The sequence below is a fragment of the Klebsiella sp. CN_Kp100 genome, assembly GCF_040065315.1.
GTDB lineage: Bacteria > Pseudomonadota > Gammaproteobacteria > Enterobacterales > Enterobacteriaceae > Klebsiella > Klebsiella oxytoca.
This window is the reverse complement of record NZ_JBEAIJ010000008.1, coordinates 1-113,571: the sequence shown is the minus strand read 5'-3', so window position 1 is coordinate 113,571 and position 113,571 is coordinate 1. Positions and strand designations below refer to the sequence as shown.

The following is a 113,571-nucleotide window of genomic DNA, read 5'->3' as shown; positions in this document are numbered from 1 at the left end:
ACTGGGGCTATGCCCCCGGGTGGTGGGACAAACCCGCGCTTATTAACGCTCGTGCCGAAACCGCGGCCACCAGCAGAATGTTTAAACCGCTATGGCAGCATGGCCGGGCGATTTGCTTTGCCGACGGTTGGTTCGAGTGGAAGCGTGAAGGCGATAAAAAACAACCCTACTTCATCCATCGTAAAGACGGTAAGCCTCTATTCATGGCGGCGATCGGCAGCGTACCTTTCGAACGCGGCGATGAAGCGGAAGGGTTTCTTATCGTCACGTCCGCCGCCGATCGAGGCCTTGTCGATATTCACGACCGCCGCCCGTTAGTGCTGGAGCCTGAAGCTGCCAGGAAATGGATGCGCCAGGATGTCGGTGGGAAAGAAGCGGAAGAGATTATTGCCGACGGGGCGGTTTCCGCAGACCATTTCGCCTGGCACCCGGTATCGCGAGCGGTAGGTAATGTGAAAAACCAGGGACCGGAATTGATACAAGCGCTCAGCTAAGCACAATCTGCATATACCTCTTACAGGCGCGATCGTTCCATGTTCGTAAAATATATCACCCAGAATAAGCTAATCCGCATTATGTGTTAAAGAAAGGTTATTATACAGCACAAAGTGAACAGAATTTACATTAACGTCACCTATCATATTCGCCATAATCAAAATTGGTGATGTTAATGACTGTACTTAAAAGCTTTTTCTTCTTCCTTGGCGCGGCTTGTACCTGCGCATTTGTGGTACTTTGCCTGTGGGTCGATATACATTATTGGGATTATAATATTTCGGAATTATCACTCACTGAAATTGTTCAGGAGTTGGTGTTAGCTACCATTGTTGTTATTCATTTTCTGCTGGCGAAGCAGTATAAATCCATGCGCTACTGCAATATTCTTATTGGCGGCTTTTTCCTTGCCATGCTAATTCGTGAGCTGGACGCCCTTTTTGATCTTATTTCTCACGGGAGTTGGGTGTGGTTTGCGCTGATTGCCGCTCTGGCAGCCTTAATTAATCCACTTATTCATTATCGTCAGACCATGGAACAGCTTACACAATATACCCGTACGCCCGGGTACGGCATGTTAATCAGCGGGCTGCTGGCTATTCTGGTCTTCTCCCGACTCTTCGGTATGCAAGGTTTATGGCAGGCCATACTCGATGACGGTTACGTTCGGGTTGTAAAAAATGTCGTTGAGGAAGGCAGCGAATCATTCGGTTATATGCTTTGTCTCACCGCCTCTATTGGTTATTACTGCAATTTTCGCGGAACCCTGGGGCAGGAATCAACCTGAACCCTGCGCTGATATTGGCGTGTTATCCGAGCTGCGAGCTCAACCAGGCAACTTGCTAAGAAAGGAATGGTATAGAGTTGCGGCGTTCTCCCTATCACCTGACCTGAAGCAAATCGCTGTATCTCGTGGTGTAACGCGGCGAAAGCATCTCTCTTTTCATTTGCCATGCGGTCTGAATACCCTGCCCGGCAAAATAAAGGGTGCCTCTTCCCTCTTGCGAGTTGAGATGATCGAGCACTTCCATAAGCTTGCCGCTGTTATGCCGCGGGGCGTTGTCATCAAACAGGTTTAACTGCGCGACGCCCTGGCTAAAAAAGTCGCCGAGCATGACGCCAGCTTTCTGATAGCGGTGGCCATCGCGCCAGATTTTATCCAGGCACTTTACCGCCGCATGGATAATGTCGCGGGAATCCTGCGTGGGGATGAGAAGCATCACCTGGGCGCTGTTGCCATAGTAAGGCTCATTCAGTGCAAAGGGGGAAGTCTTCACGAACGTCGAAATAAAGCGGCAGTACTGATGCTCACCGCGCAGCTTTTCAGCCGCGCGGGCGGCATAGCTGCAGATCGCCTGACGCACCTGCTCATACTCGGTGACGCGTTCGCCGAAAGATCGGCTGCAGACGATCTCCTGCTTTGCCGGCGGGAATTCTTCCAGTTCAAGGCAGGGCTCGCCGCGAAGTTCTCTTACCGTTCGCTCCAGTACGACATTAAAGTGTTTTCGGATAACCCATGCGCTCTGCTCTGAGAGATCCAGAGCCGTTTTGATGCCCATCGTATTCAGTTTCTTACTGATGCGTCTGCCAACGCCCCAGACATCCTCCACGGGAACCAGGGCCAACAGCCGGCGCTGACGCTCAACGTTCGACAAATCAACCACGCCGCCCGTCTGCCTTTGCCATTTTTTAGCCGCATGATTGGCGAGCTTAGCCAGGGTTTTCGTTTGGGCAATGCCAACGCCAACGGTCAGATGCGTACGCTTAAGAACCGTAGCGCGGATCTCTTTACCAAACTCCGTCAGGTCACGGCAGTTTCGCACCCCCGTTAGATCGCAAAAAGCCTCATCAATGCTGTAAATCTCTACCCGCGGCAACATCTCCTCAAGCGTTGTCATCACGCGGTTGGACATATCCGCGTAAAGCTCGTAATTGCTGCTGAAGCAAACTACGCCAGCCCGTCTGAAAAGATCCTTTTGTTTGAAAAACGGTTCTCCCATCGTTATCCCGGCGGCTTTAGCTTCTGCGCTGCGCGCGATCACACAGCCATCGTTATTGGAAAGGACAACCACCGGCCGCCCTTTTAAATCGGGTCTGAACACCGTCTCACAGCTGGCATAAAATGAGTTCACGTCACACAGGGCGAACATCTCAGCCAGCCGCTTTGATGATATACGTCACCACACCGAATACATCCAGCGTGTCCTCGCTACCCACGACGATGGGGGTATAAGCGATATTCATCGGATTGAGCTGAACCCGTGGATGAAGCTGCAGCTTCTTAACGGTGAACTCCCCGTCCACCGCGGCAATCACGATATCGCCATGGACTGCAGTTCTTGAGCTATCCACGACCAGAAGATCCCCCTCACCAATGCCCGCATCCTTCATGCTATCGCCCGCAGCTTTGACAAAATACGTCGCTGAGGGGTGATTGACTAACAGTTCGTTCAGGTCGATTCGTTGTTCAACATAATCCTGAGCGGGGCTCGGAAAACCACATTGAACGAGACAACTGTATAGCGGAAGTGAAAGGACTTCTCGCAGCTCTGCTGGGGTGTAAAAAATCATTGTAAGTATCCGCTCACATAAATACTGTTTATACATACAGTAGATTTAACCCGGCGACATATCAATATAGGTTCCGTCTATCAATTTTCTTCACTGACGTAACATATTGATGTAATGAGTAAGGTAAGTCCTAAAGTGTTCCCGGCGATAAACTGTTTGTTGGTTTTGCCAGCAGTGCGAGGATAAAATTTTGTCGCTATGGTTCTGCTTTCATAGCAAATTGCTCACCTGCAGCTCTTGCATACGGTTCGCAGGTGAGCAACCTGATTCCGCAGGGAAAATGACTTTTCCGCAGTTTGTACCGTGCATTTCTTGATATATCGGCGAACCGTTGCATAATTAAGATAATGCGCGTCGCGCCGTTCTTCACGGGATATGCCAGTAGCAGCGCTATTCAACAGGAACCGCTTCTGCAGCTCACCCCCAGTCTGACCAGGTCATCGACACCTTCAGTAATAGCGTTTTTGAATGTTATTCAACAGCTTCATTCTATGAAGGCAGAAACACGTTTTCTCAAAAAAATCTTGAAATGAGGATTTAAGCCCATGAAATATGTATAGTTACAATGATATAGAAATAATTAAAGCCAACCTCGAGTGGATTGTTAATCAAACGACTGCGAATTCCCGGAGCCCCTCAGTTTCCGATCGCAAAACGCTCAACAGCCTTCAGGAGCTCATACAGAGCTATGAAGGGCTACTTGAGTTAATCATCCAGTATGGAATTGCTGTAGTAGATAAGGAAATCATCGAAGGGCTGTCCCTTACGGAGAAGTTTATTGCTAAGGTTAAATCGAATGCGCATGCATTTTAGCCCCCCCAACAGAATCTCCAGGCCAATATTGATGCGTTTAAGGGTTGATGCTGGAGAAGAAAAAGAACAGAAAACCGGGCTCTGGCACCCGGTTCTCGATGAATCGACAAAGCGCTCGACGAACCTCAGCCCGCGGTTTTCCGGCACCACTCAATATCCGGATCCTGCCCGCGTCGCTGGCGATAACGCTCAGCTAAATCAGATCAGTCCTGTTGCCGACAGCTCCGCCTCGCGCAAGCGCTGGCCGTTTTCTCGCGTTAAACCGCCCTGCTCAACGAATCACCGGCAGCCCTGGTCCACTATCTGCTTAATCCAGTCGGTTAACCCGGAAGCCCGCCGCATGCTTATACTTTGCTGACGAGGAAAAGAAAGGATAAAAAAGGGAGAGCAATCTGTTTTGCTTTAATTATTTATATTAAAGAAAAACAGGCCGCTAAAGGTAAATCCCCTGACCTGTTTATCCGACATTAATAATCCTAAAAAAGAGTTATTTACACTGGGAACCTAAACCAAGTTTGACATAAGGTAATGACAGCATATCGGGTTCAGTACTGGAAAAGTAAATGACGCCAGTGCGGGACTCTCCGGGCTTATATGGGGATAAAAGTTCTAACTGTATCCCATGCCCCATTAAGGTTTTCCCCATATTATCATCGAGGTAAAAACACATTTTATTATCTTTACCAGGAACCAAAGGTTCACTGGAGTTGTTGTTAACCGTAACCTGATATGATAGCAAATGCTCAGCTTTCCCCGTCACGCTGTTCCATACACTTCCGGCCCCCTCTTTCTGCGCATAGACAGTGACGTCTGGGGACTTAACGGCGGAAATCGCCTGACCGGCGGCCATTAAAGATAGAAACAGACTAAAAATTTTAATTTTCCTGGAGAACATTATAATCCCTCACGCTAAAAACTTAAGAACAGGTACTAACATGACAACACAGCAAGGTTAAGTCACACTCATGCTATTTACAATACATTTATCGCTTATTTCATCCCTTTAGCTTAAATCTTATAAAAACTCACATTTTGATGTGGGCGCACATCACACAGAACATTTAAATAAGAAAAGAGGGACGTTTGATATTTTATTATAAAGCATGAGATGACTGCCTGCTTTTGTAACAAAATGTATTAGCCATTGAATTACGGAACTCACCAGTTAAATTATAAGCATGGAAATCAGTATCTGACTAAGTAAAAATCATCATTGATTGTGACCTGCCCATATATTTTTATTCAATGGATGATAAACATAACAAATATAAAAATTGACAACCACGGGTGTTATTTAAATTTGCTTTTTTAAATAACACAATTACAACAATTGATAATATCAAGATACTAAAGGTAAACATTTGCATAGTTATTTTTTGCGGCTTACCCTAAAGCCTCATATCAGGAGTTTATTCCCAATGAAGATATCATTATTAGCATTTATATTTATCACCCTGACCGGCTGTGTGGACCCCGGCCTTGTCGGGATACATCCAGAATTACGCACGAGTTATTTTAATGGTTATAAAAATGAAGTCGCGTCATGCTTACAATCCGCAGCGGTGAACAACGACTTATTGATGCAACAGGATGACTCGCTGCCAGACGGTTCCTATAGATATAACATTCTGGACGCAGGAGGAAACACCGTAGCATGGGTTGATATAGCAGATTTTAGCGGAAAGCAAAGCACCGTAAGTTTTTATTATGCCCGCCATAACAAGGATATGTATGAAGCTATTTCATCAATAATTGCACAGTGTAAAAGGGTGTCTTAAGGATAAAGATTGATTTTGGGGAAGAAAAATCTGCCTCGACAATCCCCCACGCATGACCATTCCCGCCGGGCGTTTTGATGTCCCTACGGTTACCGTCGGCAACGGATCCGTTACTTGCTGCCCGGTAGCTCCGGTTCGGAATTTGGTCAGTTATCGTTGGGGCACCATAGTCGCAGGCGCGCAGCTCGCGATAATCAATGCCATAACCCAGCCAGCAATCTCGTTCCACTTAAAATTAGGCTATGTTTTAATACAGAGTTGATATTATAACAATTTATAAAGGGAAGTTATTACACTTCCCTTAACGAAAATTTTAAGAAATTTGCAAACTATTCACATAGGGTAAATATTTATTTTATTCAATAGGTAAATTGCGCAATTTCAAGAAAGATAGCTTATCCCAGTAGCCTCTTTGAAATAAAATTTTATTATTTACTATTTGAAAAAAACCGCAACCTCTCAAACCGAATGGGTCACGCCACTCTAAAATTGCCCATTGCCCATCTTCGAAAACGTTTTCAACGATACAAACCATTTGTGCGTAAGAAAAATCTTGTTCAAACATTTTCTTTATAGCCTCTTTCCCAACAACTGGCTCATTGGCAACCTGATGGTTTATTGCATTATCATCATATAATTCTGAGATGGTTTCTATATCTGCATTATTAAATGCGTCAACCCATTGGCAAAGTACTTCTTTTGGCTTCATATACTTTAACTCCTCGGTATGTGATAATTTTTATTTTAATTTGCAATATAAAAAATCTAATTTCATTAATGCATACTACTTTTACAATTAATTTCAAGACAATGTATACATTAAACGCATACAGGTTCTCGAGCTTTAAAATCCATTGCTCTTGCAAAAGCACGGAATATATTGCATTGAACTACTTGATCTATTTTTGAACCTAATACGAGCATTTCTTTTAGATATCAAAGCAACGGCTCTTGTTGAGATACTGATGGTTTTTAACTATCTGAAATCAAAGATTTAACATTTGCCATAATATGGCCTCTAAATCTTTAAATATACTATTATTATGGTATATCACCAAAAACTATCAACTTCAACATTTATTTAAAACCAGGCCAAAAATTAAAACACCATGAGGATTCAGTACTCAAAATGCCTCTCTAACGCCAGCGCGTAGATCATCTCCCCAGTTGTCCCAATCCAGCTTTCCATATTTTTTTACCGTGCCATCCGTTTGGTCCGACACGTTCAAGATGTGGGGGATCAAAAACCACCACAGAAAACGATGAGGCTTCAAAAGGTAACCTGCGAAAATCGGCGATAATATCGGGGATTATAACCAACTGTCGGCCATCACAAAGGGCATGCCGCTCGGCATGGATATCGCTGAATATGCCGCGCTCGTCATGTTCAGGGAGGTACAACAACATGGCCCTTTGTGTTCAAAACCCCATGCTGATGGCGATAGTCACCATACAAAGACGCGGCGATCTCACCAAAATGAAGTTCTCTGATAAGCGGGGAAGATAATTGCAAATGGCGCTCTGTCAGCAAACCATTTCACCTGGCGCCCTGTTCGCACGGTTAGTAACATGAAAAAAATGGCCAGAACTGATGATGCTACCAATAGCCTATAGCTTTGAAAACGTCCGCTATACGTCAGAAGCGGATGTTGATGCTAAAGACCTGAGATAGAGGTACACCAGAAATGGCAGCCTCCTGATACTTACCCCTCTACAAAAAATCACCAATATCAGTTGGATGCTGATAACAAGGGCATTAGTTTTGGGTTTTATTTTTCATATCCGTATAAATTGATTCTACCTGATAAATACTCACCTAAATACACTTCACTGATTTTATTGAAGCCTTGCTTTATAACTTCGTTTTCTAACCAGTCACTATTCTTGTTAAGGATTTCGAGCAGATCATGGTTGGCCAAACCATCCACTATGATTGGATAACGTATATTTTCATCACCATTTTGTATAATGGTTAACTGACCATTTTGTTCAAGTATCACTCGTTTAAGCTGTTCTATTTCATAAATACCACTTGCTCTTAATTTGAACATCAAATCATTAGCTGAAACACCATTGCGTAAACATTCCTTAACATTGACACTTCCATTATGAACCAAAGTAATAGGCTTTCCATCAAGAATTCTTTTTACTAACCGATTATTTTCTTTTAAAAACTTAAGAACAAAAACCAGAAAAGTCCATATAATTAATACCAGAACAAATTGTAGTACTGTTATTGATTCATTGTAAATTACGCCACCAATAATCCCCCCCAGCACATAGTTCTGAACCTGATCCATTGCGGATGAAGGGGCCAGATTTCCCTTTCCCATGAGATTTATTTGAACAATTAAGCACAGTATTCCCAGTCCCAACTTTATTATGATAGGTGTATAAATTATCATTTCTATTCCTCAGTTTTTCACGATTTCAACATTTGGGGTTACTAACGAAACCTCTACCAGGCTGTATGTTTTTTGATCCAGACTTAAGTTGACACGATAATAAAAATCATTAATTTTAACGATAATGCCATCCGAAAGTTGTACTGAACTGGAGAATATAGAATTAACACTCACTTTTTTTTCTTGTGACAACAACCTAATAAAGTTGACCATTTGTGATGACCTGGAGTGTATATTTTGGCTATCGGTATAATCTGCATACTGAACACCAGAAATGAAGAGTAAAAATAAGAACGCAATGATCGTTAAGTCACGGTATTTAGTTTGTAAACGATGGCGCATATACAGGCTAAAAACAACGATCAGGATAAATAATGTACTAAATATAATAATGTATTTTAAATAATCATTGATATTAGACTGCATTTGTAGATAATCGATGCCATAAAATCTCATAAATTTATAATCCCTAAACCTTCAATACCCCATTTTCGTTATAGTAACGCATAGCCTCTTACAGCCATGATGTTACTTAACAACCTGTAATTATCAGCCATCAGCTGCAATTTGTCATTATCTTTTAAGCCGTAAGTGGAGCATTGATGGATTAAGTATCTGCATATGGGGGGTGTTGGCTCATGGAGCATTCTTATTTGGAATGAACAACTTAATCAAAGGTTCAAGCGCGCAGCCGAAGGATCTTCAAAATTGACTATCCATTTTGCAGTGATCTTCACAAATAAGTCTGGGACTCCCTGCTGAAAGCCTTGTGCCGGAAATGAACATTTTGAGGCTATTGATGTAAGTATCCCGCATAATCGTGCCATTCACATTTAGAGATCCTCCGCCATAATCAGTCGGCCAACAAGTTTGCCGACCTGTACCTTGAGAATCGGGCGCTGAGTTGAGACTGATAACTGGCATCCTTTCTTTGTTAAAGTGCAGACAATCGCTATCGATTTTGCCGCCACGCATCTCGCAGCATTAGCTTTTGCCGCCGTTTTGTCTGGTCCGGTAGGAGTGCTGGGATGTGGCTTAATTATGGCTGGAATTGGTGCTATCGTTAACGATACCATCGTAGAAGAAGCTAACAAAATTATCGCTATTTAACACCAATTTAGTTTTGTAACTAATACAAAGCTATTATTATTTTATCATGGCTTCCTTCGATTGCAGAACTCTGCAAGCGATGCCAAAGGAATCGCGGATAAGAAATCAAATATATAATACAAAGTCAATTTATAGGTTTCAGTGGCATCAAATGGGCCATGCCTCATGATATTTTGGGGAAAAGTTTTGGCGGGATTTTGGAGAAGAAAAAAATAGACACAAAACCGGGCTCTGCTGAACTGCGCCCGGTCTTCTTCTACTCGACAAAACGCTCGACTAACTCAGCCCGCGGTTTTCCAGCATCGGCTCAATCTGCGGATCGTGTCCGCGCCACTGGCGATAAAGTTCTGCTAAATCAGTACTATTGCCGCGAGACAAAATCGCCTCGCGGAAGCGCTGGCCGTTTTCACGGCTTAAACCACCCTGCTCAACGAACCACTGGTAGCCGTCATCCGCCAGCATCTGCGTCCACAGATAGGCGTAATAACCCGCGGCGTAGCCGCCGCCGAAAATATGCGAGAAGTAGCTGCTGCGATAGCGTGGCGGCACGGCGGGAAGATCCATTTTCTCCGCATGCAGGGCTGCGGCTTCAAAAGTATCAACGTCATCGGGTAGCTTATCCACGGCTACGCTGTGCCAGTGCATATCCAGCAGCGCCGCCGCGAGCAGCTCACTCATATCGTAGCCTTTATTAAACTTCGCCGCGCGGAACATGCTGTCGCGAAGCGCTGCCGGCATGGCCTCGCCGGTTTGGTAATGCCGCGCATAGTGGGCAAAGACCTGCGGCTCGCTGGCCCAATGTTCATAAATCTGCGAAGGAAACTCAACAAAATCGCGTGGCGTATTGGTTCCCGACAGGCTGGCGTACTTCTGGCTGGCAAACAGCCCGTGCAGCGTATGGCCAAACTCGTGAAATAAAGTGGTAACTTCATCCCAGGAAAGCAACGCGCTGTGCCCGGCTTTCGGTTTCTGATAGTTACAGACGTTGTAGATAACCGGATGCTGCGCACGCAGGGTGGATTGTTCGACAAATACGCCCATCCACGCCCCGCCGCTTTTGCTATCCCGCGAGAAATAGTCGCCATAAAAAAGTGCGATACCCTCGCCGCTAGCGTCGATGATTTCCCAGACCCGCACGTCAGGGTGATAAACCGGGATATCGAATCGTTCCACAAAGCGAATGCCAAACAGCTGTGTCGCTGCCCAGAATACGCCATCACGCAGAACGCGCTCGAGAGCAAAATAGGGCTTTAGCTGTGCTTCATCGATAGCAAATTTCGCCCGGCGCACCTGTTCTGCGTAATAGAGCCAGTCCCACGCTGCCGCGCGGAAATCGCCGCCTTCCTGATCGATAACCTGCTGAATATCCGCCAGCTCCTGTTCGGCTCGCGCCCGCGCCGCCGGAGCGATTCGCCGCATAAAGGCAAACGCCTCTGCCGGGGCGCCCGCCATCTGATCGGCCATCGACCAGCTGGCAAAGTCATCTGCGCCCAGCAGTTGCGCTTTGCGCGCGCGGATTGCCGTCAACCGCAGCACCAGCTCGCGTGTGTCATTCGCATCGCCCTTCTGATTTCGCGTCCAGCCAGCTGCAAAAAGATTTTCTCGCGTTTGCCGATCCTGCAACGAAAGCAGCGCAGGCTGCTGGGTGGTATTGAGCAGAGAAAGCAGCCAGCGTCCACTTAACCCTTTCTCCTGCGCGGCTTCTGCCGCTGCGCTTATCTCATCATCGCTGAGACCTGTGAGCTGATGAACATAATCCACCGCCAGGCCCCCCGATTTTACCGCCGCCAGCAGGCGCTGTTGGAACTGGCTTTGCAGCGCCGCCGCTTCGGTATTCAGCGCGCGTAGCGCCGCTTTTTGCTCTTCCGCAAGCGTGGCTCCCGCAAGGGTAAAGCGTTGCCAGGTTACCTCCAGGAGACGTCTGGACTCGGCGTCAAGGGAGAGCGATTCTCGCCGCTCCCACACCAGCTTCACCCGCTGAAAAAGAGCATCGTTGAGCCAGATATCGTTAGCCAGTTCAGCCAGCTCGGCGGAAAACTGCTCATCGAGGGCCTGAATGGTCGGGTTAGTCTCCGCGCCTGCCATCGCAAAAAAGACGTTGGTTACCCGCGCCAGCAGCTGACCGCTCTGCTCCAGGGCCTCCAGGGTATTGGCAAAATCAGCCGGCTGCGGGTTATTAACGATAGCGGCAATTTCTTCACGCTGGCGACGAACGCCTTCGTCAAAGGCGGGTCGGTAATGGCTGACGTCAACCAGATCGAAACGCGGCGCCTGATAAGGCAGCAGGCTAACGCTGAAAAAAGGATTGTTCTCCGACATCTTCATCTCCTGAAAACGATTATCCTGTAAGATTAGGCAACTCATTGATTGACCGCAATCAATACTCTGTGTATCGCCGCGATCGACAACGTCTGACTGATGATTTCCATTACCCGTCGCCGGGATCGCGTGCTATGGTATGAAGACACAAAAAGCGTTGAGGAACAGTAAGATGATTATCCTGGTTACCGGAGCAACCGCGGGTTTTGGTGAAAGCATTACTCGCCGTTTTATCGCTAACGGTCACAAAGTGATTGCCACCGGGCGTCGCGAAGAACGCCTGAAAACTCTTAAGGATGAGCTGGGCGAGAATCTTTATACCGCCCAGCTGGACGTACGCAATCGCGCAGCCATCGAAGAGATGATTGCCGGGCTGCCGGCTGACTGGCAGGCGATTGATGTTCTCGTCAATAATGCCGGGCTTGCGCTGGGTCTTGAACCCGCGCATAAAGCCAGCATTGAAGACTGGGAAGACATGATTGACACCAATAACAAAGGGCTGGTTTATATGACCCGCGCCGTTCTGCCGGGAATGGTTGAACGTAATCGCGGCCATATCATTAACATCGGCTCAGTCGCCGGCGCGTGGCCATATGCAGGCGGTAACGTCTACGGCGCGACCAAGGCGTTTGTGCGCCAGTTCAGCCTGAACCTGCGTACAGACCTGCACGGTACGGCCCTGCGCGTGACCGATATTGAACCGGGCCTGGTTGGCGGAACCGAATTCTCTAACGTGCGCTTTAAAGGTGACGACGCGAAGGCGGGTAAAGCCTACGAGAATACCGAAGCCCTGACGCCGGAAGACGTCACCGAAGCGGTCTGGTGGGTCGCGAACCTGCCAAAACACGTCAACATCAATACCCTGGAAATGATGCCGGTCAGCCAAAGTTTTGCCGGACTGAACGTTCACCGTCAGGGCTAAGCTCCGTGACCCGGCCTGCAGGCCGGGTCTGGGCTGGACGGTAAAAATCCCGTAAAATAGCGCAACTACCTTATAAAAAGTAACCATCAATGGCCGCAGAAGCTCAACTGAATCCGACACAGCCCGTAAATCAGCAAATTTATCGTATCCTTCGTCGGGATATCGTCCATTGTCTGATTCCGCCCGGGACCCCGCTTTCGGAGAAAGAAGTCTCCGTGCGCTTTGACGTTTCTCGCCAGCCGGTGCGCGAAGCCTTTATAAAACTGGCTGAAAATGGCCTGATCCAGATCCGTCCGCAGCGCGGCAGCTACGTAAATAAGATCTCTCTCTCGCAGGTACGCAACGGTTGTTTTGTCCGCCAGGCTATCGAATGCGCCGTGGTGCGACGCGCTGCCGGAATGGTGAATGATGAGCAGCTCTACCAGCTTGAGCAAAATCTTAATCAGCAGCGCACGGCGGTTGAGCGCCAGCAGTTAACCGATTTTTTCCAGCTGGATGATGAGTTTCATCAGAAGCTTTCGCAAATTGCCGACTGCCAGCTCGCCTGGGATACCGTTGAAAACATTAAAGCCACCATTGACCGGGTGCGCTACATGAGCCTCGATCACGTCACTCCTCCCGATATGATGCTGCGCCAGCATTATGATATTTTCCAGCCGCTGGTGGCCCGCAACCCGGATGCGGTTGAAAAGGCGATGAGCCTGCATCTGCAAGAAATTAGCGAATCCGTGCTGCTGGTACGTCAGGAAAATAGCGACTGGTTTAGCGAAGAGTAAAATGCGTAGCGGCAGAACGTTTCTCTGCCGCCAGAAACAAAATGATCGGTATTATCTGACAACCAAAACCGGTATTTTGGCGTGGCGTAAAATCGACTCGGCGTTAGAGCCCAACAGATGGGTTGATATTCCCGGTTTACGGGAACCAATAACGATAACATCAAATTCTTCATTACTGCTCACCGCCAGGATTTCATCACGTACGTTGCCAAACACCACCCTGGAGTGAATTCGCCCGGCGGGAATCGAGAACAGACGGGATATCGTCTTCATTTTTTTCTCCGACTCCTCGCGCATATAGGCTTCAAACTTACGTATATCAGCCGCAAAGCCGCGCAATATTGAGCTACTGCTGTTCGGCAGAACGTTGAGCAGCGTTATTTCACCTTCATCCGCTGAGGCCAAAAACTCGGCATGACGCACCGCCTTATCACTTAAATCCATTTCAAAAACGTCTACTGGCAACAAAATTTTTTTGTACATAGACCGTTCTCCTTTTTTCTGAGGAAACTTAGTAAGTTAACTCATCATGCCATAGTTACTTCAGCAGGTGAATGATAAATCACCCAAATAAATACTTTAGAGATTAAAATAAACGCCAATTATTTATACTTAACTGTTGTTAGATAAAGTTATGTATATTCAACGATCTGGATCAAGATTTATTATTTAAACAGCCCTCCCTGAACATAAAAATAGTGTTCAGAAATGGTATGTAACAGTAATGCCGCCATCATCGGCGGCACCATGTTTAGTTCTCCTGAGCCCAGGCGGCAACGGTCGCTTTGGCTCCGTGTTTTTTCAGCGACAGATAAGCGCGCGTAACCTCATTAACAAACCGGGGCTCCTGGCTCAGGTCCTGGCCGAAAATAGCCTCAATGCCCATCAGCGCTTTAACCCGCTCTTCTCCGTCCGCGCTATTTTGGACAGTCTGCTGGATGATCGGCAATAGCGGATCGGAAATTTCAATTTCCTGCCCACGGTCGTCCACCCCGCTGACGTAGCGCATCCAGCCGGCAACGCCCATCGCCAGCAGCGTAAAGTCGCTGCCATGAGCCAGGTGCCAGCGAATCGAATCCAGCATCCGCTGCGGTAGCTTCTGACTGCCGTCCATGGCTATCTGCCAGGTACGGTGCTGCAGCGCCGGGTTGCTATAGCGATCGTTCAACAGGCCGGCATAGCGTGCCAGATCAACGCCCTGTACGCTTAGCGTCGGCGCCTGCTCAGTCATCATCAGCGCATGCGCGGCGCGGCGATAGTTGTCGTCCAGCATGCAGTCATTAATATGCTGGTAGCCGGCCAGATAGCCCAGCCAGGCAAGGAAAGAGTGGCTGCCGTTTAGCATACGCAGCTTCATCTCTTCAAACGGCAGCACGTCAGAGACCAGTTCGGCGCCGGCTTTCTCCCATTCTGGACGACCGGCGACAAAGTTATCTTCGATGACCCACTGGCGAAACGGCTCACAGGCGACGCCCGCCGGGTCACGAACGCCGGTAAGCTGCTCAATTTTCTCTAATGTATCGGCCGTTACCGCCGGAACGATGCGGTCCACCATAGTGGAGGGAAAAGTGACATTACGCGCAATCCACTCGGCTAACTCAGCATCGACAGCGTTAGCATAGGCGCAGACGACATTACGCATTACGTGACCGTTTTCCGGCATATTATCGCAGGACATGACGCTGAACGGCGGCAGTCCTGCTGCTTTGCGCCGCGCCAGCGCTTCAACCACCACGCCCGGCGCGGATTTCGGTTGATGAGGATGTTGTAAATCGGCAGCAATTAACGGATGGTCCAGCTGCAGCTGGCCGCTGGCCGGAGAGTGGCAGTAGCCCTTTTCAGTAATGGTCAGTGACACAATCGCGACCTCGGGCTCGCACATTTTCGCCAGTACGCTTTCCAGGCCATCCACCTGGGCATGTATCGCCTGCTTAACCACGCCAACAACGCGAGCGGTCCAGGCATCGGCCGACATTTCCGCGACGGTAAAAAGTAAATCCTGCTGCTGCAGGTCGGCAATCTGCTGTTCGCCGCCGATCAGGTTTACCTCAATATAACCCCAGTCGCTGTCGTGCTCCGTCGCCAGAATATCTGTATATACGGCCTGATGCGCGCGATGAAATGCACCAAAGCCCAGATGGACAATGCGCGGAACGAGACGGTTACGATCGTAGGATGGCAGCGTGGCATGCGCTGTTAAAAGCATATTTTCCATAGTGGCTCTCATATTTATGATTTCTGGATCCCCACATGAAGTGAGAATGGGCTGTTGATATAAACCCTCTCATGCAACCGGTATGATATCCTTGACCTTTATCAACTACCATACAAGACAGAGTGGGTTATTTACCGTGCTATTTCAGGCACTAAAAGCGTGAAAAATGCCGGGCTAAAGGCCCGGCAGATTGTTATTTTTGGCTATCATCATTCGGTGCGGAGTTTATGCTGCTTAAATATATTGCCCGTTGCCCACCGCTTTATTCTGCGGTGCGCAATCCGCTGCATCATTCAGCAAGCTCAGATCGCGATCGCGAACTTCAGGCATCAGGATGGCAGAAATTAAGCCGATGATTGAGTAGCACACCAGCATAACAACAATGGGCATCCATGAACCGGTCATATTACAGAAGATACCGGCCAGAACAGGACCAAAGCCAACCGCGACTAAACCACCCGCCTCTTTAGAGATTGCCATGCGGGTAAAGCGGTTACGTGAGCCGAATATTTCAGCCATCGTAATATTTTCCAGCGCAAACAGGCCTAATACAGCGACGTTATGAATGACGATTAATGACGCCATAATGGTGCTCGCGCTGTAGCTTTTATCAACAATAATCGACAGCATCGGCCAGGCCAGAATAATGGCTGAAATATTGATGATAATATAAGGGATGCGGCGCCCTACTTTATCTGACAGCCAGCCCAGGAATGGAATGGTGATAAAACCAATCACGGAGCTGATCATTAGCGCATCGGTGGGGATACCTTTATCAAACATTAAGGTTTGAACCAGATAGCCCGCCAGGAACGTTTGCAACAGCCCTGAATTTCCGGCCTGCCCAAAGCGCAGCCCCGTGGCCAGCCAGAAAGACTTACTTTTCAGCATTGCGCTGAAGGAGCCTTCCTGAGCGGCCACTCCATTTTGCAGACTGCCTTCTTCACTCACCTTTTCAAATACCGGGCTTTCTTTCAGATTGAGGCGCAGCCAGATGGCAAAGATCATCACCACTACGCTGGCGAGGAACGGCACACGCCATCCCCACGCGACGAGCTGTTCGCGATCCAGCACGAAGAACATCACCGCCCAGATAGCCGTAGCGCTTAAGGTACCGCAGTTGGTTCCCATCGCTACCAGCGAAGAGATAATTCCGCGCTTACCTTTCGGCGCATATTCCGCCAGCATGGTGCCCGCACCGGATATTTCAGCGCCCGCGCCCAGTCCCTGAATAATGCGTAATGTGACCAGCAATACCGGCGCTAAAATCCCCACCTGCGCATAGGTTGGCAGCACGCCAATGAGCGTAGTGCAAATACCCATCATCGTGATGGTAATAAACAGGACTTTCTTACGCCCAATACGGTCGCCCATTTTACCGAAAATAAAGGCGCCGACGATGCGCGCAATATAGCCTGCGCCGTAGGTGCCCATCGCCAGAATAAGCGCCATAGCGGCAGATTGCTCCGGGAAAAATATCTCGTGGAAAACCAGCGCTGCGCCCAGGGAATAGAGCTGGAAATCCATAAACTCCAGCGCAGTACCTAACCAACCAGATACGGCTGCACGAATGAGATCGGAAGTGGTTCTCTCATTTTTAACGGTAGTCATAATGATTATCTCTAATTGTAGGGTACAAAGTCCGCACCTGTTATTATTGCCCGAAGGTTAATAAAACCTTACAGCAACGTTTTCTGTCATTTTCAAAAAGCTCAAGAGCGTCAACAACGTGTTGATACGCAAATTCGTGGGTAATCAACTCCTGCGGATCAATTAACCCTTGTTCTAACCAATCAATGACCACGGGGAATTTATTGGCGTTAAGCCGCGATGAGAAAATCGACAGTTCTTTCCCCGTAATTCCTTGCTGCGCCACCTGCGAAGGCTCAGTCGAGAAGCCCATCAAGACAATTCTCGCCGCCGGCGAGGCCAGGGTAACCGCCTCTTGTAAAATAGAGGGATGGCAGGCCGCATCAATGATCAGCGTCGGAAGGATCCCCTGCGCCTTCAGCGTGTCAGCCAGAGGCTCATTGCTGTTGTTAATTACCCAATCCGCTCCGTTACGCTCGGCCATCTGCAGGCGTTCATCAATGCGGTCGACAACGATAACCTGCTTAACGCGGTACACCCGCTTCAGCACCTGTATGGTCGTCAGGCCCATAGGACCCGCCCCGTATACCAGCGCAATATCCTGGTCGGTCGGCGAAACGTGCCCGGTAACGTTGGCCGCAATAGTGAAAGGCTCAATCATCACCGCATCCTTGTCGGAAACGTTGTCAGGCACCCGCCAGGCATTTTTCGCCGGCACCACCGCGTATTCGCTAAACCCCCCGTCCCGATGCACGCCAAGCACCACTAACGAAGTGCAGACGTTCGGCTTGCCCACGGAACAAGGGTAGCAATGACCGCAGCTAATGACCGGATCAACGCTCACGCGCTGGCCGATGGCTTTATCGGTAACGCCCTCGCCAATGGCGTCGATAACGCCAAAAAATTCATGGCCTATCACCCGCGGGTATTTGGCAAACGGATTATGACCACGGTAAATATGGCTATCGGAACCGCATATTCCCGCCAGTTTCACCTTAACCCGTACTTCTCCTGCGGCAGGTTGCGGGAGCGGACGCTCTTCAATCACCAGTTCATTCGGCTGACGAATTACGATACTTTTCATTTGTTATTTCCTTCGTTACCAGTTCCACAACGTGCCGTCTTCCAGACGTGCGACAGGCAGATAAGCCGGTTCATAGGGGTATTTCGCGGCCAGTTTTTCATCAAATTCGATACCGAGTCCCGGTTTTTCCCCCGGGTGCATATAGCCGTTATCAAATGTCCAGCTATGCGGGAAAACTTCCAGCATCTGCTCGGAGTAGCCCATATATTCCTGTACGCCGAAATTCGGTACCCACAGGTCGAAATGCAGCGCGGCGGCCATGCAGACCGGAGAGAGATCGGACGGCCCGTGCGAGCCGGTGCGCACCTGATAAAGCGAGGCGAAATCGGCAATCCGGCGCATTCCTGTAATCCCGCCAGCGTGAGTGATGGTGGTACGGATATAGTCAATCAGCTGCTCTTCAATCAGCTGTTTACAGTCCCAGATGCTGTTGAACACTTCTCCAACGGCAATCGGCGTGACGGTATGCTGACGAATTAAACGGAAGCACTCCTGGTTTTCTGCCGGGGTCGGGTCTTCCATCCAGAACAGGCGGTACTCTTCAATGCTTTTGCCAAAACGCGCCGCTTCGATCGGCGTCAGGCGGTGGTGCATGTCGTGCAGCAGATGCTCGTCAAAACCGAACTTTTCGCGCACGGCGGCAAACAGGCGTGGAGTGAAATCGAGATACTTTTCGGTGGACCATAGCTGTTCTTCCGGCCACTGGCCTTTCGTTGCCGGTTCGTAGGCCTGGCCTTTACCTTTCGCCATACCGTAAGTGGTTTTCATTCCCGGCACGCCGCACTGCACGCGAATCGCTTTAAACCCCATCTCTTTATGGCGCGCGTAGTCGTCCAGCACTTCGTCAATAGAGTGGCCGGTGGTATGGCAATAAACCATGACCCCTTCCCGCGAAGCCCCGCCCAGCAGCTGATACAGCGGCATACCCGCAGCCTTCGCTTTGATATCCCACAGCGCCATATCGATAGCGGAAATCGCCGACATCGTGACCGGGCCGCGACGCCAGTAGGCGCCCTTGTAGAAAAACTGCCAGATATCTTCTATGCGGTGCGCATCGCGGCCAATCAGCTGCGGGCAGAGGTGATCCCGCAGATACGATGCAACGGACAGCTCGCGGCCGTTTAGCGTCGCGTCACCTAAACCGACGATACCATCATCAGTGGTGATCTTAAGGGTGACGAAGTTGCGTCCCGGGCAGGTGACGAAAACTTCAGCGGCAACGATCTTCATTTCTTCTTCCTTACTTCTATGCGGTTAGTGAACAAAATTAAAACATCAGACCTACTACCATACAAGTATAACGATCGAAAAAGACGCGACAGATCACATTATCTCAGCGCGGTCAGGGAGGGTATAAACGGAGAAGGAATGGGCTAATGCACAAGACAAAGAGGCCGGGATAGCGGTATTTACCCCGGCTTTTTTAACAGAAAAGAAGGGCTAAGCGCGTCCCCAGCCGGCCACAATAATCAGCATGCCGCACAGCGCAACCAGCGCCCCGGCCCAATCATAATGGCTCAGTTTGACGCCATCGACGAAACGCAACCACAGCAGAGCGGTGCAAACATATACCCCGCCATAAGCGGCGTACACCCGCCCACTTGCCTCCGGGTGCAGCGTCAACAGCCAGACAAAAAGCGCCAACGCCAGGCCGGTCGGAATCAGTAGCCAGGGCGTCGCCCCACGTTTTAACCATAGCCACGGTAAATAGCAGCCAATGATTTCACACAGCGCGGTGGCAAAGAAAAGCAGCGTGGTTTTTACCATTTAAAACGTCGTAAGTTGAGCAAGCGTTAACTCATTCTACGCAATAATGGCCGTCGTTAACTCTATTTTGTCGGGTATGCCGTCGAAAGGAGATGTAGTAAACTCACACCACGGGGATCACTTAAAGGAAATCGTGATGAACACAACACTGAACAAACGCTGGTGTCTGACCGCCCTGCTGGCGCTGAGCGCGATGGTCTTTACCGCATCGTCGTTCGCCAAAACGGACAAGCTGGTCATTGAGTCCGGCGACAGCGCCCAGAGCCGCCAGCAGGCCGCGATGGAAAAAGAGCAGTGGAACGACACCCGCTCTTTACGCCAGAAGGTCAACAAGCGCGCCGAAAAAGAGTGGGACAAAGCCGACGTGGCTTTTGATGCCCAGGACAACTGCCAGAAGAGCGCGAACGTCAACGCGTACTGGGAACCTAACACCCTGCGCTGCCTTGACCGCCGCACTGGCCGCACTATTACTCCGTAATGTATGGCGCCTGCGGGCGCCATAATCAGTAAAACTTCGCTATAACACACAGGTATTCCCATGACTGACGCTTATCACGTCAAACTCCGCCCGCTTGAGCGCGAAGACCTCCGCTTTGTCCACCAGCTCGACAACAACGCCAGCGTTATGCGCTACTGGTTTGAAGAGCCCTATGAAGCCTTTGTTGAACTTTCCGACCTGTACGACAAGCACATTCACGATCAGAGCGAACGCCGCTTTGTTATTGAATGCGACGGCGAAAAGGCCGGACTGGTTGAGCTGGTTGAAATCAACCACGTGCACCGTCGCGCTGAGTTTCAGATCATCATCTCCCCTGATTATCAGGGCAAAGGACTGGCCACCCGCGCCGCTAAGCTCGCCATGGATTACGGCTTTATGGTGCTCAACTTATATAAGCTCTACCTTATCGTCGATAAAGAAAATGAAAAAGCGATCCACATCTACCGCAAGCTCGGATTTATGGTGGAGGGTGAACTGATCCACGAATTCTTTATTAACGGTGAATACCGCAATACCATCCGTATGTGCCTGTTCCAACACCAGTATCTGGCCGAGCATAAACCACAGGGCCAGACGCTGCTGAAACCGACGGCTCAGTAATAGTCAATGGTGCTTTTGATGGTGTAGTGGCGGATCAGCGCAGGCTGTACGCTGTCGTCGACAACCTTAAGCTCACAGCTTACCGGGTTGTCGTGGTCGTCGTAATCGCAGGTCTGACTTACGTTGCCCAGCGTGCGGTCATTAAAGATGCTCACTGCGGTGTAGTCCATCTTTTTGCGCGGATCGGACGACGGCGTTGAGCTTACCGTAAAACGCTCGCCTTTAGCGGTGGTCGTTTTACCCAGCGGATAGCCTTCGCTATCATAGCGGTAGGTCGCGGTGCTCTCCTTGCCGCGAGCGGTGACAACAAATCCGTTATCATCGGTTTCCCACGACACGCCCGCCGAAGGCATTTCCGCCAGCTGGCATTTTCCTTGCAAACGCAGGCTTTTTTCCTGGCTTTGCGCATCCAGATAGTAGTTCGCGTCCAGCACCAGCGCCGCGCCGGTTTTGTTCTCCAGGTCTTCAAATGCCAGCAGGTCAAAGCACCCTTCGCTGGATAAACGCCCTTTAACCCACTTCACCACTTCATCATGTTCGTCATACAGCGTCTGGCTAAACTCTTTAACCGGCCCACGCAGCGGATCGAACTCAAATTCGTTAGAAAAACTCGCCATTTCGGGAGTGAAGGCCTGAGGTGCTCCCTTTTCATCGCAGGCGCTAAGCGCTCCGACAGCCAGTAACAGCAAAAACCGTTTTTTCACGCGCGATTCCTTTTGTGCATAGTACAATCATATTAGCAAATACAATTGTTTACACCACTTCTGCTATGCTTAATTCTGGATAACGTCAATAAGGAGTTTATGATGAAACTATCCCCCTGGCTCTGTGCGGCCCTGCTTCTGGGTTCGACAGCTGCTTTCGCGGCGCCGGATTCCTGCGAGCGGGTAAAAAGCGATATTCAGCAGAAAATCATCAACAACGGCGTCCCGGAATCGGGCTTTAGCCTGGCGATCGTCCCGAACGACCAGCCCGATCGGCCCGGCGAGCAGGTGGTCGGCCACTGCGCCAACGATACCTTTAAAATCATCTACACCCGCGACAGCGGCGCGCAGTAACCTCACCGCATGACTGGAGAAGTCTTATCCCTTGGTTGACCGGGGATAAGATCTCTCTACTCCGTTTTAAGTAAGATCCCTCACTCTCCACGCCGACATTAAGCAGGCGTTGGCATTACGCCATTATAACAAAATCATGGAGTGAGCAATGTCTAACCAGGAACATACCGACGGCCTTACCCGCCGAACGCTAATCAAATCAACCGCCCTTGGTTCGCTGGCCCTCGCCGCCGGCGGTTTATCGCTGCCTTTCAGCCTGCGCAATGCCGCCGCCGCGGTGCATGACGCTACGCGCGGTGAAGAACGGATTGTCTGGGGGGCCTGCTCGGTCAACTGCGGCAGCCGCTGCGCGCTGCGTTCACACGTGCGTGACGATGAAGTCGTCTGGGTCGAAACCGACAATACCGGCGCGGATATTTATGGCGATCACCAGGTGCGTGCCTGCCTGCGCGGCCGTTCCATTCGCCGGCGCATTAATCATCCCGATCGCCTTAATTATCCCATGAAGCGCGTCGGTAAACGCGGCGAAGGCAAGTTTGTCCGCATTAGCTGGGAAGAGGCGCTGGATACGATTGCCGGCAATCTCAAACGCATCGTCAAAGATTATGGCAACGAAGCCGTTTATATTAACTACTCTTCGGGGATTGTCGGCGGCAACATGACGCGTTCGTCACCCACCGCCTCACCGGTAATGCGCCTGATGAACTGCTACGGCGGCTCATTGAATCAGTACGGAACCTACAGTACAGCGCAAATTGCCTGCGCCATGCCCTACACCTACGGCAGCAATGATGGCAACAGCACCTCCGATATTGAAAACAGCAAGCTGGTGGTGATGTTCGGTAATAACCCGGCAGAAACCCGCATGAGCGGTGGCGGCATCACTTATTATTTAGAACAGGCGCGCGAGCGCTCTAACGCGCGAATGATCGTTATCGACCCGCGCTATACCGATACCGCCGCCGGGCGGGAAGATGAGTGGATCCCGATTCGCCCCGGCACCGACGCCGCGCTGGTGGCCGGCATCGCCTGGGTGCTGATTAATGAAAATCTGGTCGATCAGCCATTCCTCGATAAATACTGCGTCGGTTACGATGAGAAAACGCTGCCGGCAGATGCCCCGGCGAACGGGCATTACAAAGCGTATATTCTCGGCGAGGGTGACGACGGCACGGCGAAAACCCCACAATGGGCATCGCGGATCACCGGCATTCCCGTCGACCGCATCATCAAGCTGGCCCGGGAAATCGGCAGCACGAAACCGGCTTATATTTGCCAGGGATGGGGACCGCAGCGCCAAGCTAACGGTGAACTGTCGGCCCGAGCGATCGCCATGCTGCCGATACTGACCGGCAACGTCGGCATTAACGGCGGCAACAGCGGCGCCCGCGAATCCACCTATACCATTACTATTGAACGCCTGCCGGTGCTGACCAATCCGGTTAAAACCGCCATCTCCTGCTTTAGCTGGACCGACGCCATCGCTCGCGGCCCGGAAATGACCGCCACCCGCGACGGCGTACGCGGCAAAGAGAAGCTGGATGTGCCAATTAAATTCCTCTGGAACTATGCCGGCAACACCATCATCAACCAGCACTCGGATATCAATAAAACCCACGAGATCCTGCAGGATGAAAGCAAATGCGAGATGATCGTGGTTATCGAAAACTTTATGACTTCATCGGCCAAATATGCCGATATTCTGCTGCCGGACCTGATGACCGTCGAGCAGGAAGATATTATTCCCAACGATTACGCCGGCAATATGGGTTATCTCATTTTCATTCAGCCGGTCACCTCCGCCAAATTTGAGCGCAAACCTATCTACTGGATCCTTAGCGAAGTGGCAAAACGGCTTGGCGAGGATGTCCACCAGAAGTTTACCGAAGGCCGTACCCAGGAGCAGTGGCTGCAGCATTTATACGCGAAAATGCTGGCGAAAGACCCGGCGCTCCCGAGCTATGACGAACTGAAAAAGATGGGGATTTATAAACGTAAAGACCCCAACGGCCACTTTGTCGCCTATCGCGACTTCCGTAAAGACCCGGCCGCCAATCCGTTAAAAACCCCGTCGGGTAAAATCGAGATTTACTCCAGCCGTCTGGCGGAGATCGCCGCAAACTGGCAGCTCGAAAAGGACGAAACCATTAGCCCGCTGCCGGTCTACGCCTCAACCTTTGAAGGCTGGGATGATCCTTTACGCGAGAAGTTCCCGCTGCAAATGTTCGGCTTCCACTACAAGGCGCGCACCCACTCAAGCTACGGCAATGTGGATATACTTCAGGCAGCCTGCCGTCAGGAGGTGTGGCTAAATCCTCTGGACGCCGAAAAACGCGGGATCAAGAACGGCGATATGGTGCGCGTATTCAACGCCCGCGGCGAACTGCGGATCCCGGCCAAGGTGACCCCGCGCATCATGCCCGGCGTGTCGGCGATGGGCCAGGGGGCCTGGCATGATGCCAATATGAACGGCGATCGTATCGATCGCGGCTCGTGTATCAATACGCTGACGACGCACCGCCCTTCGCCGCTGGCTAAGGGCAACCCGCAGCACACCAATCTGGTCGAAATCGAGAAGGTTTAAGGAGTAAACCATGAGCGCTCAGTATGGATTTTTTATCGACTCCGCCCGCTGCACGGGCTGTAAGACCTGCGAGCTGGCCTGTAAGGATTATAAAAACTTAACGCCTGATGTCAGCTTTCGCCGCATCTACGAATACGCGGGCGGCGACTGGCAGGAAGATAACGGCGTGTGGCAGCAAAACGTCTTCGCCTATTACCTGTCAATCGCCTGCAACCACTGCGCAGATCCGGCCTGCACGAAAGTATGCCCCAGCGGCGCCATGCACAAGCGCGATGACGGTTTCGTGGTAGTGAACGAAGAGGTATGCATCGGCTGTCGCTACTGCCATATGGCCTGCCCTTACGGTGCGCCGCAGTACAACGCGGCAAAAGGCCATATGACCAAATGCGACGGCTGCTACGACCGGGTCGCCGAAGGTAAAAAACCGATATGCGTCGAGTCCTGCCCGCTGCGGGCTCTCGACTTTGGCCCCATCGAAGAACTCCGCGAAAAACACGGTCAGCTGGCCGCCGTCGCTCCGCTGCCGTCTGCGCACTTTACCAGGCCGAGTATCGTGATCAAACCGAACGCCAATGCGCGTCCGTGCGGCGATACCACCGGCTATCTGGCCAACCCGAAGGAGGTATAAAATGGGAAACGGATGGCATGAATGGCCGCTGGTGCTGTTTACGGTGCTGGGGCAAAGCGTCGCAGGGGCGATTATCGTCAGCGGGCTGGGCTGGCTTTCGCTGAATAACAACTCCGAAGCCCGGCAGCGCCTGGTGCGGGGCATGTTTTTTATCTGGCTGATAATGGGGATTGGTTTTCTCGCGTCAATCATCCACCTCGGCTCGCCGCTGCGGGCATTTAACTCCTTTAACCGGGTAGGATCATCGGCGTTAAGCAATGAAATTGCCAGCGGCGCGCTATTTTTCGCCGTCGGGGGTTTCTGGTGGCTGGTGACGATTCTCGGGAAAATGCCGCGGGTTCTGGCGAAAGCCTGGCTCCTGCTGACTATGCTGCTCGGCTGCCTGTTCGTCCTTGAGATGACCATGGTGTACCAGATTGATACCGTGCCGACCTGGTATAATGCCTACACCACCGCCGCATTTTTCCTGACAATGGTGCTGTGCGGGCCGCTTTTCGCCGCCCTGCTGCTGCGCGTAGCCAACGTGCCGTTTAACGGCAGAGTTTTCGCTTCGATGAGCGTGCTCGCGCTGCTGGCAAGCCTGGCGGTCGTCATATTGCAGAACAGCGAGCTGGCGGAGATCCACAGCTCCGTACAGCAGGCCAGCGCACTGCTGCCTTATTATGGCTGGCTGCAAATCCTGCGGTTAGTTCTTTTGGCGCTGGGTCTCGGCTGCTGGATCTGCCCGCTGGCAAGACGCCAGAATCCGCGCATCGCCAGCTTGTTGCTCGGACTGGCACTGGTGATGCTCGGCGAGTTTATCGGCCGCGGCCTGTTTTATGGTCTCCATATGACCGTGGGTACGGCGATTGCCGGTTAATAAACGGGTGCTGCGGCACCCTCTGCTGTAAGGAATGGTATGATGCAATCGCAAGACCGCGACGCTGTCGCACTCAGCGCCCGCACGCTGGGCGCTCTGTTCTCTTTTGCGCCGGACAGCGAGCAGGCTGCTCCGCTGGTTGCGGCCCTGCGCGACGGCAGCTGGCGAAGTCAGTGGCCCTACGCGGTGACGGACGGCCTGGCGGCGCTGTTCGCTCGCGAGGACGATGAACCGCTACCGGAAGCCTGGCAGCGGCTGTTTATCGGTCCGTGGGCGCTGCCTGCGCCGCCGTGGGGCTCCGTCTGGCTGGATAAAGAAAGCGTGTTGTTTGGCGACTCAACGCTGGCGCTTCGTGAATGGATGCGGGCAACCGGCATCGCGCTGTCCGAACAACGTTCGGAGCCGGAAGACCACTTTGGCACCCTGCTACTGCTGGCAGCCTGGCTGTGCGAATCTGCTCAGGATGAGGCCTTTAACCAGCTTCTGGCCTGGCATCTCCTCCCGTGGTCCGGCCGCTTTCTGAGCGTATTTGTGGCCGAGGCGAATCAGCCTTTTTATCAGGCTCTTGGCCAGCTGGCGCAGGAGACGCTGGCGAAATGGCAGGCGCGGCTGCCCTGTGCGGTGGCCGAGAAACCGCTCTACCGTTAACTCCCTCAGGTGATGCCCGCCAGCCGGGCATCACCTGCAAGTGACAATGTCACCTTTCCTCTTCATTCGCACTTATCGCTTTTGCTTATATCTTTATATCCAGAGAAAATAAGCCATCTGTTTCGCTAATCGTATTCGCTAATGCATAGTCTTCACGCTTATCCTGATGTCCAGGTTATGTTTCGCCGTCTGGTCATTGCCATGCTGGTCGGCGTCTTCGCCGCCCTCGCGGTTGCCCTGTTCCGCCATGCAATGGCGGGACTGGAAAGCCTGTTTCTGAGCAATGACAGCGGAAGTCTGGTGAACGCCGCTGAATCTATGCCCGGATGGCGTCGGCTGTTAACGCCAATGCTGGGCGGCCTTGCCGCAGGCGCCCTGCTATGGTTCTGGCAGCGCCGCAGTGTTGAACGTCCGCACGCGCCAACCGACTACATGGAAGCTCTCGAGACCGGCGACGGCGGGTTTGATACCCCGGCCAGCCTGGTAAAATCGCTGGCCTCTCTGCTGGTGGTCACCACCGGCAGCGCTATTGGCCGGGAAGGGGCGATGATCCTGCTGGCCGCGCTGGCCGCCTCGCTGTTCGCCCGCCGGTTTACGCCAAAAGATGAGTGGAAGCTGTGGGTCGCCTGCGGCGCCGCCGCCGGGATGGCCAGCGCATACCATGCGCCGCTTGCCGGCAGCCTGTTTATCGCCGAGATCTTATTCGGCACTCTGATGCTGGCGTCGCTTGGTCCGGTCGTCATTGCTGCGGTAACCGCCCTGCTGCTCACCAATCTGCTGAACGGAAGTTCGGCGCCGCTCTACCACGTTGAGTTTCACGCCACCCTGCGCGCGACCCACTATGGGTTAATGCTGGCAACGGGTTTGCTGGCCGGGCTTTGCGGGCCGCTGTTTATCTGGCTGATGAGCTATAGCCATCACTGCTTTGTCCGGCTGCGTCTGTCGCCCCCCTGGCAGCTGGCGCTGGGCGGGCTTATTGTCGGCCTGCTCTCGCTTCTCGCGCCGGCCGTCTGGGGAAATGGCTACAGTGTCGTACAAAGCTATCTGCTTTCGCCGCCGCTCTTCAGCGCTATCATTCTTGTCTTTGTCTGCAAGCTGCTCGCCGTGCTGGCCAGCAGCGGTTCCGGCGCGCCGGGGGGGGTGTTTACGCCAACGCTGTTTGTTGGCCTGGGGATCGGCATGCTGTTCGCCAGCCTGACGGGACTGTGGCTACCTGATTACCAGGAGATCGCGATAATGATAGGCTTAACCGGCATGGCGGCGTTTCTGGCGGCGACAACCCATGCGCCGATTATGTCCACGCTGATGATTTGTGAAATGACCGGACAGTACGTTTTACTGCCCGGTTTATTGATTGCCAGCGTACTGGCATCGGTGCTGTCGCGGACGTTACGCCGGGATTCTATCTACCGCCATCATCTCGCCGAGCATCGATAAGTCGATATACTGGCTCAGTTCGCGCTGTTCCGCGCGCGGCAAGTAAGGCAATTCACCGATGAGCGGCGCTGGCAGTTTTTTGCTCAGCACATCGATAATTTCAGCATAATGCGCCAGGCCCGGATTAATACGATTGGCAACCCAGCCAATCAGCGGCAGGCCGTCGTTAGCGATAGCCTGTGCGGTCAGCAAGGCATGGTTGATGCAGCCTTCCTGAATCCCCACCACCATCAGCACCGGCAGCTGTTCCTGTACCACCCACTCCGACAGCGGACGCAGATCGTTCATCAGGCTGCGCCAGCCTCCGGTACCTTCGACCACCACATGCTCAACCTGCGCGCTCATGCGCTGCAGGCCGTCCGACAACAGACCGTAGTTGATTGGGCAACTATGCGCCACGCTGCTTTCATCTTCGCTTAACGCGATGGGATTGACAGCATCATACGGTAACACCAGCGATGACACGCTCTGTAAAACCAGCGCATCTTTGTTCCGCAGTCCGTCCGGCGTCTCTTTACTGCCCTTCGCCACAGGCTTGTACCCGGCTACGCTTTTGCCGCTGGCAGCGAGTGCCTGCAACAGCGCACGGGAAACGACTGTCTTGCCGACAGAAGTGTCAGTACCTGTTATGAAGAAACGCTTAAACATCACTAACCCCACAGTTATGTTGATGAAATATACGGGAGAGAAATAATCAACTGTGGAAAAAGTCTACGCGATGCCATCGAGGGCGGGCTTGAGATAGCGCAATTTTTGGTGTGAATATGAAAAAATGTTAACCCTGTAACAGTCGTATGAGCAACGATCCGTTATAGAGGGCATCCTTTACCAGAGCCGCACCAGCCATCGTTCCCCGGTTAGAAAACTGCGTGCTTTCAACGGCAATATGTCGGCTGTAGGCCGGTAACGATTGTTGTCGAATGCAATCAGATATTGCCGGAAATAAAATATCAGCGGCGAGGTTGAAAGGTGAACCGATAAGGATTTTCTGCGGGTTAAAGAGGTTAACCATAATCGCCAGAATCCGCCCAACGTGGTTCCCGACGCCGCTGATAATGTCGCGGGCAAGTAAATCCCCCTGCAGCGCGGCCTCACATAGCCACTCGACGCTGAGCGGCTGCTGATGCAGCATTGAGCTCATCGACTTGGCCATGCGGATCTGCGCCAGTTCCAGCACGCTCTCGACGCTGGCAATGGTTTCCAGACAGCCATGGTTGCCGCAATAGCAGCGTTTACCATACGGGTCGACCTGAGTGTGGCCGATTTCAACCAGACTGCTGCTGCCCGCGTGCAGCAGACGACCGTCGGTGATCACCCCCGCCCCCACGTTGTGGTCGATAACCACCTGAATCACATCGCGCGCCCCCCTGGAGGCGCCAAACAGCGATTCGGCCATGGTCCAGGCGCTGATGTCGTGCTGAATATAGACCGATACGCCGGTATGATTGGCTAAAATCTCGCCCAGCGGCATATCCTTAACGTCTTCATAAAATGGCATCCGGTGAATAATACCGTGCTCGGTGTCGATAATTCCCGGCATAGTGACGGCAATGGCGGTTAAACGCTCCAGCTTCTTTTGGTGACGAATAAAGAACTGGTCTACGTGATCGAGGAGCCGCGTCGCAAAGGGCTGGACGTGTTGTAATGCCAGCTCCAGCTGCTCTTCCACCACCAGCGCGCTGCTCAGATCGCGAAGCGCGAGGTGGATTTCGCCGCGGCTGATGCGGATTGAGAGGTAGTGCCAGGCTTCGGTTTCCACCATCAACCCTACGGCGGGCCTTCCACGGCTTCCAGGCTCCTGGATTTCCGTTTCCTGAACCAGATGCGCTTCCAGCATTTCGCGGACGATTTTAGTGATACTGGCAGGCGCGAGCTGCGCGAAGCGCGAGAGGTCGATGCGCGACACCGGGCCAAGCTGATCAATCAGGCGATAAACTGCGCCCGCGTTGGTCTGCTTTATTTGATCGATATGGCCTGGCTGACTGTCCGCTACCACCGTTGACTCCCTTTATTTTCGCGCTTCGAAATAAACTGAGGGCTATGGTGAAGCACTTCAACGGTACTCGTCAAATTTTTACTTAGCCTTGTGATTTACCGCACATTTTAGCCCTGATTTGTCTTAAATGCATCACCTGGCGCTGGCCAGCAGCGATTCACGAAAACGGCGCGCCGCCTGACCCTGCTCACGATGCTTAGACCATACCAGCCACATTTCCGAGACCGCATCCTGCTCTTCGATGGGCAACCAGCACATTTCCGACAGCTGAACCCGCCGGAATGAGGCCGGTAAAATCGACACGCCAAGCCCGGCGGCAACCAGGCCGATAATGGTCATGGCTTCCCCCACCTCCTGGGTGATGACCGGCGTCAGGTCGTAGCGGCGCATTAACCCCAGAATATCGTCATACAGTCCAGTACCGACATGAGGATCAAAAAAGACGAACGGCTCCCGCGCCAGCTCCCGCAGGCTAACGCCAGGCTGGCTCGCCAGCGGATGGTCCCGGGGCACCATCGCCAGCAGCGGTTCGCGCAGCACTCTTTCCCAGACCAGCGTTTCCGGCAGTTGGGTGTTACGCATCAGCCCCAGGTCCAGCGCCCCTTCGTTTAGCGGCACAATCTGCTCGCGAGTGTTGGTTTCCCGCGTCTGAATATGCACATCCGGATAGCGATGGCGGAAGGTCGACAACGTGTCCGATACCGCCTTGATAAAGGGAGCCGACGAAGTAAAGCCAATGCGTAGTTCGCCGGTCTCGCCGTGGTGAAGACGAGCGGCCCGCGCGGCGGCATCTTCCACCTGCGAGAGGATCTGCCGACTATCGGCGAGAAACTGCTTGCCGGCATCCGTCAGGCTAACGCTGCGGTTGGTACGAGCAAACAGACGTGCGCCAATTTGCTGCTCAAGGATTTGAATCTGCTGGCTAAGCGGCGGCTGAGATATGTTCAACCGCGCCGCCGCATGACCAAAATGGAGTTCTTCCGCCACGGCAATAAAGTAACGCAGATGACGCAGCTCAATATTCATATTTAAAACGTCTTATTTGAGATTATTAATATATTAGACAGAATATTTACATTTTCATACCCTTAATAAGTGCCCTGCAAGGTCATTTAACTCTGTATATCAGCAAGGATTTTTCCGTGAGCCGTACAACTACCGCTGACGCCGTCCCGGCAAGCGACGTCAGCGACACCATCGCTCCTCAGCCAAACCAGTTTATCAAACGCGGCACTCCGCAATTTATTCGCGTTACGCTTGCGCTCTTCTCTGCCGGACTGGCGACTTTCGCGCTGCTTTATTGTGTTCAGCCGATCCTGCCCGTGCTCTCCACTGAATTCGGCGTCTCACCAGCCAGCAGCAGTATCTCGTTGTCCATCTCCACCGCCATGCTGGCGGTCGGCCTGCTGTTTACCGGCCCGCTCTCTGACGCGATTGGCCGCAAACAGGTAATGGTGACGGCGCTGGTGCTGGCTTCCTGCTGCTCCCTGCTGTCGACAATGATGTCCAGCTGGCACGGGATCCTGATTATGCGCGCCCTGATTGGTCTGTCGCTGAGCGGCGTGGCGGCGGTCGGCATGACCTACCTGAGCGAAGAGATCCATCCCAGCGTGGTGGCGTTCTCGATGGGGCTGTATATCAGCGGTAACTCCATCGGCGGCATGAGCGGTCGTCTGCTGACCGGTGTATTCACCGATTTCTTCGGCTGGCGGATTGCGCTGGCGGTCATTAGCGGCTTCGCCCTTGCCGCAGCACTGATGTTCTGGCGCATCCTGCCGGAATCGCGCCACTTCCGTCCGACCTCGCTGCGACCAAAAACGCTGCTGATCAACTTTCGTCTGCACTGGCGCGATCGCGGGCTGCCCCTGCTGTTCCTCGAAGGTTTTTTGTTAATGGGGTCCTTCGTCACTCTGTTTAACTATATTGGCTATCGCCTGATGCTCTCGCCGTGGTCATTAAGCCAGGCGGTCGTAGGCCTGCTTTCGGTGGCCTATTTAACCGGAACATGGAGCTCGCCAAAAGCCGGTGCGATGACCGTGCGCTATGGCCGCGGCCCGGTGATGTTGTTTTCCACGGCGGTTATGCTCGGCGGGCTGTTGATGACGTTATTCTCATCGCTGTGGCTGATTTTCATCGGCATGCTGCTGTTCTCTGCGGGATTTTTCGCAGCCCACTCGGTCGCCAGCAGTTGGATCGGCCCACGAGCCCGCCGCGCGCGTGGCCAGGCCTCGTCGCTCTATTTATTCAGCTACTATCTGGGATCCAGCATGGCGGGGACATTAGGCGGCGTGTTCTGGCATAACTACGGCTGGAACGGCGTTGGCGGGTTTATTGCGCTGATGCTGCTGGCTGCGCTGCTTACCGGCGCCTGTTTGCACAAGCGCCTGAAGTAACGCGGGCTTGCGTGGCCTGAAGCGGGCCACGCAGTTCACCACATTCCCAGTACCGACGACATGCCCATCAGTTCTCTGACGGCGTCCATAGAAAGCAGTGCGATAAACAGCCAGGTAAACGGATTCATAATCCACCTCACATCAGCGGCCTGTCTATGTTTATATTTTAGCCAACCACAGAGAAAGAAACTGCTATTTTGCGCACATCCGGATTATTTCGAGCCAAACATAAAATACGCAATCGATTAATCATGACATTATGCTGACGAACCGTCCGGGCAATCACTTACCCGTCTGTACCACCTTACTCCATTAGGGTAGCTGTGGTCAGATGGTCAATTCCAGCGCTGCCTGACGTCCAGGTCAGCATCACCCCGGTTTTTCATTGTGGGAAAGGTAAAGGAATTGTGATGGAATACTCCCCATTCTCACCTATGCAAACACAGCCAACAGGATCCGACAATATGGAAAAAAGTTCGCCGTATCAGTCACTTGTAAAGACCTTTCAGCGCCTTTCCCGCTTTTCGCATCTCTCCGCCATCGCCGGCTGGGACATGTTCACCATGATGCCGCCCGGCGGCAGCGCGGCCCGCGGCGAAGCGCTGGCTGAGCTTGGCGTTTTGCAACATCAGATTCTGACCGATAAAAAAGTGGGCGAATGGCTGCGCAATGCGCTTCAGGAAGAGCTGAACGATGCTGAGCAGGCCAACCTGCGCGAGATGACCCGCCAGTACGAGCAGGCGGCGCTGCTGCCGGAAAGCCTGGTGGAAGCGAAATCGCTGGCGGGTAGCCGCTGCGAGCACGCCTGGCGCAGCCAGCGTCCGGCGAACGACTGGCAGGGTTTTGCTGAAAACCTGCGGGAAGTGGTCAAGCTGAGCCGCGAAGAGGCGCAGATTCGCGCCGCGGCAAAAGGCTGCTCCCGCTATGACGCGCTGCTGGATATTTTTGAACCGGATATGACCAGTGCGCGTCTTGATGTGCTGTTCGCTGACCTCAAGTCATGGCTTCCCACGCTGCTGGAGAAAGTGGTTGAAAAGCAGGCGCAAACGCCGCTCATCGAACCTCAAGGGCCGTTTCCGATTGCCGACCAGCGCGAACTGGGGCTGGAAGCGATGCGCGTGCTGGGCTTTGATTTTGATAGCGGACGGCTGGATATCAGCGCCCACCCTTTCTGCGGCGGCGTGCCCCAGGACGTGCGAATCACCACGCGCTACAACGAGAACGATCTGCTCAGCGCGCTGTTTGGCGTGATTCATGAAACCGGTCACGCACGCTACGAACAAAATCTACCGCGTAACTGGATCGATCAGCCCATCGCTCTCGCCCGCTCTACCGCAATCCACGAGTCGCAAAGCCTGTTTTTCGAAATGCAGCTCGGCCGCAGCGAAGCCTTTCTTCAACGCCTGCTGCCAACGGTACGCCGGTACTTTGGCGAGCAGCCGGCCTTTAGCCACGACAACTTTATCGCCTGGAATCAGCGCGTCAAACCGGGCTTTATCCGCGTCGACGCCGACGAGGTGAGCTATCCGGCGCACGTCATTCTGCGCTACGAAATTGAACGTGCGTTGATTGATGGCGATATCGAGGTTGATGATATTCCGGCGCTGTGGGATGAAAAAATGCAGCACTGGCTGGGACTGTCTACTACCGGCAACTATCGGGACGGCTGTATGCAGGATATCCACTGGACCGATGGCGGTTTTGGCTACTTCCCGTCCTACACGCTGGGCGCTATGTACGCCGCTCAGCTGATGGCTTCCGCCAGACGGGCGCTTCCGCAGCTAGAAAGCGATATCGCCAACGGTAACTTTACCGCCCTCTTCGATTGGCTGCGGCAGAATATCTGGCAGCACGGCAGCCGTTTCACCACCTCGCAGCTGATACAGCATGCGACCGGGGAAGACCTTAACAGCGACTTTTTCCGCCAGCACCTCACCTCGCGGTATCTGTAAGCTACGGGCGTCGGGCCGCTCCCGGCGCCCAATTATCCCCGGTGAGAGCAGGTTGTACATACGGTTACACGCCGATACCAAACACTCACGGAAACCTCGATAAGACAAGCATATAGTTCTTTCAACGGCCCCGCAGTGGGGTTGAAACAAGAAACCTTTTCGAGGATATCAGAATGAAAAAAGTATTAGCTCTGGTCGTTGCCGCTGCTATGGGTCTGTCTTCTGTCGCTTTCGCTGCCGATGCCGCCACCACCGCCACTCCGGCTCCGGCTGCCGCAACTCACAGCACCACCGCTAAAGCGACCCATCACAAGAAACACCATAAAGCCGCTGTTAAACCGGCTGCAGAGCAGAAAGCGCAGGCGGCTAAAAAGCACAAGAAAGCAGAAGCTAAACCGGCTGCCACCCAGAAGGCTCAGGCCGCCAAAAAACACAAAAAGGCCGCCGCTAAACCGGTAGCTCAGAAAGCCCAGGCTGCGAAAAAGCACCACAAAACCACCGGGCACCATACCGCTAAAGCTGCTGCCCAACCGGCTGCTTAATCTCCCGGGTGAGATTGATTGATATAATACCGGCGCTGGCTTCAGCGCCGTTTTTTTCCGGAGAGCACTATGCTGCGGCGCTACCGTTTTGAGCTCATCCTGATCCTGCTGATTATCTGCGCGCTGGTCGCCAGCCGTTTTTTCCTCTACTGAAGACTTAGCTGCCAGAGGTTGTAGCCCAGGCCGTAAAGCGCCAGAATTAGCAGGAAAAACGCCGACACCGTTGTTAATCGCTGGGCGTAACGCGCCGTTAACCAACGACGAACCGCCAGAATATAGAGCGTAAGCACGCCTAAGTCGATCATCGCCCATACCGCCGTCAGGAGCCCCAGGCTAAAACCGAAGCTGTCGGTTACAGGAATAAACTGCGGAAAAAACGCGGCAAAAAACAGGATATCTTTGGGATTGCTTAACGCGGTCGCAAATCCTGCCATCACCCCACTACGCTTTTTCGATGCATCCTGCGTCACCGGCTCTGCACGCAACATCCCCAGCGCAAGTCGAATAATAAACAGCGATCCGATCGTCGCCATCAGCGTTAGCGCGCGTGGATCAAGCGCCACTATGCCGTTCAGCATCGCAGCAGCAGCGGCCAGCAGCAATAAAGAAGCCAGATTCCCGCCAATCATCGTGCGCACCGCACTGGCAAAGCCTTCCCGCGCCGCCGCGCCGGTCACTAACACCACCACCGGCCCCGGGGTGGCAATAAGCGCCAGTACCGTCAAAGAGTAGGCCGTCAGCAAAGAGATATTCATGATTTAAACTCACCATTTCCCAATTAAAACCCTATCTTCCTCTCTGATTTCAGAGTTGAAAAACGACTTATAGTGAGTTTGAATGTGAGTTTTACTCAATATTGAAAATCTCTGCCAATGTCTATGCCGCCGCTCTACGCACTGCGCGCTTTTGAAACCGCCGCTCGGCTTGGTTCGTTTAGTCAGGCCGCCGCGGCGCTGCACGTCACGCCCGGCGCCGTCAGTCGCCACGTCAGCACCCTGGAGTCATGGTTTGCATGCCGGCTTTTTGTTCGCCATGGCCCAAAGGTCACGCTTACCGATGCCGGCTATCAGCTGGCGAAGGCGCTGAATGAGAGTTTTTCATCGATAGACGGGGCCTGCCAGACCCTGCGTCGTCAGGCAGGCAAGCTACGGCTGAAGGCGCCGTCAACGCTTACGATGCGCTGGCTATTGGACGTCCTGCAACAGTTTCGCCAGCAGCACCAGCGACCGGAAGTGGAAATGAGCAGCCTGTGGATGGATCGCGACAGCGTCGATTTTACTCAGGAGCCATTCGACTGCGCAATCCTCCTGGGAGATGGCAATTTTGGCAATAATAACTGCTGCAGCTTGCTTTTTGCCGAATGGTTAATCCCGCTTTGCGCACCGGGGATGATGCAGCAGGCCAGGCAAGATTTAGCGGCCTGCACGCTAATACATCCGTCCACCGATCGCCGTGACTGGCGGCGCTGGCTCGAGCATTATGAGCGACCTGCGCCGGATATTGCTCAGGGCATCGTCTTTGATACCCTTGAGCAAGGCACCATGGCGGCGATGAGCGGGCACGGCGTCAGTATTGGCGATCTGCTGCTTAATCTACCCGCGATACGCGCCGGGCTGCTGGCCTTACCCTTCCCGACGGCGGTAACTACCGGCGAAGGCTACTATTTTGTCTGGCCGAAAAACCCTCTCAGCCCACAGCCCATCGCTTTACTGCATCACTTTTTAAATCAGCATATCCCCGGCCCGCTCCCCGATAATATTCTCCGCCGGGGAGAGGAGCCCGAATTAGAGAACGTGAACCGCGGCAACCAGTAGATAACCCGTAGCGCCCCAGATCATCGCGGATACGACCGAAACATAAACTAATGCGCGAATACCTTGTTTAGACATAAATCCTCCCGTAAATCGGGTGTTAGACATTGCAGATATCATCGCCGGGATAACATCTCTGTTTGCTCAACAAGCGGGTAGCAATAACAACGTTTACGGTGAGAAAATGTTTCGCTTTGAAAGTAAGTAAGAAACAGGTAAAGAAGTGCGTTTTTCCTGTGAAGAAATTGCATATTTTACCCAATAGCGGCTTTTTTTTCTGAATGGACTTAAGAATAAGCTGAAGCGGAAATCAGGTTATGTTCCCTCATCTGATGTACGTTCGGATACACGATTTATGTTGCTTCCGCCGCCCTTTTCTGCGGAAATAGCGCCGCGGCCAAACAGCGTTAACATCTTGAAATAACACCATTGATCCATCATGAAGGCGCGTTTTTGGCTGGATTAGCCCGCCGTCTGGCTTAATTAAAATTGTTCTTAACTTTCATAAACTTAAATCTGCTGCTACTTTCAATAGACATAATTATCTCCCCAGAGAGTGATATGCGTAGAGACGTACTGTTATTACTGTGTTCGATCTGTCTTTTCCCTGCGCTGGTGCAGGCCGATGATGATGGCATGAGTGCGAAAGATATTAAGACGCTGTTTTTTGGTCATGACGACCGTAAACCCGTCAGCAATCCCACAGACGATCCCTGGGATGCTATCGGGCAGCTGGAAACCGCCAGCGGTAATCTCTGTACCGCCACGCTGATTTCCCCCAATCTGGCGCTCACCGCCGGGCACTGTCTGCTTACGCCACCTAAAGGTAAGCCAGACAAACCCGTCGCGCTGCGTTTTATCTCGCGTAAAGGCGGCTGGGTGTACGAAATTCACGGTATCGAAGGTCGGGTAGATCCGTCACTGGGCAAACGGCTTAAGGCAGACGGCGATGGCTGGATAGTTCCCAGCGCCGCGGCGCCGTGGGATTTTGGCCTTATCGTGCTGCGCTACGCCCCTTCCGGCATTACGCCGGTGCCGATTTTTAGCGGCAGCAAAGCCGATCTGACCGCCGCGCTAAAAACCGCCGAACGGAAAGTGACTCAGTCTGGCTATCCGGAAGATCATCTGGATAATCTCTACACCCATCAGGATTGCGTAGTCACCGGCTGGGCGCAGGCATCGGTGCTCTCCCATCAGTGCGATACGCTGCCGGGCGATAGCGGCTCGCCGCTGCTGCTGAAAACTGATGATGGCTGGCAGGTGATTGCGGTTCAAAGCTCGGCGCCTGGACCAAAAGATCGCTGGCGAGCGGATAACCGCGCCATCTCGGTGACCGGTTTTCGCGATAAGCTGGAAGCGCTGGCCGCCCAGTAAGCGGTCAGCCCTGCTGCTGGCGCAGCTGCAGTAACGACGTGACGGGCATCGGTTCGCTAAAATAGTAGCCCTGCAATCTGTCGCATCCCGCCCGCCGCAGCAGCGCCAGCTGTTTTTGATTCTCTACGCCTTCCGCCACCACAGTGATGTCCAGCGCCCCGGCAATTCTCACGGTACCGCGCACCAGCTCTGCGGCCTGGGTATCAACATCCACCAATCCGGCCAGCGATTTATCGATCTTGAGGCTGTCGAAGCTGAAGCTGCGTAAGTAGCCGATGCTGGAGTAGCCGGTACCAAAATCGTCGAGCGCTACCGCGATACCCAGCGATTTTAAATTTTTAATCGCCGTTCTCGCGCGGTCGGGATTCTCCAGAACATAGCTCTCGGTAACCTCAAGCTGAAGGCGACGGGCCGGAAAATGGCAGCGTCCCAGCACCTGGACCACCCGCGACTCGAACTCCGGGTCGCGGAACTGCGCCGGGGAGATATTTACCGACAGAAGCAGATCGCCTAACGGCTGCAGATCGCTGCAGGCGCGATGCAGGACAAATTGACCGAGGGCGTATATCAGGCCGCTGCTTTCGGCGAAACCGATAAACGCATCCGGCGGCAGCGCCCCCTGCGGGCGTCGCGGCCAGCGCAGCAGCGCTTCCACACCTTCCATCACCAGCGTATCAGCGTTGACGATCGGCTGATACCAGACATCGAACTCTTCGTTCTCCAGTCCCTGACGAATGCCATTCTCGATATTGAGCTGATACTGCCGCGCGTCGCTGAGCGCTTCGTCATACCAGGTGGTACGCCCTTTGCCAGTCTTTTTAGAGTGGTACATGGCAATATCGGCGCGACGAAAAAGCTCCGTGCTGGAGCAGCTTGCCGGCACGCCGCTGGCAATACCGATACTGGCGCTGATATAGATTTTGCGTCCGCTCAGGATAATCGGTGCGTTTAACAGTTCCAGCACCGCGCGGGCAAAGGCCGAAGCCTGATTGGCCGCCTCTGCGCCGCTAATCGTCATTGCGAACTCGTCGCCCCCCATCCGCGCCAGCATCCCTTCCGGGGGAACCCGCTCCCGCAGCGCCTTCGCTATATGCAGGATCAGCGCATCGCCGACGTCGTGACCGTAGTTATCATTAACGTCCTTAAAGCCGTCGAGATCGATAAACACCACGCTTTGCGTCTGATAGCGCGAATTTTCACAAACCTGATTAAGCCGTTCGATCAGCGCCCGCCGGTTAGGCAGGCGGCTCAGCCAGTCGGTCATGGCGGTATGACGCGCCACGCTTTCGCCACGCGCCAGTTTGTACAGCCCGAGGCAGCTGAACAGAATAAACAGCAGGATCAGCCCTGCCGCCACCGCTGCAATCAGCCGAATGCTGTTCGATGCCGCCCGCGACGCTTCGGCGCCGGGCAGGCCGGGCTGCCAACTCAGGTAGCCCACGGTTTCCCCGGCCTGGGTACGTAGCGGAATGCTGTATTCGCCGCCGGTCTGGGTGACGTGCAGATTGCGAATCTGGAACGTATCGCCTAGACGTTCAAGCATTTGCGGGTTGATATGGCGGGTAATCACCAGATAGCGGCGGGTATCATCAAACACCTGCAGGCGTCCGACCGTCGGACGGATCAGGCCGATGCCGATAAAAGCAATACCGGCGCGGGTGCGGGTAATGCCTGCCCAGGCGCTTTTACCGCTGCGCAGCGCGGCGGCATGCTGCGAAATAAGCGCGTGGAAGCCGCTGCCGAGAAACTGCGTATCCTGCCCGGGGAAGGGCTGGCTGCGAAACGATCCCCACAGTACGCGGTAGTGCTGATCGAGTACGAAAGTACCGTCATAGAGATTGTTAATCTTGAAACCAGAACCCCAGGAATTATAGAGCCACTGCGGATCGAGCCTTCCGGCATAGGTCTGACTCACGGCATCATCCCAGACGGAATTATCCAGAACCAGCGACAGCACGCGGTTAACCGACGTCTGCACCGCGCCATTAACCGATAAAACGGAGCGATGCTTATCAATTTCGTTCGCTTTCTGGCCAATCAGATGCTGGGAAAGATAGAGCAGAAAAACCACAGACACGATGAGGCCGATCCCGGCGAAAAAGATCATGATGGAAAGCGTTCTGGCGGAGGGAATATTGCGCCAACCTGGCAAGTGAATCATGTTCTGCCCTCATCACGGCCGGTGGCTAAATTGCCCGAACAGGCTCATTTTTTAAGCGTAATACAGAGAGCAGATTTTGCCGCCCGCATTCGCAGGCGGCATCATATCAGGCGAGTTTAATTAACACCATGCCGGCCACCAGCAGGATCACCCCGATCCAGCCTTTATGGTTCAAACGCTGGCCAAACAGCACCCAGCCGGCGGCAATGGTCGCCGCGATACCGAAACCGCCCCACAGCGCATAGGCTACCGACAGGTCAATCCCCTTGACCGCCTGCGAGAGCGCGCTAAAGGCGCCAAGCACCGCAGCCAGCGACATCACGCCATAGAATTTACGGCGAAAGCCGTCGGAAAACTTAAGAAAAACGTTGGCGATAATTTCCAGCGCAATCGCCAGCGCCAGCCAGGCGGCGTGGACCCACTCAAACTGTTGCATGCGCTTTCTCCTTGCCTGGTTTTACCGCTTTCTGCGTCCCGGATTTGATCAAGACAATCCCGGCGACCAGGGTGACCAGCCCGGCGATTTTTATCATCGACAGCGTCTCATCAAACAACAGGACGCTAAAAATGGTGATCAGTAAAATCCCAATCCCTTCCCACAGGGCGTAGGCTACGCCGAGGGCGATTTTTTTCACCGCGAACGCGAGAAAAATATAGGAAAGCGCGATCATAACCAGCATTAAAATAAAACCAGTATGCCCGCCGCTTACGCTTGCCCATTTCATCGACAAAGTGCCGGTAATTTCAGCAACGATAGCTAAAGCTAATAAAATCCAATAAAACATGATTCCTTCTCCTGCTTGAGAATATAATCCATGACGGCTTACTGCGAAGTAAACCGGAAAAATTCTGACGTTAATTTAGCCGTGCGCAGCGCGCCAGCTCAGGCAGAGAGAAGAAAACTAAAGCGCCGAGCGCCAGTGCTGCTCGCCGAGGAAGCGGGAGTTGAAGAGGGATACTGCAGGGTGATAAGAAATATACATCCTGAACTGATTGTCCATAAAATTACAATTATCCGCGGTATTGCTTCTCATCATTTGCGGATGAAAATTGTCCTCTGTAGTTATACACACGCAGATTTGTACCATAACGCCACATTTAACTCAAAGTCTTTGCAGTTCTTTACCTCGGATATTTGATTTGGATTAGCTTTTTACTGGGGTGTTCGCCATTATGATAGCGTTTCGTCAATTATTTATTCATGGGTCGCGCTTTTCATTTTAACCAACGCGACGCGTTGAGACGCTGTCTTTGCCAGCGTCTACAATAAACGCATATTAGACCCCATTTTTTCTCTCGCAGGGAGCGGTATGGCCAAACCCATCATTACGCTTAACGGCTTAAAAATTGTCATCATGCTTGGCATGATGGTGATCATCCTGACTGGTATTCGCTTCGCGGCGGATATTATCGTTCCTTTTATTCTGGCGATCTTTCTGGCGGTAGTGATTAACCCGCTGGTTCAGCTCATGGTGCGCTGTCGGGTGCCGCGGGTACTGGCTATTTCGCTGCTGGTCGGCGTCATTGTCCTGCTGGCCGTGGTGCTACTGGCCTCGCTGGGCACCTCGCTTAACGAACTGGCGCGCACGCTGCCGCAGTACCGCAATTATCTTTATGAACCGATGCAGACTATCGCGCCCTGGCTGCAGCGCTTCGGCTTTACCGTCTCGGTGGTAGAGCTTAATAAGTACATTGACCCCAACGCGGTGATGACGCTGGTGACCAGTCTGCTTACCCAGCTTTCAAACGCCATGTCCTCTATCTTCCTGCTGCTGCTGACGGTGGTGTTTATGCTGCTGGAGGTCCCGCAGCTTCCGGCAAAGCTGCAGCAGCTGATGTCGCGGCCGGTGGAAGGCATGGGCGCGATTCAACGGGCGCTGGATAGCGTCTCCCACTACCTTGTATTAAAAACCGCCATCAGCCTGGTGACCGGACTGGTAGTCTGGGGAATGCTGGTGCTGCTGGACGTTCGCTTTGCCTTTATGTGGGGGCTGCTGGCTTTTGCTCTCAACTATATTCCGAATATTGGCTCGGTCCTCGCGGCGATCCCGCCGATTTTACAGGTGCTGGTCTTCGGCGGTCTGTACGAAGCGCTGGTGGTCCTGGCGGGCTATCTGGTGATTAACCTGGTGTTCGGCAACATCCTTGAACCACGCATTATGGGCCGCGGGCTGGGGTTATCGACGCTGGTGGTCTTCCTGTCGTTGATTTTCTGGGGCTGGCTGCTGGGTCCGGTAGGGATGCTGCTTTCGGTACCGCTGACGATCATTGTCAAAATCGCCCTCGAACAGACGGTGGCCGGGCAGAGTATTGCCTTTCTGCTGAGTGATTTGAGTAAAAACTAACGACATTGCACGCGCTTTTCCCGGAGGCGATGCTGCGCATCTGTCCGGGCTACCGGCCCGCAGACGGCTGTGAACCCGTAGCCCGGGCAGGCGCTTTGCGCCGCCCCCGGGGGGACTGACTGCGGAGTGGCAAAACTTCCCGGAGGCGATGCTGGCGCATCTATCGGGCTACCAGCCTGCAGACGGCTGTGAACCTGTAGCCCGGCTAAACGCAGTGCGAGCCGGGGAGAAGCTGCGCCACCGGAAAATTCCCCCACTCTTCACTTTTATCTCTACGTCGCCTCCTCGTAGACCAATCATTCACTATCATTATTGATCGCCATCACATCTCTGCTCCACCAATCATTACTCTTACGCTAACGATTCTCCATCGGCCTTAATTGATGCCCGCCACGTCGCGACGCACACTTACTCCCACACCAGGACAATCAAAACGATTCGTCGAATCAGGAGGTTAATAATGAGTGCCGAACAAACGACGGGACGCGTCTGGAACCGTCGCCGTACGGAAAAACAGCGGCGACTGGCCGAGGCCAGGGTCTCAGGCAAAGTGATCCCCACCGACCAGCTGGTTGCGGTCCTTGAGCAGCTGCTGGCCCCCGGCGACCGCGTGGTGCTGGAAGGTAACAACCAGAAACAGGCTGATTTCCTCTCGCGGATGCTGGCGGAAGTTAACCCGCAAAAAATTCACGACCTGCATATGATTATGCCGAGCGTCGGGCGCAGCGAGCACCTGGACCTCTTCGAAAAAGGTATCGCCCGCAAGCTCGATTTCTCCTTCTCCGGTACCCAGAGCCTGCGTATTTCGCAGCTGCTGGAAGATGGCCTGCTGGAAATCGGCGCTATCCACACCTATATCGAGCTTTATTCCCGTCTTTATGTAGACCTGTCGCCGAACGTCGCGCTGATCGCCGGTTATAAAGCCGACCGCAAGGGTAACCTGTACACCGGGCCGAGCACCGAAGACACTCCGGCGCTGGTAGAAGCCGCCGCGTTTCATGACGGCATCGTTATTGCCCAGGTTAACGAACTGGTGGATGACGAATGCGATCTGCCGCGCGTGGATATCCCCGGTTCGTGGATTGACTACGTAGTCGTCGCGGATAAACCGTTCTTTATCGAGCCGCTGTTTACCCGCGATCCGCGCCTGATTAAACAGGAACATATCCTGATGGCGATGATGGCGATTAAAGGCATCTACGCCGAGCATCAGGTGCAATCCCTGAACCACGGGATCGGCTTTAACACCGCCGCCATCGAACTGCTGCTACCAACCTACGGCGAACAGCTCGGTCTGAAGGGTAAGATCTGTAAACACTGGACGCTGAATCCGCACCCGACGCTGATTCCGGCGATTGAAAGCGGCTGGGTAGAGAGCGTCCACTGCTTCGGCGGCGAGCTGGGGATGGAAGAGTACATTCGCGCGCGTCCGGATATCTTCTTTACCGGCGCCGACGGCTCCATGCGCTCCAACCGCGCCTTCTGCCAGCTGGCGGGACAGTATGCGGTAGATATGTTTATCGGTTCGACCCTTCAGGTTGACGGCTACGCTAACTCCTCCACGGTGACCCGCGGCCGCCTCTCCGGCTTCGGCGGCGCGCCGAATATGGGCCATGATCCGCACGGTCGCCGCCACGCCACGCCGGCATGGCTCAACATGATTACCGAACCGGACCCGATGCAGCGCGGTAAAAAGCTGGTGGTACAGATGGTGGAAACGTTCCAGGCGGGCGTGAAACCGACCTTCGTGGAAAAACTTGACGCCGTTGAAGTCGCCAAAACCTCCGGGATGCCGCTGGCACCGGTAATGATTTACGGCGATGACGTTACCCATGTACTGACCGAAGAAGGCATCGCCTATCTCTATCGGGCGGAAAGCCTTGAAGAGCGCCGGGCTATGGTAGCCGCCGTGGCCGGGATCACCGATATCGGTCTCGGCGTTGATGCCAAACGCGTGGCCGCACTGCGCCAAAGCGGCAAAGTCGTGTATCCGGAGGATATCGGTATCCGCCGCAGCGATGCCACCCGCTCCCTGCTTGCCGCCGGTAGCGTGGCCGATCTGGTTGAGTGGTCCGACGGTCTGTACAACCCACCGGCAAAATTCCGGAGCTGGTAATGAAAAAACTCTCTTCCCAGTTTGCTGAAACCCGGGCCCGCTGGCTGGCCCATACCGCCAGCGCCTGCCTCGTTGACGAGGCGCGACTCAGCCCTAAACCGGGCCTGGTCGATAGCCGCGGCAACGGCGCGCATCAGGATCTGAGCCTGGCGCTGATGGAGCGTTCAGCCCGCAGCCTGCAGCCAACGTTTCATGCGCTAGCCCAGCAGAGCTGGCTGCGGCCGGCGGACGTTGCCCTGCGTGAAACCGTTGGCCGGCTGGGCCGCGAAGGCGAAGCGCAGATGATGCAGGCGACTGCCGGGGTCAATACCCATCGCGGCGCTATCTGGGCGCTGGGCCTGCTGGTCAGCGCGACGGCGATGCTGGGAGGAGAGGGTCATGCACAGAGGATTGCGGAAACCGCCGCCGCCCTCGCCCGTCTGCCGGATGCCTGCGCGCCGAAAACTTTCAGTAAAGGCCTGCGCGCCAGCCGCCGCTGGCAGGTTCCGGGCGCGCGGGAAGAAGCGCAGCGCGCTTTTCCGCACGTCACTACCCTTGCCCTGCCGCAGCTATTGCGCAGCCGGGCCGAGGGAGCCAGTGAAGAGCAGGCCCGGCTTGATGCGCTGATGGCGATTATGACTTCGCTTAGCGATACCTGCGTGCTCTCCCGCGCCGGAATGGCGGGCCTTGAAGCGATGCGGCAAGGCGCTGGCGAGGTGCTGGCAGCGGGAGGATGTGCGACAGCCAGGGGACGCGCCGCGCTGGCGCGTCTTGATGCGCAGATGCTGGCGCAGAACGCCTCGCCGGGTGGCGCGGCGGATCTTCTTGCCGCCACCCTGTTTCTCGACCGGGTTTCCGCTTAACGCATTCAGAGGATGTTATGGAACAGATTAAATTGTCATTCCCTGCCAACCGCGCCTTCAGCGGCAAAGCGCTGGCAGGCGTTGTAGGCTCCGGCGATATGGAAGTGCTCTATACCGCCGGACAGAGCGATACGCTTAACGTAGAAATCACCACCTCCGTGGACAACAGCCAGGCGCGCTGGAACGCGCTATTCGAACGGCTGAGCCTGATTAACGGCCTGCCCGGCGGACAGCTGATCATCCACGACTTCGGCGCCACGCCCGGCGTCGCGCGGATCCGTATTGAACAGGTTTTTGAGGAGGTGGCTCATGCGTAACGATCGCAGCTTTATTGAACTCCGCGCTCGTGAACGCGCCCGCACCCTGCTGGATGACGGCAGCTATCGCGAACTGCTGGATCCTTTCGACGGCATCATGTCGCCGTGGCTCGGCGCGCAGGGCATCGTCCCGCAATCCGACGACGGTATGGTTGTTGCAAAAGGGACCATCAATGGCCAGCCGGCGGTGGTGATTGCCATTGAAGGTACCTTCCAGGGCGGCAGCATGGGTGAGGTCTCCGGCGCGAAAATGGCCGCCGCCCTTGAGCTGGCGGCGGAAGATAACCGCAACGGTATTCCCACTCAGGCCGTGCTGTGTCTGGAAACCGGCGGCGTGCGCCTGCAGGAAGCCAACCTGGGCCTTGCTGCCATCGCCGATATTCATGCCGCAATAGTCGACCTGCGCCGCTATACCCCGGTGGTCGGCATCGTTGCCGGCACCGTCGGCTGCTTCGGCGGAATGTCCATCGCCGCGGCGCTGTGTAGCTACCTGATTGTCACCCGTGAAGCGCGTCTGGGCCTCAACGGGCCGCAGGTTATCGAGCAGGAAGCGGGGATTGAAGAGTATGACTCCCGCGACCGTCCGTTTATCTGGAGCATGACCGGCGGCGAAATTCGCTACGCCAGCGGCCTGGTCGATGCCCTGGTAGGCGATGGTATCAACGCGGTGAAAAGCGCGATGAACGAGGCGATCGCCAAAGGCGTGCCCGCGCAGCATCGCAGCGACACATATGAAGATTTCCTGACCCGTTTGACCCGATTCGATACCCGCCAGCAGGCGGACACCGCGCAGATCAAACAGCTATTCGCCCGGGAGGTGAAATAATGAGCCAGTTCACTAATCGCGCCGCGCTGTGGCTAAATCAGCTGGCGCCGAATGCCCCGCTAATGACCGGTCTGTGCCCATCGGTGCAGGTTGCCGACGCCGATTTTAACGGTGAAAGCGCCCGTTTTATCGCCGTGGTACCGGATGCTAATAACCATTACCCACGCGCCGCTCAGGGTGAAGTTGGCCTGCTCGAAGGCTGGACGCTGGCAAAAGTGGTCAACGAAACCCTCGACGCCGATGCCGATAAAACGGTGAAGCGCCCGATTATCGCGGTTATCGATGTCCCCAGCCAGGCCTATGGCCGTCGCGAAGAAGCATTTGGTATTCATCAGGCGCTGGCTGGCGCCGCAGGCGCATACGCGAAGGCGCGTCTTGCCGGGCATCCGGTGATTGGCCTGATCGTCGGCAAAGCGATGTCCGGGGCGTTTCTCGCCCACGGCTACCAGGCTAATCGACTGATCGCGTTTAACGACGCCGGGGTACTGGTGCATGCGATGGGTAAAGAGTCGGCCGCGCGGATCACCCTGCGTACCGTTGAAGCGCTGGAGAAACTGGCGGCAACCATTCCGCCTATGGCCTATGACGTCAGCAACTACGCGACGCTCGGCCTGCTCTCCGCTCTGCTGGATATCAGTAATCCTGACGCACCGGACGCCCGCGATCTGACGCTGGTCACCGATACCCTGCGCGACGCCATCGCTGACGCCCGCCGGGATGCCTCACTGAAGTGCCGCCTTGGCGCGGAGAACCGCCGTAGTTCCCAACTAGTACGCGATCGCATGCGCGCCAGCTGGTAGTCAGTCCCTAAGTAGAAGAAAACCTGCCGGAAGCGGCCACCCGGGGCGCCATCGAGCGCTCCGGGAAGGAACCGCTTTTAGAAATTATAACAATCGCGCCAGTACTCTTTTTCATTTACAGGTGATATATGACTTATGTGATTATTCATGCCCTCGCGCCGATTTTTGTCATCATGCTGCTGGGCTTCTGGGCCGGCAAGGCCAAAATGGTCGATAACAAAAACGTCTCTTTACTCAATATTTTCGTGATGGATTTTGCCCTCCCCGCGACGCTGTTTAGCGCCACGGTGCAAACCCCATGGAACGGTATCGTCGCGCAATCGCCGCTGGTACTGGTACTGACCGGGGCCATGTGGATTACCTATGCGGCCATCTACTTCCTCGCTACCCGCGTATTCAAGCGCTCGCCGCAGGATGCCGCCGTGTTGACCCTGACCGTAGCGCTGCCTAACTACGCCGCCCTTGGTCTGCCGATTCTGGGCAGCGTGCTCGGCGAAGGCGCATCAACATCCCTCTCCGTCGCCGTTTCCATCGCTTGCGGCTCGGTACTGATGACGCCGTTCTGTCTGCTGATTCTGGAGCGTGAAAAAGCGCTTGCCGCCGGCGAGAACAGCGGTTCGACGCTGGCGATGCTGCCGGTACTGATGTGGCGTTCAGTGAAAAAACCGATAGTCTGGGGGCCTCTGCTGGGGGTTGTCCTTTCGGCGATCGGTCTCAAAATGCCGGATCTGCTGCTGGCCTCTATTAAACCGCTGGGCCTGGCGGCGACCGCCGCGGCGCTGTTCCTGACCGGTGTCATTCTGTCGGCGCGTAAGCTGCAGCTCAATGCGCTGATTGCCACTTCCACTCTCGTCAAACTGCTGGTTCAGCCGTTTATCGCCTGGGGTCTGGTGATGCTGCTGGGGCTGCACGGTTCTATCGCCATTACCGCCATTCTGATGATTGCGCTGGCGGCCGGTTTCTTCGGCGTGGTCTTCGGCAACCGCTTTGGCGTACAGTCGCCGGATGCGGAAGCGGTGCTGCTGTTAAGCTCGGTTCTGTGTATCCTGTCGCTGCCGCTGTTTATCACTTTAACTTCAGGGATCTAACCATGCTATCAACGCCGCGTCCTCACGATTTAGTCTGGTTGAATAGTGCCGCCGCGCTGGAGGCGATCGAGGAACATTGGGTCGCTCAGCACTGGCGCACCAGCCTGCCGGTGGTGGTACGACGCGACGTTGACATCAGCGCCCGCATTCCGGTAGGCGTGCGGGGCATGAAGCGCGAACAGCGCGCTGCGGGGTGGGTACGGAGGGAGAATATCGTCCGAACCATTACCCCGGAAACGCTCGCCGATCGCCTGCTGCTTCTGCGTTCGCCGTTTGTCTCTCAGCCGCCGGTACAGGCGGCGATATCACTGACCTTGCACGACTGGCCGTGGCGCTGGGGCATTACCGGCAGTACCGGCTATGCGCTGGCCACCGAAATTCCCGTGCTTCACGCCGCCAGCGATCTCGATCTGCTGATCCGCGCGCCGCAGCCGCTCGACCGCGAAGCGCTGCTCGCCTGGCAGTCCCGCGTCGCCCGTCTGCCCTGCCGGGCGGATACCCAGGTCGAAACGCCCGCAGGGGCATTCGCGTTAAACGAGTGGCTGCGAGATGGCCGCGCCCTGCTGAAAACGTCCCGCGGCGCGCGCCTGACCGCTACGCCATGGAACAGGGAGGAAGCATGAAAATTCTCTTTACCTTTCCCGGTCAGGGAAACCAGCGGCCGGATATGCTCGCCGCCCTTCCCGACCGCCAGAACATCCTTGCCGAGGCGCGTACCGTGCTCGGCGATGAAGTAGACCATTTAGATACCGCCGCTGCGTTAAAACATACCCGTGCAGTGCAGCTGTGCTTGCTGATCGCAGGCGCAGCCTGGGCGCGGGAGCTACAGCGTCAAGGTGTGAAGCCGGACATAGTCAGCGGCCTGTCGATAGGGGCTTTCCCGGCGGCGGTCATTGCCGGCGCGCTGGATTTCACCGACGCCCTGCGGCTGGTGGCGCTGCGCGGCGATTTAATGGAGCAGGCTTATCCCCACGGCTACGGGCTTACCGCGATTATGGGCCTGACGCTCAACCGCGTGGAAAAGCTGATTGCCGATAGCGACCTCTATATTGCCAACCTTAACGCTGAAACGCAGATTGTCATTGCCGGACGCGACGACGAGATGGCCCGCGTGGCTCAGCTGGCGCTGGCGGCTGGCGCCAGTAAAGCTCAGCGGCTGGCGGTTAGCGTCCCTTCCCACTGCGCGCTGCTGAATGAACCGGCGGCTAAGCTGGCAAAAGCCTTCGCTGACGTCACGCTGCAACGACCGTGCTATGCGTATCTGAGCGGCTCCACGGCGCGCGTTTTATGGGACCCATTAAAAATCGCCGACGATCTGGCGCTGAATATGGCGCGAACCGTGCGCTGGCAGGAAGCGATGATCGCCGCTGATGAACGGGACGCGCGGCTGGCAATCGAGATGCCGCCCGGCGGGGTGCTAACCTGCCTCACCCGCCAGGCGGGCTGGCGAGGAGAGAGCATTTCGCTGGAGCGCAGCGGTATCGACGTCGCCCGTCACCTGGCAAACCGGCTTAATGGCTAAGGCTGCGGGCGTACATCCGCCCTTCCGCCGCCAGCGCCAGCAGGTCGGCGTCGCGCTCGCGATGGTGTGAGTAGACAATGGAGATCAGCTGGCGCATCTGATAGGGCTCCGCCAGCTTCAACAGCTGAACGTCATTTTCATACACCTTTTTCATTCGTCCCGGCAGTAGCGCAAAGCCCACGCCCGCCTGCACCAGGCTAATCATCGAAAAAATATCGTTAACCCGGGTGACGATTTCAGGTTGAAATCCCGCCACCTGAAAAGCGTCCTGAAATCCGGCATAGGTGGCAAACCCTTCCGCCAGAGAAACGAATTTACGCCGCGCATAGTCGCGCAGCTCGGCGGGCGTTGAGGTGTCCAGTTGTTCCGTCGCCGGGGCGGCAAGAAAGATATCATCCTCAAACAGCGGGACCACATCAAAAGCTGAATTGTTGAATTCACCTTCGTTGGTGGCGATCAGGATCGCATCGAGCGCGTCATCTTCCAGCATATCCAGCAGCATCTGATTGGAACCCATGGTGAGATCCAGTTCCAGTTCCGGCCGCCGCAGCTTCATGCCCATAATAATGCGCGGTACGGTTTCAAGGGTCAGAGAGTAAAGCGTGCCGATTCGCAGCCGCCCTTGTCCGACACCCGCAACTTTACGCGTGGCTTCCAGTCCGCGGGTCATCAGGCTGATCACGTCCTGGCAGTACTCCAGCAGCGTCCACGCCGCCGGGAGGGGCAGCAGGTTGCGCCCTTTGTGAATAAACAGCGGGCAGCCAACGCCCTCTTCCAGCGTATGCAGCGCCCGGTGGACGCTGACGCCGCTCAGCTGCATTGATTCTGCGGTTCGGGCAATATTGCCCTTTGCCATAAACATCATAAATACCGACAGCTTGCGGAAGGTGATGTCCTGATTAATATCGTCTTTCATTGCCCCGGGCTCCGCTTTTCGGTCTTCATTCGCATTTTCTCTTGTGATTTCAAGACAGTATAACCGCAATTCACAATTGAAGGATTAGCCGGAAGGGGGATATCGCCGGGGGAAGAGATTTTAGCAATTTAGCGTTTTCGCCGGGGCAGCGAAGAGAGGCCAGTAGGCCCGGTGAGGCGTCAGCCGCCACCGGGCAATGTCAACGACGTGGGCTTACAGCGCCATATCGTGCTGCGGCGATGTTTCCGCCTTCGGCTCTGCCGGTTTGGCGGTCATTACCGGAGCGGAGACGTTCATTTCAATCACCGGCGGTTTGGTGAGCTGTAGCGCCGCTGCGGTATCATCCCACACCTGCTGGGTCAGCGCGACGTTGCCGTTCAGCTTCTGGCCATAGCTCGGTACGATATCGCGAATGCGGCTCTGCCATTCCGGGGAATTAAACTGCGCCGGGAACATCTGCTTGATCACGTTCAGGGCAATCGGCGCGGCGGTGGAAGCCCCCGGCGAAGCGCCCAGCAGCGCGGAGATGGTTTTCTGTTCATCCACCACCACTTCGGTACCCAACTTCAGTACGCCGCCCTTCTCGGCATCTTTTTTGATGATCTGCACGCGCTGGCCAGCCTGAATCAGCTTCCAGTCCTCTCTGCGCGCGCCAGGATAGTACTCTTTCAGCGCGGCAAAGCGGTCATCGTCGCTGAGCATCACCTGGCTGATGAGGTATTTCACCAGGTCAAAGTTATCCAGACCGACATGAGTCATCGGCAGCACGTTACTGGTAGTCGTGGTGCTCAGCAGGTCGAGGAAGGAACCGTTTTTCAGGAACTTAGTTGAGAAGGTCGCAAACGGCCCAAACAGCACCACGCGCTTGCCGTCGAGGAAGCGGGCATCAAGGTGCGGCACCGACATCGGCGGCGCGCCAACCGAAGCCTGACCGTAAACTTTTTGACGATGCTCGTTGGTTACTGCCGGGTTTTCGGTCATCAGGAAGGAGCCGCCCACAGGGAAACCGGCGTAGTTATCCGCCTCCGGAATACCGGTTTTTTGCAGTAATTTCAGAGCACCGCCGCCGGCGCCGATAAATACGTATTTCGCATCGATCGCCCGCTCTTCGCCGCTATTAACGTTTTTGATTGTCACGTGCCAGGAATTATCAGCATTGCGTTTAAAGGCGGTCACTTCAGAAGACGTTTGCAGGGTGAAGTTGTTATTTTTCTTCAGACTACCGATCAGCTGACGGGTTATTTCCCCATAGTTTACGTCGGTACCCACCGGTGTCCAGGTCGCCGCCACGCGCTGCTGCGGATCGCGACCTTCCATGACCAGCGGCGCCCACTGTTTTATTTGTTGGTGATCGGTGGAGAATTTCATCCCCTGGAATAAGGTCGTTTGCTGCAGCGCGGCATAGCGCTTTTGCAGATAATCCACGTTATCGCCCCAGACAAAACTCATATGCGGGGTGGAGTTAATAAAGGAGTGCGGATCGTGCAAAATGCCGCGCTTGACCTGCGCCGTCCAGAACTGGCGGGAGATCATAAATTGTTCGTTAATATCCAGCGCTTTGCTGACGTCAATGGTGCCATCCGGGCGTTCCGGCGTATAGTTCAGCTCCATATTCGCGGAGTGCCCGGTACCGGCATTGTTCCAGCCGTTAGAGGACTCCAGGGCGACGCCATCCAGCTTCTCAACCATGACCTGATTCCAGTCCGGCTGTAACTCATGCAGCCAGGTTCCCAGCGACGCGCTCATGATGCCGCCGCCGATCAGCAGGAAATCGGTTTTTTTCGAGGTATCGTCATTTGCGAAGGTCGCCGAGCTGACGAACATCGCTAATGCGGTCATAGATATAATCGTATTTTTAATTGCAGGCATAATAGAAATATCACATAGCACAAGTGTAATAAGAGCCTGCATATTAACGCACTTTTACTTTATTTTAAAATGTCATTTACACATTCGCACGCATAGCTAATTATTGTTAACCTGGTTTTTTAACTTAAAAAAGTAAAATATTGCCCAAAGCAATAAATATGCATCGGATGGTATATTTACAACCCGCAAAATTAAATCAGAGTAAACGGATGGTTAGTGAGGAATAAAATTGCCGTACCGGAGGAATGATATTGCCTTCATCGGCGCGTATTGCGCAAATACGCGCCGCCAGGTTAAGTTCAGGCCACCGGCTGCGCTGCCCGTAGCGCAATCCGCAGACTGTCGTTATGCTCTGCCAGCAGCTCGCGCGCCTGCCAGGCATCCAGCCCGCTGAGAAGCATCAAGATTGCCGTCCGGCAGTGCTGATTGCAGCTGGCCAGCGCGGCTTTGGCCTCACTGCGCGAGCACGCCGTCGCCGCCATTACGATGGCAATCTGCCGCTCGGCCCAGCGCGGCGTGCTGGCCTGCAGATCGACGCGCAGGTTTTCATACACTCGCCCGCTACGAATAGCCAGCCCGGTGGTCAGCATATTGAGGATCTGTCGCTGCGCAATTTGCGCCTTCGGATTGCCAAAGCCAGCCACCGCTTCCGGCCCGGTTTGCGGGGCGATAATAATATCCGCCAGCTGGGCGGCTTCGCTATTGGCCTGCTGCGTCAGAACCGCAATTGGCGCGCCCAGCGACCAGGCATGGCGCATCGCCCCCCAGACCCACGGCGTCTTGCCGCTTACCGTCAGCGCCAGCAGCATATCCTGGTTGCTGAACTGTAACGCCTGTAGTTCAAAGGCGCCAAGATCGTAATCATTCGCTGCGGTTTCCATCTCCTGCAGCGCAGCGGCAGGGCCGCCGGCGATAAGTCCGACCAGCGAATGTTTCCCCTCCGGCGTAAACTCACTTACCGTCTGCACGGCGGCACGACCTGACGCCCCGGCACCGATAATCACCAGTCGCCCTCCCCGACTCAGCGTCGCCGTGGCGTTATCAATCAGACGCGCGATCTCCGGCAAACATGCTTCGACCGCTTCGGCAATCTGCCGATCGTCCTTATTCAGCAGCGTCAGCATATCGAGGGTGGCAAGACTCTCTATATGGGTAGTTTCAGGGTGGCGTCGTTCCATCATTGAAGCGGTTGGCTTACTGCTCATAAAAACCTCCGTTTAGAACCGAAAGAACCTTCGGGGGCGAAAGCGCTGGCCTGCGGCAAACCCTTTCATTGACCATGGCTATTAATTGCAGTGTAAAGCTTTCATGACGCGCTTTACCGCCACGGGAGTCACAGTTTTGCCCCCCTGAAGCCATTCAGCCATCGACTGGTCGTTATTCAGGCAATGGTCCGTTGAGCACAATGATTTTTAGCCAGGTAAATATCCGGCACGCTTCGCCCGCAGGAAACATCCGGAATAAACCCCAACGCGATCTTCAACGCTGGCGTATCAGAGTTATTTGGCTTTTATTACACGGCTTTATGAAAGCCACGCATTCAGCGATAATACGCATCTAACCGTTTTATCCTGGGGTCGGTATGAATGAATTAGCGCAGCAGGCAGCGCCCGCGCGTAAACGCCCGATGAGTATGAAGCTGAGCACCGCCGTGACCTTAATGATTGGCAGCGTCATCGGTTCCGTATTGATTCTGGTCTACGCCCTGTGGTTTATGCAGATAAGCGGCGCAACCCGCGATGGCGTCAAGGATACGGCGCTGGCGGTGGCGCGGACGCTGGCCGACTCCCCGGAAGTTAAGCGGGGTCTGACGCTGCCGCCTGAACGCGGAATCATTCAGCCGCTGGCTCTGGCCGTCAGCAAACGCAATGGCCTGCTGTTTGCCGTCGTGACCGATATGGACGGGATTCGCTACTCGCATCCTGATGGCCAGATTATCGGCAAACCCTTTATCGGCGATGACATCCTGCCTACGCTGAAGGGCAAAGAGAATGTAGCCGTCAATCACGGCGTGCTGGCCCCCGCGCTGCGGGTATTCACCCCGGTCTTTGACGATAGCCGCCGGCAAATCGGCGTGGTGGCGATTGGTATTTCGCTGAGCAAAGTCGATACGCAGATCGCCGACAGCCGCTGGGATGTGCTCCTCACCGTACTGTTCAGCGCGCTGGTTTGCGCCGTCGGTACCTGGAGCCTGGTTCGCGGCCTGAAGCGCGTTCTGCTGGGCCTCGAGCCGCAGGAGATCTCAACGCAGTTCCAGCAACGCCAGGCGATGCTGCATTCATTAAAAGAGGGGGTGGTGGCGGTAGATGCCGACGGCAAGGTGACGCTGATTAACCCCGCCGCGCGCGACGTTCTGTTTAGCGGCCCTGGACGCGATATCGCGCAAACGCCGCTGCTGGCTGATTTGCAGGAAGTTTTACATACCGGCGAGCCGATCTACGATCGGGAGCTCGGCTGTAATGGTCTGCTGCTGATCAGTAATACGGTGCCGGTCCGCAGTCAGGATGAGGTGGTCGGCGCGATTAGTACCTTCCGCGACAAGACCGAAGTCAGCCAGCTGCTGCAGCGGCTTGACGGGATGGTGAACTATGTCGACGCCCTGCGCACCACCTCACATGAGTTTATGAACAAGCTGCACGTAATTCTCGGCCTGTTGAATATGAAAAGCTACGATAAGCTGGAAGAGTACGTGCTGCAGACCGCCCACACCTATCAGGCGGATATCGGCGAAATCCAGCATCGGATCAAATCGCCAGTGGTGGCCGGCTTTTTGATCGGCAAAATACAGCGCGCCAAGGAGCGAGGTTTTACCCTCACCCTTGCCGAAGAGAGCCTGGTGCCGGACTGCCCGAATGAAAAACAGGTCACCGTGCTGGTCACGGTGCTGGGCAACTTAATCGAGAACGCGCTGGATGCTATGAGCGGCCAGGCCGAAGGCGAAGTCGGCCTGCTGCTGCATTATCAGAACGGCTGGCTGAGCGGCGAAGTCAGCGATGATGGCCCCGGCATCCCGGCAGAGTTTATCGAGGATATTTTTAATAAAGGCTTCTCCACCAAAGGCGAAAATCGCGGCGTCGGGCTGTTTCTCGCCAGCCAGCAGCTTCGTGAACTGGGCGGGTCGCTGGCCGTGGAATCCGAGCCCGGTGTGTTTACCCAATTTTTTGTTCACCTCCCCTGGGACAGTAAAAGGAAAAGTGCGTGATAAATGTATTAATTGTTGACGATGATGCCATGGTTGCTGAACTGAACCGCCTGTACGTGGGACGAGTCAGCGGCTTCCGCTGTAGCGGCACTGCGTCTACGTTGAGTAAAGCCAGGGAGATGATTAACGACAAGGATCTGGAGATAGACCTGGTGCTGCTGGATGTCTATATGCAGCAGGATAGCGGCCTGGATCTGCTGCCCGCTATCCGCGCCTCGGGACGGGCCATCGACGTGATTATGATCACCTCAGCCGCTGACGCCGCGACGGTTCAGGCTTCTATGCGCTACGGCGTGGTGGACTATCTGATCAAACCCTTCCAGTTTCCGCGTTTTGAAGAGGCGCTGACCGCCTGGCGCGAAAAACGTAAGCTGATGACCGGTCAACCCTATTACGAACAAGCGGACGTTGACCGGCTGCTGCACGGCAATGTGCCGGATGCCGCGGATGCCCGTAAATTGCCGAAAGGCTTAACCCCCCAGACGCTGCGTACCCTCTGTCAGTGGATTGATGCCCACCCGGACGTGGAGTTTTCCACCGACGAACTGGCGGCGGCGGTGAACATATCTCGGGTCTCGTGCCGTAAATACCTGATTTGGCTGGCGCAAATTAACATTCTCTATACCAGCATTCATTATGGCGCCACCGGACGTCCGGTGTATCGCTATCACCTGATAGCCGAGCAATACAATCTGCTTAAGCAGTACAGTCACTAAGCCGGTAGCCGTCATCCAGCAGCTGAAAGCGGAACCGGCGCTGTGAAGAGAGGATAACGTCGCGGTTTTTGGTAACGAAAATCGCTTCGATATCCTCACGCTGGCGCAGGGCCGCGCAGCCTTTCTCGACGCCAAGGCCATAAATCAGGGTCGTCCAGATATCGCCGTCCAGCGAGTCGGCGGAAATAATGGTTACGCTTTCCAGCTCATTATCCAGCGGATAACCGCTGCGCGGATCGAGTATATGGTGCCAGCGTTTGCCATCCTGCTCGAAATAGCGTTCGTAAATGCCCGAGGTCACCACCGACTGCCCCGCCACCGCAATGCTGCCGATCAGCGCATCCGCCGCTGAGTACGGCTTTTTCAGCCCGATAGACCACTCACCGAGCGTGTGGACGTTGCCGCCGAGATTAATCAGCGCGGCGTTTATGCCTTGCTGCTGCAAATAGTCGCGCACCCGATCGGCGATATAGCCTTTGGCAATGGCCCCAAGATCGATCTCCATCCCCGTCCGCGCAAGGTAGACGCTGCTGGCGGCATCATCGAGGATCACATCCTGCGGACGCGTTAGCGCCAGTCGGGCGGCAATATCGGGTGCCGCGGGCACGCTGCGGCCCTGAAAGCCGATGCGCCACAGCTTCACCAGCGGGCCAATCGCCAGATTAAACGCGCTGTCGCGCACCATGCTGGCGGCTTTGGCGCATTTGATCAGCGCGTAGACCGGACGGCTTACCGTCACCGGATGCCGCCCGGCGGCCTGGTTGATATCCATCACCTGGGAGTGCGCGCGGTTAACGGTGAAAAGATCTTCGTAGCCCTTAATCAGCTGAAAAACGCGTGAAGCGAGCGGTTCATCGTGAACATAGAGCTTGAGGAGAATGGGCGAACCCATCAGCACGGCGGAGTAGCTGTAGACGCGGTTGTCGGACATATCATACTCCTGAGAGATAAGAAGCCGGGCCGTCTATTTGCCAGCCCGGCAGGTGTCGCTGACGCTTAACCTCTGGCGCGTTTCGCCGCCTGATGGCCCGCGAGGGTACCGAAGATAATGATATCGGCCACTGCGTTACCGCCGATGCGGTTACCGCCGTGGATGCCGCCAACCACTTCACCTGCGGCAAAAGCGCCCGCAATCGGCTGTTGACCGGCGTTCAATACCGCGGTTTCCGTATTGATGGTCACGCCCCCCATCGTGTGGTGAACCCCCGGGGCGATGCGAATCGCATGGTACGGGCCTTCATTAATCGGCGCGCGCAGCGCGGTAGTGCGGCCAAAATCATCGTCATGCTGTTTTTCAACAAAGCCATTATAGCGTTCCAGCGTATTGAGGAAGGCATGGTAATCCATCCCCAGTTTCTCCGCCAGCTGGCGCGGCGAGCTGGCGCTGGTGACGAAACCTTTAGCAATGTACTCGTCGGCGGCTTTGTTTTTCGCCCGGACGTGCTCGTCAAAGATGATATAAGCGAAGTGCTCCGGCAGCGCGATAATCGCGGCGGAAACCTTATCGCGGGTCTCCATTTCGTTGAAGAAGCGGTTGCCCTGCTGGTTCACCAGAATCGCCCCGCCGCCGCGGATCGACTCGGAAATCAGATACGAGGTTTGCTGCTCGACGGTCGGGTGAATCTGGATTTCGCTCATATCCACCGTCCCGGCCCCGATGCGTTCAAGCAGCGCGATACCGCCGCCGGTCGCCCCTCTATGGTTGGTGGTCACGAAGCCGGCCAGATCCGGGCGGTATTTCACCACCATCGCGCTGTTGGCGCTGAAGCCGCCGGTAGCCACGACAATGCTCTTCGTCTGTACCACAACGGTTTCTTTTTCATCGTTAAGCAGGCGTACGCCGCTCACCTCATCGTCGGTCATCAGGATCTCTTCAACCGACGTATCCAGCAGGACATCGATCCCGCGTTTAGTGATATTACGCACCAGGCCGCTGATCAGGTAGCCGCCGACCGCCGACCCGTCGCGCGGACGGTGGGTGCGGTCGATGCTCATCCCGCCGGTAGTGGTGATATCGTTAAGCATAATGCCGCGACGCGCCAGCCACTCAATGGCTTCCGGCGCATTTTCCACGAAGCGGCGCAGCAGCTGCGGGTCGTTTTTGTTCTTACCGCCTTTCAGCGTTTCCTGGTAAAACAGCTCTTTGCTATCTTCAATACCTTTCACGCGCTGGAAGCGGGTCTCTGCGGCGTTCATCCCGGCTGAAGCTTTAATCGTGTTGCCGCCAATGGTCGGCATTTTTTCAACGATCAGCACGCTCGCGCCTTCATCGTGCGCCTGAATCGCCGCCGCCAGCCCGGCTCCGCCGCTGCCAACCACCACCACATCGTAGCTTTTCGGCGCCGCATCGCCCGCGCCCTCTTCAGCGGCCAGCGCTTTACTGGACTTCAGCATCGCTTTGGACACCGCTTTTTTCACCGCTTCGCTCTGGCTGGTTGCGCCGGAAATCGCATCCACGTGCGGGGTATTAGCACTGAGAATACGTTCGCGGATCTCTTCAAAGCTGGTGGTGAACTCGACGGTCTGCACCGGGCTTGCCGCCAGCTCGATATCGGCGATGCGGTCGTTTTCAAGGCTGACGTTGATAACCAGCTCGTTGGCGTCGTCCTGAACTGTTTCGACGAACATCCCCGGTTTGAATTTGGCGTCGCCCATGCTCATATCGCGGATCATTGCCTCCACCAGCGAGAAGCGCCACAGCGGTTCCGGGATGTTCAGAGCTTCACGCTGGGTGCTGTCAATAAACAATTCCAGCTCTTCGCCGGCGGCAATGCGCGCCGCCCAGTCAGGGTAAGCAATGCAGGCACGTCCCACCGCCATCAGATCATAGCCATGATCCAGCCCCTGCTCCGCATCGGCTGCGTTAACGACCCCGCCCACGCCCATCACCGGCACCTGAGCCAGGGTTTCAGAGCGCATGGCGCAATATTTTTCAATTAGCGGCGTGGGATCGGTGGTATCGACAATCGACGGGCGCAGCGTTGCGCCAACGGAGAAGTGGAGATAATCCACGCCGCGGGCGGCCAGCTTTTCCAGCAGATACAGGGTGTCATCAAAACGGATGCCCGGGACTTCCATCTCTTCCGGGGAGAAACGATAGCCGATGATAAAGGCATCGTCGGCGTACTGGCGGGCCATTTTATGAGTGATATCCAGCACTGCCAGCGGGAATTTCGCTCGATTGTCGCGGCTGCCGCCCCACTCGTCGTCGCGCTGGTTAGAGTTTGGCGAATAAAATTGCTGGATCAGATAGGTATTCGCGCCGTGAATTTCTACGCCGTCGAACCCGGCCAGAATGGCGCGGCGCACGCCGTCGCCAAACTTCGCGATCATGCCTTCAACTTCATCACCGCTCAGCGCGCGCGGCGTCGCAGCGCCATCGCGCGGCGCGGCAATGGCGCTGGGCGCGACCGGCTGGCGTCCGCCGATAAGCTGCGGATCGACCATCCGGCCGCCGTGGTAAATCTGCAGAATCGCTTTTGAGCCTTCCGCTTTGATAGCGGCGGCGATTTTCGCCAGTCCGGCTATTTTTTCATCGTTATCGATGCCGATAGCGCCCGGGAACGCCAGGCCGTAATCATCGATAAAGCAGCATTCAACAATGATGGTGCCGATACTGCCGGCGCGAGCGCGATAGTACTCCACCAGTTCGCTGGTTACGGTTCCGTCAAAATAACCGGTACAGGTTGTCATCGGCGCCATTAACAGGCGGTTTTTAAGCTCGGTACCGTTCGGTAAAGTAAAAGGACGCAAAATTCGTGGATAACTGGTCATAATGACGCTCCAGATTATAAATATTAAAAATTGAGAATCAGGCGACGGAATTGTTTTTGCTTGTATTTAGTAATCCCTTAAGTCATGCCCATAATATAGCGCTTTTTTTAGTTACCAAAGATATTACGTTAGTTAAAAAACTATTTAATACCAGCAATAACACCAATACCTCCTTTGTATTATTAATTAAAAATAAATTATTCACAAAAACAGGACTAATCATAACAATCAGGAAACCATTGTTAACATGAGCCCCCACCAGGAAACCAATAAATACACATATATTTCAACAAGATAAATTTTAATTACTTTATCGCGCTCAATTTATATTTAACATCTATCTATATTTCATACAAATAAACACTTCACTAAACAGGGTTATTAGAGATAATAAAAATTTGCTCAACAACCCGCTTTTTTTGATCTCAATCAATTGCAATACCGCATGAAAGCGCAATATATAAATAACCAATCTTTTTAATTTAGCGCCCAACAAAAAGCGTTAAATAATGGTCATCGGCATAACCAGAATCGACGATTAATAATTAAAGTAAGTTTTGCAACTAAAGAAATCGAAAGGTTGGTCGGTGACAAAACCCAATTTTTAACTACTTGCAGATACTCATTATGAAAGAGAAAAAGACAACCATACCGCCTGCCGGTGCAGCCCCCCAGGCTGCTTATAAACGTCTACTGATGATGGCGATGCCCATTATCGTTGCCGTCCTGCTGTTGTTCATCCCGGTGCCCGAGGGCCTGCCCCCTTACGCCTGGCACTACTTTGCCATTTTCGTCGGCGTCATCGTCGGTCTAATCTTTGAACCGCTGCCCGGCGCGGTCATCGGTATTACCGGCGTGGTGGTGATTGCCCTGTGCAGCCAGTGGCTGCTGTTCAGTCCTGAACAGCTCGCCGCACCCGGCTTTAAGCTTGCCGGCGCCTCCTTTAAATGGGCGGTGAGCGGTTTCGGTAACTCCACCGTGTGGCTGATCTTCGGCGCCTTTATGTTTGCCGCAGGCTACGATAAGACCCAGTTTGGCCGCCGTCTGGCGCTCATTCTGGTGAAATATCTTGGCCGCCGTAGCCTGACGCTGGGCTACGCCATCACCTTCGCCGATCTGCTACTGGCGCCGTTCACCCCCTCCAACACCGCGCGCAGCGGGGGGACCATCTACCCGATTATCGCTAACCTGCCGCCGCTTTATGGCTCAAAACCCAATGACCCAAGCGCGCGCCGCATCGGCTCCTACCTGATGTGGGTGGCGATCACCGCCGCCTGTATCACCAGCTCGATGTTTCTCTCAGCTCTGGCGCCGAACCTGCTGGCTCTGGCGCTGGTGAAAAGCATTGTTGGCATCAATATCTCCTGGGGCACCTGGTTTATCGCTTTCCTGCCGCTGGGTATCCTGCTGATTCTGGCAATGCCGCTGCTGGCCTACTGGTTCTATCCGCCAGAAGTCAAAGTCAACGATGAAGTGCCGCTGTGGGCCGCCCGCGAGCTGGAAAAACTTGGCCGCCTGTCGCGCAATGAAATCCTGCTGCTGGTCTTCGTCTGCTTCGCGCTGATGATGTGGATCTTCGCCGCCGAGTGGATTGAACCGGCGCTGGCCGCCCTGCTGGTTATCGTGCTGATGCTATGGACCGGCGTACTCTCATGGAACGATATCACCAGTAATAAAGCGGCATGGAATACCTTCGCCTGGTTTGCGACCCTGGTGGCGCTGGCCGACGGTCTCTCCTCCACCGGCTTTATCGCCTGGCTGGGTAAAGAAGGCGGCGCGCTAATGAGCGGCATCTCTCCGGGCGTGGCTACCGTTATCCTCCTGCTGGCGTTCTATCTGCTGCACTATCTGTTTGCCAGTACCACCGCCCACACCACCGCGCTGCTGCCGGCGATGCTGACTATCGCCTCCACCATCCCGGGTATGAACATGCAGGTCTTCGTGCTGCTGATGGTGACCTCGCTCGGCGTGATGGGGATTATTACCCCCTACGGTACCGGCCCCAGCCCGATTTACTACGGCAGCGGCTATCTGCCGACCAAAGACTACTGGCGTCTTGGTACGATTTTCGGCGCCATCTTCCTGGCTGCCCTGCTGCTGATTGGCTATCCGTGGATGTCCATGATGTTCTGATTCATAACCGTCGGGGCCAACTCCGGCGGTTTTACTCTTAGGGAGCAAAGCAATGTCGACTAAACCTTTTGTCTATCAGGAAGCCTTTCCGTTAGCGCAAGATAAGACTGAATACTATCTGCTGAGCAAGGATCACGTTTCCGTGACCGAGTTCGAAGGCCAGGAGATCCTCAAAATCGATCCTCAGGCCCTCACTCTGCTGGCGCAGCAGGCCTTCCACGATGCGGCATTTATGCTGCGGGTGGATCATCAGAAACAGGTCGCGCAAATCCTTCTCGACCCTGAAGCCAGCGACAACGATAAATACGTGGCGCTGCAGTTTCTGCGCAATTCTGAAATCGCGGCGAAAGGCGTGCTGCCCACCTGCCAGGATACCGGTACGGCGATTATTATGGGCAAGAAAGGCCAGCGCGTATGGACCGGCGGCGGCGATGAGGCGGCCCTCGCCCGCGGCGTCTATAACACCTATACCGAAGACAACCTGCGCTATTCGCAGAACGCCGCGCTGGATATGTATAAAGAGGTCAACACCGGCACCAATCTTCCGGCGCAGATTGATCTCTATAGCGTTGACGGCGACGAATATAAATTCCTCTGTATGGCCAAAGGCGGCGGCTCGGCCAACAAAACCTATCTGTATCAGGAAACCAAGGCGTTAATCACCCCGGCGAAGCTGAAAAACTATCTCGTCGAGAAAATGCGCACGCTCGGCACGGCCGCCTGTCCACCGTACCATATTGCCTTTGTGATTGGCGGCACCTCGGCAGAGGCCACGCTGAAAACCGTTAAGCTGGCCTCAACGAAGTATTACGACGGTCTGCCGACCGAAGGCAACGAGCACGGCCAGGCCTTCCGCGATATTCAGCTGGAAAATGAGCTGCAGCTCGCAGCGCAAAACCTCGGCCTCGGTGCGCAGTTCGGCGGTAAATATTTCGCTCACGATATTCGCGTCATCCGCCTGCCTCGCCACGGCGCGTCGTGCCCGGTAGGCATGGGCGTCTCCTGTTCAGCGGATCGCAATATCAAAGCCAAAATCAACCGCCACGGTATCTGGATTGAGAAACTGGAGAGCAATCCGGGCCAGTATATTCCTGAACACCTGCGCCAGCAGGGTGAAGGCAGGGTCGTCAGCATTAACCTTAATCAGCCGATGAGCGAGATTCTGGCTCAGCTTTCCGCCCACCCGGTTTCAACGCGTCTGACGCTCAACGGTACCATTATTGTGGCCCGCGATATCGCCCACGCGAAGCTGAAAGAGCTTATCGATAACGGTGAGGAACTGCCGCAGTACGTTAAAGATCATCCGATTTACTACGCGGGCCCCGCGAAAACTCCGGAAGGCTATGCGTCAGGCTCCCTTGGCCCGACTACCGCTGGCCGTATGGATTCCTACGTTGATCTGCTGCAATCCCACGGCGCAAGCATGGTCATGCTGGCCAAAGGCAACCGCAGCCAGCAGGTGACCGACGCCTGCCGCAAGCACGGCGGTTTTTACCTCGGCAGCATCGGCGGCCCGGCTGCGGTACTGGCGCAGCAGAGTATTAAGAGCCTGGAGTGCGTGGCCTGGCCGGAACTGGGTATGGAAGCCATCTGGAAAATCGAAGTGGAAAACTTCCCGGCATTTATTCTGGTGGATGACAAAGGCAACGATTTCTTCCAGCAGATCCAGAATAAGCAGTGCGCGGGCTGTTCACAGCAAAGAGGGTGATATTACCCGCCCCTGGCGGCGGGTCACTGTCGAAGGCCGTCGCATGACGGCCTGAGATGAGCGACAAACCTGCCGGGTGGCGGCTAAACAGCATCCATCTCATCAAACACCTGCTGCGCCAGATGCATCGTCGCGTTGGCCGCGGGCAGGCCGCAGTAAAGCGCGGAGTGCATAATTAACTCTTTTAACTCATCGCGGGTAACACCGTTATTAAACGCCGCCCGCAGATGCATTTTCAGCTCAGCCTCGCGATTCAGGGCAATCAGCATGGCGATGGTGATCATACTGCGGGTATGGTGACCGAGCCCCGGTCGGGTCCAGGTCTCTCCCCAGGCGTAGCGGGTAATGAAGTCCTGGAACTCTTCATTCAGCGGCGTCAGCTTTTGCAGCGTCTTATCGACATGCGTATCGCCAAGCACCTTACGACGAACCGTCATTCCCTGCTGATAACGCTGTTTATCGTCCATGCTGTTGTTCCCCCTCAATAAAGCCCAGCAGCGCCGAACTGAACGCCCGCGGCGCTTCGATATTTGATAAATGCGATGCCGCCAGCACCACGACCTCAGAGGCCGCGATCTGCTGATGCAGAAAGTTCGCATCGGCCACTGTAGTGACAGGGTCACTTTCACCGGCAACGATCAGCACCGGAACGGCAATCTGCCCGACCTCAGCGCGCAGATCGGCGGCGGCCAGCGCTTCACAGCAGACCGCATAGCCTTCCGCATCGATATGGGTCAACTGGTGACAGAGCGCTGCCACCACTTCCGGCGTCTTCTGACGAAACGCGTGGGTAAACCAGCGATCCGCCGCGCCTGCGGCCACCACTTCCATACCTTCCTGACGCACCGCGCGGGCGCGCGACAGCCAGCTTGCCTGGTCGCCAATACGCGCGGCGGTGTTGGCGACGACCAGCCCGTAAAAACGTTCCGGAGCAAAGCGTCCCAGCCACAGACCGGTCAGACCGCCCATGGAAATTCCGCAAAACCAGGCTTTGGCAATATTAAGATGATCGAGCAGCGCAACCACATCTTCGCCGAGCTGCGCCAGCGTCACTTTACCATTTTTACGCGTGGCGCCATGACCGTGGGTATCGTAGCGCAGCACGCGAAAATGCTGCGTCAACGCCTCGATCTGCGGCTGCCACATCGCCCGGGTGGTGCCCAGCGAGTTAGAGAGAACGATGACCGGCGCGTCTTGCGGCCCGTCAATCTGATAATCAACATTCAAGACGTTGCTCCTTATATCGCGCCACAACCTGGCGCACGAAGAGTGCTGAGCTGCCGGTCGCCGTTGCCGGGTCCAGCAGTTGGGTTAAGCGGCTGGCGGAAAGATGCTCGCTGACCAGCGGATCGTTTTCCAGCACGCTCAGTAATGAGCGAGACGTATCCAGCGCCTGACGACACAGCGCTTCAACCCGGTGATGGGCCTCGGCTTTACCGATAAATTCCGCCAGCGCCAGGGTAACAGCCTCAGCCATAATCAGGCCGTGGGTCATCTCAAGGTCGGCGCGCATCTTGTGCGCGAAGACCTGCATGTCGCTGACCAGCGCCTCGCTCTGCGTCAGCGCGCCGCCGACGAGGGTGATGAGCTCCGGCAGCGTTTCCCATTCCGCCTGCCAGCCGCCCAACGCCCGCTCATGCTGCTGGATCTGGCCAGCATACAGCGTCGCCACCAGGCCCGGCGTTCGCTGAGCGGCGGTCAAAATAGCGGCGCAGGAGATCGGGTTACGTTTGTGCGGCATGGTTGACGAACCGCCGCGCCCTTCGGCAACCGGTTCACCCACCTCTGCCACTTCGGTTTGCATCAGTAGAGAAAAATCATTCGCGAATTTACCCAGCGTACCGCAGACGCCTGCGTACCATGCCCCGACTTCCAGCAGCCGGTCGCGCTGGCTGTGCCAGGGCGCGTCCGGAAGCTGCAGGTCGAGTGCTTTCGCCAGCGCGGCGGCGATCGGCGGCGCCTGCGTTTTTAGGGAATCCAGGGTGCCCGCTGCGCCGCCAAACTGCAGCGCCAGCACCCTTGCCCGCATCTCTCGCAGACGCACCTGCCAGCGCAGCAGCGCATCCAGCGTCCCGGCAAGCTTCAGGCCGAAAGTGACCGGCAGCGCATGCTGCATCCAGGTACGGCCAGGCATCACCGTATCCTGATGGCGCTCCGCCTGACGGGCTAATGCGTCGAGCAGACGCTGTAACAGAGACTCCGTTTCCGCCAGCGCGCCGCGCAGCTGTAGAATAAAACCGGTATCGATAGCATCCTGGCTGGTGGCCCCCCAGTGTACGTAGCGCGCTACCGCCTCATTCCGCTCTTTGACCCGAGCGGTCAGCTGTTTGACCAGCGGGATCGCCAGATTCCCGGCGCTGGCGGCGGCCTGCCCCAGCGCGGAAAAGTCGATTTTTTCGTGCCGGCAGCTCTCGATGATGGGATTGAGCGCCGTCTGCGGCACGAGGCCGCATTCGACCTCGGCGCGAACCAGAGCGGCCTCAAAGTCCAGCATCCCCTGCACCCGCTGTACATCGCTGAACCAGTCTGTCAGCGGGCTGGTACGCAGCATCGGGGTCAACAAACTCATTATGGCTCCTTAAACGCGTTCAATTATCAGCGCGATCCCCTGACCAACGCCGATACACATAGTGCATAGCGCATAGCGCCCGCCGGTACGACGCAGTTGATACGCTGCGGTCATTGCCAGACGACCGCCGGAGGCGCCCAGCGGATGACCGAGGGCAATCGCGCCGCCGTTAGGATTGACGTGCGCCGCATCGTCGGGCAAACCCAGATCGCGCGTGACCGCCAGCGCCTGAGCGGCAAAGGCTTCATTCAGTTCAATGACGTCCATCTGCCCAAGCGTTAACCCGGTTTGCGCCAGCACTTTACGCACCGCCGGCGCCGGACCAAATCCCATAATCCGCGGCGCAACGCCTGCCGTCGCGACGCCCACTACGCGCGCCAGCGGCTGTAAATCATTGGCGGTCAGCGCCTGCTCGCTGGCTAACAGCAGCGCACTGGCGCCGTCGTTAACTCCGGAGGCGTTGCCTGCCGTCACCGTACCGTCGGCGCGCACCACGCCGCGCAGCCTGGCCAGCGCCTCCGCCGTGGTGCTGCGCGGGTGCTCGTCGCGGCTAAAGAGTAGCGGTTCACCCTTACGCTGCGGCACCGAGACGGCGATCAGCTCGTCGGCAAATCGCCCCGCTTCCTGCGCCGCCGCCGTGCGCAGCTGGCTGCGCAGCGCAAACGCATCCTGATCGGCACGAGAAATGGCGAAATCACCGGCCACGTTTTCCGCCGTTTCCGGCATCGAATCCACGCCGTACAGCGCTTTCATCTGCGGGTTGATAAAGCGCCAGCCGATGGTGGTATCTTCCATCTGCATCGTGCGGCTAAAGGCGCTTTCGGCCTTGCCCATCACAAACGGCGCCCGCGACATGCTCTCCACGCCGCCGGCGACCATCAGCTGAGTTTCGCCGCTTTTAATCGCGCGCGCTGCGATGCCGATCGCATCGAGGCTGGAACCGCACAGGCGATTGACGGTACTGCCCGGCACGCTTTCCGGCAAGCCAGCCAGCAGCAGCGCCATCCGCGCGACGTTGCGGTTGTCTTCACCCGCCTGGTTAGCGCAGCCGTAAATCACATCATCAATGCGCGCCGGATCGAGGCCCGGGTTGCGCTCCAGCAGCGCCTTGAGCGGCAGTGCCGCCAGATCGTCGGCGCGTACGGTGGCAAGAGTACCGCCAAAGCGACCAAACGGCGTACGCACCGCATCACAGATAAATGCCTGATTCATCATAGGTTCCTTACGCGCTTTCCGCCAGTTGTGCAAAAGTCAGCGTCACCGGAGTGATGCGCTGCAGTTCCTCAAAAGAGAGGCCGTTAAAGATTTCCCGTACCACCGGGCCGCTTTCGCTGATATCGATGACCGCCAGATCGGTATAGATGCGGCTTACGCAGCCGACGCCGGTCAGCGGATAGGTGCAATGCTCTACCAGCTTGCATTCACCGTCGCGGGTCAGATGATCCATCATCACGAAGACCTGACGAGCGCCAATGGCCAGATCCATCGCCCCGCCAACGGCAGGTATCGCGTCGGGCGCGCCGGTACTCCAGTTCGCCAGATCGCCGCTGGCGGAGACCTGGTAAGCGCCGAGTACGCAGATATCGAGATGACCGCCGCGCATCATGGCGAAGGAGTCGCCGTGATGGAAATAGCAGCCCCCCTCAAGCAAAGTCACATACTCTTTTCCGGCGTTAATCAGCTCCGGGTCCTCTTCCCCCGGCAGCGGTTTCGGCCCCATCCCCAGCAGGCCATTTTCGCTGTGCAGAAAGATTTCTTTATCAGCGGGAAGATAGTTAGCAATGCGGGTAGGCAAGCCGATCCCCAGATTGACATAAGCGCCTTCAGGTATATCGCGAGCCACGCGCTGGGCCATCTCATCGCGAGTCAGTTTTTGCATAACGGGGTCCTCAGGCGCTTTTAGCGGCAATCAGGTTTTCCAGGGAGAAGACGCGCTGAACAAAAATGCCCGGGGTAATGATGCTCTCCGGGTCAAGGCTACCGAGGGGCACCAGCTGCGAGACTTCCACGATAGTGGTTTTCGCGGCGGTCGCCATAATCGGGCCGAAGTTGCGCGCCGCCTTGCGGTATACGAGGTTTCCCCAGCGATCGCCTTGATGGGCTTTGATCAACGCAAAGTCGGCCTTGATAGGATATTCGAGCACATAGTGACGCCCGTCGATCTCGCGAGTCTCTTTCCCTTCCGCCAGCGGCGTACCGTAGCCGGTTGGAGTGAAAACCGCGCCGAGGCCCGCCCCTGCCGCCTGAATACGCGCCGCGAGGTTCCCCTGCGGAACCAGCTCCAGCTCGACTTTGCCGCGGCGATAGAGGTCATCGAAAATCTGCGAGTCAACCTGCCGAGGGAACGAGCAGATCATTTTGCGCACCCGCCCGGCTTTCAGCAGCGCTGCCAGTCCCACTTCGCCATTGCCCGCATTGTTGTTGATAATGGTTAAATCGCGGGCCCCCTGTTCTATCAAGGCATCTATCAGGTACGTTGGCTGGCCGGCGGGGCCAAAACCGCCAATCATAATCGTCGCCCCGTCGTGGATCCCGGCGATGGCATCACTTAGCGTCGACACGCTTTTATCAATCATCAGGTCGCTCCCGTATGTGCGGTAATCGCACTTTTATTCGTTGTTCGCACAAAATGTGACCCGCTTAACGATGCTGGTCAAGGGCGATAATCGAAATATGGTGCGATAATCGAACATCGTGTATGTTTAGCGAAAGAATGTGATCGACGGCAAATTGGGAGAGGAAAATGGAGAAACATCCAGACGATTTATTGACCGGCGATAGCGAGCCGTTTAAGGGCGATCCCAACTTCATGGCCTCGCTGGCGCGCGGGCTGGAAGTGATCCAGGCGTTCACTCCGCAGCGCCCGCTGCTCTCTATTTCGCAAATCAGTCAAAAAACCGGCATTCCGCGCGCGGCGGTACGTCGCTGTCTGTATACGCTAAGCAAGCTGGGGTTTGTGTACGCCGAAGATGGTAAAAATTTCCAGCTGCGGCCGAAAATTCTGGCGCTGGGCCACGCCTGGCTGGCCTCCACGCCGCTGGCGCGCTCGGCGCAGCCGGTACTCAAGCATTTAAGCGAAATGCTCAATGAATCCTGCTCTATCGCCACCCTCGACGGCGACGATATTCTTTATATCGCCCGCGCCTCCAGCTCGCGAATTATGACCATCGACCTGGACATCGGCAGCCGCCTGCCGGCATGGGCAACGTCAATGGGGCGCGTGCTCCTGAGCTATCAGCCGGAAGAGAAGCTGAACGATATGCTGGGTCGGGTTACGATGATTCGCTATACCCCGCAAACCGTTGATTCGGTCGCCAGGCTGCGCGCTGAGCTCAAACGCGTACGTCAGCAGGGTTATGCGCTCAACGATCAGGAGCTGGAGATGGGGCTGCGCTCGCTGGCGGTACCGTTGTTTAATCCCCAGGGCCAGATTCAGGCGGCGCTGAACGTCGGGGTGCACGCCGGACAGGTTTCCGCCCAGGAGATGCTCGAACGCGTATTACCCGAGCTCCAGAAGGCAGCCCGGGAATTAACGCTGCTGATGCGCTAGCGGCTGCGCTTGGCGTGGCGCTCCCGGTTCTCCAGCTTAGCCTCGGGCGATTTTCGTAGCGCCACGTAGCAGGCGCCGTTGCCGCCGTGGTGCGGTAGCGCCGCGCAGAACGCCTGGACTTCCGGTAGCTCCACCAGCCAGCGCGCCAGGTAGCTACGGATAATATTGGCGTGCGCGTTGTCGTCGCGCCCTTTGCCATGAACGATCAGCAGATTCCGCAGCCCCTCTTTTTGCGCCTGAACCACAAAAGCAAATAACATCTGTCGGCACTTTTCCACCGGCTGACGCAGCAGATTAAGGCTCGCCTGCTGGCCATATTTGCCGCGCCGGAGCGTCTCCAGCACGCCGCTTTGCAGCCCTTCGCGTTTAAACTCCAGCGCGGTGGCCAGCGGCACGATATCGAGATAACCGGTGGTCAAAAAGTTATCCAGCTGCAGGGTGTCAACCCGCTGTACGGCGCGGGTTTTCCGCTCGGGATGCCAGTGAACATCGTTGTTGCGTTTCAGAGGCTGAACGTCCTCCATGGCGCCAAGAAAAAGGGATTTGTCGTCAAGGTTCATGCGCGTTCCTCCAGCTACTACCGGGAGGGTACTATAGCCGCCTCACGACGCCTCCTCAACGCGTTTAGCCATTTATGCTGGCAAATCGTAAGCCCGAGGCGATTAGGGAAACAGTTGACGGCTTTGGCGACGAAACAGGGTGATTAATGATGCCGTCAAAGGCGTTTGCCGCATATCGCGGCGCTGAATCAGATAGTAGGTGGCTTTGGGTAATGCTTCGCAGATGGGGATCATCACCAGCTTATCCGCCATCATCGGGTCGTTCCCTAGTTCTACCGGCAGAATGCTGAGAAAATCGCTTTTCACCACCAGACTGATGCACGAAGAGAAAGTCTCGCAAACGATATCCACCTTCGGTGCCAGTCCGGCCTGGTTAAACATTTCCTGTAACTGTTTGAAATAGCTGCCACGCGGCGTCGGCATCGTCCAGTGATGTTCGAGCAACGCCTTGAGTGAAGTCGCTTTTGCCGCCGGGTGACCGGCGCGGGCGAATACCGCAAAGGGTTTCTCAAATAGCTTCTCAAAACTGAATTCATGATCGTACGGACCGGGATAGTAAGTATTGATAGTGAAGTCCAGCTCACCCTGCCGCAGTTCATTAATCATCGCCAGCAGCTGACCTTCCATAATCCGCACCTTCACCAGCGGATGCTGCTGATGAAAACGGCAAATGACCGAAGGCATCAGCGATCGCGCTACGCTGGCGCCAAGGCCGATATTAATCTGCCCGGCCTTTTCTCCCTGGCGCTGCAGCAACTCATCCTGCGCCGCCCGTAGCTCTTCCAGAATCAGGCTCGCATGTTGATAAAAGCTTTCGCCGTTTTCAGTCAGCGCCACCCCCTGGCTACGGCGCACAAACAGCTGTGCGGAGAGCCCTTCTTCCAGCTCTTTAATCGCTTTAGTTAACGCCGGCTGCGAAATCGCCAACGCCCGACTGGCGCCGCGAATACTGCCTTCACGCGCGACCTCAACAAAGGCGCGAATCTGATGAAATTTAATCTGAAATGACATATCGCAAGTGATAACCAATGTTTATCAGACAGAAGAAAATGACATCTACTGTAATCGATCATGCTGTGGCAGGTTAAGGGTGAGTATGCATGAAAGGGCATAGCGATAAGCAAACGCTATCACTTCGTGAACACTATCACAGTTTTTGATTATGACAGGAAAGGTTATGCCGCAACTTAATGAATTCATCCGCCAGCTGGCGCCAAAAATGATCGAATGGCGTCGCGATTTTCACCTGCATGCGGAATCCGGCTGGCTGGAGTTCCGCACCGCCAGCAAGGTGGCGGAGATATTAGACGCTCTGGGTTATCAGCTGGCGCTGGGGCGCGACGTTATCGATGCCGATAGCCGTATGGGTCTGCCTGATGAAGAGACGCTGGCGCAGGCGTTCCAGCGCGCTCGCGCCCAGGGTGCGCCGGAGCGCTGGCTACCTGCGTTTGAAGGCGGCTTCGCCGGGGTGGTAGCGACGCTCGACACCGGGCGGCCCGGGCCGACTTTGGCGTTTCGCGTCGATATGGATGCGCTCGATCTCAACGAGCAGCACGACGATAATCATCGTCCGCATCGCGATCGTTTTGCCTCCTGCAACGAAGGCATGATGCATGCCTGCGGCCACGACGGTCATACCGCAATCGGCCTGGGGCTGGCGCACGTGCTAAAGGAATATGCCGCGCAGCTCAACGGGACGATTAAGCTGATTTTCCAGCCGGCAGAAGAAGGTACCCGCGGCGCTCGCGCCATGGTGGCGGCGGGCGTACTTGATGACGTGGACTACTTCACCGCCATTCATATCGGTACCGGCGTCCCTGCCGGCACCGTCGTTTGCGGCGGCGATAACTTTATGGCCACCACCAAATTCGATGTGCAGTTCAGCGGCGTCGCCGCCCACGCTGGCGGTAAACCTGAAGATGGACGTAATGCGCTGCTGGCTGCGGCTCAAGCCGCCCTTGCCCTGCATGCCATCGCGCCACATAGCGCCGGGGCATCAAGGGTTAACGTCGGCGTCATGCAGGCCGGTACCGGGCGTAACGTAGTTCCCTCCTCCGCGCTATTAAAAGTCGAAACCCGGGGCGAAACCGACGCTATTAACCAGTACGTATTTGGGCGGGCTAAGCAGGCTATCGCCGGCGCGGCGACGATGTATGCAGCCAGCTACCAGCTGCACCTGATGGGCGCGGCCACCTCCAGCGCCCCGTCGCCGGCGTGGGTGGACTATCTGCGTCAACAGACAGCGCAGGTCCCCGGCGTTAAACAGGCCGTCGATCGTATCGCTGCCCCGGCGGGTTCCGAAGATGCCACCCTGATGATGGCCCGGGTCCAGGAGCGCGGCGGTCTCGCCTCATACATGATATTCGGCACGGAACTGAGCGCTGGCCACCACAACGAAAAATTCGATTTCGACGAAAGCGTGATGACCCAGGCCGTCGCCACGTTAGCGCGCATCGCCCTGAACTTTCCCTGGCAGCGAGGTGTGTAATGGAACAGGTTTATCAATTTGTCGATGACATTATTGAGGGGCGGCGCAACGATTTTTGCGCCATTGCCGATGATATCTGGGATCATCCGGAAACCCGCTTTCAGGAGTTCTGGTCCGCCGCGCGTTTGGCCGATGCGCTGGAAGCGGAAGGTTTTCAATTGACCCGCAATGCGGGCGGGATCCCCAACGCCTTTATCGCCAGCTTTGGTGAAGGCCAACCGGTAATTGCCCTGCTCGGCGAATTTGACGCCCTGGCGGGGCTCAGCCAGCAGGCTTACTGCGCAGCGCCCGCATCTCCAACGCCGGGGGAAAACGGCCACGGGTGCGGGCATAACCTGCTTGGTACGGCGGCTTTCGCCGCGGCGGTCGCCGCCAGGAACTGGCTGCTGCAACAAGGCGGCGTCGGCACGCTTCGTTTCTACGGATGTCCCGGCGAGGAAGGCGGTTCCGGGAAGACCTTTATGGTCCGCGAGGGGTTATTCGATGACATCGACGCAGCCCTGACCTGGCACCCGGAAGCCTGGGCCGGGATGTTCAGCACCAGTACCCTTGCCAACATTCAGGCGGCATGGCGATTTACCGGCACCGCGGCGCACGCGGCAAACTCTCCGCATCTTGGCCGCAGCGCGCTGGATGCCGTGACGCTGATGACCACCGGCAGCAACTTCCTTAACGAACATATTATCGAAAAGGCGCGGGTGCACTACGCCATCACCGATACCGGCGGCGTCTCTCCTAACGTTGTTCAGGCGCAGGCGGAAGTGCTGTATCTCATTCGCGCCCCGGAAATGGCCGACGCACAGCAAATCTTCGCCCGGATCGAAAAAATCGCCCAGGGCGCCGCGCTGATGACCGAGACCAGCGTCAGCTGTCGCTTCGAAAAAGCCTGTTCCAGCTATCTCCCCAACCGCACCCTGGAAGCGGCGATGTATCAGGCGGTATGCCATTACGGCACGCCGCACTGGAGCGAGGAAGAGCGCGCTTTCGCCGCCGAAATTCGCGCGACCTTAAGCGCTAACGATATTCATAACAGCCTGAAAAACATTGCCGATACCAGCGGAGACGAGGGGAAAGCATTCGCCCGCCGCCACCGCGAGACGATCCTTATCGATGAAGTGGCGCCGTGGGCGGCTACCGATAACATCCTTGCGGGCTCTACCGACGTCGGCGACGTAAGCTGGAAAGCTCCCGTAGCCCAATGCTTCAGCCCCTGCTTTGCCGTCGGGACGCCGCTGCATACCTGGCAACTGGTGAGCCAGGGCAGAACCTCCATCGCTCACAAAGGAATGCTTCTGGCGGGGAAAATACTGGCTGCAACGGCCATTCGTTTGTTCAGCGACAAGTCGCTACTGACTACCAGTCAGCAGGAACTGGCACAGGTTTTAGCCGAAAGGCCTTACCGGTGTCCGATCCCGCAGGACGTTAAGCCTTCGATTTTAAAATAATAAAAGACCTCCGGATGGAGTACAGCAACGCGTTAAGCGCAAAAAAACAACTGCTGACACGCCCTGAGGTTAAGAGACAAACAACACAACAACGACAACTGAGGAACGCCCATGAGTATGTCATCCATACCGTCGCCTTCCCCCACCGGTAAGCTCTATGGCTGGGTTGAAAAAATTGGTAATAAGGTCCCGCATCCGTTTTTACTGTTTATCTATCTGATCGTGGTATTAATGGCCGCTACCGCCATCCTGTCGGCGCTGAACGTCGGCGTCCAGAACCCCACCGACGGCTCGCGAGTGGTGGTGAAAAATCTGCTCAGCATTGAAGGATTACATTGGTTTTTGCCGAACGTGATTAAAAACTTCAGCGGTTTCGCGCCGCTGGGAGCCATTCTGGCTTTGGTACTGGGGGCTGGATTTGCTGAACGAGTGGGCCTGCTGCCTTCGCTGATGGCAAAAATGTCATCACACGTTAGCGCCCGTTACGCCAGCTATATGGTGCTGTTTATCGCCTTCTTTAGCCATATCTCTTCCGATGCCGCGCTGGTGATTATGCCGCCGTTAGGCGCCCTGATGTTCCTCGCCGTCGGCCGCCACCCGGTTGCCGGGCTGCTGGCGGCAATCGCCGGGGTCGGCTGCGGCTTCACGGCCAACCTGCTCATCGTCACCACCGATGTCCTGCTCTCAGGAATCAGTACCGAAGCGGCCAAAACCCTTGACGCCTCGCTGCACGTCAGCGTGATCGATAACTGGTACTTTATGGCAACTTCGGTGATCGTTCTCACTCTGGTCGGTGGATTGATTACCGATAAGCTGGTCGAGCCGCGCTTAGGTCAATGGCAAGGCAAAAGCGATGAAACGCTGCAATCGTTAACGCCAGAACAGCGCTTCGGCCTGCGCGTGGCCGGTATTGCCGCGCTGTTATTCATGGCGGTTATCGCGCTGATGGTCGTGCCGGAAAACGGTATTTTGCGTGACCCCGTTAAGCATACCGTGATGCCTTCGCCATTTATAAAAGGGATCGTCCCGCTCATCATCTTTTTCTTCTTCGTCGTCTCACTGGCTTACGGCATTGCCACCGGCAAAATTCGCCGCCAGGCCGATCTGCCTCCGCTGATGATTGAACCCATGAAAGAGATGGCAGGTTTTATCGTGATGGTCTTCCCGTTGGCCCAGTTCGTCGCCATGTTTAACTGGAGCAATATGGGAAAATTTATGGCCGTCGGTTTAACGGACCTGCTGGAGAGCGCGGGAATGAGCGGCGTGCCGGCGTTCGTCGGCCTGGCGCTGCTATCCGCCTTTTTGTGTATGTTCATCGCCAGCGGTTCGGCAATCTGGTCGATTCTGGCGCCGATCTTCGTGCCGATGTTTATGCTGCTGGGCTTTCACCCGGCATTCGCGCAGATTCTGTTTCGTATTGCCGACTCATCGGTGCTGCCGCTGGCGCCGGTATCGCCGTTTGTGCCGCTATTTCTCGGCTTCTTACAGCGCTACCGGCCCGAGGCTAAACTGGGGACCTACTACTCGCTGGTCTTGCCTTATCCACTCATTTTCCTTGTCGTCTGGCTACTGTTGCTGGTGGTCTGGTATCTCGCGGGACTCCCTATCGGACCGGGTATTTATCCGCGGTTGCCTTAACGTCGCCAAAGGCCAGGGAAGGCCGCCAAACGTTAGCGCCAGGTCGTGCGGTTACGGATAACTTTATACAGGCCCTCAATCGCCAAAGAGATCAGATGAATTGCTAAGCCGCTGATAATCACTACTACAACGCCAGTCATCATATATTGCATATCACCACCTTTGTTGAAAAAACAGCGAAGAAACGCCAGGAAATATGGCCTCAAAAAATGCCAGTCAATTCATAAAGAGTACCGGCGCCTGCCGGTAAATAGCCCTCTCTGTACAGGAAAATTCGCCGCCGGATAACATCGCATTGCCCGCGCGCCAGTTAGTGAATGCCGCAATAAACATCGCTTTACTCACATCATAATTAATAGTCCATGTTGACCCTCTCTGTTGACCTTTTCGGGGTATAGTTTGCCAACCTCGCCTCATGCTATGGTGATGTCCTGTCAAACTAACCTCGATGAAGGATTACCGATGCTGACGCTGCTACAAGATAAAATTGACACCCCGCTGGGGCCGCTCTGGGTGATTTGCGATGAGCAGTTCAACCTGCGGGCCGTTGAGTGGGATCAGCATCGCGATCGCATGGAGCAACTGCTGGATGTTCATTATCGGCATGAAGGTTACCAACGCGTTGATTCCCGCAATCCCGGTAACCTGAGCAGTAAGCTCAGTGATTATTTCGCGGGCGATCTCGCCATTATTGATACGCTTCCTACCGCCACCGCAGGCACCCCTTTTCAACGGGAAGTCTGGAAAACGCTGCGCACTATCCCCTGCGGTCAGGTCATGCATTACGGTCAACTGGCGGAGGCGCTGGGTCGACCGGGCGCAGCGCGCGCCGTGGGCGCTGCTAATGGTTCAAATCCGGTCAGCATAGTGGTGCCCTGCCATCGGGTGATCGGACGCAACGGAACCATGACCGGCTATGCCGGCGGCGTGCAGCGAAAAGAGTGGTTATTGCGCCATGAGGGGTATCTGCTTCTTTGACCGTAAGTGCCTTTTTGGAAGTTTCCGGTAACTTTACAATCCAAATTAGCCAGATAACCTATTAATAATCAAATGGATAACTAACAAAATGGATTTACCCTCTTAATATTACGTGTTTCAGAGGTTCGAGGCTTACCTGCTCACCAAAAAGATGTTAAAATTGACCAATATCAATTAAAGCCTGAGCAGACTTATGATCCCGGAAAAGCGAATTATACGACGCATTCAGTCTGGCGGTTGTGCAATCCATTGCCAGGATTGCAGCATTAGCCAGCTTTGCATCCCTTTTACTCTGAACGAGCATGAGCTTGATCAGCTTGATAACATTATCGAGCGGAAAAAGCCTATCCAGAAAGGACAGACCTTGTTCAAAGCCGGTGATGAGCTGAAATCGCTGTATGCAATTCGTTCTGGCACCATTAAAAGCTACACCATTACCGAACAGGGTGATGAGCAGATTACCGGTTTTCATCTGGCGGGCGATCTGGTCGGCTTTGACGCTATCGGCACCGGCCACCACCCGAGCTTTGCTCAGGCGCTGGAAACCTCAATGGTCTGCGAAATTCCGTTCGAAACGCTCGACGACCTTTCCGGCAAGATGCCGAATCTGCGTCAGCAGATGATGCGTCTGATGAGCGGTGAGATCAAAGGCGATCAGGATATGATCCTGCTGCTTTCCAAAAAGAACGCAGAAGAGCGCCTGGCGGCCTTCATCTACAACCTGTCCCGCCGTTTTGCACAGCGTGGTTTCTCCCCGCGAGAGTTCCGCCTCACCATGACGCGCGGCGATATCGGCAACTATCTGGGCCTGACGGTTGAAACCATCAGCCGCCTGCTGGGTCGTTTCCAGAAAAGCGGTATGCTGGCGGTTAAAGGAAAATACATCACCATCGAAAACAGCGACCTGCTGGCGCAGCTTGCTGGCCAGGCCCGCAACGTCGCCTGACAGTTCCTTCCTATCCGGCCAGATCGCGAATTTTTTTCTCATTTGTTGATCTGGCCAGGCTTATCCCCTGTTTCATTTCATCCATATAGGTTATCTTTTTAATTACAGACTGTAGTTACAGTTGTAAGGAGACCCTGTATGGCGAAGTATCAGAACATGCTGGTAGTAATCGACCCCAATCAGGACGACCAGCCTGCATTGCGGCGTGCGGTGTATCTGCACCAACGGATTGGTGGACGCATCAAAGCCTTTTTGCCGATCTATGATTTTTCCTATGAAATGACCACCCTGCTCTCCCCGGACGAGCGTACCGCTATGCGCCAGGGCGTAATCGGGCAGCGTACCGCCTGGATTCGCGAGCAGGCCAAATTTTATATTGAGTCCGGCGTACCCATTGACATCAAAGTGGTGTGGCATAACCGCCCCTTCGAAGCCATTATTCAGGAAATCATAAGCGAGAAGCATGATTTGGTTCTGAAGATGGCGCACCAGCACGACAAGCTGGAAGCGGTGATTTTCACGCCTACGGACTGGCATCTGCTGCGCAAATGTCCGTGCCCGGTCTGGATGGTTAAAGATCAGCCGTGGCCGGAAGGCGGCAAAGCGCTGGTGGCGGTTAATCTCGCCAGTGAAGAGAACTACCACAACGCGCTCAATGAAAAGCTGGTAAGAGAAACCATTGAGCTGGCGGAACAGGTTAACCATACTGAGGTCCATCTGGTGGGCGCCTATCCGGTTACGCCTATCAATATTGCCATTGAGCTACCGGATTTTGACCCCAGCGTCTACAACGACGCCATTCGCGGCCAGCACCTGCTGGCCATGAAAGCGCTGCGGCAGAAATTCGGCATCGATGAAAACCGTACTCATGTTGAAAAAGGGTTACCTGAAGAGGTCATTCCAGACCTGTCGGAGCATCTCCAGGCGGGGATCGTGGTGCTAGGTACGATTGGTCGTACAGGGCTTTCAGCGGCCTTCCTCGGCAATACCGCTGAACAGGTTATCGACCACCTGCGCTGCGATCTGCTGGCGCTGAAACCGGATCAGTATCAGACGCCGGTTGAGCTTGATGACGAAGAAGACGATTAACCAGCGCCGTTTATCGCTGTCATAACAATCATCCCCTGCCCGCGCGGGGGATTTTTTTGCCATGTCGATAGCAAAAATAAAGGGCCTCATGGCCCTCATTTCAACAGCTATATCGGTAACGAAAACGTTAGTGGATACCTAAACGCCAGGCGTGATCGATCTCTTCTTTAAGCTCCATGGATGAAAGCGCCATCAAATCAGCAAACTCAAGTTCCAGTAGTTTCAGCTTTTTCAGATACTGCGCGGGGGTTAGTGCAGCGGGGTCACGACGCAGAAATTCGATAGCCAGTTGCGTGGGGGTTAACTCGGTATCCATAATATCCTCAGTTTGGGTGAAAAACAGGCGTATTATATCACTCTGAACTGATGATTTTATGAGCAAATCATGGCTTCGCTGGCTATATAAAAAAGCCGTCTCAGAAGAGACGGCTTAAGAAGCACAGGTTTTAAAAGACCTGACTCTACAGCGCTTTCAGAATCGCATCAACGCTGGCTTTGGCATCGCCAAACAGCATGTGGGTGTTCTCTTTGAAGAACAGCGGGTTCTGTACGCCAGCATAGCCGGTGTTCATTGAACGCTTGAATACAATCACGTTCTGCGCTTTCCACACTTCCAGTACCGGCATACCGGCGATTGGGCTGCCCGGATCGTCCTGCGCCGCCGGGTTAACGGTATCATTAGCGCCGATAACCAGCACGGTGTCAGTGTCGGAGAAATCATCGTTGATCTCGTCCATTTCCAGCACGATGTCATACGGGACTTTCGCTTCCGCCAGCAGGACGTTCATATGGCCCGGCAGACGCCCGGCGACCGGATGAATCCCAAACCGGACTTTGATTCCGCGCGCGCGCAGTCGTTCGGTGATTTCCGCTACCGGATACTGGGCCTGCGCAACCGCCATGCCGTAGCCCGGAGTGATAATGACAGACTGGGAACTTTTCAGCATCTCAGCGGTTTCTTCAGCGCTGATTTCGCGATGCTCGCCCACTTCTTCATCTCCTGTGGACGCCGTACCGTCAGAACCAAAACCACCGGCAATAACGCTGAAGAACGAACGGTTCATCGCCTTACACATGATATAAGACAGAATCGCACCGGAAGAACCCACCAGCGCACCGGTGACAATCAGCAGGTCGTTGCTGAGCATAAAGCCCGCCGCCGCCGCCGCCCAACCGGAGTAGGAGTTCAGCATTGACACCACCACCGGCATATCCGCGCCGCCAATGGAGGCCACAAGGTGCCAGCCAAAGGCCAGCGCGATGACGGTCATCACCAGCAGGCACAGCACCTGCATGCCAATGCTGTCGGTACGCACGAAGACGATCAGCAGCAGGAAGGATACGACCAGCGCCGCCAGGTTCAGCTTGTGGCGGTTCGGCAGCATCAGCGGCTTAGAGGACATCTTGCCGCACAGCTTGCCAAAGGCAACCACGGAACCCGTAAAGGTGACCGCACCGATGAAGATGCCGAGGAACACTTCGGTCAGATGAATATTGACCAGAATCTGTTCCATACCGGTTTCGTGCTGCAGATAGCTGTTAAAGCCAACCAGCACCGCCGCCAGGCCAACGAAGCTGTGCAGAATCGCCACCAGCTCCGGCATCTCGGTCATTTCGACTTTCTTCGCCAGACGAATACCGATAGCGCCGCCGATGACCATCGCCAGCAGGATCCACGCGACGTTGCTGCTGTCCGGCCCCAGAATGGTCGCCACCAGCGCAATCGCCATCCCGGCAATACCGTAGTAGTTGCCCTGCTGGGAGGTTTCGTGTTTGGAAAGCCCCGCCAGGCTAAAAATAAACAGAATCGCGGCAACAATGTATGCAGCTGTAACTAATCCACCAGACATTTGTTACCCCTTATCCTTTGCGGAACATTTTCAGCATGCGCTGAGTGACGGTGAAACCACCAAAAATATTAATGCTGGCGATCAGCACCGCGATAAAGCTCAGAAAGCTGACCCAGCCGCCGTGGCCTATCTGCAATAATGCCCCGACGACGATAATGCCGGAGATGGCGTTGGTGACCGACATCAGCGGCGTATGCAGCGCATGGGAGACGTTCCAGACTACGTAATAACCGACCACGCAGGAGAGCGCGAAGACGGTAAAGTGGCCGAGAAACTCTTTCGGCGCGACGCTTGCCAGCCAGCCGAACAGAATAATCGCCAGCGCCATCAGCGCATACTTGCGCAGCGGCGAGCTCGGTTTCTCCTCTGCTTTTGGCGCTTCAACCTTTTTCGCTGCCGCCTGCGGCTGAGCAGAAACCTGAATGGGCGGAGCGGGCCAGGTGATTTCACCCTCGCGAACCACGGTAACGCCGCGGATAACGACATCATCAAAATCGATAACGACATTGCCGTCTTTCTCTTTACACAGCAGTTTAAGCAGGTTAACCAGGTTAGTGCCGTACAGCTGCGACGACTGCGTCGGCAGACGTCCCGGCAGATCGGTATAACCGATGATCTTCACGCCGTTAGCGGTGGTGACCACTTCGCCCGGTACGGTGTATTCGCAGTTGCCGCCGTTTTGTGATGCCAGATCCACCACTACGCTTCCCGGTTTCATGGAGTCAACCATTTCGCGGGTGATCAGCTTCGGCGCCGGTTTGCCCGGAATCAGGGCGGTGGTGACAATAATATCAACATCTTTGGCCTGCGCGGCAAAGAGCGCCATCTCGGCTTTGATAAAGGCTTCGGACATGACTTTGGCATAACCGTCCCCGCTGCCCGCCTCCTCTTTAAAATCCAGCTCAAGGAACTCGGCGCCCATACTCTGCACCTGCTCTTTGACTTCCGGGCGGGTATCGAACGCGCGGACAATCGCGCCCAGGCTGTTCGCCGCGCCGATGGCCGCCAGCCCGGCAACCCCTGCGCCGATGACCATTACCTTCGCAGGAGGAACCTTACCTGCTGCGGTAATCTGCCCGGTAAAGAAGCGACCAAACTCATGGGCGGCCTCAACAATCGCGCGGTAGCCGGCGATGTTGGCCATCGAACTTAACGCATCCAGCGACTGCGCGCGCGAAATACGCGGCACCGAATCCATCGCCATCACGTTAATATTCCGCGCCGCCAGTTTTTCCATCAGCTGCGGATTTTGCGCGGGCCAGATGAAGCTGATCAGCGTCGTGCACGGATTCAGCAGCAGAATTTCATCGTCATCAGGGGCGTTAACTTTCAGAATGACGTCAGACTGCCACACGTCATTACCGCTCACGATCTCCGCTCCAGCCTGAACGAAGGCTTCGTCGTCGAAACTGGCCAGTTTACCGGCGCCGCTTTCTACCGCGACGCTGAACCCGAGTTTCAGCAGCTGCTCCACCGTTTTCGGCGTTGCGGCGGCCCGGGTTTCCAGGGCGAGTCTCTCTCTTGGTACACCAATACGCATAGTTTTCCCTTCCATCGGTTTTTGATGATGGTTTACTTTTCTTACAAACGACCGTTGCGAAGGCGGATGAACGCGCCTGGCAACATATGTCTGAAAAAATGAAACAGTAACAAACTTTTTATAACCTACTGAAAATACCGATTGTGATCTACAGCGATAAAACAGAAATTTTGATTTTATTGGTAAAACGCACGGCTAACCGTGTCAGGCAGCAATATTTACCTCATTTTCATGCCAGCACCTGATAATTCGCCTGGATGAGGGGTTAATTCACCATTTATCGCCATCTGGATCATAGTATTAACATTACGTTAACTTATGAAAGTGATATTGATTATCGATTTTGCTGGTCAAGCGGCTGTTTTTTCAACATATCGAAAAATGTTATATTTCTGCACTATACGTTTAGAGCGACAACTGAAAATTGACGCAGACAGTCACTCACGATAAATGCAATAATCAAACGTTTTCAGTCAACAACAACACCAGTACATGGTTTGCGCAAGGCAAAGGATTATTTTTATGAAGCTTAAGAACTCACTCCTGGCGTCTGCTCTTCTGGCTACAACCGCGTTGTCTGCCCACGCAGCGACCGAGCTGACCCCGGAGCAGGCGGCGGCGCTGAAGCCCTACGATCGCGTAGTGGTCACCGGTCGTTTTAACGCCATTGGCGACGCCGTGCAGGCAGTTTCCCGTAAAGCGGACAAAGAAGGCGCAGCTTCCTTTTATGTTGTCGACACGTCTGATTTTGGCAGCGGCGGCAACCTGCGCGTAACGGCCGATTTTTATAAAGAAAACGCCCCGCAGGCCGACGCGCCTAAAAATCGCATTATCAACGGCGTGATGGAATTACCGAAAGACCAGGCCGTTGAGCTGGAACCGTTCGATACCGTTACCGTGCAAGGTTTCTACCGCAGCCAGCCGGAAGTCAACGACGCCATCACTAAAGCGGCTAAGGCCAAGGGCGCCGCCTCTTTCTTTATCGTGCGCCAGGTTGATGCCAACCAGGGCGGCAACCAGCGTATCACCGCTTATATCTACAAAGCGGATGCCAAAAAGCGCGTTCTGCAAAGCCCGGATGCGATCCCGGCCGATTCAGAAGCCGGACGCGCCGCGCTGGCAGAAGGCGGAGAAGCGGCTAAGAAAGTGGAAATTCCGGGCGTTGCGACGACCGCAGCGGTCGGTTCCGGCACTGGCGTAGGCCGTTTCTTTGAAACGCAATCCTCTAAAGGTGGACGTTACACCGTCACGCTCCCGGACGGCACCAAAGTTGAGGAAGTGAACAAAATTACCGCCGCGCAGATGGTTCCTTATGACAGCATCAAGTTCACCGGTAATTTCGGTAACATGACGGAAATCTCCTACCAGACGGCTAAGCGCGCCGCGAAGAAAGGCGCGAAGTACTATCACATCACACGCCAGTGGCAGGAGCGCGGTGGCAACATCACTATCAGCGCCGACCTGTATAAATAACGGCGTCTGAACTGAACAAAAAGGCGGCGATCTGTCGCCTTTTCTTTTTTTTTCATTTATCTCCATTGCATGCATACAAAACACTCCGTAAAATCCCGCGCCTTAGCGTAATCCTCCATTTTTATGCGATTCCGCCAAATAAATATTCTTAGATTGATGATTGTCACCTCGGGAACGCCATGGAAAAGAAACTGGGCCTTAGCGCCCTGACCGCGCTGGTACTCAGCTCGATGCTGGGCGCGGGTGTATTCAGTCTGCCGCAAAACATGGCGGCCGTCGCCAGTCCTTCCGCGCTGCTGATTGGCTGGGGCATTACCGGCGTGGGGATCTTGTTCCTCGCCTTCGCTATGCTGCTGCTTACCCGCATCCGCCCCGACCTCGATGGCGGCATATTTACCTACGCCCGCGAAGGCTTCGGTGAACTGATTGGTTTCTGCTCCGCCTGGGGCTACTGGCTGTGCGCGGTTATCGCGAATGTTTCCTATCTGGTTATCGTGTTCTCGGCGCTAAGCTTTTTTACCGATACTCCCGAGCTGCGCCTGTTCGGCGATGGCAACACCTGGCAAGCTATCGTCGGCGCATCCGCGCTGCTATGGATTGTCCATTTCCTGGTGCTACGCGGCGTACAAACGGCGGCGGGTATCAATCTCGCCGCGACGCTTGCCAAGCTGCTGCCGCTCGGCGCGTTTGTCGCGCTGGCCGCCTTTGCGTTTCGCATGGAGACCTTCCGGATTGATTTTAGCGGTCTGGCGCTGGGCGTGCCGGTATGGGAGCAGGTGAAAAACACCATGCTGATCACCCTGTGGGTATTCATCGGCGTGGAAGGCGCGGTCGTGGTTTCCGCTCGCGCGCGTAATAAACGGGATGTCGGACGCGCAACGCTGTTGGCGGTACTCTCCGCGCTGGCGGTCTACCTACTGGTGACGCTTCTCTCTTTAGGCGTCGTACCGCGGAGCGAGCTGGCGGAAATACGCAATCCGTCAATGGCCGGGCTGATGGTGCAAATGATGGGCCCGTGGGGCGAGATCGTGATCGCTGCCGGGCTGATTATCTCCGTCTGCGGCGCTTACCTGAGCTGGACGATAATGGCGGCGGAAGTCCCCTACCTGGCTGCAACCCATAAAGCCTTTCCGCGTCTGTTCGCGCGCACCAACAAAAACAATGCGCCGTCGTCTTCGCTGTGGCTCACCAATATTAGCGTGCAGGCTTCACTGGTATTGATTTGGCTGACCGGCTCGGATTACAACACGCTGCTGACGATCGCCTCAGAGATGATTCTGGTCCCTTATTTTCTGGTCGGCGCATTTCTGCTGAAGATTGCCCGGCGCCCGCTGCACAAGGCGGTAGGCGTCGGAGCCTGCATTTATGGCTTATGGTTATTATATGCGCCCGGCCCTGTGCATTTATTGTTGTCAGTGATACTTTACGCTCCGGGTCTTCTGGTGTTCCTGTATGCCCGTCGTACACACCAGCACGATCGCCCGCTTAAACGCCGTGACCTGGCATTAATTGGTTTTTTGCTGGTTGCCGCCGTACCGGCAACGTGGATGTTGGTAGGGTAAGCGGTTACCCTGCCGCTGAACTCATAGGAGATACCCATGGCTGACATCCAGCCTCGCCCGATCCTGATTACCGGTGGAGGCCGTCGCATCGGTCTCGCCCTGGCTCGCCATTTTCTGGCCCGGCAGCAGCCCGTTATGATCAGCTACCGCACATGGTATCCGGCCATCGACGAACTGCGTAATGCGGGTGCCGTTTGTCTGCACGCGGATTTCAGCACTGACGACAGCATTCTGGCGTTCGCCGAAGAAGTAAAAGCGCAGGCCGCCGCCGGCCTGCGCGCCGTCATTCATAACGCCAGCGGCTGGATGGCTGAAAAACCGGGGATCCCGTTAACCACGGTGCTCGCCAGCATGATGCAAATTCACGTCAACGCCCCTTACCTGCTCAACCATGCGCTGGAGAGCCTGCTACGCGGTCACGGACAGGCCGCCAGCGATATTATTCACATAACCGACTACGTCGTGGAGCGCGGCAGCGACAAGCATATTGCCTATGCGGCCAGCAAGGCGGCAATGGATAATATGAGCCGCTCGTTCGCTCGTAAGCTGGCGCCGGAAATAAAAGTTAATGCCATCGCCCCATCGCTGATTTTATTTAATGAAGGCGATGATGCGGAGTACCGCAAACAGGCCCTCGACAAATCGCTGATGAAAATAGCGCCGGGTGAAAAAGAGATCATTGATCTGATCGAGTATCTCTTCGGCAGTCACTACGTTACCGGGCGCTCGTTTGCCGTCGACGGCGGACGACATCTGCGCTAGTGAAAACGGCTCCAGCCGATAATCAACAGCCACGCGCACAGGCTCCAGCACACCACCGCGCCTGCCAGAGCAAACGGCAGGCGCATGATGCCGGTGAAATACCATAGCGAAAGCAAATAGATAAAGTACGGAATGATCGACCACATCCCGAATACGATGGTGGTTCGCAGCGCCTCGATCCCTCGCTCGCTGGCAACGATATAGTGCGCAATCAGGGCGAAAGTGGGAAAGAGCGGAATCAAGCCGGCGATATAGTAATTCTTCGTTTTAGAAAGTACGCCGATCAACACGACGACCAGCGCGCCGAGCAGCGCTTTTATCAACAGCCCCATTCCTTTGCCTTAACATTTAAACAACAAGAACCTGCAGCATAACCTAAGTCCCGCTGTTGATAAATGTGCAAACGCAGACACCATGGCGCAGAATCTGACAGCGCCCTGAATCCCATCATCACAATGGCCTCGCCTATCACTCTGATGCCTTATGAACAGTTATTAATGCTTGCCGTAGTGACAATTTACCAGGCAACAGAGTTTTCTATTTCCGGCGAATTTTACGCCTGCTAACCCCATGAGCTTAAATAAATTATTTTATCAAACGAGGCGTAAAGGATTAGTCGATTTTTCGTTCATTATAGCGAATTAAGATTTATCGCAAGCATTATTTCTCATCCATTTAGCGTATTTCTTTTTTGCAGCCTCCGCAGGCAAAGCCCCCTTCCTGAACGCCGGCCTTGCGTTTTTACGGGCCGACGAAAGAAATAAATATCAATTATATCGTGCGTTAAATGTAGCTATTATCTGAAGCTAAATGATACACATCAATACCTACTAAATATGGTAGAAACCATTTATTGACATGGATGGTTTTTCATCTAAATCGTTTGCTTTTGCGTTATTCTACTTGCGCATAACCTTAAATAGCGCACGTAGCCTTTTTTGAGAAAAAGAGCACAATAAGGCACAATTTATTGACTTAGATCAATATAAAACCGATTTCATATAAAAGCATACTTTGCCATTAATCAAAGCAACCGCAGTGAATAAGATCGTAATTAACTGATTTTACGATCTTTCGATCTAAACATAATATCCATTGCAGAATATAATTCTGTTCATAACATGCATTTCAGTTTATTAGTTCACTTCTGCCGAGTTTTTCGAATCTTTTACTTGTTGCTATTATCTTTACTAGTATTAGACACTCATATAACCGCAATCATTTTATATTAGCCTGAATAAGAACCAGCTAAAGGAATCTTCATGTTCGGACCTGCGTTATACACAATCCAAAAGCCTCTGAAACTCATTAAACTATATTTATCAACGCGAAAATGCTCGTGAATTACTGGAGAGCGTCTAGCATGGAGTGGAATATTGAAAATAGTCTTGTATGTCCTTTAACTGGAACAGGATTTTCAGTTGCGGCCAGTGCCAGAAATCTGAAATTAATTATATGGTATAATGGAGATTATTTTTTGAACATCGGTTCGGTTATTAACATCACGCAAGATGACGTCTTCATAAACGGTGAGCCCGGCGACTTACAGGTTATTCATGCTTTTCCCTATAGCGAAAAGCTATGGTCAACGCTGACAAAGTTTATCCAGTGCCCCGGCAATCAAAATCCAACGCTGCTAATTTGCAACCGAAGAAGCATCTGCAAATTCGTCCTCTGCCCCTACGGCGCCAGGCAAAAGAGCATGGAATAAGGCAGCTTCGATCTCACCTTAATTTAGCAGCATCTATTTTGTACGGGCAGAAGCTCTTCAGCCAGTCCTGCCCGCATCCAGCACGATGCGCTAAACGCGCGGCAAAGCATAAATTTGATCAATCATTGCGCGAATTCAGCCATCATAGCGAATTTCATCGCTAACTCATAGCTCATATTGATGCCCGAATAGTTTACAATGACAACAGTGAATTAACGGGCTACGCCCTGATGATGCCTCAAGCGTGGCACTGACCGCGCCTAAGGGCAACAGATTCAATCAGCCAGAGATGAGTGTAAGCATACACGCTATGAATAAAATTGTTTTCGTTGAGGATGATGCCGAAGTAGGCGCGCTGATTGCGGCCTATCTCGGGAAACATGATATGGACGTCGTGGTTGAGCCTCGCGGTGACCGTGCCGAAGAGGTTATCGCGCGCGAAAAGCCCGATCTGGTGCTGCTGGATATCATGCTGCCTGGTAAAGATGGGATGACGTTGTGCCGGGATTTACGCGGCCAGTGGCAAGGGCCCATCGTGCTGCTTACGTCACTGGATAGCGATATGAACCATATCCTGTCGCTCGAAATGGGCGCCAGCGATTATATTCTGAAAACAACGCCACCCGCAGTGCTGTTAGCCCGACTGCGTCTGCATTTGCGCCAGCATGTCCCCCCCCAGGACAGTAGCGGCGTCCCCTCCTCGCTGACGCCGCATAAAGCGATCGCTTTTGGTTCGCTGAGTATCGATCCGGTCAATCGTCAGGTTATGCTCAGCGGGGAAAACGTCGCGTTGTCCACCGCGGATTTCGATCTGTTATGGGAGCTGGCGACCCACGCAGGACAAATTATGGATCGGGATGCGCTATTAAAAAACCTGCGCGGCGTAAGCTACGATGGTATGGACCGCAGCGTCGACGTCGCCATTTCGCGTTTGCGCAAAAAGCTTCTCGACAACGCGACTGAGCCTTATCGCATCAAAACGGTACGCAATAAAGGCTATTTATTCGCCCCGCACGCGTGGGACAATTAATTTACGGATCTGGCTATGAAAAAGCTGTTTGTGCAGTTTTACCTCCTGCTGTTCGTCTGTTTTCTGGTAATGACGATGATGGTCGGCCTGGTGTACAAATTTACCGCCGAGCGAGCAGGCCGCCAGTCGCTGGATGATTTGATGAAGAGCTCGCTGTATCTGATGCGCAGCGAGCTGCGCGAGATCCCGCCGCGCGACTGGAGCAAAACGCTCAAAGAGCTGGACCTTAATCTTTCATTCGATCTGCATATCGAGCCTATCAGCAAATTCAAGCTCTCGGAAAACTCGATGCAGCATCTGCGCGCTGGCGATATCGTAGCCCTGGACGATCAGTACACCTTTATTCAGCGCATCCCTCGTAGCCACTACGTGCTCTCCGTCGGCCCGGTACCGTACCTCTATTTTTTGCATGAGATGCGCCTGCTGGATCTGGCTCTGATGGCCTTCATCGCTATTTCGCTGGCCTTTCCCGTATTCATCTGGATGCGCCCCCACTGGCAGGATATGCTGCGTATCGAAACCGCCGCTCAGCGCTTCGGCGACGGGCATCTTAGCGAGCGGATCCACTTCGATAGCATGTCCAGCTTCGAACGGCTGGGCGTGGCGTTTAATCAGATGGCCGATAATATCAACGCGCTTATCGCCAGCAAAAAACAGCTGATCGACGGTATTGCCCATGAACTGCGCACCCCGCTGGTGCGTCTGCGCTACCGCCTGGAGATGAGCGAGAACCTTACAGAAGCCGAATCACAGGCGTTAAATCGCGATATCGGCCAGCTGGAGGCCCTGATTGAAGAGCTGCTGACCTATGCGCGCCTCGATCGCCCGCAGAATGAACTGAAGCTGACGACCCCCAATTTCCCGGCGTGGCTCGGCGATCGCGTAGAAGATATTCAGGCGGTGAATCCCCAGCGCGACGTTGCGCTAAGCGAAGTCGTGGACGGAAATTACGGCGCGCTGGACATGCGCTTAATGGAACGGGTGCTGGATAACCTCGTGAACAACGCCCTGCGCTACAGTAACCAGCGTATTCAGGTCAGCCTGACGCTGCAGGGTTCGCGCGCAACGCTGCGCGTCGAAGATGATGGTCCAGGTATCGCGCCCGCTGAGCGGGAGAAAGTGTTCGAGCCGTTTGTTCGTCTCGACCCCAGCCGCGATCGCGCCACCGGCGGCTGCGGTCTTGGTTTGGCTATCGTCCACAGTATTGCCCAGGCAATGGCTGGCGAAGTCCATTGCCAGGCAAGCGAGCTCGGTGGCGCCTGTTTTTGTTTTAGCTGGCCGGTTTATCATCAGCTGCCGAATTTTACCTCGGCCTGATGAGCCCTTGCGCAGGAGCTGAGGTCTGCTATAGTTTAAAAAAACATAAAGTATGTTGTAACTAAGGTGGAGAAATATGGCCAGCTATGACCTCGTTGAACGTCTGAACGTCACCTTTCGCCAGCTCGAGCGTGAACTGCAGGCGCTTAAACAGGCCCTGAGCCAGTGCCGTCTGCTGGCTGCGCGCGTCTTTGAGCTGCCGCTGGTCAGCAAAGATGCCGAACACCAGCCGCTGGAGAACATCAACGTGGTTCAGCACACCGGTAAACCCGCGCTGGAGATGGCGCTCAAACACTATAGCCACCTGTTTATCCAGCAGCAGTCGGAAACCCGCAGCAGTAAGGCTGCCGTGCGTTTGCCCGGCGCGATCTGCCTGCGAACTGAGGCCTGCGAGCAGGCAGAACTATTACGCAAGATCGCCCATATCAACGTTCTTAAAGCGACCTTCGAGAAGATTATCACCGTCGATTCCGGTCTTCCCGCTACCGCACGATTTGAGTGGGTCCATCGCCACCTGCCGGGACTGATCACGCTGAGCGCCTATCGCACGCTCACCCCGTTAATTGACCCGAGCACTATCCGCTTCGGCTGGGCCAATAAGCATGTAATTAAAAATCTCACCCGCGACCAGGTTCTCATGCAACTGGAAAAAAGTCTTCAGTCGCCCCGCGCGGTTCCGCCGTGGACGCGCGAACAGTGGCAAAGCAAGCTGGAGCGAGAGTACCAGGATATTGCCGCCCTGCCGCAGCGGGCGAAGCTGAAGATAAAGAGGCCGGTAAAGGTTCAGCCTATCGCCAGGGTGTGGTATAGCGGGCAGCAAAAGCAGGTGCAATACGCCTGTCCAGGGCCGATGATCGCGCTGATATCCGGCACGCAGGGCGTTAGCGTGCCGGACCTCGGAGAGCTTCTGAACTATGACGCCGGGAACGTGCAGTATCGTTATAAACCGCAGGCGCAATCGCTCAGGCTAATGATTCCGCGACTGCACCTGTGGCTGGCTAGCGAATAGCCATACTGCCTACCATCTCTTCAGGGCGCACCCAGCGGTCAAATTCCTCTTCCGTCAGGTAGCCGAGCGCCAACGCGGAGGCCTTGAGCGTTAACCCCTCTTTATGCGCCTTTTTGGCAATTTCCGCCGCTTTGTCGTAGCCAATATGAGTATTCAAGGCGGTAACCAGCATCAGCGACTCATTGAGCAACTGGCTGATACGCTCGCGGTTAGGTTCAATGCCTGACGCGCAGTGCTCATTAAAGCTCGCCATCCCATCAGCCAGCAGCCGCACCGATTGCAGGAAATTGTGGATCACCATCGGGCGGTAAACGTTGAGCTCAAAGTTGCCCGAAGCGCCGCCGATGTTTACCGCGACATCGTTACCCATCACCTGACAGCAGACCATAGTGAGGGCCTCGCACTGGGTCGGGTTAACCTTGCCCGGCATAATCGACGACCCCGGTTCATTTTCCGGGATCGCAATTTCGCCGATGCCGCAGCGCGGACCGGAGGCCAGCCAGCGCACATCGTTGGCGATTTTCATCAGCGAAGCGGCCAGCCCTTTCAGCGCGCCGTGGGCATGCACCAGCGCATCAACGGTCGCCAGCGCTTCAAACTTGTTCGGCGCGGTCACAAACGGTTGGCCGCTCAGGGCCGCCAGCTCGGCGGCGACGCGTACCGCGTATTCCGGATGGGTATTAAGCCCGGTTCCCACCGCCGTGCCGCCCAGCGCCAGTTCCGCCAGATGGGGCAAGCTATGGTCAATATGCCGGAGGTTATGCTCGAGCATGGCGACCCAGCCTGAGATCTCCTGGCCGAGCGTCAGCGGCGTCGCATCCTGCAGGTGGGTGCGGCCGATTTTGACAATATCGTTGAAGGCCAGGGATTTATCATTAAGCGTTTGCTTCAGAATGTTGAGCTGCGGGATCAGCTTTACCCGAAGCGCAATTATCGCCGCTACGTGCATCGCCGTCGGGAAAACGTCGTTAGAGCTCTGGCTCTTGTTAACATCATCGTTAGGATGAACCTTACGCTCCATCCCGCGTACCCCGCCCAGCAGTTCACTCGCACGATTAGCCAGCACCTCATTCATATTCATGTTGCTTTGCGTACCGGAGCCGGTTTGCCAGATAGCCAGCGGAAACTCGTCCGGATGCTTGCCTGCCAACACTTCATCCGCAGCCTGAATAATCACCTGCGCTTTTTCTGCGCTCAGAAGACCGAGATCGTTATTCACCTTCGCCGCCGCACGCTTGGTCAGCGCCAGCGCATGAATAAGCTCGACCGGCATTTTTTCCGTCGAGATGCGGAAATGTTCCAGTGAGCGCTGAGTCTGCGCGCCCCAAAGCCTATTGGCAGGCACATCGATTGCGCCCATAGAGTCTTTTTCACTGCGATGCGTTGTCATTACTTTCTCCTTGGATTCAAAGTGCGTAATAGCGACAAAGCTCACCTGCTTAAAGCGTAAAGTATGGGTCAGATTTATAAGTTGTTTTGGTGGTTCGTGCCGCTAAGCGGCATAAAAAAACCGCCCCGAAGGGCGGCTGAGCTTATTTCACGCAGCGGGCGCACTGCGAACTCTGGATCTGCTGGAAGAAGTCATTGCCCTTATCATCCACGAGGATAAACGCCGGGAAGTCTTCAACTTCAATTTTCCAGATAGCCTCCATCCCCAGCTCCGGCCAGGCCACGCACTCCAGACTACGGATGCTCTGCTGCGCCAGTACCGCCGCCGGACCGCCGATGCTGCCGAGGTAGAAACCGCCGTGCTTGTGACAGGCGTCGGTCACCTGCTGGCTACGGTTACCTTTGGCTAACATGATTTTACTCGCTCCATGCGCCTGCAGCAGATCGACGTAGGAGTCCATACGGCCTGCGGTGGTCGGGCCAAGAGAACCGGAAGCGTAGCCGTCAGGGGTTTTCGCCGGGCCCGCGTAGTAGATCGGGTGGTCCTTGACGTACTGCGGCAATTCCTCGCCATTATCGATGAGCTCTTTCAGCCTGGCGTGGGCGATATCGCGCGCCACGATAATCGTACCGCTCAGCGACAGGCGGGTCGACACCGGGTACTGCGACAGCAGCGCCAGAATATCGCTCATCGGCTGGTTCAGATTGACCTTAACCGCTTCTCCCTCGCCGGCCTGACGCAGATGCTCGGGAATATACTTGCCCGGATTGCTCTCCAGTTTCTCAATCCAGATCCCCTCGCGGTTGATCTTCGCTTTGATGTTGCGATCCGCGGAGCAGGAAACGCCCATGCCCACCGGACAGGAGGCGCCGTGGCGCGGCAGGCGGATGACGCGAATATCGTGGGCGAAGTATTTACCGCCGAACTGCGCACCGAGGCCAAGGTTCTGCGCTTCCAGCAACAGCTCGTTTTCGAGCTGAATATCGCGGAAGGCCTGGCCGTGCTCGTTGCCCTCGGTCGGCAGACCATCGTAATACTTCGTTGAGGCCAGCTTAACGGTTTTCAGAGTAGACTCCGCCGACGTGCCGCCAATCACAAAAGCAATATGGTACGGCGGGCAGGCCGCGGTCCCCAGCGTGCGCATCTTCTCGACGAGGTAATTTTTCAGCTTCGCCGGAGTAATTAACGCCTTGGTTTCCTGATACAGATAGGTTTTGTTAGCCGAGCCGCCGCCTTTGGCGATGCAGAGGAATTTGTACTCCTCGCCGTCGGTAGCGTAGAGGTCGATTTGCGCAGGCAGGTTAGTGCCGGTGTTGACCTCTTTATACATATCCAGCGGCGCGTTCTGCGAATAGCGCAGGTTATCCTGGATATAGGTGTTGTACACGCCCTGCGCCAGCGCGGCTTCATCGCCGCCGCCGGTCCACACGCGCTGACCTTTCTTGCCGGTGATAATTGCGGTACCGGTGTCCTGGCAGGTCGGCAGTACGCCTTTGGCGGCAATATCCGAGTTGCGCAAGAACTGTAGCGCCACGTATTTATCGTTGTCGCTGGCTTCCGGGTCGTTGAGAATATCGGCGACCTGCTGCTGGTGCGCCGGGCGAAGCATAAAGGAGGCGTCGTGGAAAGCGTGCTGTGCCAGTAAAGTTAGCGCCTGAGGTTCAACTTTCAGAACTTCCTGGCCGGCGAATTCGGCGACGGAGACGTAATCACTGCTGAGGAGGTAATACTCGGTATCGTCCTTTTTCAGTGGAAAAGGATCCTGATATACAAAGGGTTTATTCGACATTGTGCTCTCACTTACTGCTTGGCTGATTATATTTCAGGCAGACACTCCATTTGCCCGTAGAAAAGCGAGTCGATCGATTCTACACAATTTTTTAACAAAAACTGAGACAAGGACGACTTTTTCTTCGCACCGGTTGCTTCTCGGGCGTTTGCTGGTTTAATAGTGCCATTACTATCAAGTGGAAACAGGGATTGAGAATGCAAAAACTCATCAACTCAGTGCAAAATTACGCCTGGGGAAGTCATACCGCCTTAACCGAACTTTATGGCATTGCTAACCCAAACAACCTGCCGATGGCGGAGCTGTGGATGGGCGCGCATCCGAAGAGCAGCTCGCAAATTCTCGATGACGCCGGAACGCCGCGTTCTCTGCGCGATGCAATCGACAGCGATAAAACGACCCTGCTTGGCGCCAAAGTTGCCGAGCGTTTTGGTGAACTGCCGTTCCTGTTTAAAGTGCTGTGCGCTGCCCAGCCGCTCTCTATTCAGGTTCACCCGAACAAACGGGCCTCGGAAATCGGGTTTGCCAAAGAGAATGCCGCCGGGATCCCGCTTGATGCCGCCGAACGTAACTATAAAGATCCGAACCACAAGCCGGAGCTGGTTTTCGCGTTAACGCCGTTCCTTGCCATGAACGCCTTCCGCGAGTTTTCCGAAATCGTGAAGCTGCTGCAGCCGGTAGCTGAAGCGCATCCGGCAATAGCGCAGTTCCTGGCGCAGCCTGACGCCGCCCATCTGAGCCAGCTGTTTGCCAGCCTGCTGAACATGAAAGGCGACGAAAAAGCGCACGCCCTGAGCGTACTGCAGAGAGCGCTGGACAGCGAGCAGGGAGAACCGTGGCAGACTATCCGCCTGATCGCCGAGTTCTATCCGGACGATAGCGGCCTTTTCTCTCCGCTACTGCTCAACGTGGTCAAGCTGAATCCCGGCGAGGCGATGTTCCTGTTTGCGGAAACGCCGCACGCCTACCTGCAGGGCGTGGCGCTGGAGGTGATGGCCAACTCCGATAACGTCCTGCGCGCGGGATTGACGCCGAAGTACATTGATATTCCGGAGCTGGTGGCAAACGTCAAATTTGAACCCAAACCCGCTGGCGAACTCCTGACCCAGCCGGTCATTCACGGCGCGGAGCTGGACTTCCCCATCCCGGTTGACGATTTTGCTTTCTCACTGCACGACCTTTCAGCGCAGGCATCAACCATCGCCCAGGATAGCGCGGCGATCCTGTTCTGCGTCGAGGGTGAAGCAACGATCGTGAAAGGCGAACAGCGTCTGACGCTGAAGCCGGGCGAGTCGGCTTTCGTGGCGCACAACGAATCACCGGTACAGGTCAGCGGCAGCGGTCGCGTGGCGCGCGTGTTTAATAAGCTCCAGTAAGTTACTGAACTTTTTAGCCACAGTTGCTAGACTTTCACTCATCACGACAACACTACCAGGCGGCCCAATCCGCCTGGTTTCATTTATGGACAAATGCTATGAAAAAATCGCTGGTCGCAGCAGGAGTTATCATCGCGCTGGGCGTCGTCTGGACGGGCGGCGCGTGGTACACAGGGAAGCAGCTGGAAAGCCGCATTGCCGATATGGTGCAGCAGGCGAATGCTCAGCTGCAAAGCAGCGCGCCGCAGGCTGGCGTAGAGCTCACCTATCAGGACTATCAGCGCGGTCTGTTCAGCAGCCGTTTACAACTGGTCCTGAAACCCATCGTCGGCAAAGCGCCCCGCTGGCTGGCCGCCGGACAGTCGCTGGTGTTTGACGAAGTTGTCGATCACGGCCCCTTCCCGCTGGCTTCACTGAAATCCTTTAACCTCGCCCCGGCGATGGCATCCGTCAAAACCACCTTAGTGAACAACGAGGCCAGCAAGTCGCTGTTTGACATTGCAAAAGGCGAAACGCCGTTTACTATCGATACCCGCATCGCCTACAGCGGCGACAACCAGTCCGCTATCGTGCTGAAACCGCTTGATTACGCGAAAGACGACGAGAAAGTCACTTTTAGCGGCGGTCAGTTCCAGCTTAACGCCGATCGAGAGGGAAAAACCCTCAGCCTGAGCGGCGAAGCGGGCAGCGGGCAAATTAACGCGGTCAACGAATACAATCAGAAGGTACAGCTCACCTTTAATAATCTGAAAACCGACGGTTCCACCGAAATGGCCAGCTTCAACGAGCGTATTGGCAAGCAGGCCATCTCGCTGGAAAAACTGGCGATTGGCGTTGAAGGAAAAGAGCTGGCGCTGTTTGAAGGGATGAAAATCGACGGCAACTCTTCGCTGACCGCCGACGGCAAAGGGATTAACAGCCAGCTGGACTACACCGTCAACAGCCTGAAGCTGCAAAATCAGGATATCGGTAGCGGCAGGCTGACCCTGAAGCTGGACAATATTGATGGTGAAGCTTTCCATCAGTTCAGCCAGAAGTACAATGCCGATGCCCAGGCGCTGATGGCGGACCCTCAGCTGGCGCAGAATCCTGAGCTGTACCAGCAGGCGCTAACGCAAACCTTCTTTAGCTCACTGCCGATGATGCTGAAAGGCAGCCCGTCCCTGACCATTTCTCCGCTAAGCTGGCGCAACGCGAAGGGCGAAACCACCCTGAATCTATCGATTCTGCTCAAAGATCCGTCGCTGACTACCACTCCGCCGCAGACGCTGGCCGAGGAAGTGGATCGTAGCGTCAAATCTCTCGACGGCAAGCTGGTGATCCCGGTGGATATGGCGACGGCGTTTATGACTCAGATTGCCGGGCTGGAAGGCTATCAGCCCGCCGACGCCGCTAAGCTTGCGGATCAGCAGGTGAAAGGCCTGGCGGCGATGGGACAGATGTTCCGTATTACCACTATGGAAGATAACGCCATCACCTCCAGCCTGCAGTATGCTGACGGCCAGGTGACGCTGAACGGGCAGAAAATGCCGCTGGATGAGTTTGCCGGGATGTTCGGTTTAGCGCTTCCCCCTGTCCCGGCGCCCGCTGAGCCGCAGGAGACGCTGCCGCAAGAAGTGGTACCGCCAGTCGCGCCGCAGCAATAAATGACATATAGCCCCTCACCAGGGGCTATTTACGCGTAATCAGCCGAGGAGAGATGATCTGGTTTCGCGACGCTCCCTGCCCCTCTTCCATACGCCGTAAAATACACTCCGCCAGGCTTTGCCCCATCTCCCGGGCGGGAGTCGTAACCCAGGTCAGCGGCAGATCATCCAGCGCCTCCTCGGGTAATTCCGCAAATGCCGCCAGCGCGACCCGCTGTTCGAAATAGCTTTCAACGCCATCCTCTCCGCTCTGTCGCCCGGCGCGCATCAGGCCAAACCACGCCCCGGTCGCGATCACGCTGTTATAACAGAGCACGGCGCTAATGGTCGGGTTTTGCCGCAGCAGGGCCGTCATCGCCTCCGCCGCCTGCTTCTGGCTTGAGCCGCACTCCACCACCCACTCGCTATGAAACGGCAGGCCATATTTCAGCAGGGTAGCGCAGTAGCCGCCAACCCGTTCGGCGCGCGTCAGGGATGAACTTTGCCCTCCCAGCCAGGCAATGCGCTGATGACCGCGTCGGATCAGGTGCTCGGTGACAATTTGCGCCGCCTGCATATTATCCGGGCGGATCAGGTCCACATCGTCGAGATAGCTGGCGCGGGAGGCGAAGACCAGCGGCATTCCGGCTTCCGCCGCGCGATCGCGCAGTTCGCCCCCCCGATCGATGGCGCCAGCAATCACTACGCCATCGACCCCCTGCGAAACCAGGGTATCAAAACGCTGGAGCATTTTTTCTCCGCTGTGCCCGCCCTGGGTGAGGAAGACCATTCTGCCCTGCGACTCAAGCGCATCGGTCAATCCGGCGGTCATCTCCGCGTAGAAAGGCTTCGACAAGTCGCTGACGATCAGGCCAATCACCCCGCTCTGGCCGCCGCGCAGGGACGCCGCCTGGCGGTTACGCACAAAGCCCAACTGTTCAATGGCGTGATTGACGCGCTCGCCGGTTGCCGACGAAATACGCCCCTTGCCGCTCAGTACCAGCGAGACGGTACTGACGGATACCCCCGCCGCCTGCGCGACATCATTAATGGTAATTTTTTTCGCGATAGCCATAACTGCAGGCCGACTCCCTTTGGCTGTCGATAAAACGTTTTATCAGGATGCCCTCTTTATAAACTTTATTATCGCTGGAATATGTGATTTTTATCGCACTAAAGTTTGGTAAAACGTTTTATCTTTTCGTGGCGTTGCATCCTACCGATAACTTTTAGAACCAGGATTCATGTTATGACGGCGAAAACAGCAAACAAAATTACCTTGTGGGAGTTTTTCCAGCAGCTCGGGAAAACCTTCATGTTACCCGTAGCATTACTCTCCTTTTGCGGGATCATGCTGGGGATCGGCAGCTCTCTGAGCAGCCATGATGTCCTGACGCTTCTGCCGTGGCTGGACGTGCCGCTGCTGCAGGCCGTTTTCGTCTGGATGGGCAAAGTCGGCTCCTTTGCCTTCAGCTTTCTGCCGGTGATGTTTTGTATCGCCATTCCGCTGGGTCTGGCGCGAGAAAACAAAGGCGTCGCCGCGTTTGCCGGTTTTGTCGGCTACGCGGTAATGAACCTGGCGGTAAACTTCTGGCTGACGGCCAAAGGTATTCTGCCGACCACCGATGCCGCCATCCTCAAAGCCAATAACATCCAGAACATTATCGGTATTCAATCGATCGACACCGGGATTCTCGGCGCGGTGATCGCCGGGATCATCGTCTGGATGCTGCACGAACGTTTCCATAACATCCGCCTGCCCGACGCGCTGGCCTTTTTTGGCGGTACCCGCTTTGTGCCCATTATTACGACCGTGGTTCTCGGCCTGGTCGGTCTGGTGATCCCGCTAATATGGCCCGTTTTCGCCATGGGGATTAACGCACTCGGCCAGGTCATCAATAGCGCAGGTGATTTCGGACCGATGATCTTCGGTACCGGTGAACGCCTGCTGCTGCCTTTTGGCCTGCACCATATTCTGGTGGCGCTGATCCGCTTTACCGAAGCGGGCGGCACCCTGGACGTTTGCGGTCATAGCGTCAGCGGCGCGCTGACGATTTTCCAGGCCCAGCTAAGCTGCCCGACCAGCCACGGCTTCGCCGAGAGCGCGACCCGCTTCCTGTCACAGGGTAAAATGCCGGCATTCCTCGGCGGCCTGCCGGGCGCAGCGCTGGCGATGTATCACTGCGCGCGTCCGGAAAATCGCCATAAGATTAAAGGCCTGCTGATTTCCGGCGTTATCGCCTGCGTGGTAGGCGGCACCACCGAACCGCTGGAATTCCTGTTCCTGTTCGTCGCGCCGGTTCTCTACGTTATCCATGCGTTACTGACCGGCCTGGGCTTTACCGTAATGGCGATCCTCGGCGTGACAATCGGCAACACCGACGGCAACGTTATCGACTTTGTGGTATTCGGCATTCTGCACGGTCTGTCCACCAGGTGGTACATGGTACCGGTGGTTGCGGCCATCTGGTTTGCGGTTTACTACGGTATCTTCCGTTTCGCGATCTCCCGCTTTAACCTGAAAACGCCGGGACGCGATATTGAAACAACGAGCGCATTTGAGAAAGCTGTCACCGGCGTGACCGGCAAATCAGGGTATAACGTTCCGGCGATTCTGGCCGCACTCGGCGGCGCGGAAAATATCGTTTCGCTCGATAACTGCATTACCCGCCTGCGTCTGTCGGTTAACGATATGAGCAAAGTCGACAGCGCCGCGCTGAAAGCGAATCGCGCCATCGGCGTGGTTCAGCTCAACCAGCATAACCTGCAGGTAGTGATTGGCCCGCAGGTGCAGTCGGTAAAAGATGAAATGGCTGTCCTGATGAATACCGTCGAGGCATAAGCTCCGCCCCCGCCTTGCGGCAGGGGGCCAGGATTAAGGAAGTTGCGATGTTTGATTTTTCAAAGCAGATCGACCGTCACGGTACCTGGTGCACGCAGTGGGATTACGTCGCCGACCGTTTTGGCGTAGCCGACCTGCTGCCCTTTACGATCTCCGACATGGATTTCGCCACCGCCCCCTGTATTCTTGATGCCGTCAGCAAACGTCTGGGGCACGGTGTTTTTGGCTACAGCCGGTGGAAAAATGATGAATTCCTCGGCGCGGTGAGCCACTGGTTCGCCAGCCGTTTTCATAGCCCAATCAACCGCGAAGCGATTGTTTACGGGCCATCGGTGATCTATATGGTCGCGGAGATGATTCGTCAGTGGTCAGCAGTGGGCGACGGCATCGTGGTACACACTCCGGCCTACGATGCCTTTTATAAAACCATTGAAGGCAACCAGCGGCGCGTCGCGGCCGTGCCGCTCTCTCTCGACAACCATCACTGGCGCTGCGATATGGCGGCCCTGGAGCGGGTACTGGCTCAGCCGCGTAATACCGTTCTGCTGCTGTGCAGCCCGCACAACCCCACCGGCAAGGTCTGGACCCGTGAAGAGCTGGAAACCATGGCGCAGCTGTGTGAGAAGCATGGGGTAAAAGTGATTAGCGACGAGATCCATATGGACATGGTCTGGGACGGGCAGCAGCACATCCCGTGGTGCGACGTGGCCCGCAGCCCCTGGGCGCTCTTCACCTCCGGCTCGAAAAGCTTCAACATTCCGGCATTTACCGGCGCATACGGCTTGATTGACGATCCCGCCGTGCGCGAAAGCTATCTGCACGCGCTGAAGAGCCGCGATGGCCTCTCATCACCTTCCGTGCCGGCGCTGGTCGCCCATATTGCCGCCTATCGCGAGGGAGCGCCCTGGCTGGATGCCCTGCGCGGTTATTTGCAGGAAAATATGCGCTTCATCGCTGGCGAACTGAATCAGGCGTTTCCGGAGCTAGGCTGGCAGCCACCGCAGGCGACTTACCTGGCGTGGATTGACCTGCGCCCGCTGGCCGTTGACGATCGCGCTCTGCAAAAAGCACTTATCGAGGAGCAGAAGGTCGCCATTATGCCCGGCTACACTTACGGCGAAGAGGGTAAGGGCTTTGTCCGTCTCAACGCCGGTTGCCCACGCGAGAAGCTGGAAAAAGGCGTGCAGGGATTAATCGCCGCCCTGCGTTCGCTGCGCTAATTATTTTCCCTTCAATAATCAGGTAGCGGGCTCCCCGCTACCGCTGGCGTTTATTTCACCGGCGCTTTGCGCGGTACAAACATTAAGCGCGAATAAAATCATAGTTCTCTCTGTGCCACGCCGATGAGATTCACCTGACCGCGGAAAAAATAACCTCTGGCTTATTAACCGTCTCAATCCCGCTCCCCTGCCTGCCCCCGACCTAAGAGTCTCCGGGCATAATGAGACCAAATTTTGACGAGACGCAAAAAAATTCGCGCCGCAAAGGTGTATTTAATTGCCGCTTTTCATTCCCGTCAAAGTATTAATCAGGAGGACGAAATTATGAAAACTTACGATCGTAACCGTAATGCTATCTCTACCGGCAGCATGGTTATGGTAGCCGATAGCGGCGCGACGGGCGTCATTAAGGCCATCCACGCTGAAGGTAAAACGGCGGAGCAGATCCGTCGTGCTGATTGCGTGGAAATAGACGGACACGAAGGGTTATTTAGCCCGCTGAACCTGATTCGTCTGGGCTTTAACTGAATTCGCGTACCGTCATTAACAGCAGGCCGCGAATAAGCGGTCGTGAAAGGCCACCAGCGCGTGGCCTTTTATATTCTCTTTATCGGTCAATTTGATCCTGTCGAGCGTTTTCAGGAACTAAACAGCGTAGTATCGCCCCTCTTCAACCCGCTACGGGTAATATACCTTCTGAGTTCAGAGGCATCTTCATGACATGGCAACAATTCAAACAGACGTGGCTGATTAAATTCTGGTCACCCGTTCCCGCCGTTATCGCCGCGGGGATTCTCTCAACCTACTACTTCGGCATTACCGGCACTTTTTGGGCCGTCACCGGCGAATTTACCCGCTGGGGCGGACAATTGCTGCAACTTATCGGCGTGCACAGCGAAGAGTGGGGGTACTACAAACTCATTCATCTTGAGGGCACCCCGCTCACTCGCATCGACGGCATGATGATCATCGGCATGTTCGGCGGCTGTTTCGCCGCTGCGCTGTGGGCGAATAACGTGAAGCTGCGTTTTCCTCGCAGCCGGGTGCGTATTCTGCAGGCCGTCGCCGGAGGCATCATTGCCGGCTTCGGCGCCCGTCTGGCGATGGGCTGTAACCTGGCCGCCTTCTTCACCGGTATCCCGCAGTTTTCTCTGCACGCCTGGTTCTTTGCCATCGCGACGGCTATCGGCACCTGGTTCGGCGCGCGTTTTACCTTGCTGCCCATCTTCCGTATTCCGGTTAAGATGCAAAAAGTGTCGCAGGCGTCGCCGCTGACGCAAAAACCTGACCAGGCGCGACGCCGGTTCCGTCTCGGGATGGTGGTCTTTTTTGCCATGATCGCCTGGGGTCTGCTCACCGCGGCTAACCAGCCGAAGCTCGGCCTGGCGCTGCTATTTGGCGTCGGGTTTGGCCTGCTTATCGAACGCGCGCAGATCTGCTTTACTTCTGCCTTTCGCGATATGTGGATCACCGGACGCACCAATATGGCGAAGGCAATCATTTTCGGTATGGCGGCCAGCGCCATCGGGATCTTCAGCTACGTGCAGCTTGGCATGGAACCAAAAATTATGTGGGCCGGCCCCAACGCGGTCATCGGCGGTCTGCTGTTTGGCTTTGGAATCGTCCTGGCGGGCGGCTGCGAAACCGGCTGGATGTACCGCGCGGTGGAAGGCCAGGTGCACTTCTGGTGGGTTGGGCTGGGCAACGTGATAGGTTCAACGATCCTGGCATACTACTGGGACGGACTCTCCCCGGCGCTGGCTACAAGCTGGGATAAAATCAACCTGCTGGCGACATTCGGGCCTTTCGGCGGCCTGCTGGTGACCTATCTCCTGCTGCTGATCGCGCTGGGTTTGGTTATTGGCTGGGAAAAACGCTTTTTCCGCCGCAAATCTCTCGCCACCTCAACGGTTAAGGAAAGCGCATGAAAACTCTGGTCCCGGACTATCGCCTGGATATGGTTGGCGAACCCTGCCCCTATCCTGCCATCGCCACGCTTGAAGCGATGCCCTCGCTGAAGAAAGGCGAAATTCTTGAAGTGGTCAGCGACTGCCCGCAGTCGATTAACAATATCCCGCTGGATGCCAAAAATCACGGCTATACCGTGCTCGATATTCAGCAAGATGGGCCAACCATCCGCTATTTGATTCAAAAATAGCCATCAAAAAGCCGGTAGCACGCTACCGGCCGTTATATGCGCTTGCCCGTCGGCGGCGGATGCCATACCGGGAATGAAACGATTACCAGCCCTTAACCGCATCGCCTTTATAAAGCTGTTCTGCCGCCGCGGCCACCTCATCGCTCTGGTAGGCCTTCACCAGATTTTTTACCTTTTCGCTATCTTTGTTTTCGATGCGGCTGGCAAAGATATTGACGTAGGGCGAATCTTTGCTTTCCACAAACAGGCCGTTGCGCGACGGTGACAGGCCCACCTGGCTTGAGAAAGTGGTATTAATTATCGCCATGGTTATCTGCTGGTCGTCCAGCGCGCGGGTAAGCTGCGGCGCCTCAATCTCGACGATTTTTAAGTTTTTCGGGTTATTAATGATATCAAGCGAAGTGGGCAGCAGACCGGTGCCCTCCTTCAATGTAATCAGCCCCTGCTTTTGCAGTAGCAGCAGCGAGCGTCCGAGGTTAGTTGGGTCATTGGGAACGGCCACCTGCGCGCCATCGGGCAGCTGGTCGACCGAACTGATTTTCTTCGAATAGGCGGCAATCGGATAAACGAACGTCGTGCCAACCTGAACCAGCTTATAGCCGCGCTCCTGAATTTGTTTATCCAGATAAGGCTTATGCTGGAAAGCATTAGCATCAAGATCGCCGTTGTTCAGCGCTTCGTTGGGCAGGACGAAATCATTAAACGTCACCACTTCGACGTCGAGATTGTACTTCTCTTTTGCCACTTTTTGCGCCACCGCCCAGACCTCCTGGTCAACGCCTGCGCTAATGCCCACTTTGATGTGGTTAGGGTCCTGCTCGCCAGGTTTGCAGGCTGCCAGCAGCAGCGAGCTTGCGACAACCAGCGGTACTGCAATTTTTTTTAACGTAAAGATCATATTCCCAGGGTCCTTTTTAAAATAGCCTGCCATTCATTGCAGGAAAACCAGCGCCAGAGACTATAGAAAATCACACGGGCGAAATTAAATACTGATTCACTATGATTAATAGCGTTTTGCTATGAGCGAATGCGACATGCTGCTCAGAGAGAGGGGAATCTTTCCTCACCACTCCCTTTTTCATTGATTTATTCGGTATTTTTCTCCTCTTTTAACCATTTATCGTTCTGATGTACAATGACGCGCACTTTAACTAAAAAAAGAGTGCGACCATGATTGATTTAACTTTGCCATTAACCGACATCCATCGCCATCTTGACGGTAACATCCGGGCCCAAACTATTCTCGATCTTGGCCGCCAGTATAACCTCGCACTTCCGGCAAATACGCTCGAAACATTACGTCCTCATGTACAGGTCACCAGCAATGAGCCCGACCTGGTTAGCTTCCTCTCTAAGCTGGATTGGGGTGTAAAAATGCTCGCCTCTCTGGATGCCTGCCGCCGCGTTGCCTATGAAAACCTTGAAGATGCCGCGCGCAACGGACTGCATTACGTCGAACTGCGTTTCTCTCCGCGCTATATGGCGATGACCCACCAGCTGCCGGTAGCGGGCGTCGTCGAAGCGGTGATCGCCGGGGTAAAAGAAGGCAGCCGCGACTTTAACGTTGAAGCCCGTCTGATCGGTATTCTGAGCCGCACCTTCGGCGAAGCGGCGTGCGAGGAAGAGCTCGAAGCCCTGCTCGCCCACCGCGACGGCATTACCGCCCTCGACCTCGCCGGCGATGAACTTGGCTTCCCAGGGAATCTGTTTATGGAGCACTTCCGCCGCGCGCGCGATGCGGGCTGGCGGATCACGGTCCATGCAGGCGAAGCCGCCGGTCCGGAAAGCATCTGGCAGGCCATTCGCGAGCTGGGAGCCGAACGCATCGGCCACGGTGTGAAGGCGGTGCAGGACCCGGCGCTGATGGACTATCTCGCCGCGCAGCGCATCGGCATTGAGTCCTGTCTGACCTCCAATATCCAGACCAGCACCGTGCCGTCGCTGGCCCGGCATCCGCTGAAAACTTTCCTCGCGCACGGCGTGTTGGCCTGCATTAATACCGACGACCCCGCCGTCCAGGGCGTCGATATTATCCACGAATATACGGTTGCCGCCCCGGCTGCCGGCCTGAGCCGCGAGCAGATTCGCCAGGCGCAGATCAACGGCCTGGAACTCGCCTTTTTAAGCGCCGGGGAAAAAGCAGCGCTGATGCAGCGCGTTCAGCAGGCTTGATCGACTCCCCCGTGATAAACGGGGGTCATTCAACGCCGGGCGGTTGGTGTCGCCGGGATGACCTAATTCAGACACAGCGTCGTTCGATGTCTGGCCGACTCGAGGCCAAACTCAATCAGCTCCATAATCTGAATCGCCTGGCTTGCCGGAACCGGATTAGTGCCGCTTCCGTTAAGTGCATCGCGAATAGCGGCATAATAGGCCGGATAGTTACCCGGCAGCGTAAGCCACGACTCCTCGGTTATGTCCTCGCCCTCCGCTCGCGTCAGCACCCCGTCGCGCATATCGTATCCCCAGTCTTCCTGCGGCAGACGTTCGCCGCTTTTCAGCCGCTCCTCCTGCGGGTCGAGACCGTATTTCACATAGCTTCCTCGCGAACCGTGGATAATAAAGCGCGCCGTTTCCGCCGCAGCGACCAGAGTTCCGTGCAGCACGACCCGACGCTGCGGCCAGGCTAAAACCGCATGAAAATAGTCGGTGGACTGGGAGCCCGGACGTAACTGCGCCAGATCAACCTGCATGCTAACCGGCAGGCCGAAGAGATTTACCACCTGGTCCAGCAGATGCGGAGCAAGATCGTACCAGATGCCGCTCCCCGGTCCGCCTTGTTCACGCCAGCGATTACGCACCTGCGGTCGATAGCGATCGAAATGAGACTCAAAGTATCCTACTTCCCCCAGTAGCCCTTCGTTAATCAGCGCTTTTACCGTCAGAAAATCGCTGTCCCAGCGGCGGTTATGGAATACCGACAGCAGCCGCCCGCCGCTTTTTGCCAGCGCTTCAAGCTCACGCGCCTGTGACAGTGTCACGGTAAAGGGTTTATCGACGACTACGTGCTTGCCCGCCTCCAGCGCGGCCTTGGCCAGCGGAAAATGGGTGTCGTTTGGGGTCGGGATCACCACCAAATCGATATTGGGGTCGTTCAAAATCCGCTCTGGCCCGCTAACCACCGGCAATGCAGGCCAATCGGCATGCACTTTATTTTCATCGCTGCTGGCCACGGCGGCCAGCGTCATCCCTGGCGTACCGCTGATTAACGGCGCATGAAAGGTCTTGCTCGCGTAGCCATAACCGATTAATCCTACCCGGATAGCATCACTCATATTTTACCCCCTTAACGAGAATAACGGTGTCCCAGTTACGCTGCGGATAAGACCTCTGTTAACGCATGTTGCCCGCGTTATCGCGCAGCATTACGTCATTTGCGCAACTAAGTTCATGTAACACTTGCGTTACTTCAATCCTCTAGTACCATTTCCTTCTGGTTTCACAATTTGCTACAGAGTTATGGAAAACGTTTTTAACCGTATTGTAGAACTTATTGGCTGGATTGTTTTGGGCGTCTCAGCCCTGCTTTTAGTTATCGCTCATCATATTGATAACTACCAGTCCCCACCTACCGTTGATACTGTTCAGGCGAAGCCGCTGGCGAAATAAACAGTGACCCGCTTCGCAACTATGCAACCGGTTTCTGAAACCGGTTGCATAGCGGTGCAGGGTTTTATTACAATCTCCTTATCAATCGATAAGGAGTTTCTTCATGTCCGGATTTCCGCAGCATTTTTTATGGGGAGCCGCTACCGCAGCCTGGCAGGTTGAGGGCGGACACGATGCCGACGGCAAAGGCCCTTCTATCTGGGATATCTACTCCCATCTCCCAGGCACCACTTTTCAGGGCACCACCGGCGATATCGCCGTAGACCATTACCATCGCTTTCGCGAAGATGTTGCGCTGATGGCGGAAATGGGTCTGCAAAGCTATCGCTTCTCAATTTCATGGCCGCGTCTGCTGCCCGAAGGCCGCGGCGAGGTTAACGAGGCTGGGGTTCAGTTCTACAGCGATCTGATTGATGAGCTGCTGGCGCATAATATTGAACCGATGATCACCCTGTATCACTGGGATCTTCCGCAGGCGTTGCAGGAGGAAGGCGGCTGGGAAGCGCGCAGTACGGCGGAAGCGTTCGCTGAGTACGCCCGCCTCTGCTATCAGCGCTTCGGCTCGCGGGTCAAATTGTGGGCGACCTTCAACGAAACTATCGTCTTTATCGGGCATGGCTATATTAACGGCATCCACCCGCCAGCGGTGCGCGACCCTGCGCGCGCGATTCAGGCCTGCCACCACGTCTTTATCGCCCATGCGCTGGCCGTGAAAGCGTTTAGTGAAATGGCAGTCGAGGGGCAGATAGGTTTTGTCAACGTACTGCAGCCGCATACCCCTTTAACCGACAGCGAGGAGGATATGCGCGCGACGGCGATGGCGGATGCTATTCACACCCACTGGCTTTACGATCCGGTGCTAAAAGGTCAATACCCTGAAGAGCTCCTGCAACAAACCCAGGCGCTGTGGGGCGTTCCGGCTTTTGCCGCAGGCGACGATGCGCTGCTGCGTGAAAACCGCTGTGATTTTATCGGCCTGAACTACTACCGCCGCGAAACCGTCTCAGCGCAGCCCCCGGAGGTTCCGACCGGCGGCGAACCCGGCGTCGACGGGCTGTTCTATTTTGTACGCAACCCGCAAAGTACCTATACCGAATGGGGCTGGGAAATTTGGCCTCAGGGGTTAACCGACGGGATCATGATGATTAAAGCGCGCTACGGTGACATACCGATTTACATCACCGAAAACGGACTCGGGGCCATTGACCCGATCATCGATGGCGAAATCGTCGACGACCCGCGTATTGACTATCTGAGTAGCCACATAACTGCGCTGGAAAAAGCGCTGGAACTGGGCGCTGACGTGCGCGGCTATTATCCCTGGTCCTTTATTGATCTATTAAGCTGGCTCAACGGTTATAAAAAACAGTACGGCTTTGTTTATGTTGATCATCAGAACAATCTGGCGCGTAAACGTAAAAAGAGCTTTTTCTGGTACCAAAACGTTATTGCCAGCCGAGGCGAACAGCGTTAATCTTCTCTCCCAGGCGCCATCCGGCGCCTGATTCAGTTCTGGAATACTCTTAAATTCCTTTTTACCAGGCCAGAAACATCATCTGTTCTTGTTCCGGGTATTTACAACCGAAATAATTCCATACAGTTTACTGAAAAAAAGGAACGGCCGGTTGAGAACAGGTTTACACAGAATGGGTATATTCAACTTAAATTATTCTGATTATAAAATGGATACGCAAATGACTGTTCAGGACTACTTATTAAAATTTCGTAAAATCAGCACGCTGGAAAGTCTGGAAAAACTTTTTGATCACCTTAACTATTCCCTGACCGATAACGAAGAGATCGTCAACATGTATCGCGCCGCAGACCATCGTCGGGCGGAGCTGGTTTCTGGCGGCAAATTGTTCAACATTGGCGAGGTGCCCAAGTCCGTCTGGCGCTACGTGCAATAAAGACTGTCATCATTCACGCCAGTTGCTTATACTTCCGGCCCTGCTTTTATTGATAACTGGCGTTAAATTCGGGAGTAATAATGTCCTCTGACTCTGTGGAACGTATTGGCGGATGGCTTCTGGCGCCGCTGGCATGGCTCCTGGTGGCCCTGCTTAGCGCCTCATTGTCGCTGCTGTTTTTTGCTGATGCTCTGATGTCTTCCCAGACTTATACCCTGCTGCGCAATATGAGTGCTGAGCATCTCGCCTTGTGGATTGCTTCTCTGGCCTTCGCGATCGCCATGTGGTACTACACGCTGTGGTTGACCATTGCCTTTTTCAAGCGGCGGAAAGGGGTGCCAAAGCATTACATTATCTGGCTGCTGATTACGCTTCTGCTGGCGGTAAAAGCATTTGCCTTTTCCCCAATATCAGACGCTCTGGCGCTGCGCCAGCTGCTGTTTCCCCTTCTCGCTGCGGCGCTGCTGGCTCCCTATTTCAAGCGTTCTGAACGGGTTAAGCGGACCTTTGTGAATCCGTAATAACCACACAGTTAACCTGTTGTCGCCGGTATCGATTTATTCGATAATAGACGGCTTTTTCTATTTCAGGTCGAATAATGGCTGATTATTTACTGCTCTTTGTTGGCACCGTTCTTGTTAACAACTTCGTGCTGGTGAAGTTTCTGGGACTGTGCCCGTTTATGGGGGTTTCCAAAAAGCTGGAAGCCGCTATGGGAATGGGGCTCGCCACCACCTTTGTGATGACGCTGGCCTCAATTTGCGCCTGGCTGATTGATACCTGGATCCTTATTCCGCTGGACCTGGTCTATTTACGGACCCTGGCCTTTATCCTGGTTATCGCCGTAGTGGTGCAATTTACCGAAATGGTGGTGCGTAAAACCAGTCCGGCGTTGTATCGCCTGTTGGGCATCTTCCTGCCGCTGATCACCACCAACTGCGCGGTGCTCGGCGTTGCGCTGCTCAACATTAACCTCGGGCATAATTTCCTGCAGTCTGCGCTGTACGGCTTTGCTGCCGCCGTCGGCTTTTCGCTGGTGATGGTGCTTTTCGCCTCCATCCGCGAGCGTCTGGTGGTTGCCGATGTGCCGGCGCCGTTTCGCGGTAATGCCATTGCGCTGGTCACTGCCGGTTTAATGTCTCTCGCCTTTATGGGCTTTAGTGGTTTGGTGAAGTTGTAATGAATGCTGTCTGGATAGCCGTGGTTGCCATTAGCCTGCTGGGGCTGATTTTCGGCTTAATTCTGGGGTACGCTTCGCGCCGTTTTGAGGTGGAAGATGACCCGGTGGTGGAAAAAATTGACGCCCTGCTACCGCAGAGCCAGTGCGGTCAGTGCGGTTACCCCGGCTGTCGTCCCTACGCGGAAGCCGTAGGCACTCAGGGTGAGAAAATTAACTGCTGCGCGCCCGGCGGCGAAGCGGTGATGCTCAAAATCGCTGAACTGTTGAACGTCGACCCGCAGCCTACGGACGGCGATGCGCAAGAAGCCGTACCTGCGCGAATGCTGGCGGTGATCGACGAAGCGAACTGCATCGGCTGCACAAAATGCATTCAGGCCTGTCCTGTGGATGCCATCGTCGGCGCCACCCGTGCGATGCATACGGTGATGAGCGACCTCTGCACCGGCTGTAATCTTTGCGTCGCGCCTTGTCCGACGCAATGTATTGAACTGCGCCCGGTGGCGGCGACGACAGAAACCTGGAAATGGGATCTTCAAACCATCCCGGTACGCATTATTCCCGTGGAACAACATGTTTAAGTTATTTTCCGCATTTCGCAAAGACAAAGTCTGGGACTTCAACGGCGGCATTCATCCGCCGGAAATGAAAACCCAGTCTAACGGTACCCCGCTGCGTCAGGTTTCCCTGCCGCAGCGTTTTGTCATCCCGCTGAAACAACACATCGGCGCGGAAGGTGAGCTCTGCGTCCAGCCGGGCGATCGCGTCCTGCGCGGCCAGCCGCTAACCCGCGGCTGGGGCAGAATGCTGCCGGTGCACGCGCCAACGTCCGGCATCGTGGCGGCGATTGCCCCCCACTCGACCGCCCACCCTTCCGCGCTGGCGGAAATGAGCGTCATTATTGATGCCGATGGTGAAGACCGCTGGATTGAGCGCGATGGCTGGAACGATTACCAGAATAAATCCCGCGAAGAGCTGATTGAGCGCATTCACCAGTTTGGCGTAGCCGGGCTTGGCGGCGCCGGTTTCCCCACCGGCACTAAGCTGCGCGGGGGCGGCGACAGAATCGAAACATTAATCATCAACGCGGCGGAGTGTGAGCCCTATATCACCGCTGACGATCGCCTGATGCAGGATTGCGCGGCGCAAATCGTTGAGGGAATTCGCATCCTTGCCCATATTCTGCAACCTGCACAGGTGCTGATCGGCATCGAGGATAATAAACCGCAGGCGATTTCGATGCTCCGCGCGGTACTTGCCGACACGCACGGTATTTCGCTGCGCGTAATCCCGACGAAATACCCCTCAGGCGGTGCAAAACAGCTGACGCAAATCCTCACCGGTAAACAGGTGCCCCACGGTGGGCGCTCCTCTGATATCGGCGTATTGATGCAAAACGTCGGCACCGCCTATGCGGTGAAACGTGCGGTGATAGACGGCGAGCCGCTGACGGAGCGCGTAGTCACCTTAACCGGCGAAGCGGTCACGCGTCCGGGCAACGTCTGGGCGCGCCTGGGTACGCCGGTCAGCCATCTGCTAAAAGATGCCGGTTTCTGCCCAGGCGCCGATCCGATGGTGATTATGGGCGGCCCGCTGATGGGCTTCACCCTGCCCTGGCTCGACGTGCCGGTGGTCAAAATCACCAACTGTCTGCTGGCGCCTTCGGCGAGCGAAATGGGCGAACCGGAAGAGGAAAAAGGCTGTATCCGCTGTAGCGCCTGCGCGGACGCCTGCCCGGCCGATCTTCTGCCGCAGCAGTTATACTGGTTCAGCAAAGGGCAGCAGCACGACAAAGCCACCAGCCATAACCTCGCCGATTGTATCGAGTGCGGCGCCTGCGCCTGGGTTTGTCCAAGCAATATCCCGCTGGTGCAGTACTTCCGCCAGGAGAAAGCCGAGATATACGCCATTGCGCAAGAAGAGAAACGCGCAGCGGAAGCGAAAGTCCGCTTTGAGGCGCGTCAGGCTCGCCTGGAACGGGATAAAGCCGCAAGGCTGGAACGTCATAAGCAGGCAGCCGTACAGCCAGCAGCGAAAGATCAGGATGCGATTAACGCCGCCCTTGCCCGCGTACGTGAAAAGCAGCGCAACGCGGCACAGCCGATTATCGTGCTCTCCGGCGAGAAACCGAATAACAGCGAAGCCATCGCCGCTCGCGAAGCCCGTAAGGCCGAGGCGCGGGCGCGCAGGGCTGAGCAGCTGGTAGTCCCGGCTGAACCTGCCCCGGACGCAGAGCAACCTGCTACCGTTGACCCGCGCAAGGCCGCCGTCGAGGCCGCGATCGCCCGGGCCAAAGCGCGCAAAGCGGGCCAGCAGGCAGCCCCGGCTGAACCTGCCCCCGCCGCAGAGCAACCTGCTACCGTTGACCCGCGCAAGGCCGCCGTCGAGGCCGCGATC

Annotated in this window: 107 protein-coding genes and 3 pseudogenes (1 of these 110 only partly in view); 64 read left to right on the top strand and 46 right to left on the bottom strand. The window is 55.1% G+C overall.

Going from position 1 to position 113,571, the window contains the following annotated elements; genetic code table 11:
- On the top strand, positions 1–494 hold the 3' portion of the coding sequence (locus tag ABLV12_RS08090; protein ID WP_004113322.1) for an SOS response-associated peptidase. 178 nt of this gene lie to the left of the window's left edge; the window shows 494 of its 672 coding nt (coding positions 179–672); its start codon lies beyond the left edge, outside the window; its stop codon occupies positions 492–494.
- A gap of 176 nt (positions 495–670) precedes the next feature.
- Positions 671–1,282: a hypothetical protein gene (locus ABLV12_RS08085; RefSeq protein ID WP_004102413.1), complete on the top strand. Its 612-nt coding sequence runs from the start codon at positions 671–673 to the stop codon at positions 1,280–1,282.
- A gap of 94 nt (positions 1,283–1,376) precedes the next feature.
- Here ABLV12_RS08085 and ABLV12_RS08080 read toward each other — a convergent pair whose 3' ends face one another.
- From ABLV12_RS08080 to ABLV12_RS08070, 3 genes and pseudogenes are all read right to left on the bottom strand, one after another.
- On the bottom strand, positions 1,377–2,645 hold the full coding sequence (locus ABLV12_RS08080; protein WP_016808795.1) for a Y-family DNA polymerase: 1,269 nt from the start codon (positions 2,643–2,645) through the stop codon (positions 1,377–1,379).
- Between the two features lies 1 nt (position 2,646).
- Complete coding sequence (locus ABLV12_RS08075; RefSeq protein WP_004102417.1) at positions 2,647–3,066, bottom strand: translesion error-prone DNA polymerase V autoproteolytic subunit; 420 nt, start codon at positions 3,064–3,066, stop codon at positions 2,647–2,649.
- 284 nt (positions 3,067–3,350) lie between these two features.
- Positions 3,351–3,482: pseudogene (locus ABLV12_RS08070) on the bottom strand (terminase small subunit); the annotation flags it as partial.
- A 136-nt stretch (positions 3,483–3,618) separates the two neighbouring features.
- On the opposite strand from ABLV12_RS08070, the gene ABLV12_RS08065 reads away from it, so the two are divergent.
- Together ABLV12_RS08065 and ABLV12_RS08060 are read left to right on the top strand one after the other, a co-directional pair.
- Entirely contained in the window at positions 3,619–3,879 is a 261-nt protein-coding gene (locus ABLV12_RS08065) for a hypothetical protein (protein WP_004102419.1), read from the top strand.
- A 31-nt stretch (positions 3,880–3,910) separates the two neighbouring features.
- Positions 3,911–4,237: a hypothetical protein gene (locus ABLV12_RS08060; RefSeq protein WP_348866971.1), complete on the top strand. Its 327-nt coding sequence runs from the start codon at positions 3,911–3,913 to the stop codon at positions 4,235–4,237.
- Positions 4,238–4,366: 129 nt separating this feature from the next.
- Here the strand turns inward: ABLV12_RS08060 and ABLV12_RS08055 are convergent, their stop codons facing one another.
- On the bottom strand, positions 4,367–4,774 hold the full coding sequence (locus ABLV12_RS08055; protein ID WP_004102423.1) for a DUF4354 family protein: 408 nt from the start codon (positions 4,772–4,774) through the stop codon (positions 4,367–4,369).
- Between the two features lie 523 nt (positions 4,775–5,297).
- On the opposite strand from ABLV12_RS08055, the gene ABLV12_RS08050 reads away from it, so the two are divergent.
- Complete coding sequence (locus ABLV12_RS08050) at positions 5,298–5,657, top strand: hypothetical protein (RefSeq protein WP_004102425.1); 360 nt, start codon at positions 5,298–5,300, stop codon at positions 5,655–5,657.
- A 355-nt stretch (positions 5,658–6,012) separates the two neighbouring features.
- Here the strand turns inward: ABLV12_RS08050 and ABLV12_RS08045 are convergent, their stop codons facing one another.
- From ABLV12_RS08045 to ABLV12_RS08030, 4 genes and pseudogenes are all read right to left on the bottom strand, one after another.
- Entirely contained in the window at positions 6,013–6,366 is a 354-nt protein-coding gene (locus ABLV12_RS08045; RefSeq protein ID WP_064395807.1) for a nuclear transport factor 2 family protein, read from the bottom strand.
- A 418-nt stretch (positions 6,367–6,784) separates the two neighbouring features.
- Positions 6,785–7,064: pseudogene (locus ABLV12_RS08040) on the bottom strand (SAM-dependent methyltransferase); the annotation flags it as partial.
- Between the two features lie 362 nt (positions 7,065–7,426).
- Positions 7,427–8,062: a DUF421 domain-containing protein gene (locus ABLV12_RS08035; protein WP_004102429.1), complete on the bottom strand. Its 636-nt coding sequence runs from the start codon at positions 8,060–8,062 to the stop codon at positions 7,427–7,429.
- 9 nt (positions 8,063–8,071) lie between these two features.
- Positions 8,072–8,518 (bottom strand): DUF3290 domain-containing protein, encoded by a 447-nt coding sequence (locus ABLV12_RS08030; RefSeq protein WP_064395804.1) that lies wholly within the window; start codon positions 8,516–8,518, stop codon positions 8,072–8,074.
- Between the two features lie 462 nt (positions 8,519–8,980).
- On the opposite strand from ABLV12_RS08030, the pseudogene ABLV12_RS08025 reads away from it, so the two are divergent.
- Positions 8,981–9,172: pseudogene (locus ABLV12_RS08025) on the top strand (colicin-like pore-forming protein); the annotation flags it as partial.
- A 276-nt stretch (positions 9,173–9,448) separates the two neighbouring features.
- On the opposite strand, the gene dcp reads toward ABLV12_RS08025, so the two are convergent.
- Entirely contained in the window at positions 9,449–11,491 is a 2,043-nt protein-coding gene (dcp, locus tag ABLV12_RS08020) for a peptidyl-dipeptidase Dcp (protein ID WP_348866970.1), read from the bottom strand.
- A 172-nt stretch (positions 11,492–11,663) separates the two neighbouring features.
- On the opposite strand from dcp, the gene ydfG reads away from it, so the two are divergent.
- Both ydfG and ABLV12_RS08010 read left to right on the top strand, forming a co-directional pair.
- Positions 11,664–12,413: a bifunctional NADP-dependent 3-hydroxy acid dehydrogenase/3-hydroxypropionate dehydrogenase YdfG gene (gene ydfG / locus ABLV12_RS08015; RefSeq protein WP_004102434.1), complete on the top strand. Its 750-nt coding sequence runs from the start codon at positions 11,664–11,666 to the stop codon at positions 12,411–12,413.
- 89 nt (positions 12,414–12,502) lie between these two features.
- Positions 12,503–13,189, top strand: coding sequence for a GntR family transcriptional regulator (locus ABLV12_RS08010; protein WP_004102435.1), 687 nt, complete (start codon positions 12,503–12,505; stop codon positions 13,187–13,189).
- A 51-nt stretch (positions 13,190–13,240) separates the two neighbouring features.
- On the opposite strand, the gene ABLV12_RS08005 is transcribed toward ABLV12_RS08010, so the two are convergent.
- The 6 genes from ABLV12_RS08005 to ABLV12_RS07980 all read right to left on the bottom strand — a co-directional run bounded on the left by ABLV12_RS08005 (position 13,241) and on the right by ABLV12_RS07980 (position 19,845).
- Positions 13,241–13,672 (bottom strand): universal stress protein, encoded by a 432-nt coding sequence (locus ABLV12_RS08005; RefSeq protein WP_004102436.1) that lies wholly within the window; start codon positions 13,670–13,672, stop codon positions 13,241–13,243.
- 268 nt (positions 13,673–13,940) lie between these two features.
- The gene (locus tag ABLV12_RS08000) at positions 13,941–15,404 is read right to left on the bottom strand and encodes a mannitol dehydrogenase family protein (protein ID WP_348866969.1); all 1,464 of its coding nucleotides are present in this window, start codon (positions 15,402–15,404) and stop codon (positions 13,941–13,943) included.
- Between the two features lie 234 nt (positions 15,405–15,638).
- Positions 15,639–17,015, bottom strand: coding sequence for an MFS transporter (locus ABLV12_RS07995; protein WP_004102438.1), 1,377 nt, complete (start codon positions 17,013–17,015; stop codon positions 15,639–15,641).
- A gap of 43 nt (positions 17,016–17,058) precedes the next feature.
- Positions 17,059–18,078, bottom strand: a complete 1,020-nt coding sequence (locus ABLV12_RS07990; RefSeq protein WP_004113338.1) for a Zn-dependent oxidoreductase — start codon at positions 18,076–18,078, stop codon at positions 17,059–17,061.
- 15 nt (positions 18,079–18,093) lie between these two features.
- The gene (gene rspA, locus ABLV12_RS07985) at positions 18,094–19,308 is read right to left on the bottom strand and encodes a starvation-sensing protein RspA (RefSeq protein WP_004113339.1); all 1,215 of its coding nucleotides are present in this window, start codon (positions 19,306–19,308) and stop codon (positions 18,094–18,096) included.
- A gap of 210 nt (positions 19,309–19,518) precedes the next feature.
- Entirely contained in the window at positions 19,519–19,845 is a 327-nt protein-coding gene (locus tag ABLV12_RS07980) for a YnfA family protein (RefSeq protein ID WP_004102445.1), read from the bottom strand.
- Positions 19,846–19,981: 136 nt separating this feature from the next.
- Here ABLV12_RS07980 and ABLV12_RS07975 point away from each other — a divergent pair, with 136 nt between their 5' ends.
- Positions 19,982–20,323 (top strand): DUF1283 family protein, encoded by a 342-nt coding sequence (locus ABLV12_RS07975; RefSeq protein ID WP_004102447.1) that lies wholly within the window; start codon positions 19,982–19,984, stop codon positions 20,321–20,323.
- A gap of 60 nt (positions 20,324–20,383) precedes the next feature.
- Positions 20,384–20,944 carry a spermidine N1-acetyltransferase gene (gene speG, locus ABLV12_RS07970; RefSeq protein ID WP_004102449.1) on the top strand — a complete coding sequence of 187 codons (561 nt, stop codon included), beginning with the start codon at positions 20,384–20,386 and terminating at the stop codon, positions 20,942–20,944.
- Here speG and ABLV12_RS07965 read toward each other — a convergent pair.
- A complete protein-coding gene (locus tag ABLV12_RS07965) occupies positions 20,938–21,648 on the bottom strand; it encodes a YnfC family lipoprotein (RefSeq protein ID WP_064395797.1) in 711 nt (236 codons plus the stop codon). The two genes, speG and ABLV12_RS07965, sit on opposite strands and share 7 nt — an antisense overlap.
- A gap of 102 nt (positions 21,649–21,750) precedes the next feature.
- Between ABLV12_RS07965 and ABLV12_RS07960 the strand changes: the two genes are divergently transcribed.
- The 6 genes from ABLV12_RS07960 to clcB all read left to right on the top strand — a co-directional run bounded on the left by ABLV12_RS07960 (position 21,751) and on the right by clcB (position 28,158).
- A complete protein-coding gene (locus ABLV12_RS07960; RefSeq protein WP_004102460.1) occupies positions 21,751–22,002 on the top strand; it encodes a DUF1161 domain-containing protein in 252 nt (83 codons plus the stop codon).
- Positions 22,003–22,150: 148 nt separating this feature from the next.
- Positions 22,151–24,586: a selenate/tellurate reductase subunit YnfE gene (ynfE, locus tag ABLV12_RS07955; RefSeq protein ID WP_348866968.1), complete on the top strand. Its 2,436-nt coding sequence runs from the start codon at positions 22,151–22,153 to the stop codon at positions 24,584–24,586.
- A gap of 10 nt (positions 24,587–24,596) precedes the next feature.
- On the top strand, positions 24,597–25,214 hold the full coding sequence (locus tag ABLV12_RS07950) for a DMSO/selenate family reductase complex B subunit (RefSeq protein WP_004102463.1): 618 nt from the start codon (positions 24,597–24,599) through the stop codon (positions 25,212–25,214).
- 1 nt (position 25,215) lies between these two features.
- A complete protein-coding gene (locus tag ABLV12_RS07945; protein ID WP_123829688.1) occupies positions 25,216–26,073 on the top strand; it encodes a DmsC/YnfH family molybdoenzyme membrane anchor subunit in 858 nt (285 codons plus the stop codon).
- A gap of 39 nt (positions 26,074–26,112) precedes the next feature.
- Positions 26,113–26,721 carry a Tat proofreading chaperone DmsD gene (gene dmsD / locus ABLV12_RS07940; protein ID WP_017145782.1) on the top strand — a complete coding sequence of 203 codons (609 nt, stop codon included), beginning with the start codon at positions 26,113–26,115 and terminating at the stop codon, positions 26,719–26,721.
- Between the two features lie 141 nt (positions 26,722–26,862).
- Positions 26,863–28,158 carry a voltage-gated ClC-type chloride channel ClcB gene (gene clcB / locus ABLV12_RS07935; protein WP_348866967.1) on the top strand — a complete coding sequence of 432 codons (1,296 nt, stop codon included), beginning with the start codon at positions 26,863–26,865 and terminating at the stop codon, positions 28,156–28,158.
- On the opposite strand, the gene bioD is transcribed toward clcB, so the two are convergent.
- The 3 genes from bioD to ABLV12_RS07920 all read right to left on the bottom strand — a co-directional run bounded on the left by bioD (position 28,111) and on the right by ABLV12_RS07920 (position 31,180).
- The gene (bioD, locus tag ABLV12_RS07930) at positions 28,111–28,806 is read right to left on the bottom strand and encodes a dethiobiotin synthase (protein ID WP_004102470.1); all 696 of its coding nucleotides are present in this window, start codon (positions 28,804–28,806) and stop codon (positions 28,111–28,113) included. The genes clcB and bioD overlap by 48 nt on opposite strands.
- A gap of 127 nt (positions 28,807–28,933) precedes the next feature.
- On the bottom strand, positions 28,934–30,154 hold the full coding sequence (gene mlc / locus ABLV12_RS07925; RefSeq protein ID WP_004102473.1) for a sugar metabolism global transcriptional regulator Mlc: 1,221 nt from the start codon (positions 30,152–30,154) through the stop codon (positions 28,934–28,936).
- 132 nt (positions 30,155–30,286) lie between these two features.
- Positions 30,287–31,180 (bottom strand): LysR family transcriptional regulator, encoded by an 894-nt coding sequence (locus tag ABLV12_RS07920; RefSeq protein ID WP_004102475.1) that lies wholly within the window; start codon positions 31,178–31,180, stop codon positions 30,287–30,289.
- Positions 31,181–31,296: 116 nt separating this feature from the next.
- Between ABLV12_RS07920 and ABLV12_RS07915 the strand changes: the two genes are divergently transcribed.
- A complete protein-coding gene (locus ABLV12_RS07915) occupies positions 31,297–32,547 on the top strand; it encodes an MFS transporter (protein WP_004102477.1) in 1,251 nt (416 codons plus the stop codon).
- A gap of 35 nt (positions 32,548–32,582) precedes the next feature.
- Here the strand turns inward: ABLV12_RS07915 and ABLV12_RS07910 are convergent, their stop codons facing one another.
- Complete coding sequence (locus ABLV12_RS07910) at positions 32,583–32,675, bottom strand: hypothetical protein (RefSeq protein ID WP_004102479.1); 93 nt, start codon at positions 32,673–32,675, stop codon at positions 32,583–32,585.
- A 336-nt stretch (positions 32,676–33,011) separates the two neighbouring features.
- On the opposite strand from ABLV12_RS07910, the gene ABLV12_RS07905 reads away from it, so the two are divergent.
- A complete protein-coding gene (locus ABLV12_RS07905; protein WP_348866966.1) occupies positions 33,012–34,499 on the top strand; it encodes a carboxypeptidase M32 in 1,488 nt (495 codons plus the stop codon).
- 173 nt (positions 34,500–34,672) lie between these two features.
- Positions 34,673–35,041, top strand: coding sequence for an acid resistance repetitive basic protein Asr (asr, locus tag ABLV12_RS07900; protein ID WP_064395786.1), 369 nt, complete (start codon positions 34,673–34,675; stop codon positions 35,039–35,041).
- Between the two features lie 146 nt (positions 35,042–35,187).
- Here the strand turns inward: asr and ABLV12_RS07895 are convergent, their stop codons facing one another.
- Positions 35,188–35,796 (bottom strand): LysE family transporter, encoded by a 609-nt coding sequence (locus ABLV12_RS07895; protein WP_049129263.1) that lies wholly within the window; start codon positions 35,794–35,796, stop codon positions 35,188–35,190.
- 117 nt (positions 35,797–35,913) lie between these two features.
- Here ABLV12_RS07895 and ABLV12_RS07890 point away from each other — a divergent pair, with 117 nt between their 5' ends.
- Both ABLV12_RS07890 and ABLV12_RS07885 read left to right on the top strand, forming a co-directional pair.
- The gene (locus tag ABLV12_RS07890) at positions 35,914–36,855 is read left to right on the top strand and encodes a LysR substrate-binding domain-containing protein (RefSeq protein ID WP_348866964.1); all 942 of its coding nucleotides are present in this window, start codon (positions 35,914–35,916) and stop codon (positions 36,853–36,855) included.
- Positions 36,856–37,413: 558 nt separating this feature from the next.
- Entirely contained in the window at positions 37,414–38,226 is an 813-nt protein-coding gene (locus ABLV12_RS07885) for a serine protease (RefSeq protein ID WP_004102503.1), read from the top strand.
- 4 nt (positions 38,227–38,230) lie between these two features.
- On the opposite strand, the gene ABLV12_RS07880 is transcribed toward ABLV12_RS07885, so the two are convergent.
- The 3 genes from ABLV12_RS07880 to mdtJ all read right to left on the bottom strand — a co-directional run bounded on the left by ABLV12_RS07880 (position 38,231) and on the right by mdtJ (position 41,172).
- Positions 38,231–40,387 carry a bifunctional diguanylate cyclase/phosphodiesterase gene (locus ABLV12_RS07880; protein ID WP_348866963.1) on the bottom strand — a complete coding sequence of 719 codons (2,157 nt, stop codon included), beginning with the start codon at positions 40,385–40,387 and terminating at the stop codon, positions 38,231–38,233.
- 106 nt (positions 40,388–40,493) lie between these two features.
- Complete coding sequence (mdtI, locus tag ABLV12_RS07875; RefSeq protein ID WP_004102507.1) at positions 40,494–40,823, bottom strand: multidrug/spermidine efflux SMR transporter subunit MdtI; 330 nt, start codon at positions 40,821–40,823, stop codon at positions 40,494–40,496.
- Complete coding sequence (gene mdtJ / locus ABLV12_RS07870; protein ID WP_004102515.1) at positions 40,810–41,172, bottom strand: multidrug/spermidine efflux SMR transporter subunit MdtJ; 363 nt, start codon at positions 41,170–41,172, stop codon at positions 40,810–40,812. Before mdtJ ends, mdtI begins: the two co-directional genes overlap by 14 nt.
- Positions 41,173–41,202: 30 nt before the next feature.
- Between mdtJ and ABLV12_RS07865 the strand changes: the two genes are divergently transcribed.
- From ABLV12_RS07865 to mdcH, 10 genes are all read left to right on the top strand, one after another.
- Positions 41,203–41,526, top strand: a complete 324-nt coding sequence (locus ABLV12_RS07865) for a hypothetical protein (RefSeq protein WP_004102516.1) — start codon at positions 41,203–41,205, stop codon at positions 41,524–41,526.
- A 171-nt stretch (positions 41,527–41,697) separates the two neighbouring features.
- Complete coding sequence (locus ABLV12_RS07860; protein WP_004102517.1) at positions 41,698–42,732, top strand: AI-2E family transporter; 1,035 nt, start codon at positions 41,698–41,700, stop codon at positions 42,730–42,732.
- 460 nt (positions 42,733–43,192) lie between these two features.
- Positions 43,193–44,848 carry a malonate decarboxylase subunit alpha gene (gene mdcA, locus ABLV12_RS07855; RefSeq protein WP_004113366.1) on the top strand — a complete coding sequence of 552 codons (1,656 nt, stop codon included), beginning with the start codon at positions 43,193–43,195 and terminating at the stop codon, positions 44,846–44,848.
- Positions 44,848–45,690 (top strand): triphosphoribosyl-dephospho-CoA synthase, encoded by an 843-nt coding sequence (locus ABLV12_RS07850; protein WP_348866962.1) that lies wholly within the window; start codon positions 44,848–44,850, stop codon positions 45,688–45,690. The genes mdcA and ABLV12_RS07850 overlap by 1 nt, the downstream gene beginning before the upstream one ends.
- Before the next feature lie 17 nt (positions 45,691–45,707).
- On the top strand, positions 45,708–46,007 hold the full coding sequence (gene mdcC, locus ABLV12_RS07845; protein ID WP_017145773.1) for a malonate decarboxylase acyl carrier protein: 300 nt from the start codon (positions 45,708–45,710) through the stop codon (positions 46,005–46,007).
- The gene (locus tag ABLV12_RS07840) at positions 46,000–46,833 is read left to right on the top strand and encodes a biotin-independent malonate decarboxylase subunit beta (RefSeq protein WP_017145772.1); all 834 of its coding nucleotides are present in this window, start codon (positions 46,000–46,002) and stop codon (positions 46,831–46,833) included. Before mdcC ends, ABLV12_RS07840 begins: the two co-directional genes overlap by 8 nt.
- Complete coding sequence (gene mdcE / locus ABLV12_RS07835; protein ID WP_004102523.1) at positions 46,833–47,633, top strand: biotin-independent malonate decarboxylase subunit gamma; 801 nt, start codon at positions 46,833–46,835, stop codon at positions 47,631–47,633. The genes ABLV12_RS07840 and mdcE overlap by 1 nt, the downstream gene beginning before the upstream one ends.
- 128 nt (positions 47,634–47,761) lie before the next feature.
- Complete coding sequence (locus tag ABLV12_RS07830) at positions 47,762–48,721, top strand: AEC family transporter (RefSeq protein ID WP_004113372.1); 960 nt, start codon at positions 47,762–47,764, stop codon at positions 48,719–48,721.
- 2 nt (positions 48,722–48,723) lie between these two features.
- Complete coding sequence (locus ABLV12_RS07825; protein WP_023321089.1) at positions 48,724–49,344, top strand: malonate decarboxylase holo-ACP synthase; 621 nt, start codon at positions 48,724–48,726, stop codon at positions 49,342–49,344.
- The gene (mdcH, locus tag ABLV12_RS07820; RefSeq protein ID WP_049127481.1) at positions 49,341–50,243 is read left to right on the top strand and encodes a malonate decarboxylase subunit epsilon; all 903 of its coding nucleotides are present in this window, start codon (positions 49,341–49,343) and stop codon (positions 50,241–50,243) included. The genes ABLV12_RS07825 and mdcH overlap by 4 nt, the downstream gene beginning before the upstream one ends.
- Here the strand turns inward: mdcH and ABLV12_RS07815 are convergent.
- From ABLV12_RS07815 to ABLV12_RS07805, 3 genes are all read right to left on the bottom strand, one after another.
- Complete coding sequence (locus ABLV12_RS07815) at positions 50,233–51,159, bottom strand: LysR substrate-binding domain-containing protein (protein ID WP_004102531.1); 927 nt, start codon at positions 51,157–51,159, stop codon at positions 50,233–50,235. The genes mdcH and ABLV12_RS07815 overlap by 11 nt on opposite strands.
- A gap of 213 nt (positions 51,160–51,372) precedes the next feature.
- Positions 51,373–53,028 (bottom strand): malate dehydrogenase (quinone), encoded by a 1,656-nt coding sequence (mqo, locus tag ABLV12_RS07810; RefSeq protein WP_016807963.1) that lies wholly within the window; start codon positions 53,026–53,028, stop codon positions 51,373–51,375.
- A 299-nt stretch (positions 53,029–53,327) separates the two neighbouring features.
- The gene (locus tag ABLV12_RS07805) at positions 53,328–54,233 is read right to left on the bottom strand and encodes an N-acetylmuramic acid 6-phosphate etherase (protein WP_004113377.1); all 906 of its coding nucleotides are present in this window, start codon (positions 54,231–54,233) and stop codon (positions 53,328–53,330) included.
- Positions 54,234–54,610: 377 nt separating this feature from the next.
- Between ABLV12_RS07805 and ABLV12_RS07800 the strand changes: the two genes are divergently transcribed.
- A complete protein-coding gene (locus ABLV12_RS07800) occupies positions 54,611–56,230 on the top strand; it encodes a sensor histidine kinase (RefSeq protein WP_004102535.1) in 1,620 nt (539 codons plus the stop codon).
- Positions 56,227–56,946, top strand: a complete 720-nt coding sequence (gene dcuR / locus ABLV12_RS07795) for a two-component system response regulator DcuR (protein ID WP_016807965.1) — start codon at positions 56,227–56,229, stop codon at positions 56,944–56,946. The genes ABLV12_RS07800 and dcuR overlap by 4 nt, the downstream gene beginning before the upstream one ends.
- Here dcuR and ABLV12_RS07790 read toward each other — a convergent pair.
- Together ABLV12_RS07790 and ABLV12_RS07785 are read right to left on the bottom strand one after the other, a co-directional pair.
- The gene (locus ABLV12_RS07790) at positions 56,927–57,877 is read right to left on the bottom strand and encodes an FAD:protein FMN transferase (RefSeq protein WP_004102540.1); all 951 of its coding nucleotides are present in this window, start codon (positions 57,875–57,877) and stop codon (positions 56,927–56,929) included. The genes dcuR and ABLV12_RS07790 overlap by 20 nt on opposite strands.
- A gap of 65 nt (positions 57,878–57,942) precedes the next feature.
- Positions 57,943–60,720, bottom strand: coding sequence for a flavocytochrome c (locus ABLV12_RS07785; RefSeq protein ID WP_348866960.1), 2,778 nt, complete (start codon positions 60,718–60,720; stop codon positions 57,943–57,945).
- A gap of 627 nt (positions 60,721–61,347) precedes the next feature.
- Between ABLV12_RS07785 and ABLV12_RS07780 the strand changes: the two genes are divergently transcribed.
- On the top strand, positions 61,348–62,853 hold the full coding sequence (locus ABLV12_RS07780; protein ID WP_004102542.1) for an anion permease: 1,506 nt from the start codon (positions 61,348–61,350) through the stop codon (positions 62,851–62,853).
- Between the two features lie 52 nt (positions 62,854–62,905).
- Complete coding sequence (fumA, locus tag ABLV12_RS07775; protein ID WP_047719788.1) at positions 62,906–64,561, top strand: class I fumarate hydratase FumA; 1,656 nt, start codon at positions 62,906–62,908, stop codon at positions 64,559–64,561.
- Between the two features lie 83 nt (positions 64,562–64,644).
- Here fumA (ABLV12_RS07775) and pcaC read toward each other — a convergent pair whose 3' ends face one another.
- The 6 genes from pcaC to ABLV12_RS07745 are packed head-to-tail and all read right to left on the bottom strand — an operon-like array spanning position 64,645 to position 69,706.
- Positions 64,645–65,028 carry a 4-carboxymuconolactone decarboxylase gene (pcaC, locus tag ABLV12_RS07770; protein WP_064395771.1) on the bottom strand — a complete coding sequence of 128 codons (384 nt, stop codon included), beginning with the start codon at positions 65,026–65,028 and terminating at the stop codon, positions 64,645–64,647.
- Complete coding sequence (gene pcaD, locus ABLV12_RS07765) at positions 65,018–65,788, bottom strand: 3-oxoadipate enol-lactonase (protein WP_004113383.1); 771 nt, start codon at positions 65,786–65,788, stop codon at positions 65,018–65,020. Before pcaD ends, pcaC begins: the two co-directional genes overlap by 11 nt.
- Positions 65,778–67,130 carry a 3-carboxy-cis,cis-muconate cycloisomerase gene (locus ABLV12_RS07760; RefSeq protein WP_348866959.1) on the bottom strand — a complete coding sequence of 451 codons (1,353 nt, stop codon included), beginning with the start codon at positions 67,128–67,130 and terminating at the stop codon, positions 65,778–65,780. The genes pcaD and ABLV12_RS07760 overlap by 11 nt, the downstream gene beginning before the upstream one ends.
- Before the next feature lie 9 nt (positions 67,131–67,139).
- On the bottom strand, positions 67,140–68,342 hold the full coding sequence (gene pcaF, locus ABLV12_RS07755) for a 3-oxoadipyl-CoA thiolase (protein WP_064395769.1): 1,203 nt from the start codon (positions 68,340–68,342) through the stop codon (positions 67,140–67,142).
- A 10-nt stretch (positions 68,343–68,352) separates the two neighbouring features.
- On the bottom strand, positions 68,353–69,009 hold the full coding sequence (locus ABLV12_RS07750) for a 3-oxoacid CoA-transferase subunit B (protein ID WP_004102554.1): 657 nt from the start codon (positions 69,007–69,009) through the stop codon (positions 68,353–68,355).
- A 10-nt stretch (positions 69,010–69,019) separates the two neighbouring features.
- Positions 69,020–69,706, bottom strand: coding sequence for a 3-oxoacid CoA-transferase subunit A (locus ABLV12_RS07745; protein ID WP_004102556.1), 687 nt, complete (start codon positions 69,704–69,706; stop codon positions 69,020–69,022).
- A gap of 167 nt (positions 69,707–69,873) precedes the next feature.
- On the opposite strand from ABLV12_RS07745, the gene ABLV12_RS07740 reads away from it, so the two are divergent.
- On the top strand, positions 69,874–70,680 hold the full coding sequence (locus ABLV12_RS07740; RefSeq protein ID WP_004102558.1) for an IclR family transcriptional regulator C-terminal domain-containing protein: 807 nt from the start codon (positions 69,874–69,876) through the stop codon (positions 70,678–70,680).
- On the opposite strand, the gene smrA is transcribed toward ABLV12_RS07740, so the two are convergent.
- Together smrA and ABLV12_RS07730 are read right to left on the bottom strand one after the other, a co-directional pair.
- A complete protein-coding gene (gene smrA / locus ABLV12_RS07735) occupies positions 70,677–71,240 on the bottom strand; it encodes a DNA endonuclease SmrA (RefSeq protein ID WP_348866958.1) in 564 nt (187 codons plus the stop codon). The two genes, ABLV12_RS07740 and smrA, sit on opposite strands and share 4 nt — an antisense overlap.
- 102 nt (positions 71,241–71,342) lie before the next feature.
- The gene (locus tag ABLV12_RS07730) at positions 71,343–72,251 is read right to left on the bottom strand and encodes a LysR family transcriptional regulator (RefSeq protein WP_004102561.1); all 909 of its coding nucleotides are present in this window, start codon (positions 72,249–72,251) and stop codon (positions 71,343–71,345) included.
- 166 nt (positions 72,252–72,417) lie between these two features.
- Here ABLV12_RS07730 and ABLV12_RS07725 point away from each other — a divergent pair, with 166 nt between their 5' ends.
- The 6 genes from ABLV12_RS07725 to uspE all read left to right on the top strand — a co-directional run bounded on the left by ABLV12_RS07725 (position 72,418) and on the right by uspE (position 79,824).
- Positions 72,418–73,728 carry a M20 family metallo-hydrolase gene (locus ABLV12_RS07725; protein WP_348866957.1) on the top strand — a complete coding sequence of 437 codons (1,311 nt, stop codon included), beginning with the start codon at positions 72,418–72,420 and terminating at the stop codon, positions 73,726–73,728.
- Positions 73,728–75,173, top strand: coding sequence for a M20 family metallopeptidase (locus ABLV12_RS07720; protein ID WP_325906018.1), 1,446 nt, complete (start codon positions 73,728–73,730; stop codon positions 75,171–75,173). The genes ABLV12_RS07725 and ABLV12_RS07720 overlap by 1 nt, the downstream gene beginning before the upstream one ends.
- A 111-nt stretch (positions 75,174–75,284) precedes the next feature.
- Positions 75,285–76,811, top strand: coding sequence for a p-aminobenzoyl-glutamate transporter (gene abgT / locus ABLV12_RS07715; RefSeq protein ID WP_004102572.1), 1,527 nt, complete (start codon positions 75,285–75,287; stop codon positions 76,809–76,811).
- Positions 76,812–77,273: 462 nt separating this feature from the next.
- Positions 77,274–77,789 (top strand): methylated-DNA--[protein]-cysteine S-methyltransferase, encoded by a 516-nt coding sequence (ogt, locus tag ABLV12_RS07710; protein WP_004113396.1) that lies wholly within the window; start codon positions 77,274–77,276, stop codon positions 77,787–77,789.
- 193 nt (positions 77,790–77,982) lie between these two features.
- Positions 77,983–78,735 carry a fumarate/nitrate reduction transcriptional regulator Fnr gene (gene fnr / locus ABLV12_RS07705; RefSeq protein WP_004102577.1) on the top strand — a complete coding sequence of 251 codons (753 nt, stop codon included), beginning with the start codon at positions 77,983–77,985 and terminating at the stop codon, positions 78,733–78,735.
- Between the two features lie 138 nt (positions 78,736–78,873).
- Positions 78,874–79,824, top strand: a complete 951-nt coding sequence (uspE, locus tag ABLV12_RS07700) for a universal stress protein UspE (protein WP_004102579.1) — start codon at positions 78,874–78,876, stop codon at positions 79,822–79,824.
- 127 nt (positions 79,825–79,951) lie between these two features.
- Here the strand turns inward: uspE and ABLV12_RS07695 are convergent, their stop codons facing one another.
- The 3 genes from ABLV12_RS07695 to pntA form a co-directional block, all read right to left on the bottom strand.
- Positions 79,952–80,140, bottom strand: coding sequence for a YdiH family protein (locus ABLV12_RS07695; RefSeq protein ID WP_004102581.1), 189 nt, complete (start codon positions 80,138–80,140; stop codon positions 79,952–79,954).
- A 145-nt stretch (positions 80,141–80,285) separates the two neighbouring features.
- On the bottom strand, positions 80,286–81,674 hold the full coding sequence (gene pntB, locus ABLV12_RS07690) for a Re/Si-specific NAD(P)(+) transhydrogenase subunit beta (protein WP_004102583.1): 1,389 nt from the start codon (positions 81,672–81,674) through the stop codon (positions 80,286–80,288).
- Positions 81,675–81,684: 10 nt separating this feature from the next.
- Positions 81,685–83,214 carry a Re/Si-specific NAD(P)(+) transhydrogenase subunit alpha gene (gene pntA, locus ABLV12_RS07685; RefSeq protein ID WP_348866956.1) on the bottom strand — a complete coding sequence of 510 codons (1,530 nt, stop codon included), beginning with the start codon at positions 83,212–83,214 and terminating at the stop codon, positions 81,685–81,687.
- A 522-nt stretch (positions 83,215–83,736) separates the two neighbouring features.
- On the opposite strand from pntA, the gene ydgH reads away from it, so the two are divergent.
- From ydgH to folM, 3 genes are all read left to right on the top strand, one after another.
- Positions 83,737–84,687, top strand: a complete 951-nt coding sequence (gene ydgH, locus ABLV12_RS07680) for a DUF1471 family protein YdgH (RefSeq protein ID WP_004102587.1) — start codon at positions 83,737–83,739, stop codon at positions 84,685–84,687.
- A 179-nt stretch (positions 84,688–84,866) separates the two neighbouring features.
- Complete coding sequence (locus tag ABLV12_RS07675) at positions 84,867–86,249, top strand: amino acid permease (protein WP_348866955.1); 1,383 nt, start codon at positions 84,867–84,869, stop codon at positions 86,247–86,249.
- Between the two features lie 36 nt (positions 86,250–86,285).
- A complete protein-coding gene (gene folM, locus ABLV12_RS07670) occupies positions 86,286–87,011 on the top strand; it encodes a dihydromonapterin reductase (RefSeq protein WP_004102591.1) in 726 nt (241 codons plus the stop codon).
- Here folM and ABLV12_RS07665 read toward each other — a convergent pair.
- The gene (locus ABLV12_RS07665) at positions 87,008–87,343 is read right to left on the bottom strand and encodes a GlpM family protein (protein WP_004102593.1); all 336 of its coding nucleotides are present in this window, start codon (positions 87,341–87,343) and stop codon (positions 87,008–87,010) included. The genes folM and ABLV12_RS07665 overlap by 4 nt on opposite strands.
- Positions 87,344–88,374: 1,031 nt before the next feature.
- On the opposite strand from ABLV12_RS07665, the gene iraM reads away from it, so the two are divergent.
- The 4 genes from iraM (at position 88,375) to tus (ending at position 92,078) form a co-directional block, all read left to right on the top strand.
- Complete coding sequence (gene iraM / locus ABLV12_RS07660; protein WP_004102595.1) at positions 88,375–88,722, top strand: anti-adapter protein IraM; 348 nt, start codon at positions 88,375–88,377, stop codon at positions 88,720–88,722.
- Between the two features lie 310 nt (positions 88,723–89,032).
- A complete protein-coding gene (gene rstA, locus ABLV12_RS07655; RefSeq protein WP_004102597.1) occupies positions 89,033–89,752 on the top strand; it encodes a two-component system response regulator RstA in 720 nt (239 codons plus the stop codon).
- A 15-nt stretch (positions 89,753–89,767) separates the two neighbouring features.
- A complete protein-coding gene (rstB, locus tag ABLV12_RS07650; protein ID WP_004113401.1) occupies positions 89,768–91,069 on the top strand; it encodes a two-component system sensor histidine kinase RstB in 1,302 nt (433 codons plus the stop codon).
- 76 nt (positions 91,070–91,145) lie between these two features.
- Positions 91,146–92,078: a DNA replication terminus site-binding protein gene (gene tus, locus ABLV12_RS07645; protein WP_348866954.1), complete on the top strand. Its 933-nt coding sequence runs from the start codon at positions 91,146–91,148 to the stop codon at positions 92,076–92,078.
- Here tus and fumC read toward each other — a convergent pair.
- Both fumC and fumA (ABLV12_RS07635) read right to left on the bottom strand, forming a co-directional pair.
- The gene (gene fumC, locus ABLV12_RS07640; protein ID WP_160886296.1) at positions 92,068–93,468 is read right to left on the bottom strand and encodes a class II fumarate hydratase; all 1,401 of its coding nucleotides are present in this window, start codon (positions 93,466–93,468) and stop codon (positions 92,068–92,070) included. The genes tus and fumC overlap by 11 nt on opposite strands.
- A 142-nt stretch (positions 93,469–93,610) precedes the next feature.
- Complete coding sequence (gene fumA / locus ABLV12_RS07635) at positions 93,611–95,257, bottom strand: class I fumarate hydratase FumA (protein ID WP_004102605.1); 1,647 nt, start codon at positions 95,255–95,257, stop codon at positions 93,611–93,613.
- A 197-nt stretch (positions 95,258–95,454) separates the two neighbouring features.
- Between fumA (ABLV12_RS07635) and manA the strand changes: the two genes are divergently transcribed.
- Both manA and ABLV12_RS07625 read left to right on the top strand, forming a co-directional pair.
- Positions 95,455–96,633 carry a mannose-6-phosphate isomerase gene (gene manA, locus ABLV12_RS07630; protein ID WP_023321105.1) on the top strand — a complete coding sequence of 393 codons (1,179 nt, stop codon included), beginning with the start codon at positions 95,455–95,457 and terminating at the stop codon, positions 96,631–96,633.
- Positions 96,634–96,731: 98 nt separating this feature from the next.
- Positions 96,732–98,279 carry a YdgA family protein gene (locus ABLV12_RS07625; RefSeq protein ID WP_160886298.1) on the top strand — a complete coding sequence of 516 codons (1,548 nt, stop codon included), beginning with the start codon at positions 96,732–96,734 and terminating at the stop codon, positions 98,277–98,279.
- A 25-nt stretch (positions 98,280–98,304) separates the two neighbouring features.
- Here the strand turns inward: ABLV12_RS07625 and ABLV12_RS07620 are convergent, their stop codons facing one another.
- Entirely contained in the window at positions 98,305–99,333 is a 1,029-nt protein-coding gene (locus tag ABLV12_RS07620; RefSeq protein WP_348866953.1) for a Mal regulon transcriptional regulator MalI, read from the bottom strand.
- Between the two features lie 174 nt (positions 99,334–99,507).
- Between ABLV12_RS07620 and malX the strand changes: the two genes are divergently transcribed.
- The 5 genes from malX to yedF all read left to right on the top strand — a co-directional run bounded on the left by malX (position 99,508) and on the right by yedF (position 104,478).
- The gene (gene malX / locus ABLV12_RS07615) at positions 99,508–101,100 is read left to right on the top strand and encodes a maltose/glucose-specific PTS transporter subunit IIBC (RefSeq protein ID WP_004113412.1); all 1,593 of its coding nucleotides are present in this window, start codon (positions 99,508–99,510) and stop codon (positions 101,098–101,100) included.
- A 47-nt stretch (positions 101,101–101,147) separates the two neighbouring features.
- Positions 101,148–102,320: a MalY/PatB family protein gene (locus ABLV12_RS07610; protein WP_004102615.1), complete on the top strand. Its 1,173-nt coding sequence runs from the start codon at positions 101,148–101,150 to the stop codon at positions 102,318–102,320.
- Between the two features lie 324 nt (positions 102,321–102,644).
- Positions 102,645–102,848 carry a putative selenium delivery protein YdfZ gene (gene ydfZ, locus ABLV12_RS07605; RefSeq protein WP_004102617.1) on the top strand — a complete coding sequence of 68 codons (204 nt, stop codon included), beginning with the start codon at positions 102,645–102,647 and terminating at the stop codon, positions 102,846–102,848.
- A 188-nt stretch (positions 102,849–103,036) separates the two neighbouring features.
- A complete protein-coding gene (gene yedE / locus ABLV12_RS07600) occupies positions 103,037–104,248 on the top strand; it encodes a selenium metabolism membrane protein YedE/FdhT (RefSeq protein ID WP_004102618.1) in 1,212 nt (403 codons plus the stop codon).
- Positions 104,245–104,478 carry a sulfurtransferase-like selenium metabolism protein YedF gene (gene yedF, locus ABLV12_RS07595; protein WP_004102619.1) on the top strand — a complete coding sequence of 78 codons (234 nt, stop codon included), beginning with the start codon at positions 104,245–104,247 and terminating at the stop codon, positions 104,476–104,478. The genes yedE and yedF overlap by 4 nt, the downstream gene beginning before the upstream one ends.
- Before the next feature lie 82 nt (positions 104,479–104,560).
- Here yedF and metQ read toward each other — a convergent pair whose 3' ends face one another.
- Entirely contained in the window at positions 104,561–105,376 is an 816-nt protein-coding gene (gene metQ / locus ABLV12_RS07590) for a methionine ABC transporter substrate-binding lipoprotein MetQ (RefSeq protein ID WP_004102620.1), read from the bottom strand.
- 272 nt (positions 105,377–105,648) lie between these two features.
- Between metQ and add the strand changes: the two genes are divergently transcribed.
- Positions 105,649–106,650 (top strand): adenosine deaminase, encoded by a 1,002-nt coding sequence (gene add, locus ABLV12_RS07585; protein ID WP_004102621.1) that lies wholly within the window; start codon positions 105,649–105,651, stop codon positions 106,648–106,650.
- 62 nt (positions 106,651–106,712) lie between these two features.
- Here add and ABLV12_RS07580 read toward each other — a convergent pair whose 3' ends face one another.
- Positions 106,713–107,753 (bottom strand): oxidoreductase, encoded by a 1,041-nt coding sequence (locus ABLV12_RS07580; protein ID WP_004113414.1) that lies wholly within the window; start codon positions 107,751–107,753, stop codon positions 106,713–106,715.
- A 184-nt stretch (positions 107,754–107,937) separates the two neighbouring features.
- On the opposite strand from ABLV12_RS07580, the gene blr reads away from it, so the two are divergent.
- The 7 genes from blr to rsxC form a co-directional block, all read left to right on the top strand.
- The gene (blr, locus tag ABLV12_RS07575) at positions 107,938–108,087 is read left to right on the top strand and encodes a division septum protein Blr (RefSeq protein ID WP_017145752.1); all 150 of its coding nucleotides are present in this window, start codon (positions 107,938–107,940) and stop codon (positions 108,085–108,087) included.
- A 103-nt stretch (positions 108,088–108,190) separates the two neighbouring features.
- Positions 108,191–109,561 carry a GH1 family beta-glucosidase gene (locus tag ABLV12_RS07570; protein WP_160886300.1) on the top strand — a complete coding sequence of 457 codons (1,371 nt, stop codon included), beginning with the start codon at positions 108,191–108,193 and terminating at the stop codon, positions 109,559–109,561.
- Between the two features lie 220 nt (positions 109,562–109,781).
- Positions 109,782–109,997 (top strand): transcription modulator YdgT, encoded by a 216-nt coding sequence (ydgT, locus tag ABLV12_RS07565; protein WP_004102628.1) that lies wholly within the window; start codon positions 109,782–109,784, stop codon positions 109,995–109,997.
- An 80-nt stretch (positions 109,998–110,077) separates the two neighbouring features.
- On the top strand, positions 110,078–110,518 hold the full coding sequence (locus ABLV12_RS07560) for a DUF2569 domain-containing protein (protein ID WP_016810106.1): 441 nt from the start codon (positions 110,078–110,080) through the stop codon (positions 110,516–110,518).
- Between the two features lie 77 nt (positions 110,519–110,595).
- Complete coding sequence (gene rsxA / locus ABLV12_RS07555) at positions 110,596–111,177, top strand: electron transport complex subunit RsxA (protein WP_004102633.1); 582 nt, start codon at positions 110,596–110,598, stop codon at positions 111,175–111,177.
- The gene (gene rsxB / locus ABLV12_RS07550) at positions 111,177–111,755 is read left to right on the top strand and encodes an electron transport complex subunit RsxB (RefSeq protein WP_004102635.1); all 579 of its coding nucleotides are present in this window, start codon (positions 111,177–111,179) and stop codon (positions 111,753–111,755) included. Before rsxA ends, rsxB begins: the two co-directional genes overlap by 1 nt.
- Positions 111,748–113,571: electron transport complex subunit RsxC (rsxC, locus tag ABLV12_RS07545; RefSeq protein ID WP_348866952.1), on the top strand; the 1,824-nt coding region annotated here is incomplete at its 3' end. The genes rsxB and rsxC, both read left to right, overlap by 8 nt.

What these genes read in the sequence shown, in the direction of transcription:
- ABLV12_RS08080 (WP_016808795.1), bottom strand. Translation starts at nt 2,645, where the DNA reads ATGTTCGCCCTGTGTGACGTGAACTCATTTTATGCCAGCTGTGAGACG.
- ABLV12_RS07745 (WP_004102556.1), bottom strand. Translation starts at nt 69,706, where the DNA reads ATGATTGATAAAAGCGTGTCGACGCTAAGTGATGCCATCGCCGGGATC.
- mdcC (WP_017145773.1), top strand. Translation starts at nt 45,708, where the DNA reads ATGGAACAGATTAAATTGTCATTCCCTGCCAACCGCGCCTTCAGCGGC.
- ABLV12_RS08030 (WP_064395804.1), bottom strand. Translation starts at nt 8,518, where the DNA reads ATGAGATTTTATGGCATCGATTATCTACAAATGCAGTCTAATATCAAT.
- mdcH (WP_049127481.1), top strand. Translation starts at nt 49,341, where the DNA reads ATGAAAATTCTCTTTACCTTTCCCGGTCAGGGAAACCAGCGGCCGGAT.
- fnr (WP_004102577.1), top strand. Translation starts at nt 77,983, where the DNA reads ATGATCCCGGAAAAGCGAATTATACGACGCATTCAGTCTGGCGGTTGT.
- yedF (WP_004102619.1), top strand. Translation starts at nt 104,245, where the DNA reads ATGAAAACTCTGGTCCCGGACTATCGCCTGGATATGGTTGGCGAACCC.
- ABLV12_RS07580 (WP_004113414.1), bottom strand. Translation starts at nt 107,753, where the DNA reads ATGAGTGATGCTATCCGGGTAGGATTAATCGGTTATGGCTACGCGAGC.
- folM (WP_004102591.1), top strand. Translation starts at nt 86,286, where the DNA reads ATGGCTGACATCCAGCCTCGCCCGATCCTGATTACCGGTGGAGGCCGT.
- ABLV12_RS07960 (WP_004102460.1), top strand. Translation starts at nt 21,751, where the DNA reads ATGAAACTATCCCCCTGGCTCTGTGCGGCCCTGCTTCTGGGTTCGACA.
- ydfG (WP_004102434.1), top strand. Translation starts at nt 11,664, where the DNA reads ATGATTATCCTGGTTACCGGAGCAACCGCGGGTTTTGGTGAAAGCATT.
- fumA (WP_004102605.1), bottom strand. Translation starts at nt 95,257, where the DNA reads ATGTCGAATAAACCCTTTGTATATCAGGATCCTTTTCCACTGAAAAAG.
- malX (WP_004113412.1), top strand. Translation starts at nt 99,508, where the DNA reads ATGACGGCGAAAACAGCAAACAAAATTACCTTGTGGGAGTTTTTCCAG.
- mqo (WP_016807963.1), bottom strand. Translation starts at nt 53,028, where the DNA reads ATGCCTGCAATTAAAAATACGATTATATCTATGACCGCATTAGCGATG.
- pcaF (WP_064395769.1), bottom strand. Translation starts at nt 68,342, where the DNA reads ATGAATCAGGCATTTATCTGTGATGCGGTGCGTACGCCGTTTGGTCGC.
- ABLV12_RS08050 (WP_004102425.1), top strand. Translation starts at nt 5,298, where the DNA reads ATGAAGATATCATTATTAGCATTTATATTTATCACCCTGACCGGCTGT.
- rstB (WP_004113401.1), top strand. Translation starts at nt 89,768, where the DNA reads ATGAAAAAGCTGTTTGTGCAGTTTTACCTCCTGCTGTTCGTCTGTTTT.
- ABLV12_RS08075 (WP_004102417.1), bottom strand. Translation starts at nt 3,066, where the DNA reads ATGATTTTTTACACCCCAGCAGAGCTGCGAGAAGTCCTTTCACTTCCG.
- ABLV12_RS07805 (WP_004113377.1), bottom strand. Translation starts at nt 54,233, where the DNA reads ATGAGCAGTAAGCCAACCGCTTCAATGATGGAACGACGCCACCCTGAA.
- ABLV12_RS07620 (WP_348866953.1), bottom strand. Translation starts at nt 99,333, where the DNA reads ATGGCTATCGCGAAAAAAATTACCATTAATGATGTCGCGCAGGCGGCG.
- smrA (WP_348866958.1), bottom strand. Translation starts at nt 71,240, where the DNA reads ATGAACCTTGACGACAAATCCCTTTTTCTTGGCGCCATGGAGGACGTT.
- fumA (WP_047719788.1), top strand. Translation starts at nt 62,906, where the DNA reads ATGTCGACTAAACCTTTTGTCTATCAGGAAGCCTTTCCGTTAGCGCAA.
- ABLV12_RS07920 (WP_004102475.1), bottom strand. Translation starts at nt 31,180, where the DNA reads ATGAATATTGAGCTGCGTCATCTGCGTTACTTTATTGCCGTGGCGGAA.
- ABLV12_RS07780 (WP_004102542.1), top strand. Translation starts at nt 61,348, where the DNA reads ATGAAAGAGAAAAAGACAACCATACCGCCTGCCGGTGCAGCCCCCCAG.
- ABLV12_RS07880 (WP_348866963.1), bottom strand. Translation starts at nt 40,387, where the DNA reads ATGATTCACTTGCCAGGTTGGCGCAATATTCCCTCCGCCAGAACGCTT.
- ABLV12_RS07790 (WP_004102540.1), bottom strand. Translation starts at nt 57,877, where the DNA reads ATGTCCGACAACCGCGTCTACAGCTACTCCGCCGTGCTGATGGGTTCG.
- ABLV12_RS07785 (WP_348866960.1), bottom strand. Translation starts at nt 60,720, where the DNA reads ATGACCAGTTATCCACGAATTTTGCGTCCTTTTACTTTACCGAACGGT.
- ABLV12_RS07995 (WP_004102438.1), bottom strand. Translation starts at nt 17,015, where the DNA reads ATGACTACCGTTAAAAATGAGAGAACCACTTCCGATCTCATTCGTGCA.
- pcaC (WP_064395771.1), bottom strand. Translation starts at nt 65,028, where the DNA reads ATGGACGATAAACAGCGTTATCAGCAGGGAATGACGGTTCGTCGTAAG.
- mdcA (WP_004113366.1), top strand. Translation starts at nt 43,193, where the DNA reads ATGAGTGCCGAACAAACGACGGGACGCGTCTGGAACCGTCGCCGTACG.
- clcB (WP_348866967.1), top strand. Translation starts at nt 26,863, where the DNA reads ATGCATAGTCTTCACGCTTATCCTGATGTCCAGGTTATGTTTCGCCGT.
- ABLV12_RS07825 (WP_023321089.1), top strand. Translation starts at nt 48,724, where the DNA reads ATGCTATCAACGCCGCGTCCTCACGATTTAGTCTGGTTGAATAGTGCC.
- blr (WP_017145752.1), top strand. Translation starts at nt 107,938, where the DNA reads ATGGAAAACGTTTTTAACCGTATTGTAGAACTTATTGGCTGGATTGTT.
- pntB (WP_004102583.1), bottom strand. Translation starts at nt 81,674, where the DNA reads ATGTCTGGTGGATTAGTTACAGCTGCATACATTGTTGCCGCGATTCTG.
- ABLV12_RS07850 (WP_348866962.1), top strand. Translation starts at nt 44,848, where the DNA reads ATGAAAAAACTCTCTTCCCAGTTTGCTGAAACCCGGGCCCGCTGGCTG.
- speG (WP_004102449.1), top strand. Translation starts at nt 20,384, where the DNA reads ATGACTGACGCTTATCACGTCAAACTCCGCCCGCTTGAGCGCGAAGAC.
- uspE (WP_004102579.1), top strand. Translation starts at nt 78,874, where the DNA reads ATGGCGAAGTATCAGAACATGCTGGTAGTAATCGACCCCAATCAGGAC.
- ABLV12_RS07760 (WP_348866959.1), bottom strand. Translation starts at nt 67,130, where the DNA reads ATGAGTTTGTTGACCCCGATGCTGCGTACCAGCCCGCTGACAGACTGG.
- rsxA (WP_004102633.1), top strand. Translation starts at nt 110,596, where the DNA reads ATGGCTGATTATTTACTGCTCTTTGTTGGCACCGTTCTTGTTAACAAC.
- abgT (WP_004102572.1), top strand. Translation starts at nt 75,285, where the DNA reads ATGAGTATGTCATCCATACCGTCGCCTTCCCCCACCGGTAAGCTCTAT.
- ABLV12_RS07570 (WP_160886300.1), top strand. Translation starts at nt 108,191, where the DNA reads ATGTCCGGATTTCCGCAGCATTTTTTATGGGGAGCCGCTACCGCAGCC.
- dmsD (WP_017145782.1), top strand. Translation starts at nt 26,113, where the DNA reads ATGATGCAATCGCAAGACCGCGACGCTGTCGCACTCAGCGCCCGCACG.
- ABLV12_RS08000 (WP_348866969.1), bottom strand. Translation starts at nt 15,404, where the DNA reads ATGGAAAATATGCTTTTAACAGCGCATGCCACGCTGCCATCCTACGAT.
- ABLV12_RS07725 (WP_348866957.1), top strand. Translation starts at nt 72,418, where the DNA reads ATGCCGCAACTTAATGAATTCATCCGCCAGCTGGCGCCAAAAATGATC.
- ABLV12_RS08085 (WP_004102413.1), top strand. Translation starts at nt 671, where the DNA reads ATGACTGTACTTAAAAGCTTTTTCTTCTTCCTTGGCGCGGCTTGTACC.
- ABLV12_RS07860 (WP_004102517.1), top strand. Translation starts at nt 41,698, where the DNA reads ATGGCCAAACCCATCATTACGCTTAACGGCTTAAAAATTGTCATCATG.
- mdcE (WP_004102523.1), top strand. Translation starts at nt 46,833, where the DNA reads ATGAGCCAGTTCACTAATCGCGCCGCGCTGTGGCTAAATCAGCTGGCG.
- ydfZ (WP_004102617.1), top strand. Translation starts at nt 102,645, where the DNA reads ATGAAAACTTACGATCGTAACCGTAATGCTATCTCTACCGGCAGCATG.
- iraM (WP_004102595.1), top strand. Translation starts at nt 88,375, where the DNA reads ATGGAGTGGAATATTGAAAATAGTCTTGTATGTCCTTTAACTGGAACA.
- ABLV12_RS07665 (WP_004102593.1), bottom strand. Translation starts at nt 87,343, where the DNA reads ATGGGGCTGTTGATAAAAGCGCTGCTCGGCGCGCTGGTCGTCGTGTTG.
- ABLV12_RS07695 (WP_004102581.1), bottom strand. Translation starts at nt 80,140, where the DNA reads ATGGATACCGAGTTAACCCCCACGCAACTGGCTATCGAATTTCTGCGT.
- ABLV12_RS07990 (WP_004113338.1), bottom strand. Translation starts at nt 18,078, where the DNA reads ATGAAAAGTATCGTAATTCGTCAGCCGAATGAACTGGTGATTGAAGAG.
- rsxB (WP_004102635.1), top strand. Translation starts at nt 111,177, where the DNA reads ATGAATGCTGTCTGGATAGCCGTGGTTGCCATTAGCCTGCTGGGGCTG.
- ynfE (WP_348866968.1), top strand. Translation starts at nt 22,151, where the DNA reads ATGTCTAACCAGGAACATACCGACGGCCTTACCCGCCGAACGCTAATC.
- ABLV12_RS08065 (WP_004102419.1), top strand. Translation starts at nt 3,619, where the DNA reads ATGTATAGTTACAATGATATAGAAATAATTAAAGCCAACCTCGAGTGG.
- ABLV12_RS08055 (WP_004102423.1), bottom strand. Translation starts at nt 4,774, where the DNA reads ATGTTCTCCAGGAAAATTAAAATTTTTAGTCTGTTTCTATCTTTAATG.
- ABLV12_RS08010 (WP_004102435.1), top strand. Translation starts at nt 12,503, where the DNA reads ATGGCCGCAGAAGCTCAACTGAATCCGACACAGCCCGTAAATCAGCAA.
- mdtJ (WP_004102515.1), bottom strand. Translation starts at nt 41,172, where the DNA reads ATGTTTTATTGGATTTTATTAGCTTTAGCTATCGTTGCTGAAATTACC.
- ABLV12_RS07730 (WP_004102561.1), bottom strand. Translation starts at nt 72,251, where the DNA reads ATGTCATTTCAGATTAAATTTCATCAGATTCGCGCCTTTGTTGAGGTC.
- pntA (WP_348866956.1), bottom strand. Translation starts at nt 83,214, where the DNA reads ATGCGTATTGGTGTACCAAGAGAGAGACTCGCCCTGGAAACCCGGGCC.
- ogt (WP_004113396.1), top strand. Translation starts at nt 77,274, where the DNA reads ATGCTGACGCTGCTACAAGATAAAATTGACACCCCGCTGGGGCCGCTC.
- ABLV12_RS07910 (WP_004102479.1), bottom strand. Translation starts at nt 32,675, where the DNA reads ATGAATCCGTTTACCTGGCTGTTTATCGCACTGCTTTCTATGGACGCC.
- ABLV12_RS07950 (WP_004102463.1), top strand. Translation starts at nt 24,597, where the DNA reads ATGAGCGCTCAGTATGGATTTTTTATCGACTCCGCCCGCTGCACGGGC.
- ABLV12_RS07975 (WP_004102447.1), top strand. Translation starts at nt 19,982, where the DNA reads ATGAACACAACACTGAACAAACGCTGGTGTCTGACCGCCCTGCTGGCG.
- ABLV12_RS07865 (WP_004102516.1), top strand. Translation starts at nt 41,203, where the DNA reads ATGACGGCTTACTGCGAAGTAAACCGGAAAAATTCTGACGTTAATTTA.
- dcp (WP_348866970.1), bottom strand. Translation starts at nt 11,491, where the DNA reads ATGTCGGAGAACAATCCTTTTTTCAGCGTTAGCCTGCTGCCTTATCAG.
- ABLV12_RS07800 (WP_004102535.1), top strand. Translation starts at nt 54,611, where the DNA reads ATGAATGAATTAGCGCAGCAGGCAGCGCCCGCGCGTAAACGCCCGATG.
- ABLV12_RS07885 (WP_004102503.1), top strand. Translation starts at nt 37,414, where the DNA reads ATGCGTAGAGACGTACTGTTATTACTGTGTTCGATCTGTCTTTTCCCT.
- metQ (WP_004102620.1), bottom strand. Translation starts at nt 105,376, where the DNA reads ATGATCTTTACGTTAAAAAAAATTGCAGTACCGCTGGTTGTCGCAAGC.
- ABLV12_RS07945 (WP_123829688.1), top strand. Translation starts at nt 25,216, where the DNA reads ATGGGAAACGGATGGCATGAATGGCCGCTGGTGCTGTTTACGGTGCTG.
- bioD (WP_004102470.1), bottom strand. Translation starts at nt 28,806, where the DNA reads ATGTTTAAGCGTTTCTTCATAACAGGTACTGACACTTCTGTCGGCAAG.
- ABLV12_RS07740 (WP_004102558.1), top strand. Translation starts at nt 69,874, where the DNA reads ATGGAGAAACATCCAGACGATTTATTGACCGGCGATAGCGAGCCGTTT.
- ydgT (WP_004102628.1), top strand. Translation starts at nt 109,782, where the DNA reads ATGACTGTTCAGGACTACTTATTAAAATTTCGTAAAATCAGCACGCTG.
- ABLV12_RS07625 (WP_160886298.1), top strand. Translation starts at nt 96,732, where the DNA reads ATGAAAAAATCGCTGGTCGCAGCAGGAGTTATCATCGCGCTGGGCGTC.
- ABLV12_RS07560 (WP_016810106.1), top strand. Translation starts at nt 110,078, where the DNA reads ATGTCCTCTGACTCTGTGGAACGTATTGGCGGATGGCTTCTGGCGCCG.
- tus (WP_348866954.1), top strand. Translation starts at nt 91,146, where the DNA reads ATGGCCAGCTATGACCTCGTTGAACGTCTGAACGTCACCTTTCGCCAG.
- asr (WP_064395786.1), top strand. Translation starts at nt 34,673, where the DNA reads ATGAAAAAAGTATTAGCTCTGGTCGTTGCCGCTGCTATGGGTCTGTCT.
- manA (WP_023321105.1), top strand. Translation starts at nt 95,455, where the DNA reads ATGCAAAAACTCATCAACTCAGTGCAAAATTACGCCTGGGGAAGTCAT.
- ABLV12_RS07840 (WP_017145772.1), top strand. Translation starts at nt 46,000, where the DNA reads ATGCGTAACGATCGCAGCTTTATTGAACTCCGCGCTCGTGAACGCGCC.
- ABLV12_RS07905 (WP_348866966.1), top strand. Translation starts at nt 33,012, where the DNA reads ATGGAAAAAAGTTCGCCGTATCAGTCACTTGTAAAGACCTTTCAGCGC.
- ABLV12_RS08060 (WP_348866971.1), top strand. Translation starts at nt 3,911, where the DNA reads ATGCGTTTAAGGGTTGATGCTGGAGAAGAAAAAGAACAGAAAACCGGG.
- add (WP_004102621.1), top strand. Translation starts at nt 105,649, where the DNA reads ATGATTGATTTAACTTTGCCATTAACCGACATCCATCGCCATCTTGAC.
- fumC (WP_160886296.1), bottom strand. Translation starts at nt 93,468, where the DNA reads ATGACAACGCATCGCAGTGAAAAAGACTCTATGGGCGCAATCGATGTG.
- ABLV12_RS07830 (WP_004113372.1), top strand. Translation starts at nt 47,762, where the DNA reads ATGACTTATGTGATTATTCATGCCCTCGCGCCGATTTTTGTCATCATG.
- ABLV12_RS07815 (WP_004102531.1), bottom strand. Translation starts at nt 51,159, where the DNA reads ATGAAAGACGATATTAATCAGGACATCACCTTCCGCAAGCTGTCGGTA.
- ydgH (WP_004102587.1), top strand. Translation starts at nt 83,737, where the DNA reads ATGAAGCTTAAGAACTCACTCCTGGCGTCTGCTCTTCTGGCTACAACC.
- ABLV12_RS07675 (WP_348866955.1), top strand. Translation starts at nt 84,867, where the DNA reads ATGGAAAAGAAACTGGGCCTTAGCGCCCTGACCGCGCTGGTACTCAGC.
- rstA (WP_004102597.1), top strand. Translation starts at nt 89,033, where the DNA reads ATGAATAAAATTGTTTTCGTTGAGGATGATGCCGAAGTAGGCGCGCTG.
- ABLV12_RS08005 (WP_004102436.1), bottom strand. Translation starts at nt 13,672, where the DNA reads ATGTACAAAAAAATTTTGTTGCCAGTAGACGTTTTTGAAATGGATTTA.
- yedE (WP_004102618.1), top strand. Translation starts at nt 103,037, where the DNA reads ATGACATGGCAACAATTCAAACAGACGTGGCTGATTAAATTCTGGTCA.
- ABLV12_RS08045 (WP_064395807.1), bottom strand. Translation starts at nt 6,366, where the DNA reads ATGAAGCCAAAAGAAGTACTTTGCCAATGGGTTGACGCATTTAATAAT.
- ABLV12_RS08035 (WP_004102429.1), bottom strand. Translation starts at nt 8,062, where the DNA reads ATGATAATTTATACACCTATCATAATAAAGTTGGGACTGGGAATACTG.
- ABLV12_RS07980 (WP_004102445.1), bottom strand. Translation starts at nt 19,845, where the DNA reads ATGGTAAAAACCACGCTGCTTTTCTTTGCCACCGCGCTGTGTGAAATC.
- ABLV12_RS07750 (WP_004102554.1), bottom strand. Translation starts at nt 69,009, where the DNA reads ATGCAAAAACTGACTCGCGATGAGATGGCCCAGCGCGTGGCTCGCGAT.
- ABLV12_RS07610 (WP_004102615.1), top strand. Translation starts at nt 101,148, where the DNA reads ATGTTTGATTTTTCAAAGCAGATCGACCGTCACGGTACCTGGTGCACG.
- rspA (WP_004113339.1), bottom strand. Translation starts at nt 19,308, where the DNA reads ATGAAGATCGTTGCCGCTGAAGTTTTCGTCACCTGCCCGGGACGCAAC.
- ABLV12_RS07890 (WP_348866964.1), top strand. Translation starts at nt 35,914, where the DNA reads ATGTCTATGCCGCCGCTCTACGCACTGCGCGCTTTTGAAACCGCCGCT.
- mdtI (WP_004102507.1), bottom strand. Translation starts at nt 40,823, where the DNA reads ATGCAACAGTTTGAGTGGGTCCACGCCGCCTGGCTGGCGCTGGCGATT.
- ABLV12_RS07895 (WP_049129263.1), bottom strand. Translation starts at nt 35,796, where the DNA reads ATGAATATCTCTTTGCTGACGGCCTACTCTTTGACGGTACTGGCGCTT.
- ABLV12_RS07720 (WP_325906018.1), top strand. Translation starts at nt 73,728, where the DNA reads ATGGAACAGGTTTATCAATTTGTCGATGACATTATTGAGGGGCGGCGC.